The sequence below is a fragment of the Natronorubrum thiooxidans genome, from assembly GCF_900156475.1.
In the GTDB taxonomy this organism is placed as follows: domain Archaea; phylum Halobacteriota; class Halobacteria; order Halobacteriales; family Natrialbaceae; genus Natronorubrum; species Natronorubrum thiooxidans.
Genome location: NZ_FTNR01000012.1, coordinates 55,206 through 142,872, shown reverse-complemented (window position 1 = coordinate 142,872; position 87,667 = coordinate 55,206). Strand labels below are relative to the sequence as shown.

The following is an 87,667-nucleotide window of genomic DNA, read 5'->3' as shown; positions in this document are numbered from 1 at the left end:
TAGGAGTACCGGGGGTTTGGCGCTCCCAGTTGACCCCACCCGCAAGACCGCGGGCACCATTCAGATTCTAACTGGATTGGTGTCTGGTAGGGTTGCAAACCTGAAATTCCCAACGCAGCGGTGCAGTACCGCGGGATTCCTGCGACTTTAGGCGCAGGAGGACGTCAATGTGAACGTTTTACTCATGCACGGCACTGGCGTTCCACTTGTGACCCCGTTCGACGATGCTGGAGCGATCGATCACGACCGACTCGCGACGGTTGTCGACTGGCTCGAGACGAACGGAGTCGATTTCCTGGTCCCCTGTGGCTCGACTGGTGAAGCACCGCTGCTGACGGCTGATGAACGCATACACGTCATCGAGACCGTCGCCGAGACGACCGAGCTCCCGGTTCTCGCGGGGACGGGTCAGGAGGGGTACGAGCCGACCCTCGACACGACTGAACGCGCTGCCGAGGCGGGTGCGGATGCGGCACTCGTCGTCACACCATCGTACTACGGATCGGACGACGCGGCCCTCGAGTCGTACTATCGCGATCTCGCCGACGAGTCGCCGATCCCGATCGTGTTATACAGCGTGCCGAAGTTCACCGATCACACTCTCTCACCACAGACCGCTGGCTCGCTGGCCACACACGACAACATCGCAGGGATCAAAGACTCGAGCGGGAGCCTCGAGTCGGTCCAGCGACTCGTCACACTGACCGACGACGCGGCGTTTTCGGTGCTCGTCGGCAGCGGAAGTACGTATGCGGCGGGGCTTGCAGTCGGCGCTGACGGTGGCGTGCTCGCGCTGGCAAACGTCACTCCCGAACGAGCGAGTGCGATCTACCGCGCCCACGAGGAGGGGCGACTCGACGCGGCTCGAGCGCAGAATACGGCCCTCGTCGAACTCAACCGTGCGGTGACGGGTACCTACGGCGTTGCTGGCGTCAAAGCCGCCCTCGAACTGCGCGGCCAGGAAATCGGCGAGCCGCGCCGCCCGCTCCGGGCGCTTCCAGCCGAGGAGCGAGCGACGCTCGAGTCGATTCTCGACGCCGCCCTCGAGTCGACAGCCGATCGGTGAGGGCGCTGTCAACGGGTCAGCGGGAAAACAGCTAAGATGTAGTGACAGAAATAGCCGGCAGATATCATAATGATTGATAGATTAATTTTGGTGAACGGCTGGCGAGCCACTAGGGGGGAGACTGAATGCACGGTATAATCCTGAAAACACTGCAAGCGTTCGTCGTCGACACCTACGGCGAGGACGCCTGGCTGACGATTCAGCGAGAGGCCGACCTCGAGGAGAAGGTCTACGTTCCGGTAACGGTCTATCCGGACCGCGACGTCTACGAACTCGTACACACGGCTGGGGAACTCACCGATCAGAGCCCGCGGACGATTCTGGCACAGTACGGGAAGTGGGTCGTCCCGGCGCTGCTCGAGACCTACGCCCTCCATATCGACGACGAGTGGGATGGTCTGGAACTCATCGCGAACATCCAGCAGTTTCACACGTCGTTGCGGACACGAGATCTGACGACGCTGACGACACCTCGAATTCGGTCGGAACGGATCGACGAAAACCGGGTGAAGATCACGTACGACTCGGACCGAAAGCTGTGTGATATCGCTCGCGGCGCGATCGAGGGCGTCGCAGACCGCTTCGACGAGAACCTGGTTTACCAAGAACAGACGTGTATGCACGACGGCGACGACGCCTGTCGGTTCGAGATTCGACGGACGACCGACACGACGGCCGAACTCGAGTTCGAATCGACGGCCGACACACCAGCTGGAGGCAACGATGACTGACACCGCATCGGCGACCAGTTCGTCAGCGCTTCCGAACGCGCTGCAGTCGAACCGGCCGTTTGGCTTTGCCATCACAATCATGCTCGTCGGCGTCGCCGCCGTGGCCCTCGTCGGAGTCGCCCTCGGCGATCTGACGCCGGAGCGACTCGGCGTCGGCGTCGGCGGTGTCGTTGCCACCGGTGTGACGGCGATGCTCATCGCTGCAGTCTCGGATGCCCGAACCGCACCCCGTCAGCGTGACGAACTGCGTGCGGCGATCGACGACGTTGCCGATCGAACAGCCAAACTCGAGGACGGGACGTACGACGTTTCCTTCGAAACCGACGGGGACGACGCCGTCGCACCGCTCGAGGGCTCACTTGCATCGATTCGCGATCAGTTGGCAGCCAGTGAACGAACCGACCAGTCGCTGACCGACCTCGAGCGGATGGTCGAAACGCACGCGGAGACGACACGGTCGGTCGCTGACGGGAATCTCACCCAGCGATTCGATCACCCCGGCAGCCACGACGCGGTCGACGAGCTGGCGGGCAACTCGAACGAGATGCTCGCCGAAATCGAGGAGACGTTCACGACACTGAAGTCGTTCTCCGGCGAGGTCGTCACCTACAGCCACGAACTGAACACGAGTATGGAGACGGTTCGGGCCGAGGGTGACCGCACGAGCGACGCGCTGACCGCGGTCGTCGAGGACAACGAGGAACAACACGAACAGCTTCGGACGGTCGCCGCGGAGATGGAGTCGTTCTCGACGACGATCGAGGAGATCGCCGCGACGGCCTCGGAAGTCGCCGATACAGCGGATCGGACCGCACGGGCCGGACAGGAAGGAAGTCGCGCCGCCAGTGACGCGATCGACGGCATGGACGTGATCGACGCGGAGACCGAACGGACGCTCCAAGAGATCGAACAACTGGAAACGGAGGCCGAACAGATCGACGACCTCGTCGATTCGATCAGTGATATTGCTGAGCAAACGAACATGCTGGCACTCAACGCCAACATCGAGGCCTCGCGGTCGATCGACAGCAGCGAGCAGGGCTTCGGTGCCGTCGCCGACGAGATCCAGAACCTCTCCGAAGAGGTCTACGATTCGGTCAAATCGGTCGAAGAACGCCTCGAGACGCTCAGAGAACGGGCGATTTCGGCGGCCGACGAGGTCCGGACCAGCCGCGAGCGGATCGAGGACAGCGCCGAAGACGTCGAAAACGCCGCGAACGCGCTCGAGCAGATCGCCGACCTCGCCGAGCAGACGAACAACGGTGTCCAGGAGATCTCCGCAGCGACCCAGCAACAGGCGTCCGCGACCGAGGAGGTCGTCGTCCTGGTCGAAAACGCCGCCGAGACGAGCGATGCGACCGCGACGACGTCGGCGAGAGCCGCCCGACGGGCGTCCGCTCAGGCCGATGCGCTCTCACACGTCGCCCACAGCGCGACCGTCCTCACCGAACACGCCGGCGAGTTGAACGCCCATCTCGAGCGCTACGACACCGAGAGTGGCTACGAACTGCCGGAGGCAAGAGCCGCCGACGATATCGACCCCGAGGCGGTCTCGACGGCCAACCCGGTTCCGGAGACGATCGACGACGCCGAGCCCACACCGAGATAGCAGCCGTCCGTACCGTCTCGCCGGCGCTGTTTGAGCTTTTTTGGGCCGACTCGAGACAACCGAATCCACTAGTGGCGGTTGGAGAGCGTAACTTCGAGTGATTACAGACAAGCGTAAAGTGCCTGTCGGTCTTATCGCCGATAGATGGCGTACTCGATCCGTTCACGGCTCGGTTCCGACCTCGAGTTCTCGACGAGTGAACTGACGGGTGCGCTAGGAGATTCGGTTACAGTCCTCCCATTGCTGGTCGCGCTCGCGGCGACGACGAGCGTCTCGCTTCCCCACGTGCTGGTCGGCTTCGGCGTCTTCCAGATCGTCTGGGGGATGTACTACGGGATGCCACTCTCCGTTGAACCGATGAAAGCACTGATCGGCCTGGCGATTGTCGGCTCGCTCTCCTATCCCGAACTCGCCGCTGCCGGGTTGCTTGCGGGCGGTATCCTCCTGTCCGTGGGGAAACTCGGACTCGTCGGTCGTCTCCAGACGATCGTCGGCGAGCCCGTGATCCGCGGTGTCCAGTTCGCCGTCGCCCTGTTGTTGCTCGAGGCAGCCGTCGGGCTCTCGGCCGGGAACCTCTCGATCGCCGCGGCCGGACTCGCCGTCGTCGGCCTGCTCGCCGTCGTCGGCTATCGGGGAGCGAGCGTCCTGCTCGTCCTCGGCCTCGGTGGCGTCGTCGCCGTCGCGACGGCGGGGGTTCCGACACCCCGTCTCCCCGAACCCGCACTCTTTCCCGCAGGAGCGCCGACGCTGTCCGGGGCCGCACTCGAGGGAACCGTCGCCCAGCTCGGCATGACCGTCGGGAACGCCGCGATCGCGACTGCCGTGCTCTGTGGCGACCTCTACGACCGCGACGTCTCCGCCGACACCCTCTCAACGAGCATGGGCGTGACCTGTCTCGCAGCGATTCCGATCGGCGGCGTCCCGATGTGCCACGGCAGCGGCGGGCTCGCGGGGAAGTACGCCTTCGGTGCCCGAACCGGCGGTGCGAACGTTTTCCTCGGCGTAGGCTACCTCGCACTCGCGTTGGTCGCTACCGGCGCACTCCTCGCCGCGTTCCCGCTCTCCCTACTCGGCGTCTTGCTCGTCGTCGTCGCACTCGAACTCGCTCGCGCAGCCGTTTCCCCCATCGACGGCCATCGAGCGCTCGCAGTCGTCGTCGGCGTTGGCGTCGTCGGGCTGGCGATCAACGTCGGCGTCGCCTTCGTCCTCGGGACCGGCGCGTTCTGGCTCGCGTCTCGACTCGAGTAACGAGACCGACGACGGGCGAAAGCGGGCGTCCGGACCAGCGCAGGGACAGGAGACAGACCGCTTTTGCCCCCAGCCATCCAACAGCCGGCAATGACAGTATCCTGGGACTCCCTCTTCGACCGCGCCGCGGCGTACGACGTTTCCCTCGAGGCGATTCGGACGACGACCGACGAGCACTCGGATTCGGAGGACGGTGACGATGTCTGACCAGCCCGACCCCGCACGCGTCGTTGCAGACGCGGACGTGCTCGCCGCCGACCTCCTCGTCGATGGTGACGCCCGCGCAGCACTCGATCACGTCCGCAGCCACTCGTGGGTCGACCTCGTCGCGAGCGATCCACTCCTCGAGCAGACGGAACGACTCGTCGCAACCCTCGCCGATTCGGACCTCGCGGCCGACCACCGGGCGCGACTCGAGGCCGACCGCGTTGCCGTCGACCAGCCCGAAGGCGACCATCCGGCGCTCGCCTCGGCCTATCGCGGCGGTGCGGCCCACCTGCTGTCGTACGACGAGGGGCTTGGCTCGGCACGGGCCGGGCTCACGTTACAGCCTCGCGTCTCGGTCAGCGTTCGCCCGCCGGATGCGTTCGCGCGGCTGTTCGATCCCGAAAGCCTCTACGACGTCGTCGAAGGCGGGTCGTATCCGGGGCCGGACTGTGACCCGCGAGAATAGAGGTCGAACGCGGACTCGAGTCGCGTCATGCCTCGCGGTCGGCGTACCACTCGACGAACGCGGCGAGCGCGCGGCCACGGTGGGAGATCGCGTTCTTCTCCTCGGTGCTCATCTCGGCCATCGTCTGCCCGTTGTACTCGAAGATCGGATCGTAGCCGAACCCGCCCTCGCCGCGCGGGGCGACGAGCGTGCCGGCGACCGTCCCCTCGAACGTCTCGATGCCGGTTTCGTCTGCATAGGCGAGGACGGTCTTGAAGCGTGCACGGCGATTATCCTCCTCGCTCGCGAGCTGCCAGAGTCGCTCGACACCGACAGTGTCCTCGACGTACGCCGAGTACGGTCCCGGGAACCCGCCCAGTGCGTCGACGAACAGACCCGCGTCGTCGACCAGCACTGGCTCGTCGCTTCCCAACTCCTCGAACGCCTCGCGAGCGCCGTGGGCAGCGATCTCTCCGAGCGAGTCGCTCTGGATCTCGGTGTAGTCGTACTCGATCTGTTCGACGGGCTCGAGCCCCTCGAGATACTCGCGTGCCTCCCGAACTTTGCCTTCGTTGCCGGTGACGAATCGAATGGCCATGTACGAGGCGGGGGTCCCGGACGGAAAATAGGCGTCGGTTGCTCGATACAGACGCCGACACCCTCGAGCGATAGCTCTCAGCGGCTCACGGCTTCATACGGCAGGAACACACTCGAGTGCGGGTCACACTGTGACCCGTAACAGACGTTAGTTGCTGTCGTCGTCGACGATGACTTCGACGGGTTCGTCGTCAACGTCCTGTTGTTCCGACGAACCCTGTTCTTGCTGCCACAGGAGCGCCCCGGCAACGAGCACGACGACCCACGAGCGCCAGTTGGCGAGGTTCAGGGAGTACCCGACACCAAAGGGTTTCTCGACGAGCATCCCTTCGCCGGGCTGCCAGTACGACGAGAGCATGTTGCTAAAGCTCGGTCGTTCGAAGTTATACGGTACCCCGAGAATCTCTCCGGAAGTCGGCTTGTCTGCCATGGGTGACCGTACGGTCTCCCGTGATATGAGTATTGGGTGCTCGGCTCGACTGGCGCAGTCAGTCGGTTACGTACCGACCACGACCCTCGACGTCCTCGAGACGCTCGAGGACCCGCCCCTCGCCGACCTCTCGATACCCCTCCCGGACCGCCTCGCGGAGGGGGGCCGGCTCAGCCGCCGTCCCGACGAGACTCTGATCGAAGACGTGGAGATCCATCGCGTAATCCTCGACGTGATCGGTGTGGTAGCCGAGCCCGAAATCGATGAGAAACGTGCGGTCGTGCGTTCCGTCGCCGCCGTCGGCTCGAGATGCGCGTTTCGGCCGCCCGACCCTGACGTTTCGCGTCGTCGGATCGCCGTGGACGAACCCGGCCCCATGGAGGCGCGCGAGATGGCGGCCGACGTCGCGAACTCGCTCGACGGAGAGCCCCCCGCGGAGATCGGTCTCGCCGACGTACTCACACTCGAGTCGTGCCTCGATCGGGTCGACATCGACGAGTACGGGCGTCGGGACCCCTTCGCGGCGAGCGAGACTGGTCAGTCGCGCCTCGAGAGTCGTCCGCTCCCGGCGGAGGCGGTCATCGAGTTGGGGATGGCGGTAGGTCTTCGATTCTCGGTGTTTCGTGACGCGGCCAGCCTCGGGCTCGAGAGTAACGAGCGCTTCGGCACCACGGACCTGCGACTCGTCGGCGCGACCGGCCGCGAGGTCCGGTTCGTCGACGCGCTCGCGGTTCCTTACGTCACCGTTCGCAGTTTCGAGGTCCTCGCTTCGCTCGGACCTCCCACGCCAGCTGACGGGCACCTGATCGGGCCGGTAGTTCGGGTTCACGCGCGAGTCCGCGAGGTCGAGGGTGTCGCCAGCGTCGTACATCTTCGCGCCGAGCACGGCGATCATGCCCGCGTTATCGCCCAGAAACCGTGGGTCCGGCGCGTGGAAGCTGGCCCCGCGCTGGTCGCACATCTCCGAAAGCATCTCGCGCAGGCGGGCGTTCTGTCCGACACCCCCACCGAGGACGAGTTCGTCGCTCCCAGTCAGCGAGAGGGCGCGTTCTGCAACCTCGGTCAGCATCCCGAAGATGTTCTCCTGAAGCGAAAAGCAGATGTCTTCGACTGGAACCCCGTCATCATAAGCCTGCTTTGCAGCGCTCATGATGCCCGAAAACGAGAAGTCCATCCCCTTGACGACGTAGGGGAGATCGACGTACTCACCGTCTTCCGCTGCCGCTTCGACCTTCGGGCCACCGGGATGGGACCAGCCGACGTGGCGCGTGAACTTGTCGATCGCATTGCCGACGCCGGTGTCCATCGTCTCTCCGAGGACGCGATAGCGGCCGTTGCGATACGCGAGGAGGTGGGCGTTGGCTCCGCTCGCGTTCAGACAGACCGGCGAATCGAAACCCGACGTGTGGCGGCCGATCTCGAGGTGGGCAACCATGTGATTGACGCCGACGAGGGGGACCTCGAGCGCCTGACTCAGTGCTCGTGCGGCCGTTCCGACGATCCGCAGACAGGGGCCGAGCCCGGGACCCTGCGAGAAGGCAACGGCGTCGACGGGAGGCTCCGTCGCCGGCCCATCGTAGCTGTTGCGGGCGTGCTCGAGGGCGCGTTCGACGACCCGCGGAATCGCCTCGTGCATGTGCTCGGCGGCCTCGCGGGGATGGATGCCGCCGCTTTCGGGCTCGTAGGCGTCGCTCTCGATGACGACGTCGTCGGTTGTGCAGTCGTACACCGCCGCGCTGGCTGCCCAGGCGGTGCCCTCGATGCCGAGGATTCTGGTGTCAGAACTCACGTGTGGATGCTGCGTCTACAGGAATGTGCAAGACGTAGTGAAACCGCTCGGTGCCGTTATTCCCACTCGGTGTAGCCGCACTTGCCACAGTGGGTGCGGTCGCCGTGGTCGGCGAGGAAGACGTCGCCACAGCGGGGACACTTTTCGCGGTCGGTGGTGCCGTCGTCGTTGTAGAGTTCGTGTCGGGACATCTCAGGCCTCCTCCGCTTCGGCGTCAGCGTCGGCTTCCTCAGCGCCAATCTTGTTTCGCTCGAGCATGTGATCCTGTTCGACCTCTCGGGCGTCGTCGGCCGTGTCGTAGACTTTGGCCTCGCCGACGGTCTTTCGCATCCCGAACTTGGTGTCGAGTTTGCGGATGACGACCTCGTCAGAGTCCTTGTTCAGTTTGGCCGCGAGACTGTCACGAACCTGCAGACGAGAGGGCGTGGCGTCCTCGTGGGTCAGTTCGAAAGTAACGTCCGTTCGATGCAACATGGGGTTCTCCGTTTCGGAGATGATGTCGACGTCCATGATATCACTCAGTTACTCTACTATGCCCGTGTAGCGCCTAAAAGGATTTCGAAGCCGACACCGTCGCCTCGAGTCTGTTTCGGAGGGCCAGCGGTTTACTCCGCTAGCACGACCAGTCCACGCGGTGCCTGCGTCTCGAGTGCCTCGCCCCAGTCGATCTCGAGGCGCTCCCAGCGGTCGCCGAAATCCGCGGTGACGAACAGGCCACGATTGTGCAGCGCGTAGACGTCCCCGTCCTCGCCCGTGGTGTCGAAGACGGCACGGACGACGCCCTCGCCCATCGGTAGGCCGTGATCGTCGAGTCGCTCCCACGACTGGTCGCCACGCCGGCGATAGACGTACGACGCGGCTCGCTCGACCGTGTGGGCGCTCGAGGCACCGCGCGCACTGGAAATGATGACTGCCTCCGGGTCGGCTGGATCGACGGCCAGCCCCCAGCAGTAGGTGTGCTCGAGGCCCCCCTGTGGACGGGACCACGTTTCGCCGCCGTCGTCGCTTTCGGCGTAGCCGTCGCCGGCGGCGGTGTAGACTCGGCCCTCCCGGTGGGGATGGGTCGCCAGCGTGTGGTTGTCCCGTCGGGAGCCGGCCGGGCGTTCCCGCCAGGTCTCGCCGCCGTCAGGGCTCAACACGAACGCGCCGGCCTCGATTCCGACGTAGAGGCGGTCGGGATCGAACGGATCGCCCTCGAGCCAGCGAACGTGGTGGGTGTGCGGCCGCGGCGGGAAATACCACTCCTCGGCGGAGGGAAGCTCGGTCAGCCCCGTGAGTTGGGTCCAGGTGTCTCCCCCGTCCGTCGAGCGATAGACGCGACTCGGCTCCGTCCCGGCGTAGATCACGTCCGGATCGTGGGGGCTAACGGCGAGGGACATGACTGCCTCGCTGACAAAATCCGTCTCGAGGCGGTCGAACGACTCGCCACCGGTTCGGGATCGAAACACCCCGTCTTCGAAGGTCCCGACGAACACCCGTTCCGGTCGATCGGACGAGGCGGCGACACACTCGAGTTTCGAGCCCTCAAATCGCGTCGTGGTGGTCCACGCGTCGGGGCTCGAACCGGCGCTCGAGCAGACGAGCAGGCGGTCTCGCAGCGCAGCGTAGGCGGTCGGCATAGGGACAGAAACGCGTGCCAGCACCTAACCAATTCGGGGTCAGTGACCGACAGCAGTACGTATGAGAGCCGACGGCCGAGCAGAACGTACAACCGGTTCTGTTCACAACGCGGCCGTGATCGCACAGTCATCACTATCCGTGAACGTCCTCGAGTCCAGATATTATTTCCAAGAATAGAAGGAGAAAATTAGACCGGAAGTGATATGTGCTGGCTCTGCACAGAGCAGGTATGATTCAGTACTCGGATGACCGCTGTTCCGACTGTGGTGGCAGACAGAAGGTCCGAGCAGACAACTCCGTGTGGTGCCCGAACTGTGCGCTGTTTATTTCACCCAAAGCGGAATCGTGAGCGGCGACTGATACGGTCTGCTGTAACGAGTTACCGCCGATCACCAGAGACGGGGTCAGTGATCGGCGGTAAGTGACTACAGCAGTCCGTATGAGCGGGTCACTCGTGGATCGAGCGTGCTCGTTGTTGTGAGCGACTCGAGAGTTGCACACGGTGTGTCCGATTTCGTGTGACTAGTTGAAAACCGGATTCTGTCGATGTGCAACTCCGAGCGGTCAACCCAAAACCGCCGGTCCACCGAGTCACGAGTTAGAAACCAGACCAACTGTAGTAGTCGGTGACAACATCTATCGCCCCGTACGCTACCGCCAAGACCACCGCTGCACAAATCGCGAGGAAAATCAATCCGATAGACATGAAATACACTAGTGTTTCAGAGTCCATAATACTGGATCAGAGACGAGTTAATAAAAACATGGTGACAACCTATTACTGAAGCACCTTTCGTCCCCACCTTCGACGACGATTCGCGCCGCTCGTGAGTTTGCTCGCGGCGCAAGAATAGTGGACTCGTCGGGATAGTGAAATCCCGTTTTGTCGTGTAGTTTTGTGAATCATCGGTTTTGGATTTTAGTTCGGAATATCCTGGCGGCGAACCACCATCTTCTCACGTTCCGTTCGTGCGTCGTAGTGCTCGTACAGTACCTCGAGCGAGACGTCCATCCGCTCGCTGACCGTCTCGGGTGCCGTTTCCTCGTTGAGGTGGTTCGTGATCGCACCGCGGCGGATCGCGTGTGGCGATCGCGCCGACGGGCATTTCGACGGGCTCGAGTTGCTGTCTCTGGCCTCGCAGTCGCTCGGTGTCCGATCATGAAGACACCCCGCGTACGTGCACGGGTGTAGCGCGCGTATCACCCAGATCGAGTATCCTCGAACGCGTCGATCACGTGCGAGCGGCGGTCGCGATGATTCAATGCGAAGGAGGGGACGACCGTCTCGGTGGCGATCGAGCCGCCAGAGAAGACGTTCGCGACGAGCGTGTTCAGTGCGAGAAACGTCCCGTCTTGCATGGTCGCATCCAACCAGCCGTAGTCGCGGGCGATCTCGACCTGGGAGTCGAGGACGGCCGCCCACGGATCACTGTCTGCCCCGCCGTCGTCGGTGCGCGCGAGGTCACGCTCGTCGACTACGGGGGTATCCCAGTCCATCCTGGGTTTCAGATGTGAGACTTCAAATAGGTGTTGACTCATTGAACAGTCGAAAAATCGCAAGACGGCGTGGCTTCAAGGGGGTGCTGTAGGGTCTCTACCTCTCCCTAATTATCATATCTGAAAGTGACGCGAAACGTCGTTTTCACCAATGTATTGCAATACGGGATAATTATATATATACAGACTTCACTGGATGGAAGTAGCCCCGAAACACCGAGAAGGCAACGCCGAGGTGCGATTTCCAATCCCCCTCGAGCGTCACCGAGTGCTACCGTGGCACTCGAGAGAAGCCGTCTCACCGTTGCGGGTGCGTGAAAACGCAGAATCCAACTATGGATCTAACGAAATACAGAAACAAGCTGATCGGCAGCGACGACGAACGGGCAGTATCGCCAGTTATCGGCGTAATACTGATGGTTGCAATTACGGTCATCCTCGCGGCAGTGATCGCAGCGTTCGTGCTGGACATCGGCGATCTCGACGATGGCGCACCAAACGCGCAATTTGAATGGGAAATTGATAGAGATCAGGTCATTGCCACACACACCAGTGGTGATGACATTGATGAAAGCAATCTTAAATTCCAAACTGATCAGACCGATGGTGCTACTATCACCGGCGGTAGCCCGATTTCGGCAGGCGATAAAATAACATTTGACGGTCCAGGTAGCGGTGATACAGGAACCGCTCAGGTTATTTGGGAAGCAAATGGCTCCTCAACTGTAATTGCAGAGTACGATTACGATATCTAAAGATGGATCTGAAACGATACCGTGACAAGTTAGTCGGAAATAAAGACGAACGGGCTGTATCGCCAGTTATTGGTGTGATACTGATGGTAGCAATCACTGTTATTCTCGCGGCTGTGATCGCCGCGTTCGTCCTGGATATCGGTGACCTCGACGATAGCGCACCGAACGCACAGTTCGAATGGGAGAGCAACGAAGCCAATGATGAAGTAACAGTCGCTCATCAGAGTGGTGATGACATCAACGTTGACGATCTATCGATGACTGTAGAAATTACAGATTTGACATCAAGTGAAGACTCAGATACTGTAGACTTGGAAGGTGACAGTTGGACTGCCGGAAACTCGATAGATCTTGCTATTGATGGTTCAAATGATGATGAAATCGAAATTACTAACGTAGGAGGTTCATCATCTAATTTCAGTTTCGCCAACAATGTGGGTGAAATTGAAAAAGTGACTATTACGTGGACTACTGATAGTAGTTCAACTATCATCGCAGAACATGAGCCATAGTCCTAGGGATTCAGTTTAGTTCAATTCTCATTCTTCTGTTCTCGTGTACAACTAATAACTCGAGCACAGGTCTGAATTTAACTATCTAAATCTATTTCTTCGATAAGTTCTAGCGACCATTCTCCCTCTCCTTCATGCCGAATATGCACGTGATGTTCCCCTTCGAACCGCCCATGCTCGTCTAACAGGCCCTCGAGGCGGACGTCGTCTTTGGGGAGCGTGATGCCGACCGAATCCTGATCCAGCTGGCGGAGTGTGTGCAGTGCCATAGCTGGTGGGCAACCCTTCTTCTCATAACCGTTGGTGACTGACGGGAAACTCGAGGTGTTCTCGAGGGTCTCCTGATGGGTTCGTCAGCGCAGGGAACCCGGCTGGTCGTCTGGCAGTCCGCCTCCCGCAGACGGACGTCCCTGACTCGATTCGTCAGGAAGACGGTATCGACGTGGCAGACAGTATTCTCGCCCCGCTGTTCGTGCTGGCGTCGTTCTCGATCGGCGCGGTCGGCACGCTCCAGTTCAGCGCGCCGCTCGACGTTGCGCTCACGGATTCGCTCTATTCGGCCCACGGGACGGACATCACCGACGCGTTCATCCTCTCGATCTCGATTCTCGTGGTCGGCTGGTTGACCACCGAACGAACCCCCGAGGACTGGACCGACGTCGAGACCGTCGTCGTGCTCCTGGCGGTGCTGTTGAACGTGCTCGAGGCACTCGTCCCAGCGATGCAGGTCACCCTCGAGAGCATGTGGTACGTCGGCTGGTTCAGCGTCGTTCTGAACGGCGTGGCGTTCTACGTCATCGCCTACAAGTACCCCGGAGGGCACACCATGCATTTCGATATTTTCCGCGGTACGGCGACGTGGTACAGCCTACCGAGTATCAGCGGCACTCCGGGGTGTCCCTGATGCGGATGCTCCGACGACTGCCGCTGTCGGCTGTCGGGCACGAAATCCTCGAGGCGGTCGGCCTGCTCACGCTGGCGATGATCGCGCTCGTGCTGTTCCTGTTCGTGACTGGGGTGGGTTGTGATATCGGCCGACGACTCCAGCCCACGGCCCATGATCTCGAGCTGCCGAGCGACGCGATCGCGCGACGGTCGTTCATGCAGCGGGTGGGTGTCGGTGCCGCCGCGATCGCGACGGGGGCGGCCTCGAGCGGGACTGTTCTCGCGAACGCCGACGAAGAGACTGAGCCACTATCTCACCAAGAGATTCGAGCGGCCAACGATGGCGGTTCCGGCGTCTTCTCGTTCCTGTCCGGGTTCTGGCCGTCGACGATCGGGGATGACGGCAGTGAACGCGATCGTCGTCGTCACCGAACACGCGGCTGAATCGATCGGAGACATGAGCGCCACAGTGACGACAACTCGAGCCATCGACTGACGACCAAATCGAGATCGTCACGCCGACCACCCCCGATTTCCTTCGTGAAAATCACCAGCCAGCGCGGAGACGAATCCCGAACGGGCAATCACTCTATTTTGAAGGGGTGTTTGTACGCCGAAATCGCGACTGCATAATGCCGAGCCAGTCGCTAAGACATCGACTATCGGTGTCACTCGAAACGTTACAAAATTCTGATGGACTCGTCGGGATTTGAACCCGAGGCCTCTTCCTTGCGAAGGAAGCGATCTACCACTGATCTACGAGCCCTCGAGCAACCATACCCACGGATTCTATTTGTAGCTTGTGTTTCGGGGATGGCGCGAGAGCGGTCACCACGGCAGCGCAGTCGGTCACCGGCCAGTACGACGCGAGCCGACGGACAGCAGGCGGGCACGGCCGGCGAGCAAGCCGAGCAGAAAACCCGTGAAGTGGGCGAGCAACGCGACACCCGGCGCTGCAGTCGCCAGCGTGACGGCGGTCGCAAGGCCGACGACGATGACGACAACGAGCCACCGTGGAACGTCGACGACGGAACGCAGGCCACTCGAGAGCCGGTTCGAGGCGACGAGATAGCCGAGCAGCGCGAAGACGGCACCGCTGGCACCCAGAACGCCGCTGGTCCCGGCGACGCCGACCAGCGGAACCGACGCGGCGGCGTTCGTGAGGAGGATCTGTGAGATCCCGGCGATCGCCCCTGTCACGAGGAAGAAGGCGTGAAATCGCAGCCGCGTCGTCGCCCGCGCGACCGGCCAGCCGAAGACGATCAGTGCGAGGCTGTTCGAGAGCAGATGGCCGACCCCGCCGTGGGCGTAGACGCTCGTGACAATCGTCCACGGGTTCGTCGTCAGCGGCGGCGCGAGGACGAACAGGCCGGCCATCACGCCGAGTCCGAGCAGTGCCGTGAACTGCTGGAGCACGAAAACGACGGCGAACACGACCAGCAACTCATAGATGGGACTGGTCGGGCCGTCGGTAGCGGTCCCGGATCGGCCCCTGCGTTTCGACCGCGACCGCGAGCGATCCACCATAGCGACTAGTGGGCAGCGAGGATCAAAAGTCCCTCCGGCAGGCTACAGAGACAGAAAACTCACTCGAGCGCGACAGCACTCCGGACAGCGTCAAGAAAACGGTGAAAAACGGATTCCGATCGCGATCGGCCGTTAGTCTTCGAGGACGATCTCGATCGAGACGTCGTTTGGCACCTGAATGCGCATGAGCTGTCGGAGTGCGCGTTCGTCGGCGTCCAGATCGATCAGGCGCTTGTGGACGCGCATTTCCCAGTGCTCCCACGTGGCGGTGCCCTCGCCGTCAGGCGACTTCCGGGTCGGCACCTCGAGGGTCTTCGTCGGCAGCGGGATCGGACCGCTCAGGTTGACGCCGGTGTTGTTCGCAATCTCGCGGACGTCGTCACAGATGTTGTCGAGGTCGTCTGGACTCGTGCCTGCGAGTCGAACGCGTGCCTGCTGCATTTATTTCTCGTGGACCTCGAGAACCTTCCCGGCCGCGATGGTCTGACCCATGTCGCGGATGGCGAAGCTCCCGAGTTCGGGGATCTCGCTGGACGGCTCGATGCTGAGGGGCTTTTGTGGTCGGATGGTGACCACAGCAGCGTCACCCGACTGGATAAAGTCTGGGTTCTCCTCGGCGACCTCGCCGCTTGCGGGGTCCATCTTCTTGTCGATCGACTCGATCGTACAGGCGACCTGAGCCGTGTGGGCGTGGAAGACCGGCGTGTAGCCGGCCGTGATCACGGATGGGTGCTGCATGACGACGACCTGGGCCTGGAACGTCTCGGCGACGCTTGGTGGGTCGTCGGCTGGGCCACAGACGTCACCACGGCGGATGTCGTCCTTACCGATGCCGCGGACGTTGAATCCAACGTTGTCACCGGGCTCGGCCTTTGGCACCTCTTCGTGGTGCATCTCGATCGTCTTCACTTCGCCACCGACGTCCGATGGCTGGAAGGAGACGTTGTCGCCGATGTTCATGATACCGGTCTCGATACGTCCGACTGGGACGGTACCGATGCCGGAGATGGTGTAGACGTCCTGGATCGGGAGTCGGAGCGGTGCGTCCGTTGGTGGCTCCGGTGCTGGCAGGTCGTTCAGTGCCTCGAGCAGGGTACGGCCGTCGTACCACGGCGTGTTGTCGGACTTCTCGGCGATGTTGTCGCCTTCGAACGCCGAGATCGGGATGAACGAGGCGCCGTCGGTCTGGAACTGAACCTGCTTGAGCAGCTGTTTGACTTCGTCGACGACGTCGTTGAAAGTCTCCTCTTTGTAGTCGACGATGTCCATCTTGTTGACGCCGATGATGAGTTCGTCGATACCGAGGGTACGAGCCAGGAAGACGTGCTCCTGGGTCTGGGGTGCGACACCGTCGTCAGCGGCGACGACGAGGACAGCGTTGTCCGCCTGGGACGCGCCCGTGATCATGTTCTTCACGAAGTCGCGGTGGCCGGGACAGTCGACGATGGTGAACTCGTAGGCGTCCGTGGAGAACTCCTGGTGGGCGATGTCGATGGTGACACCACGCTCTCGCTCTTCGGCGAGGTTGTCCATGACGTAGGCGAATTCGAATCCACCTTTGCCCTTCTCTTCTGCTTCTTCGCGGTGCTGTTCGATGACGTGCTCTGGTACGCTCCCTGTCTCGTAGAGGAGGCGTCCCACGAGCGTGCTTTTCCCGTGGTCAACGTGGCCGATGATGGCCAGGTTCTGGTGTTGTTCGCTCATTGTTGTAGCTCACGCGCAGTGGCGCTTATATCGGTCTATTTTGCTCGTTGCGGTTAAAACCATTTCGAAAGCGTCTTCTGCCGACCCCGACGCCTTCTTGCGGTTTGGCTAGCATTCACACGGCACGGGATGTTCGATCGAGGGCAACGACCAGTCAAACCGAGCGCCCTCGAGGCGAAAGCCGCGGCCGCCAGCGCGACCGAAGAATCACGATATCGTACCAATTGAATCGGTAGAGACATACCCAGCAGGCTCATCGTGTGGGTGGCTGTGAAGCGACGGGGAATGGCTACGAGAACGAGGAGAGACTGCAGAGAACGGTCAGTGAGAGCGCGAATCTACGGGGACGGTCAACGGTCCGCTACAGCGGTGGGAGTCGACCGACGTCCGAAAGCACCGCTGTCGCCGTCTCCGGGCCACCAGCGCCACGGCCACTCGAGTGCAGCGAGCCGGCGTTTCGCGTCTCGATCTGGACGATGTTTCGCGTACCGGTGACGGCCAGCGGGCCGTTTTCGGGGACGAGTCGCGGGCCGACGCGGACGCCGTCGCGGGTCGCTTCGCCGATAAGCCGGATCGTGCGGCCGTCCTCGGCCGCAAGGTCGAGTGCGCTGCCGGGAATGTTCTGAATGCCCTCAACCGTGGCGTCCTCGAGCGAGAAGCCGCCGTCGGACAGGACGTTCGCGAGGATCACGAACTTGAGCGCGGCGTCAGTGCCGTCGACGTCAAATGTTGGGTCGGCCTCAGCCACACCGAGGTCCTGAGCCTCCGCGAGGACGTGTTCGTAGTCGAGGCCCTCGGCGGCCATGCGGGTCAGAATGAAGTTCGCGGTCCCATTGAGGACGCCGCGGGCCGCGGTGACGGCCTGTGGCGTCGAGTCCTCGATGGTCGACAACACCGGAATCGCGCCGCCGACGGTGGCCTCGAAGCGGATCGAGCCCGCGCTGTCGGCCTCGAGCGCGCGGAGTTCTTCGTAGCGTTCCGCGACGGGGCCTTTGTTGGCCAACACGACGTGGCGGTCGGCCTCGAGCGCGTGTTTGACGTGTGAGAAGCCGGGTTCAGCGTCGCCCAGCGTGGTCGGGGTCGCTTCGACGAGGACGTCGTAGTCGGCGTCGAAGACGTCTTCGGGGTCGCTCGAGCCCAGTGGTTCGTCGCCGGCCTTTCGCTCGAGTGCGCCGGCAATGTCGATTCCATCGTCGTCGACTGCGGCAGTTGTCGAGTCAGCGAGCGCAACGACGTCGTGTCCGTACTCGCCGGCGAGGTCGGCGACCGAGCGGCCGACGTCTCCGGCTCCGAGAATTGCGAGTTGCATCAGGCATCACCTCCGAGCAGTGGTTCGACGACAGTGAGTTCCTTCTCCGAGCCGATCGTGCGGATCGCTTCGAGCGCGGCGTCGGAGCGACCGGAGTCGATCGCAAGCCGGATTCGGGCACTCGAGACCGCTTCCGTGCCCTCGGGCGCGGCAAGCGAGAGATCGCGGACGACCGCGTCAGCCTCGTCTTCGATCCGCGAGAGCGTATTCGAGAGGTCGTTTTCGACGAGATTGCCGACCAGCACGACGCTGATCTCCTCGCCGTAGTGTTCGGCACCGGCCTGAATGACGTTGACGCCCGCGTCGCGAAGGGCGTCGACAATGCCGTCGAATCGGTCCGGCGGGCACTCGAGGTCGACCTCGACAGGAATGTGCCCGCGAGGGGTGATGTTCCCGCGTTCGTGGTGGATACTCAGCAGATTCCCGCCGTTGTCGGCGATCGGCGAGAGCGCGCGAAGGAGCTCACCGGGTTCATCGACGAGCTCGAGACGGACAGTGTAGGCGCGAACGCCGCCATCTGTCTCCGTCTCGTCTTCGTCGACGGGGTCGTCACTCACTGCCGCCACCTCCTGCGTTCAGGCGTCCACGCGTCATCATGGTATATGACTCTGTAGTGGGAGCGTAAAAGGATATAGGACTTCCCAAAACGCACCAGCCCCGTTACCGCGACACACGCAGCAGGTTGGTGAGAACATCGACACAGCGGGACGAACAGTGACCGTCAGAGGTGGTCTTTGCCCGGGTTCGAAGAACCCCAGTCGCCGCGGCCGCCTTCGGTTCGGTCGATACCCATGATCGACTCGGCCTGGTCGGGACCGCCGAGACTCTCGCGGGCGTCGGGGACGCGGACGGTAATCTCGTCGATCTCGGGCCACGTGAGCAGTTCGGCCTCGATATTGCTCGTCGTGATATTACTCACCGAACACCCCTTACAGCCACCGCCGAGTTCGATGATCACTTCACCGGTCTCCGGGTCAGCCGCCCGGACGGCACTCGTCCCACCGTGCATCTGGATGATCGGCATCTCGCGGCTGAGCCAGCGCTCGACACGCTCTTTGAGTGGTGCCTCGGTGTCGGCGTTAGAGACAGCGTTGGAATCCGTCATTATTGGAACTAGGAACTCGAGCGATCAATAAGGTTTTGACGTCTGCTACCGTCTATCACGGTTGTTACTGAACGTTTCAGACGGCAGCCCGTCAGCGCTCGTCGGCACCGCGGCGTCGGCGCAGCCACTCGAGGGCCATGGCTCCGCCTGCGAGGCCGACGGCTCCAGCGGGGCCGGTGAAGCCGGGAACCGAATCGAAGAGACTTCCGTCCGTGTCCGCGCCGGACAGATCGTTCCTGAAGGTGTACAGCGCGCCCACAGTGTCTGCGTTGGGGATCAACGGTGTGCTGCTCGCGACGAACGTGTTGCCGGGGTCGGCGACGCGGGCGGTCCAGAACCCCGCGTCGTCAGCATTGCGCCAGTGGGCGCGTTCCTCGGGGTCGGCGGGATCGCTGACGTCGTGGACTTTGACACCGCCCTGATACCACGACGAGTAGAGGCGGCCGTCGTGGAAGTCGAAGTTATGCGCAATCGTCCACATCCCGCCGTAGTAAGACGCGTCGTCGGCCGCAGGGGCATCGATCGTCGACAGCCGCTCCGGTCCGGCGGGATCGCTGACGTCATAGAGGTCGATTCCGCCCGGTCCGTCCGGCGCGTCACCATCCACCGACCAGGCCTCGCGACCGACTGCAAGGAGGTCGCCACCGTCGTCGAGCATCGCATAATGATCGTTGCCCGGCAGCCCCATGTAGGCCTCCCGATCCCCGAGATCCCGTTGGGCCTCGAAATCCGTTTCGCGCACCCGCGAGAGCAACTCGGGCGTGGTCGGCTCGCTGATGTCGAGCAAGTACGTGCCGGCGTCCCAGTGAGGGAGAACGGCGATGTCGTCGTGGATCGTCACGTCGTGGAGATAGCGCGTGAGCCAGAAGGCGTCCGCCCACTCGGGGTCGTGTTCGAGCAGCGACCAGCGGCCGATTTCTTCAGGGTCGTCACTGACATCGAAGATGACCAGCGAGTGACCGTCGGTGTCGTTTTCGACGACGTAGAGCAGGTCATCCTCGAGAACGCAGTTGTGGATGTGATACCCGGTCTCGTAGTGGCCAACGGCGACGGGATCGGTGGGATCGCTTACATCATACAGTACGAAGCCGTGGAAGACGTCCGCGGACGTTTCGTTTGCGGGTCCGACGACGGCCAGCCGATCGCCGTCGACCGTCACGTCGAGGATTTCGGTCATGCGCGTGCCGTTGGCCTCGAGGTCGAGTCGCTCGGCGAGCACGGCGGGATCAGCGGGATCGCTGATATCGACAGTCGCGAAGCCGGTGGTGGCGGCGAGATACGCCGTCTCACCGGCGTCGCCGACGACGGCTTCGGCAGCGCCGTCGACCTCGACACGGCCAAGCGGTTCGCCGTCTGAGCCGAACTCGGTTGCGGCTGCCGTGCCGGACGCCGTCGACGCCACGGCCGACGACGGGAGGGCCAGCGTCGCTCCAGCGACACCGCCCGTTCGAAGGAACGCTCTCCGCTGCATACGGAACCCAGCGTCCGACCAGTCAAATAACGTGTGGTCGGTAGCACGCAGTGACACGACGGCGTGGCGACGACGGCGTCGGAATTACAGTCGCTTGCGATCGCCCGTACCGCCGGTCAGGGCGCTGGCGATGGCTCCCTCGAGGACGACGTCGTCGCCGAGGTCGGTGACGCGGATCTCGGGGACGTTGGTCATCACCATCTCCGAGACGCGCTCGCGGATGGCGTCGACGACCAGTTCCTCGTTGTGCAGGGCAACGGCCCCGCCAAAAGAGACCACGATCGGCGCAAAGGAGTGGATCACGTTCGTCACGCCGATCGCGTTCCAGTGGGCAAGCTGGTCGATGACGTAGTCGGCCAGTTCGTCCTCGCCGGCGAACTCGAAGACGTCTTTGGCCGTGAAATCGGGGCTCTCGAGGGGAATGTCGGTCGTGATCGTTGGATCGTCCTCGGCGAGTAGTCGGGTGTAGTCCGGGATCGCGTTACCCGAACAGTAGGCCTCCCAGTGGCCGTCGTGACCACAGCCACAGGTTAGTCGCCCGCGCGGGTCGACAACGTAGTGGCCGACCTCGCCAGCGTTGCCGTCCCAGCCGTCCATCACCGCACCGTCACAACAGACGCCAGCGCCGATCCCCGAGGAAATCGTAATGTAGACCATGTCGTCGGGGTTGCGGTCGGCGTGAAACCGTTCGCCGATAACGCCGGCCGTGGTGTCGTTGTGCAAATAGATCTTGTCGCTGTCGATCAGTTTCTCGATCGGCCCCGTCAGCGGGATGCGGTCGATCGAGTCCGGCAGGTTCGCGGGATCGATCACCGTTCCTTCCGCGAGGTCGAACGGGCCGATCGAGCCGATTCCAGCCGCGACCACTTGCTCGGGAGCGATACCAGCATCGCCACAGGCCTTCCGAACCGTCCGAAGCACGCCCTCGGTGACGTCGATTCCTGTCGGGCCCCGCGGTGTGGATCGACGGTCAGTGCCGATTGTCGTCCCGTCGTCCGTCGCGACGGCGGCCCGGACGTTCGTCGCACCGAGATCGACGCCCGCATAGTAGTCCATTGTCCTACAGACGACCGTCACCGTACTTAACTACACAGATCGTACTCGACAACGAGTACTCATTCCAATAGATCACCGATCCTGATGCGCCGCTCCCATCCCGATCGAAGTAGTCCAAAACCGCCGCCGTTCAGCGGCTTACTCCATGACGTCGAGGTCACGGAAGTACGTGACCGGACACGGAGCCTGCAGGATGATCTCCTGAGAGACGGAGCCGAGGACGGCCTTTTCTGCGGGCGAGCGCCGTCGGCCGCCGACGACCATCCGGTCGGCATCGACATCGATCGCCATATCGACGACCTTGCTGCTGACCTCGCCGAGTGCCCCCCGTACCTCGTAGTCGACGCCGGCATCGGCGAAGATTTCCTCGAGGTCGCCGACCGGTGCGCGTTTGGCGGCGACCTCGTCAGGGTCGACGTCGTCGACACGGGCATCGAAGCCGAGGTCGTCGTGGATGTCTTCGTACTCGTCTTCCGTGAAGGCATGGCCGATCACGACCTTCGCATCGAGGGGGTCCGCAATCTCGAGGACGGTGTCGGCGAGTTCCTCGGCGCGTACAGTGTCCATTGGTCCGACTGCAAGCAGTATCGTATCGATCGCCATATCAGCACAGTGGTAGTGCCACCTGCTTAAGTATTCTCGTCGACACAGTATTGCGGCGATAGCCCCGTCGGCTATATGGAATCGTCCCGAATACGGGCCGACACGCGGGTCCGTGTGGGAGCTACTCGTCGTTTCGGACGAACGTCACCGGACACGGCGACGAAAGCAGGACTTCCTGTGCCGTCGAGCCGAAAACCGCCTTGCCGGTCGGCGACCGCCGACGGCCACCGACGACGACCCGGTCGGCATCGGTGCTCCTCGCGAGGTCGACGATCGTCGGCCCGTGTTCGCCGATCGCCCCACTGATTTCGTAGTCAACGTCGTGCTCCTCGAGTATCGCGGCGAGATCGCGGATCGTCGAATGTCGCGTTGCGACCTCGTCTGGATCGATCTCGTCGTCGCCGGCGTCGAAATCGAGACGGGCGACCACCTCGTCGTACTCGCTACTCGTAAAGACGTGTGCAAGCGAGACGGTCGCATCGGCCGGGTTCGCGACCTCGACGACAGCCTCGGCCAGTTCGTCGAGTCGATCAGCATCACCGGGGCCGACAGCGAGAAGCACAGTATCGAGCGTCATGGACCGACTATATTTCGCTTCCTATTTAAACTCTCGACGTACTGTCAACGCAGTGTCTGGTCGATAATCGATCGACTCGAGCGCGACGCCCGAGTGATTTTTCCACCTAGTCGCCGACCATCGTGTATGGACGGACCCGACCTCGAGGGACAGACGGTGCTCATGACGGGCAGTGCGAAAGGCGTCGGCCGCGAACTCCTGCTTTCGACAGCCGACTGCGGCGCGAAGACGGCCGTACACTACCACTCGAGTGCGGACGCAGCCAGCGAGGTAGCCACAGAAGCAACAGCACGTGGCGCGAGCGACTCGATGACGGTTCAGGGCGATGTCACCGACCCCGAAAGCGTCGATGCCCTCTTTTCGGCCGTCGAGTCGGAACTCGGGAGCGTCGACGTACTTGTCAACAACGTCGGCGATTTCGCGCCCAGCCACTGGGCCGACCTCGAGTTCGACACCTGGAACCGGGTGATCGAGACCAACCTCAACGGCACCTATCTCTGTTCGAAACGCGCGCTGCCGGCGATGCGAGAGGAGTCGTACGGCCGGATCGTCAACATCGGCTACGCCTCGAGCGAGCAGGGCCTTGTCAGCCCGACGAACTTCCCCTATTTCGTCGCGAAGGCAGGCGTGTTGATGTTTACGCGGATGCTCGCAGCCGACACACAGGACGACGGGGTCACGGTCAACGCCATCTCGCCGTACGTCGTCGAAAACTCCGACGAGTTTCCCGCAGATCTTCCTCGAGGTCGACCTGCGAGCTTCGAGGATCTGATCGCCCCGCTGTATTTTTTCCTCGATCCGGATAGTGGGTATATCAGCGGCGAAAACGTCGAAGTCGACGGCGGCTGGTTACCTGAGACGGTGTAAGCGATTGGACCGCGGCGCCTGCGCCGCGGGATGTTTTTGGTCCAGATTGTTGCGAGGAGTGGGGCTCGAGCGCAGCGAGAGTCCCCGACGAAGTAAAAAGGTGGGCGTAGAACCTCGAAGTCGACGGCGGCTGGGTGCCCGAGACGGTGTAAGCGATCGAATCGGCGGCTGGGTGCCCGAACCAGTGTACGGCGAAAACCGCCGTTTGGCAGCGGGTTAAAACCGCATCGCGCCCACCATCGTGTATGGTGCTTCCGATCGCGATGGGGTGGCGACACCTATTGTTTGCCAACTGGCCGGTCGATCCAGATATCGTCGCGACACGACTTCCCGACGGTCTCAGCGTCGATACATACGACGATCGGGCCTGGCTCTCGGTCGTGCCGTACCTGAACGTCGACGTCCGCCCGCGCGGGGTCCCCGGCGGCGTCGGGTTCGAGTTACCCGAATTCAACCTTCGAACGTACGTCACATGCGACGGCGAGCCCGGCATCTACTTCTTTAGTCTCGACGCCGAGGGGGTTCTCGGCGTCCTCGGTGCGCGTCTCTTCCACCACCTGCCGTACTACGCCGCCGCCATCGACCTGACCGCAGCCGACGGCGCGATCGCGTTCGAAAGCGAGCGTCGCCATCCAGGTGCATTCCCCGCGACGTTTTCGGGGACGTACACACCAGTCGGCGAGGCGTTCGTTCCGGACTCTGGCTCGCTCGCGGCGTTTCTCACCGAGCGCTATCGCTACTACACGACGGGGCGCGACGGTGCGATCCGCTACGCCAATATCGACCACGAACCGTGGTCGCTCCGGGAGGTGTCGGTCGAGATCGAGACGAACACCCTCTTCGAGGCCAACGGCTTCGAGCCACCCACGGACTCCCCGATCTGTTACTACAGCCGTGGCGTCGATATCACGTCCTCGAGGAATCGTCGCTGGTCCTAGGCGGCGAACGATCGATATACCCCGCGTGGGCTCATCTGCTCGAGCAATGACGTCGACTGGAACCATCCATGCGATCCACGTCGCCGCCGAACAGGGCGCGCCGATGGAACCTCGTGAGTCAGTGCGCGCGGTCGCCGGCCGCGGCCTCGAGGGCGACCGCTACTTCGACACCGAGGGAACGTTCGCCGACCGGGCGGGCAGCGACCTCACGCTGATCGAACGCGAGGCGCTCGTGGCGGTCGAGCGCGACTACGACATCGGCCTCGAGTCGGGCGTCCACCGCCGAAACCTTACGACCGAGGGGATCGCACTGAACCACCTCGTCGGCGAGCGGTTCCGGGTCGGCGAACTCGTCTGTGAAGGGACCGAACTCTGTGAGCCGTGTTCGTATCTCGAGGCCCACCTCGAGCGACAGGGTGTTCGTGAGGCGCTCGTCCATCGCGGTGGACTCCGAGCGCGGATCCTCGAGGGTGGCGTCGTCCGACCCGGGGCCGCTGTTGAACGAGTGTAAACTGCCGGCGCGCATCCGGATATGTTCGGTGGACCAATTAGGGAGACGAACCTAAACATACATTCCTGCGAGCGCGAAGAGTCACAACATGAACGAGCCGGGAGTCCAATCGCTGATGGATCAAGAGACGCTCGACCAGCGGGTCCGCGACGGCGACACTCCGGAGTGGGTCACCGATCACTGGGCGTCGTTTCAAGAAGGGCTGCTCGGCGAACGAAACGAGAGCCCGTTTCCGTGTTACTTCGGCGTCGAGTCGGTCCAGCAGGGTGAGCCGCTGTACACCGCCGTGCCCTCGATGAGCGACGCCGACGCGCTGTTGACGCTGCGGGATCGGATCCTCGAGTATCTCGATGTCTACCAGAATCACTCCGAGCGAGCCTCACTCGTCACGTTCTTCAAGCCGCCAGAAGCACCGCTCTCGGAGCGGGCGTACCACGAGACGCTGTGGCACATTCTCCAGACGCTGCACCTGCACGACCCCAAGCCGTGGCCCGAGGACATTCCGACCGATCCCGACGACCCCCACTGGGAGTTCAGCCTCGGCGGTGAGCCCATGTTCCCGACCTGCCGAGCGCCGTTTTACGACCGGCGAAAGAGCCGCTACTGTCCCATCGGTCTCGAGATCACGTTCCAGCCCAGAGCGCTGTTCGAGAACCTCGGCGTGACGGCCGACACCGACGCCGGTCAGACCGCTCGCAACGTCATTCAGGACCGAATCGAGGAGTACGATGGCGTCTGTCCACACGCCGATATCGGTGACTGGGGCGTCGAGGGCGACCGGGAGTGGCACCAGTATATGCTCTCGTCGGACGACGCACAGGCCCTCAGTGAGTGTCCGATGACAGTCACGCGAGAGCACCCGAAACCCGCCGCGCGACTCCCATGACCGACGCCGTAGCCGGTTCTAACACGTCTGGCGATGCCCCGCTCGAGGACGCCGTCCTCGTCCTGATCGACTTCCAGACGGGGTTCGACGCCGATGGCTGGGGGACGCGGAACAACCCCGACGCCGAAGCGAACGCCGCGTGCCTGCTCGAGCGCTGGCGCGAGACGAGTCGGCCGATCGTCCACGTCCGTCATGACTCGACCGAACCGGACTCGCCGTTGCGCAGCGACGAACCCGGGTTCGCGTTCAAACCCGAGACGGCCCCGCTCGAGGACGAAGCGACGGTCGTCAAATCGGTCAACGGCGCGTTCATCGACACGGGACTCGAGGACTGGCTCTGCGAGCGCGGCCTCGGGCACCTGGTGCTTGCCGGGCTGACGACGGACCACTGCGTCTCGACGACGGCGCGTATGGCCGAAAACCGCGGTTTCGACGTGACGGTCGTCGCCGACGCGACCGCGACGTTCGACCGCAGCTTCGACGGCGAGCGCTTCGACGCGGAGACGGTCCACCGGACCGCACTGGCCCACCTCGAGGGCGAGTTCGCGACGATCGCGACGACGGCCGAGTTACTCGAGTGACGGCCGAGCGGGAACACCGTTATGGACGGTCCCGTCCTCGAGTGAGTCATGCGAGTGGTAGTCGCCGGCACGTTTGGCCCCATCCACGACGGGCATCGAACCCTGTTCGAACACGCGCTGCGTTTCGGCGAGGGCGGTGTCGTCGTCGCCCTGACGAGCGACGAGCTCGCCGTCGAAACGCGCCAGAAACCGCGGCCGATCCCCGCCTTCGACGACCGCGTGCAGGCGGTGACCGAGGAGGTCGCTGCCATCGACGAGTGGAACCGCGACGTCGAGATCCGGGAACTCACCAGCGAACACGGCATCGCCGCCGAGGACCCCGCGATCGACGCGCTGGTCGTCTCCCCCGAGACGGCACCCGAACTCGAGGCGATCAATAACCGCCGGCGCGAGCATGGGTTCGAGCCGCTGACGGGGATCGTCGCCCCGTACGTCCTCGCCGACGACGGCGAACGAATCTCCTCGACACGGATCGTCGAGGGGGAGGTCGACGAGCATGGGACCGTCCTCGAGTGACGGCCCCTCGAGGCCTCGAGACGGAGTGATGACACAATAGTAATGGATACCGAGACAGTCAGTAAACTCAATGAGTGCAGATCGACGCCCGTTGTTGCTCGTTCTTTTCGGCAGTGCGCTGCTCGTGACGCTGGTGATTCATCTTTCGTTTCTCCCGCGATACTTCCCCGAGGACGTGTTCATGACCGGGCTGGCGCTCGTCGCTGGCTGGGCGACGTACACGCTCGTCTTTTATATAGTCGGGCGGCTCCGATCGGAGCCACAGGAACTGCCCAGTATGCGGATCGCGGACATCGGTATCGCGCTCTTTCTCGTCTCACTGCTGCTCGGAGCGGCGCTTGACGCGTTCGGCTTTACGCCCGAAGCGATCCTCGAGGCATACGTGGTGCCCGCGATCGGGATCTACGTCGGCCTCGCGCTGCTGGGCTGGTCGATCGGTCGGCGAACGGAAGCGATCAACCGGATCGTGCGGCAGTAGCTTACGCCGACTCGTCGTCGGCGTTGGCGACGAATACGGGGATGTCGCCGAAGCGAACGATGTGGTCGGTGACACTCCCCAGCGCCATCCGCTGGACGCCGCCCCGGCCGCGAGTCGCCATCACGACGAGGTCGACCCCGACGTCGTCGGCGTACTCGAGCAGTTCGTGTTCGGGCGGCCCCTCGAGGACCGTGCCAGTCACGTCGAGACCGGCCGCCTCGGCGCGCCCGACGACCGCGTCGACGTGTTCCTGAGCCCGGCCGCGCATCGCGTCTTCGGCGCTCGCAGCATCGCCCGGGAGCCGGAGGTCACCCAGCGGGCCGGTGTCGGCGACACAGACGACGTGTACCGTCGCGTCGTGGACGGTTGCGAGCTCGATGGCGGTCTCGGCGGCATCTTCGGCGTGTTCGCTCCCGTCAGTTGGAATCAGAATCGTCTCGAACATCGTACGGTGTCATACAGCGAGCGGTGTCAAATTCCTGCCGAATGGCAGGTTATCGATCGACGACGCCACGTGGGAGGCTCTCAGCGGAACCAGTCGAGGCTGAACCGCTCTTTGGCAAACTGCGCCAGCATCGGGATATCGCTTGGCTCGAGCAGGCTCAAGATCGCGGGAATGCTCCCACGGTTCGCACTCGCCAGCGTGTCGTCATCGAGCCGACGGAGGTCGGCCATGAGTTTGTCGTAGCGCTCGTTCGGCGCGAGATAGAGCATTTGGGTCATCAGCAGCCGTTTTCGCTGGTTCGGCGCGACGTCGCGATGCCAGAGGGTGTCGTACACCTCGAGGTTCTCGGCGGTCGGCTCGAGGTTGCCGTGTTTGAGACAACTGTCGGCCGTGGCGGCCGCCGCGCGACCCGACTGCATGCACTTGTTGATGCCTTCGCCCCACAGCGGATCGACCGTCGGGACGGTGTCGCCGATGGCCATGAACCGGTCGGTGTGCATCTTCTCCGGCAGCTGAATGTGGGCCGAGCCGCGGTGTTGTTTCCCCTCGAGTGGCGTCGCGTTCCGAAAGCGCGGATCGGTCTCGAGCCAGTGGGTGAGATAGTCGTCGATCGCAAAGTCATCGCGTGCGTACTGCTTGTGACCGCCGTTTTGGATATAACAGAGGCCGACCTTGGCGGTGTCCTCGCCGGTGTGGAAGATCCACGAGTAACCGCCGGGAGCGAGCTCGTGGTCCAGTCGAAGCATCATCGCGTCGTTGAGGTCCGCGAAGCCGGGGCGGTCGATATCAATCCCTTCGAACTCGTACTCGATGCCGATCGCGTGGTTCTCGCGTTTAAGATCGACGACGCCGAGTTTCTTCGCGAGCGGCGCGGCCGGCCCCGTCGCGTCGATGACGATGTCGCCGTAGACCTCTTCGTCGCCGTTGTATCTGACGCCGACGATCTCACCGTTTTCCATGATCGGCGCGGTGACGCGCGCGTCGAATCGATACTCCGCGCCGTCCGCGCGGCTGTCCTCGACGAGGAACCGTTTGAAGTCGGCGAACTCGAGGACAGCACCGGGCTGCTCGCGGACGTAGTGATCAGTCGGCGACTCGAGGACGACGCTGTCGGTGTACTGCATCACGACGTCGTCCGGAACCCCGAACGAGGCCATCATGGAGGGGAACGTGCCTGCAGTCGATTTGTTGCTCTGGCGCGGGAACTCGTCTTCGGACTCGGTCTCGAGGACCACGACGTCGTAGCCTCGGGCAGCGAGGTCGCGTGCACACTGGCCGCCGGCGGGTCCGGCACCAGCGATGACCACATCGTAGCGGTTGTTCATAACGTCGAGACTATTTCGGAGCCACATTAGTTTATTCAGTCACGACGGAGTGACGGGGGCCAGACACATACAGTATTTTTTACATCCCTGCGGCCATCGGCTCGGTTCAGTATCTGGGAAAAACGGTCAGCTGACACGTAGCCACTGCCCTTGGAAGGGCAAGGCCCACCAAACGATCGTAACGGCTATCGGGGACTAACGGGCAATCCGTTCTGCGACGCTTCCAAGCAGGACCCGCGGGATATCAGATCAGGAAAAGATCACCTTCGATTCATCCTCGAGGGACCCGATCGCACGACGGTCGAGTGGGAGCAGGAACTGATAGAGTGCTTGCAAGGCCAACGGATGGTATAAGGCACGTGGGCAAGGTACGGTTGTGAACCTCTATCACAATGAGTACGAAAACACCACGAAAGGCCGATATCCTGCGGCCGATACAGAACACGTCGACGAAGTATTTCGCGCTGGTTGCCGTCGCCGGATTGGTGTTTGCTCTGTTCTTGGTCGGCTGGATCTACCAGCTCTCACAGGGGCTGGTCGTCACCGGGTTATCAGACTGGGGAACCGGTGGCGGTGTGACGTGGGGGCTGTACATCGGCGCGTTCATCTGGTGGGTCGGGATCGCTCACGGAGGGATCATTCTTTCAGCTGCAGTTCGCCTGCTCGGCATGGAACGGTACATGCCGGTCGCCCGGCTGGCCGAACTGCTGACGATCGCGGGCCTCTCGGCGGCGGGCTTTTATATCATCATCCATCTGGGCCGGCCGGATCGGATGGTGACGAGCGTACTCACCCACTACCACATCACGATCCACAACTCGCCGCTGGTGTGGGACGTGACCGTCATCACGGCGTATTTCGTGTTGACGGCGACGTACCTCTCGCTGACGCTTCGATACGATATCACTCGATTACGCGGGGAGCTGCCGGATCGCCTCGGTCCCATCTACCGATTCATGACCATCGGCTACACCGAAAAAGAAGACGAGATCGTCCAGCGGATGGTCTGGTGGCTCGCACTCGCGATCATCATCATGGCACCGCTCTTGCTCCACGGCGGCGTTATCCCGTGGCTGTTCGCCCTGATCCCGACGATGCCCGGCTGGTTCGGTGCCATTCAGGGCCCGCAGTTTCTCACGATCGCGCTGACTTCTGCGATCAGCGGCGTCATCTTGCTCTCGTACGGCTTCCGGTGGGCCTACGACTGGGACCACATCATCACCGACGATATCTTCCGTGGACTCACGCTCTGGCTTGGCTTCTTCTCGATGCTGTTCCTGTGGCTGCAACTCCAGCAGATGGTTACCGGTTCGTTTGCCGCACCGGTGGACCTGACACACGTCTGGGAGGCGAACTTCGCAAACCTGCTCTATCTCTTCGCGATCGGGCTCGTCGCCGTGACACTCGCCTACATCTTCGCACAGGCGATCCGTCCCGCACTGTTCAGTAAGAAACGAGCCGTCGTCTCCGGGCTTGCAGTCCTCACCGCAACCCTCACCGAAAAGATCCTCTTCGTCGTCGACGGCCTCTTGCACCCGACGCTCGATATCTACGCCGCAACGCCCGGGGAGTACTTCCCGAGCCTGATCGAGATCATGTCCGTCATCGGAACCATCTGTATGGTAATCTTGTTTTTCCTCACCGTCGCTAAGATCTTCCCCGTGGTCGAACTACACGCCGTCGAACACCTGCGGGAGAACCAGGAACACGGACAAGAACACGAATCGATTACGGACGACTGACCAGCGCCGCCTCGAGCCTACTCGCTTGCGTCCAGAACGGCGCGTGCGACCGACTGCAACCACGCCGCTCGATCCGTCGCCTCGAGGGCTGCCGACGCGGCCCCCGCCGCATCGACGCCACACGAAAACGCTCGCTCGACGTCCTCGGCCGTTCGGATCCCGCCGCCGACGAAGACGCTCGTTCGGGGATTCTGGGTTGCGACCATGTTGACGAACGCCGCGATGCGTTCCGGATGGGTCCGGACCAGCCCCGACTCGCTGGCGATGTCGTCGGGCCGCTCGAAGAGCAGGCAGTCGGGGTCGAACGTCAGCGCGGCCCGACCCTGCTCGTGGCTGGTGACACAGACGATCGACTCAAGGCCGAGATCGTCACACCGATCGACCGCGCGGGCCACGTCGGCAAAGGTGGCCTCGTTCTGTGGATGGTTGATGAAAACGGCGTCAGCGCCAGCCGCCGCAACTGCCTCGTACGTCGTGGCCCCCATCACGGCGTCGTCGGCGAGCGTCGCGGACTGGGCGACGATCGGCAGCGACGTTCGGTCGGCGACGAGCCGGAGATCGGTGAGCTGCGGTGCGACGACGAAGCGACACCCCGTGTCGTCTCGCACGCGCTCGATCGTCCGCGCGAACGCGAGGCCGTCCTCGCCGACCGTCGCCGTGCTGGTCTTAAAATTGATCAGGAAGTGCGGATACTCGAGTGCCATTCTCCGCCGTCACTCGGAGTAGCCTTCCTGGAGAAACGCGCCTTCGGTCTCGTAGATCGACACGAGTTCTTCGAGGAACTCCGCGTAGGTTTCGTCCGCTTCGCGGTGGTTGTCGAGTCGTTCTTTCAGGTCATCGCTAATCTCGATCGTGTGAGTCATAGCTGTCACGAAGCAGTTGCTTCGGTCGTATCATCACCAACCAACGTCAAATAGGTCGGGGGCAGCGACGATGTGCTCGTCTCGGCGGTGGGGAAGCCGACGTTGCACCGATACTGCCGTCTCGTGCCGGCCAAACAGGTATCTGCGCGGTCGTGAACGGATGGGGTATGAACGGTACGCTGACCGGCGACGACGTCGGCAAAACGGTCGTCGACGCGGCGGGCAAAGAACTCGGTATCGTCGCGAAAGTCGATGGCAACCGCGCCGCCGTCGATCCGAACCCGTCGGTCGCAGAGCACGTGTTCGCGTCGCTAGGGATCGAGGGCGAAGACGAGGAAGACTACGTCGTCACGGAGTCGATGCTCGAGTCAGTCGACGACGAGATCGTTCTTCAAGGAACGCTCTAAGCCGGCGAAACCGACGCCAGAACACCAACCGCAACTCGCTAATGAGAGCGGGTCCCATGACTGTGCATGAACGTCACGCCAGGACCGACGGCGGTGCCGCCAGCGGTCAGGGAAGCGATGGCCGAACCGCAGCCGAATCCGGACCTCGAAGCCGCGTTCGCGGAGCGCTACGACGACGTCTGTACGAAACTCGAGACGATCTACGACACGTCCCATGACGTCGTCGTCCCCGGTGGCGAGGGTATCCTTGGCCTCGAGGCGGCCATCGCATCGCTGGTCGCGCCCGGCGACCGCGTGCTCTGTCTTTCCAACGGACTCTACGGCGACGGCTTCGCGGACTTCGTCGAGTCGTACGACGGCGAGGCCGACCTCGTCTCCGTGGCCTACGACGAGTCGTACGACCTCGAAACAATCGCAGCGGCACTCGAGGCAGCCGACGCCGACGGCGAGCCGTACACGCTCGCGACGATGGTTCACTGCGAGACGCCGACGGGGACGCTCAACGACCTCGAGCCCGTCCTGGACCTGCTCGAGGACCACGACGTGGTGAGCGTCGTCGACGCGGTTTCCTCGCTCGGCGGCACGCCAGTGCCGACCGACCGAATCGATGTCTGTCTCGGGGCGTCCCAGAAGTGTTTCAGCGCGCCGCCGGGGTTGACGACGGCGGCGATCAGCGACCGCGCGTGGGAGGCGATGGAGGCCCGCGAGCCGCCATCGCTCTATACGAACTTCCTCCCGTGGCAGGACGTCTCCGACGGGTTTCCGTACACGCATCTGAGCGCGAACGTCGCCGCCCTCGACGTGGCGCTCGACCTGCTACTCGAGGAGGGCCTCGAGGACGTCTATGCGCGCCACGAGACGGCCGCCGAACGCTGTCGCGAGCGCGGCGCTGAGATGGGCCTCGAGTGCTATCCCGACCCCGAACGGCGTTCGCCGACCGTGACGGCGTTTCGGCTGCCGGGCGAGGCGAAACGGGTTCAACAGCGAGTCGCAGACGAGGAAAACGTCGTGCTCGCGACGGGCCTCGGCGACATGGCCGACGACATCCTTCGAGTCGGACACATGGGGTACAACGCCGACCTCGAGACGGTCGAGCGAGCGATGGACGCCCTCGAGGCCGTCCTCGAGTAACCCGCCACCGGGAAGCGGACGACCCGGACCGACGGTGACTTTTTACCGTTTTGTGAGACACGTACACACATGGCAAAAGAAGGGCAGATCGCGGTCGTCCACTACACCGCCCGGCTGGTCGACGGCCCCGAATCGGGGGCGATCGTCGACACAACGGACGTCGACGTCGCACAGCGAGAGGGGATCTATCACGACCACCGCGACTACAAACCGCTCGAGTTCCGGGTCGGCGACGGCGGCGTCGCCCCGGTGCTCGAAGACGTCGTGCAGGACCTCGAACCGGGTGAGACGCGGACGGAGATCGCCGACCCCGAACGGGCATTTGGCGAGTACGACGAGGACGACGTCCACGAACTCGAGCCCGACGCCGTCGAAGAGCTGGTCGGCGAGGTTCCCGAGGAAGGGAGTCTTGTGACGACCGACGACAACCGGACCGGCTGGGTAACGGCTGTCGACGACGACCGCGTGGTCCTCGATTTCAACCACGAACTGGCAGGCGAACGCCTCGAGGTGGAGATCAGGCTCCTCGACGTCTACGGGAAACCGGGCGACGACAGCGCGAAAACCTGGGAGAAAAAGTACGGCAAGCGCCAGTAGGTGCTACATCTCCACGGTCACGTCGACACCGTGTGGTTCGTAGGCGTTGAGACAGTATCCACCCATCTCGTAGGGGAAGCTGTCGTCTTCGATCGTGAGCTGTCCGTCCTCGATGTCCGAGATATCGCGCGGCTGGGTTCGGCCGTTTTCGTCGGTGGCTCGAGAGACGAGCGTGTAGTCGCCGCCTTCTTCGGGGTCCCACAGGTACCGGAACTGCCGCCAGGCGTAGGGACCGTTGTCCTCGCCGAAGAACTCCGCGCTCTCCCAGGTTTCGCCGCCGTCGGCGGAGATTTCGACCTCGGTGACCTCGTCATCGCCGGCCCAGGCGACACCGATAACCTCGATCATGCCGTCTTCGTCTCGCGGCGAGACGGTGTCGTCGATGCCGGGGTAGCCGATCAGCGACTTCACGAGTTGGTCGTAGATGTACGGCGGCACCTCCCGCTCGCCGCTTGCTTCCATGTCCATCTGGGTCTGGGTATCGAACTCGTCGATGGACTCGACGCGGATCGATTCCTGGCCCTCCGCGAGGATGCGGTAGGAGTTGTGCTGCCAGTGGAGATAGTTCTCGTAGTCGTCGGTCTCGTAGTCCTCCAAGAACAGGTCCTCATCGTCACCTATCATCATCCGCTCCATGACCTCGATCTCTGAGAGCCACTTGACGTTGTTATTGCCGTACCAGCCGGGAACGACGACGCGGACGGGGTGGCCGTGTTCGGCGGTCATCTCCTCGCCGTTCATCTCGTAGGCCAGGATGCAGTCTTCCATGACCTTCTGCATCGGGATCGAGCGGGCGAAGACGCGTTCGCCGTCGGGTGCGTCGTCCCCGGCGAACATGACCCACATGTCGTCACTGGTGTCGGCCCCGTACTCCTCCATGATCTCACTGAGCGGCGCGCCGGTCCACTCGGCGTTCCCGACCGCACCGTATATCCACGGGTTGCCGGCGATCTCCGGATCGAAGTACGACCGGCCATTGCCGGAACACTGCATGACGTGGGTGACCGTCTCCGTCGAAAACTCCTCGCGGAGCGCGTCGACCGAGATGTCGGCTTCCTCGTCGACCAGCCCACCGAGCGAGATCGTCCACTCTGTTTCGTCGATCCGCGGGGCCAGATAGTGATTCCGGATGTAGTGTTCTTCCGAGGGGGTGATGTACTCCGTGTACGTCTCCCGTTCGGCTGCCTCCCCGTTTTCCGGATCTGCCGAGTGGATCAACAGGCCCGGGAACTTCTCCTCTAAGTACTCCCGATCGCCGGGTTCGGGCTCGCCGCCGCCGTCGTCATCGTCTGTTTCATCCTCGTCGTCGGCTTCCTCCTCGCCAGCACAGCCGGCGAGCGCGACGGTCGCCGCAGCGCCGCTGGCCAGCATAAACCGTCGGCGGTCAAGAAACCGACGTCGACGGTCGTCTACGGTGGAGTCGTCGTCCTGTGCGTCTCGGGTTCGTTCGGTTGTATGTTCTGTTGACATTGTCACTCTTCGACGTGTATCTGACCAACCATTTGCGGGATGTGTGGCGTACAAACGTACACGTACTCCCCAGCGACCTCGAACGTGTGTTCGAACTCGGCCTCCTCTTCCATGACCGAATTGTGGTTTTCTCCCTCGTAGGAGGTAAACGGCTCAGCCCCCTCCGGGTTCTCACACTCGGTTGCTGCATCCGGATGCGACGTGACGTTGTGGCCGGCGCTATCGAAGTACCACCTCACGGTGTCGCCCACGGCGATCGTGAGTTCCTCGGGATCGAACTCCCAGTTTCCGTCCGGACCAGCGATGACCTCGTGTTCGTCCGACTGTTCGCCGTCGGGTTCACCGTCTCCATTGGAATCGTCATCCGAAGCGCCGTCATCCGAAGCATCAGTGTCGTTATCGAGACACCCCGAAAGTGCAATCCCACTGATGGCACCGGCGTATTTCAGATATCCCCGACGACTATGTGTCTCGTCAGCCATCTACATGATAGATGATGCCATTTGTCAAAACGACCGAGATAGGAGAAACATAATCCTGTAGATAACGTGAACCAGTATTGAAAATCGAATAAATAACCAATATTGGCTAGTATACGCGCTATTTTCTCCTGTATCTATTACAAAACGACTCCAGAGAGACAGTCGAGTTGCTGTGTCGGACTCGAGTCTCAGACGATCTGTTGGCTGTCAGTTTTCGGCGCGACCGCGAACTCGCACGCAGTCGCGCTGGGATACAGGGATTGCAAACCGTCTCATACGGTCTGCTGTACCGAGTTACCGGTGTGACCACAGGGCGGTCGCGGGTGCACCGGAAATGACTTACAGGAATCCGTCTCAGTCCAGTGACTGCTCGCGCCAGGTCGTCCAGTCGTACAGCCGCTCGAGTTCGCCGCCCTGCTGGCGGATCGCGACGGCGGTGTCGAACAGGAACGCGGCAACGAGCGTCGTCCCGACGATCCAGACGGCGTCGGCGAGTGCATCGTAGCCGGCGAGCGCGCCGGTCAGCAAGTCGACGAAGACGACGCCGGCGACACAGAGGATCGCCGGCAGCAGGTGGCGGGTGAGCGCGGCGAGCGTCGTTCCTTCGTGGACGCGAACGGTCTGGACGGCATAGAGGAGTGCCCACGCGGAAGTCAGTACCCAGCCGGCCGCGACGACCAGGTGCGTCCAGTCGGTCCCGACGAGGAACGTGCCCCACCACGCAGCGACGAAGACGGCGATGACGGCGTAATCGGCCCACGCAGGAAGGAGTCTCGAGCGGCCGGTGCCCGTCCGTTCGGCGTGGTACATCGCACGGATTCCCAGGGCAAAAAAGAGGATGAAGAACAACACGGCACCGTCGACGAACACGGCGAGCCAGTCGGCCTCGAGCAACAGCGTCCCGATGCCGGCGACGGCGTAGACGATCGCAGCGCCGATGCCGGCAAACAGGAACCACTGCGCCTCGGTCACGTCAGCCGTAAGGACGTCGTTGACGTAGACGAACGTGTAGTACAACAAGACGACCGCAGCGATGCCGATCGCGAGGTACGCGAACAACTGGCCGAGTACGACTGTCGTCTCGGGATCGCTCGCATCGAACGTGATCGACGGCGCGAAGGCGAACATGGTAGCCGGAACTGAAACTGGCACGAATAAAAGCGCACCCCCGAATTGCCGTGTTTCGGGAACGGAACAACACCACAGACGACGACAATATATTAGCCGCCGACACAGAATGCATCGCATGATGACGCCGACGGAACTCCGCGAGACGATCCCCGCACTCGAGGCCGGCACGTACCTGAACTGGGGCGCTGGCGGCCCGAGTCCACGATGTGTCGTCGAGGCAGCCGAATCGTGCCTCGAGGCCCACGAGTACGAGTCGCCAACGACCGGGGGGATGTACCCCGCCGCGTTCGACGTCTACGACGACGCACGGACCGCCGTCGCCGGCCTGCTCGGGGCCGAACCGACCGACATCGCCCTCACGGAGAGCACGACCGACGGGATCAACCGCGTCGCGACGGCGTTCGACTGGGACGAGACCGACGTCGTCGTCCGGACGGACCTCGAGCACTCCTCGGGTATCCTCCCGTGGCAACGCCTCGAGCGCGAGTACGGCGTCGAGGTCCGCGTCCTCGAGACCGAAGACGGTCGGCTCGATCTCGAGGACGTGAAGGCGGTGGCGAGCGAGGCGACGTTGTTCTGTCTCAGTTCGCTCACCTGGACCCACGGCACCCGGCTGCCGATCGCGGACGTCGTCGACGTCGCCCACGACGCCGGCGCGCTGGTTCTCGTCGATGCCGTCCAGGCCCCCGGGCAGGTGCCGGTCGACGTCGCCGAATGGGGGGCCGACTTCGTCGTCGGCTCGGGCCACAAGTGGCTCGTCGGCCCGTTCGGCTCCGGCTTCCTGTACGTTCGGCCGGGACTCGAGGCCGAGCGGGACCTCGTCCCCGCCGCGATCGGCTACCGGAGCGTCGTCGACGCGAATGCCCCCGAGTACCGCTACGAAGCCGGCGCTCGCCGGTTCGAGGTCGGGACGGCGAGTCCCGTCGCTCACGCCGGGCTGATCGAGGCGATTTCGCTGCTCGAGGAGGTTGGGCTCGAACGCGTCACGAGTCGAATCGAGACGCTCACCGGGCAGCTGAAAGCCGGCGTTCCCGACGAGCAGTTGCTGAGCCCGCGAGCGTACGAATCGGGGCTCGTGACGATCGCCGTCGACGAGCCGGCGGCGACCGTCGACCGACTCGCCGAGCAGGGGATCGTCGTCCGCACGCTGCCCGGTCCCGACGCGATCCGGGCGTCGGTCCACGCGTACAACACCCGCGAGGACGTCGAGACGCTGCTCGCGGCGCTCGAGATGGCCTGAGACAGCCTGCTGTACCGAGTTATCGCCGATCACCAGAGACGGGGTCCGGTGATCGGCGGGACGTGACGACAGCAGTCCGTATGAAACAGCTCCCGGTTGGTGGGAACAGTGGGGAAGCGGTAAGTTACTCTGCAGTGACGATACCGTATGTTCGAACGCATTCTCGTTCCAACCGACGGGAGCGGGCCGGCGAACGCGGCACTCGAGTACGCCGGAGAGATCGCCGCAGTAGAGAATCTAACCGTCCACATCGTACATGTGGTCGATCCGGACACGGATCCGACCGACGCCAGCGAGCAGCTTGCGGACAGTCGTGAGTGGGCAGGGGACGCCGACGCACCGGTCATTGACGAGGTACACACCGGCGAGCCGCGGGAGGCGATCCTCGAGTACGCCGCGACCCACGACGTCGATGCGATCGTTATGGGCACGCGGGGCCGACGCGGCGTCGGTCGACTCCTGCTTGGCAGCGTGACCGAGGCAGTCGTCCGCGATGCGCCCGTCCCCGTCCTCGTCGTTCGGGGTGCACCCGAAGTCAAACGGGAGTATCCCCTCGAGACGATCGTCGTCCCGATCGACGGCAGCAGCCACGCCGACGCCGCCTTCGAGGAGGCACTCGCGCTTGCGAGTGACAACGGGGCGACCGTCCACCTCCTTTCGGTCGTCGACGTCGCACCCGTCGGCATCGACGAAGGCAACGATTTCAGACTCGAGCAACTCGAACAGTACGCTCAGCAGGTCGTCGACGAGGGGGTACAGCAGGCCGAAGAGGTGGGTGTCGACGCAGTGGGGTCGGTCCAACACGGCTCGGCGCAGCAACGAATCCGAGAGTATACCGACGACGAGAACGCGGATCTGGTCGTCATGGGGACACACGGTCGCAGCGGGCTCGATCGGCTCCTCCTTGGTAGTGTCACGGAGCGTGTGTTGCGGACGGCGACAACGCCGGTGTTGACGGTCCGGGAACCCGACGAGGAGTGAGACGGGGTGCTGTCCCTGCGTCCCGGCGAGTTGCTCGAGACGCGGCGAGACAGAGCACTCGAGACGTCATCGATCGCAGGCGAACTCGTCAGTAGTGGTCGTCGTCGGTCGACTGCGAGGCTGTGGCTGCTTCGATCATCGTCTGTCGGTCCTCGAAGTACGCTGGCGCGTCGGTATCGGCTTCGAGACGGACCACCCGGTCTAACGCTTCGTCGGCGTCGTCGACCGACGACTGCAATTCCGCGGCGAGGTCGGTGTAGGCCGCGGCCAACTCCTGAAAGATCTGCATCCGCGTCTGTTTGGCCTCGACGAGCAGCTGTTTCTCCTTGACATCGCGCTCGAGGGCCTCGAGTGCGTCGATATCGGGGTCGCCGCTGTCCGGACCTGCCGGTGTCGACGGGCCGTCGGTTCCTTCGATTGTCGTGTGTGCCTCGAGTTGGCTTCGAAGGTCGGCCATCTCGGCGTCGATCTCGGAGAGCAAGTCGTCGGCTTCGGCCCGCATCGTCTCGACGCGCCCGGAGAGCAGTCCGGCCTGGGTCCGACAGTAGTCGACGAACTCGTCGACCGACAGCCCGGGGTCAGTGTCGTCGCTCATAGCACCCCATTGGAGCTTCCGGCCGAAGTCAGTTTGGTCCGGCTGGCAAGCAAAGCGGTCCGCAAACGGCCATACAGTGCTAGCATACACCGTGCTATTCGCCTTTCAGACTCGTTAAGTTCGTTGGGCCACTGATGCATCCACAATGAACCGAACAGTGAGTCCTCAACCGATGTCGCGACCTGCCACCACCGACTCATGAGCAAAGACTACATCGAGGTACGGGGTGCGGAGGAACACAACCTCAAGGATCTCGACGTCACGATCCCCCGCGAGGAGTTTACCGTCGTCACCGGCCTCTCGGGCTCCGGAAAGTCCTCGCTGGCGTTCGAGACGATCTACGCCGAGGGCCAGCGCAGATACATCGAGAGTCTCTCCGCCTACGCCCGCAACTTCCTCGGACAGATGGACAAACCGCAGGTCGAGACCGTCGAAGGGCTCTCGCCGGCGATTTCGATCGACCAGAAAAACGCCGCGAACAACCCCCGATCGACGGTGGGGACGGTAACGGAACTCCACGACTACCTCCGACTCCTCTACGCCCGCGTCGGCACTCCCCACTGTCCCGACTGTGGCCGCGAAGTCGGCGAGCAGTCGGCCCAGAACATGGTCGAACGCATCCTCGAACTCCCCGAGGGAACCAAAGCCAAACTCGCCGCCCCCGTCGTCCGCGACCAGAAAGGGGCCTTCGAGGACCTCTTCGATGAACTGGTCTCAGAGGGGTACGCCCGCGTCGAAGTCGACGGCGAGGAACACGACCTCACGCTCGAGGACCCCGACTTAGACGAGAACTTCGACCACACGATCGACGTCATCGTCGACCGCGTGAAGGTGAGCGTCGAGGATCGCCCGCGGATCATCGACAGCGTCGAGACGGCCCTCGAGGAAGCTGACGGCGTCATGAAGGTCATCCTCCCCGAGGCCTCCGAGGAGGTCGCCGCGGATCTGGGCGAGGAAGCCCGCCGAACGGGCGCGCTGGGCGACGAACGCGAGGACGACGACCGCTTCGTCGTCGAGTTCTCGAAGGATCTCGCCTGTACCCACTGCGGGATCGACGTCCCCGAAATCGAGACGCGCTCGTTTTCGTTTAATTCTCCTCACGGTGCCTGTCCGGAGTGTGAGGGCTTAGGCGAGACCAAGGAGGTCGACGAGGACCTCGTCATCCAGGACGCATCCAAGCCGCTGAAACACGTTTTCGAGCCCTGGAGCTACAACCGCTCGTACTACCAGACCCGGCTGGACGCCGTCGCGACGCATTTCGACATCCCGCTGTCGACACCCTTCGAGGAGATCGACGCGGACATCCAGCAGGCGTTTCTCTACGGCACGACCGACGAAGTCGTCTTCAAGCGACAGACGAAAAACGGCACCCGGCGCAAGCAAAAGCGCTTCGAGGGCGTCATTCCGAACTTAGAGCGGCGCTACCTCGAGACCGACTCGGACTCGACCCGCGAGCACATCGAGGACTATATGTCGGCCACGGAATGTCCGGCCTGTGATGGTACCCGTCTCAAGGCCGCGAGCCGGGCCGTACTCGTCGACGACACCTCGATCACGGCGATCAACGCGATGAGCATCGGCGACGCCTTAGCGCACTTCGAGTCGATGGAAGCGGACCTCACCGAGCGCGAGAAAGTGATCGCCGAGGAGATCTTAAAGGAGATTCGCTCGCGACTCAGCTTCATGTGTGAGGTTGGCCTCGAGTATCTCACGCTCGATCGAGAGGCCTCGACGCTCTCGGGCGGGGAGAGCCAGCGCATTCGGCTGGCGACACAAATCGGGTCCGGCCTCGTCGGCGTCCTCTATGTGCTCGACGAGCCCTCGATCGGGCTCCACCAGCGGGACAACGACCGACTGCTCGATACGCTCGAGGAACTGCGCGATATCGGCAACACCCTGATCGTCGTCGAACACGACGAGGAGACGATGCGTCGGGCGGACCAGGTCATCGATATGGGGCCCGGCCCCGGCAAGCGCGGCGGCGAGGTCGTCGCGAACGGCCCCGTCGAGGCGGTCAAGGGGACCGAGGGCTCAATCACCGGCGAGTATCTCTCCGGCCAGCGACAGATTCCGGTTCCAGACGAGCGACGCGACCCCGAGGGGGCGCTGACGATCCGCGGGGCCCGCCAGCACAATCTGGACGACGTCGACGTCGACATCCCGCTCGGAAACTTCACCGCGATCACCGGCGTCTCCGGCTCGGGCAAGTCCACGCTGATGCACGAAGTGCTCTACAAGGGGCTGGCCCGCGAGATGAACAACAATACGAGCGTGATTCCGGGCGACCACGACGCCCTCGAGGGACTCGAGGAGATCGAAACGGTGCGCCTGATCGACCAGTCGCCGATCGGTCGAACGCCCCGATCCAATCCGGCGACGTACACGAACGTCTTCGACTACATCCGGGACCTGTTCGCCTCGACGAAGCTCTCGAAACAACGCGGCTACGAGAAGGGACGGTTCTCGTTCAACGTCAAGGGCGGTCGCTGCGAGGAGTGTGGCGGGCAAGGGACCGTCAAGATCGAGATGAACTTCCTCTCGGACGTGTACGTCCCCTGTGAGGAGTGTGACGGCGCACGCTACAACGACGCCACGCTCGACGTTACCTACAAGGGCAAGACCATCGCGGACGTCCTCGAGATGGAAGTCGAGGAAGCATACGACTTTTTCGAGTCCTCGAGTCAGATTCGTCGTCGTCTGCAACTCCTCAAAGACGTCGGATTGGGCTACATGACGCTTGGCCAGCCCTCGACGACGCTGTCCGGTGGGGAGGCCCAGCGGGTCAAGCTGGCGGAGGAACTCGGGAAGAAGGATTCGGGCGAGACGCTCTACCTGCTCGACGAGCCGACGACTGGGCTCCACAGCGAGGACGAGCGCAAGCTGATCGACGTTCTCCACCGACTGACCGACAACGGCAACACCATCGTCGTCATCGAACACGAACTCGACCTGGTGAAAAACGCCGACCACGTCATCGACCTCGGCCCCGAAGGCGGCGAAAACGGCGGCGAAATCGTTGCGACCGGTACGCCGGAAGCGATCGCTCGCCTCGAGGACTCCCACACCGGCCGGTATCTGCGCGATCTGTTGCCAAAGGTGGATCTCGAGGGGCCACGCGGCGAGCGCGTCGAGCCTGTGACGGCACCGATGGACGACGACTGAGACGGACCGGCGTCGGTCAGTTCCGGTGCGATCGCGCCCCGTCCTGCGGCTGCGCCGGGAAATCGGTACAGCAGACCGATCAGCTCACTGCCGGTGGTCGGTAGCCAGCCAGTTCGTTCTCGACTCGTTGATCAGCATCGGCACGAGCACCCCGACGCCGATGAGGATCGCCAATCGAACGATCGGATTCCCCGTAAGATCCAGTGAAACGTACCAGAGGAAGAGGCCGAGCCCTGCAAACGCCGTCATAGTTCGTGTGCCTTTCTCACTCATAGCTGTTCTTTTACCCACGGCCGTTAATAACGTCGCGGGCTGCACTAGATAATCGTCGCTCGAGACGGCGGGCGTGTCGTCGGTTGCGAGTCGGGTCGCGTCTCGACAGCGCTGTCGACCGTGCGGGCGGCGATCCGAACCGTTAACGGCGGCCGACAGCCAACCCCAGCCCAATGACCAGTGGAAAGCGAATCGTCCGGCGCGGACTCGCCGGCGGCGGCCTCGTGACCCTTCTACTTGCGGCCAGTTTTCTCGTCCTCGGTGAGCCGACACAGCCGACGACGGTGGCGCTGATGGCGTGGCTCGTCGTCGTCGGCGCAGCGATGCTCGCCGCTGGCAACCGAGAGCGCGTCTCGATCGGCTCCGTGACCGTCAGCTGGCCCCGTGTCGCCGCAGTCGCGATCGCGCTGCTCGCGGTCGGCTGGACGACTATCAGCGCTGTGAGCCTGCTCGAGGGCGATGGCATCACCGGGCTGGGATCGCTCGAGGCCGTTCTCACCGCCATGGTGGTGGGCTACTTCGCTTGGTTCGCCCGCGAGTGCTGGGTCGGCGGCGCGCTGCTCGCAGCCGATACGTTCGCTGTTGACTGAGGCATCATATCTTATATTTTATATATAAGTACCCACACGAGACTGTCATCGGTCCGTGTTCGGCCATACAGCCAAGGCACCTGCGGGCCAATCGATACCTATGCAAGAGGACACCAACCATGAAGAGCGCGCGGAGTCGGAGCCGGAACCGGCACCAATCGCTGAGGATCCGACGGACTCGTTCGACCTCGAGCACCCGGAACACGTCGAGGTGGGTGTCACCCGCGGTGAGACTGACCTCGAGTTCGGGCCGCCGCGGGACTACCCCGACCGGGCAGATATCTCGGTTCGGCCCGAATCGGACGAGGGCAACCGGCTTGTCCTGAGCATCGACGCGATGGCTGGCGATCACGGAACAGGGCATGCCGACGTCGAACTGACGCCATCGGAGGCTCGGTCACTCCGCGATCGACTCGAGGAGACCGTCCGCTGGATGACCGAAGACGACGCCGTCGAGTCGAAAAACAAGCGAACAGACGACCGTTGAGCTACGCCGGACTCGGCGTCTCCGCTCGAGAGAGATACGACGCCAGATCCGACGTCGTCAGCATTCCGATGACACCCTCGTCCTCGTCGACGACAGGAGTGTGGTGGAAGCCGTGGTCGACCATCACGTCCGCGGCATCACGGATACCGTCCTGGGCCGTGACCGTAATCACGTCCGTGGTCATGTACGCCGAGACCGGCGTCTGATCTTTGGGCTTGCGTTCGGCCACGATCTGCACGAAATCAGTCGTCGTCAGAATGCCCTCGAGCTGGTTGTCCTCGTCGACGACCATCACCGAGCCGATATCCTTCTCGAGCATCAGTTTCCCGGCGTCTTCGACGAGCGTGTCCGGTGTGACCGTATGTACATCTGAGGACATGACTCGCGCAACGAAAATATCGTCCATGAATGATTGTTTGCATTAGACGTGATAAGAGTTATCAATGCGGCAGGGCCTCGAGCCGAGGGCCGCCGCAGGTTTAAATACGAACTCGGCCATACTGAGGGACAGATCAACTGATGGCGTCCCCTCCATCCCCGCTCGAGGGTACCTGCAAACTCCTTTCCGAGCCCGTGCCCAGCGACGCCCTTTTCGAGCGGATCGCGTCCGAATACGCCGCCCTCGCCAGCGAGTACGGCCCCCGGAACGTCCTCGTCCTGAAACGACACCCGGCGGGCCTCGAGTCGCTGACCGAGGCCCTCGCGAGTGTCGACGCGACGAACGGCTCGCCGCGATCGCCACGCGTCGAGTCGTTGCCCGAACACGCCTCGAAAGTGCTCGAGGAGTACGATCCGACGCTGGATCGCCTCGAGTACGAAGAACGGATCGAACTCATCTCGCTCGTGATCGACGGGGCCAGCCGCGACGTCCCCGACTACCTCGAGCGCGCGGCGAGCCACGAGAGCTTCGCCCGCGACGTCGGGCAACTGCTGCTCGAGGCGACCCGCCAGCGACTTCGCCTCGACGACCTCGAGGCCACCCCCCACGACTGTCTGGCCTTTCTCTATGCGATGAACGACCGGTTCCACGCCGAACTCGAGAATCGTGGCTACGTCGAGCGGGCGGATGTGATCCCCCGAACCGTCGACTTGCTCGAGGCGGACACCGACGGGCTACAGACCAGAGTGACCGACTCGATCGATGCCGTCCTCGCCGTCGAGTTCGAAGAGTACCGGCGGCTCGACCGGCGCTATCTCGGGGCGCTCACCCACGATGCGGAACTCGTCTGTCTGGGTGAGCGCCACGCCAGCGTCGAACGCACGCGCGTCGAACCCGGCCGCATCGAGGACCACGTCGACGGCAGTCTCGCGGTGGAGGTGCTCGAGACGGGACTCGAGAGTGCCGACGAGCGCATCGAGCCGCCACACCGGGCGATAACGCGGTTTCTGGCGACTGGAGCGTCACCGTCGGCAGCAAGCGCAGACGAAGCCACCGAGCAGGCACCGAGTCGGGCACGCCGAATCCGCGCTCGAACCGCCCGCGAGCAGGGCAAACGCGTCGCCACCGAGATCCAGGCGCTTCGGGACCGCCACGGCTGGACGTACGACGACGTTGCCGTCGCAGTGCCACGAATCGAACGGGTCCCCGAAACCAGAGCTCAGCTTCGCGAGGCTGGCGTCCCCACGGCGACGATCGGCACCCCCTCGCTCGCGGAGGATCCAGCCGTCAACGAACTGTACGCGTTCGTGACCCTACAGTGTGAACTCGAGCGTGGCTCCGGACGACGCGACCTGCTCGACGCGCCCCCGTCCGATCGAGACGCGGGCGATCCGCTCGACGTCTCGCTCGACCGACTGCAGGCTCGCGTCGAAGAGTTCCCGCCCGACCTGCTCGAGTCGTGTGCCGGCTCGAGCGTCTCCCGATCGCTCGAGCGGTGGCTCCACCGGACGGATCTGAAAGGCCGCATCGCCCGCGAGGAGGCGTGGGTCGACGCACGCGAACAGTACGAAGGCATCCGTCGAGTGCTCGAGATCGCCCGGTTCGTCGAGGAGACAGATCTCGTCGGTCCGGACTGGCAGGGGCTGCGACGGATGCTCCGGCGGACGATCCAGTACGACGCGCCCTACGTCCACGCGGTCGAGACGCAGCCGCCGACCGGCGGCGTCACGGTCTGTGCCGTCGACGATCTCAAGTACGACTCGCGGGAAGCCGTCTTCCTGCTCGACCTGATCGACGATAACTACCCCGGCGAGCAGTTTCTCACCCAGCTGTTTCCGACGGCGTGGCTGCGCGAGATGGCGACGTATCCGGCCGTCACCGATCCCCCTCGCGCTGAACTGACAGCGACGTTTTCCACCGTCGCGCCCGACAGCGTCGGCGACCCCTTCGAAACCTACCACGCCCAGCGCTCCCGGCGACGGCTCGCGCTCGCATCTCGAGCCGCCCAGACGCAGCTCTACTGCTGTTCGTACGAACGCGGCGCCGGCGGTCTGCGCCGAACGTACGACGAGTCTCGCTACCTGCATCTGGTCGACTCGACCCCCGGCCTCGAGCTCGCGGCCGTCGACAGCGACACGACGGCGGCGATCCACGGCGAGACGAACGCTCTCGAGGCGCTGCTCGCCCAACCCCACGGCGAACTCGAGCGAATCCTCCGGGAAGCGAGTACGGGTGGCGAGGCCGATCTCGGAACGACCGAGGAGCTGTTCGAGGAGATCGCGGTCGTCCTCGAGGATGGCGACATCGACGACGACCTCGCCGAGGCGGTGCGCTCGCAGTTCGAGTTCGCCGCCGGGGAGGTGGTTCGCAATGAGTGAGCACGCCCGCGACGACGAGGTCGACGCGACGGAACTCACGGTCGAGGGCCTCAAGACGTATCTCCACTGTCCGCGCCGGTACGAGTTCGCCCACGACCACGGCCTCGCCGGGAGTGACGACGACACTACGATCGACGACCGCGTTTCCCTCTTGCGGACGGCGATCTGTGACGGGCTTCGACGCGGCGACTTCGACCGTGAGGCCCTCGAAGACGCCATCAAAGCGCGACTCAAGGCGCTGTGGGACGGCCACGACGAGCCGTTTCACTCGCTAGCCCAGCGACGCCACGAACGGCGAGTGCTCGAGGCGACCGCGACAGCGTACGTCGACCGCGTCGGCGTCGACCACGCGGCCGGGATCGAACGACTGGCGTCGGAGGCGACCGAGGGAGCCGTGATCGGGCCGGGGCTTTCGCTCTCGAGTACAGTATCGGTTCCCGGAACGGACGAAACCGACGACACGACGGTGTCGATCGATTCGAGCGTCGACTACGTCTACGCCGATGGCTCCGCGGTCGTCGGTGTCCAATTCGTCCCGACGCTCAGATCGCTCGGCCTGCTGCGCTACCGATCGGAATGGGAAGGGGCCGTCGCCGAGCAGTTTACCGACCACTTCGACCCCGACGCGGACGTCTTCGAGCCGGCGTTCGTCGGCGCACTGTTCGAAACCGCCGTCGTCATCGACGGGCTTCGCAACCACTGTCGGCGGCTGGGCCTCGAGAACCGAACCTGCCGGTACGTCCGAATTCCACTCGCTGATCGCTCGCAGACGGCGGTCAACTGGGCTCGCAAAACAGTCGAGACGAGCCTCGACGTGGCGGATCTGACCGACGTCTACATCGACCACCATACATACGGCATGACACACGAACACCGTAACCGAACCGTCGACGATCGGCTGGCGACTGTCGCCGGCCGCCTGGCCACAGGCGCGTTCGATCCGACCGACCGCTGGGATTCGATTTCGAACCACGCCTGTCCGGACTGTTCGTACACGGTCTGCTGTCAGGAGTACATCGCCCAGGAGGTGCAGTTCGATGGGTAACAGTCCAATCGAGCGCGCGGTCGACGAACCGAAAGGGAACCAGCAGGCCGTCATCGACAGCCGGGCAGCCTGTACCTCCGTCGACGCCGGCGCGGGAACCGGGAAGACGACGACGATGCTCATGCGGATCGAGCACGCGATCGAACGCGGCGACGTCGATCCCGACGACATTCTGGTGTTGACGTTCGCAAACGAAGCCGCCGGCAGCATCCGTGACGCGGTCGCCGAACGCCTCGACCCCGAGGCCACCGCGGCGATCGACGTCTACACCTACCACTCGTTTTGTTACCGGCTGGTTCGGGAGTACGCCTACTATCTGGGCTACTCCCCCGAGTTCGACGTGATCACCGAACGCAAACGCCGGCGGATCGTCGGCCGGCTACTCGCCGAGAACGAGTACGACTTCGCGGCCGCGTCAGTGCGTGGCGACGGCTCACCCGAGGAGTTCGCCGCCGACGTCGACCGGTTCATCCAGTCGATGAGCCAGGAAGACATCACCCCCGACGAGCTACAGACACAGCTGCCAGCTGTCCGCACCCTCGAGCTCTGCAACGAGTTCGTCCTCCGACTCGAGCGACGAGCAAGCGCCGACCTCTCTTTTGACAACGAGTCGCTTCGATATTTCAACGAAGATCACCACCTCGAGGCGACCACCGAGTCACTGGTCGGCTACGGCAAACTCCTCGAGTTCTGTCGCGAACAGATCGCCGAAGCGCCGGCGACGTTCCGCGAAGACGCGGTCGTCCGCGACGTCGAGCGCTATCTCCGGGTGCTCCAGGGCTGTGTGACGAACACGATCGACGTGCTCGACCTCGAGGATCCGACGACCAAACAGCTGCCACGGGCGCTGTTCGGCAACGAAATTTGGCGGACGGCGACAACTCGGATCGAACAGAGCCCGTTCGGGCGGCTGAAACACTACATCGAGTTCCTGCGTCTCGCGCGCCACTACACTGACGTGTACGCCGACTATCACGACCACCTCGAGCGCGAGCGGACGCTCGATTTCGACGAACTGGTGCGAACGGCGACGGAACTGCTCGACGATCCCGCGATCGCCGACGAAATCACGAGCCAGTGGACCGACGTCTACTGCGACGAGTTCCAGGATACCGACGAGACGCAGTCCGCGCTCATCACCGAACTGACGGACGGCCCCGACCGACCCGACCTGCTCGCGATCGGTGACAAGGACCAGGCGATCTACGGCTGGCGTGGGACCGATCGGGAAGGTCTCGACAGGCTCGCCGACGCCTACGACGACCACGAGACGATCGAACTCGAACTCAACTTTCGCTCGCGACAGGAAATTCTCGATCTGACGAATCACTGTGAGTACGGCCCGCAGTCGACGAAGACACTGCGCGAAGACGGGCGCACACCCGGTGAGTACGGGACTGACGGCGAGGACAGCGCTGGAACGGAACGCCAGCCGCCGGATCGCGTGATTAAAATCGAAAGCGACGAGATCGACCGCTCGACGGCCGAACAGGTCGCGACGACCGTCTCGCGGCTGCTCAACGACGACGCAGAAAACGTCCCCCAGCGCACGCTCGAGGACATCGCGGTCATCGTGCGAACGAACCGCCACGCGCAGGCGGTCGCCGACGAACTGCGAGACCGCCAGATTCCCTACGAGATTTCGGGGTCGCCACGCGGCGAGATCCAGCCCGGAATCCAGACGCTGCTGTCGTACCTGCGTGTGCTCGTCGATTCCGATGCCGACGCCCACCTCCGGCGTGTACTGCTCTATCGGTATCGCCTCTCCGAGAACGACCTCGCAACCCTCCAGCGACGGGAGGGGACGCTGTACGATGTCGTGATGGCAATCGATCCAGCAACGCTCGAGTCTCCCGACCGCCTCGTGCGAGCGCGCTCGCACCTCCAGACGCTAGCAACGCTTCGGGACGTCTACCCACTCACTGGCTTTTTCAGCCGCTTTCGCGAACTGACGCGACTCGAGTGGTTCCTGACGAGCGAAGAGCGAGACGAACTCGAGCGCATCGAGCGCTTCGTGGAGGCGTACACCGCCGACTCGGTGATCCAGACGCTGACGCCGCGCTTTGTCGACGCCGTCAAGGGGATGCTCGAGGGCACCGGCACCGACCGGACACGGGGCACGCAGTCGACCGATTCGGTCGACGTGATGACGGTCCACCAGGCCAAAGGCCTCGAGTTCGACACCGTCCTCGTTCCGTACCTCTCCGACGAGGAGTGGTGTGTCGAGCGCGATTACGCCGAGCGCGCACAGTACCGGCTGCTCGCGGCGGCACTCGACGACGGGATCGACTCGCCGCTGTGTGCCGATCTCGCGACCGAGACGGTCGGCGAGGAGTGGCGCGTGTTACACGTCGCGCTCACCCGCGCCGAGAACCACCTGTTCGTCTTCGGCTCCGAGTACGACTACGATGGTGAGGAGGAGGAACTCGCGGCGTCGACCGCCGAGGCATGTCTGGCAAGCGAGATCGAGTGGTCAGTGACAGGCCAGCGGATGAACCTCTGGGCGTCGCTGCAAGCGAGTTTCGAGCGCGTACAGGACACCTATCCAGAAACTGTCGTCGACCGAACCGACGAAATCGCGCTGTCGGCCAGCCGCAGTCCGGGGACGATCACCTACTACGCCGGCTACGACGACCGCCAGCACGAACCCCTCGAGACGCGCGAGGCGATTCGGACGGTCCACAAACTCGGCCGGTTGCTGCGTGAGGGAACGTTGCTCCCAGCAGCCGACACGGCGAGTTTCGGGGGACTCGAGCGCGAACTCGAGGGGGTGACGCGATCGGTACCGAGCGGTCGCCGGGCGTCCGCGTTGACGACCGAGGCGGTTCGGTTCCCTGTCGAAACGCTCTCGAACGCGACCGAGCTGCCGGTCGCGATGCGCCACAGCTACACGGCGATGGAAACCCACGACACCTGTCCGCGAAAGCACTACCTCGATCACGTCGTGCGGGCGACCGACGATCCGCTGGCGTCGATGCCCGACGACGATCCGGTTGCCGGGACCGGGTCGCGGCTCGTCGGCACGCTCTTTCACGACGTCGCAGAGGAAGCCTTCTACCGGGAGTACCGAACCATAGCGGAATGGCAGACAGCTGCCATCCGACAGCTGACCGCGCGTGATCTGCTCGAGCACCGCGAGGCCGTGTTGGCCTGCATCAGGCGCTACTTCGAGGCGAGTGCACCCGCGTTCGACGCGCCGGTCGCCGACTGGGAGCAAGTCGCTGCAGAGCTCCCCTTCACGCTCGAGGGGATCGACGGCGTCACCGGCAGCCTCGTGGGCTACATCGACTCGATCCGGCGGACGCCCGACGGCGACCTCGCCGTCCTCGATTACAAGGCGACGGCCGAGCGGATCGAGCCCGCCGACGCCACCCAGCTGGCGCTGTACGCCCGCGCCTGCGAGCAACGCTTCGACGAACCGATCTCGGTCGTCGGCTACGTCTACGTCGGCGACGTCGATGGGCCGCGCGTCGACCTCATCGACCCCGACGACCTCCCGCCGTGGTCGGTCGTCCGCGAGACGCTCACGGCAGTCGACGACCCCTCGCTCGAGGAGACGACACCGGGCGAGCACTGCCGACACTGCCCGCATCGGTCGCTTGGCTGTGCGCCAGAGGAGTACACCGACCTGCGGGTCTCGAGCGACGACTGACCGCACTCGAGAGCGAACACCCTTATCCCACCGCGAGCGAACGCTGGGATATGCGCGAGACGACGCTGTGTTTTCCGATGCGGGAGGGACGCGACGGTGAGACGGAGGTGCTCTTGATCGAGAAGCGACGCGGCCTCGGCGAGGGGTGGTACAATGGCCCCGGCGGGAAACTCGAGGCCGGCGAAACCCCACGCGAGTGTGCCGTCCGCGAGACGCACGAGGAGGTCGGCCTCGAGGTCGAACCCAGTGCACTCGAGAAAGCGGGCGAACTCACCTTCTTGCTCGACGGCGAGGGACACACGTTCTGTCACGTCTACCGCACGCGGTCGGTTGCAGGCGAGCCGACCGCCTCGGAGGAAGCGTATCCCGAGTGGGTCGCGATCGACGAGGTTCCCTACGAGCAGATGTGGGACGACGACCACCTCTGGCTGCCGGGCGTCCTCGAGGGCGAGACGGTCGTCGGCAAGTTCCGCTTCGAGGGCGGGCAACCGCTGGACGAGGCCGAATTCGTCGGGCACGACCTCGAGTGGGGTGTCTCGTTTGCAGCCGATCGAAAATAGAAGAGATAGTTATAAATAATATTATTCTCTACAGTAGTGTCAACTAATGATAGACATGTTCGAAATGATGAGTGGGATACTCAATGCCCTCACATATATTGGAGCCGTTGGTGGCCTCACGTATATTGCTGACCGAATGGGAATATCGCTCCGCATTTCGGACGAAAAGTAGTGTATCAGAACAGACCGCTGTCGAAGCGTTAGGGTTTGAGCACGACTTTCCCGGAGCTCTTGCGATCCTCGATATACTGGTGGGCCTCGGCTGCGTCCTCGAGCGCGAACGACTCGCCGACGATGACCTCGAGATCGCCGTTCGTCAGCCCCTCGGTGAGTTCGGGGACGGCTTTCATGATCCGACTCGGGTCGTGGGTGGCGGCCTGACCGAGGTGGAAGCCTGAAACGGACTTGTTCTCGAACAGCAGGCGGCGGTTCTCGGCTGCGGCTGGAACGCCGCTGGCGACGCCGTAGGTGACCATCCGGCCGAAGTGGGCCATCGCGTCAAGGCTGCGCTCGAAGACGTCGTCGCCGACGCTCTCTAAGACGAGGTCGACGCCCTCGCCGTCTGTTTCGTCGTCGACGACCTCGCGGAAGTCGGTCTCGGTGTAGTTGATCGGATGGTCACAGCCCAACTCGGCGGCGAGGTCGAGCTTTTCTTGGGTGCTCGCGGTGCCGAAGACCTCCGCGCCGTGGTTCGAGGCGAGCTGGACCGCGGCCGTGCCAACGCCGCCTGCGGCGGCCTGAATCAGGACCGATTCGCCTTCCTCGAGGCCGCCCCACTCGAACAGACAGCTGTGGGCGGTGAGAAACTGGACGGGGAAGCCGGCGGCTTCCTCGAAGCGCATCCCCTCCGGAATCGGGAAGAGCATCTGTGCGTTCGCGGTCGCGTACTCGGCGTAGCCGCCGCCGTTGAGCATCGCGACGACGCGGTCGCCCTCGTCCAGGTCGACACCCTCGCCGGTCGCGTCGATCGTGCCCGCAGCCTCCATGCCGGGATGATACGGTGCGTCGGGACCGCCAGGATAGACGCCGCGGCGTTGCATGATGTCCGCGAAGTTGATCCCGGCTGCTTCGACCTCGATGCGGACCTCGCCGGCTCCCGGCTCCGGCAGGTCGGCGTCGATGACTTCGAGTTGATCGCTATCGCCGTAGTCGGCTACCTGGATTGCTTTCATACACGCTTCTGTGTACCCAGCCCCATAAACCTCCGAGAACCGGAATGAACAGACGGGCCGTTGCTCGCCTCGTTTTCAGGGTGGATCTGCCTTCGCATGGTTTAAGCCCGCGCTGACTGCATATCGACTCAATGAGCGACGAGAGTCAAGAACTCGGGATTACCGAGTCGAAATCGCACAAGCCCGGCGAGTGGTACGCCGAAGTCGTCCAGAAGGCAGGTCTCGCGGATTACGCCCCGATGGGTGGCTTCATCGTCACGAAACCGCGCGGCTACGCGCTGTGGGAAGGCATTCAGGACGCCCTCGACAGCCAGTTCAAACAGACCGGCGTCGACAACGTCTACTTCCCGATGTTCATCCCCGAGAGCTTTCTCGAGCGCGAGAAAGACATCGTCGAAGGCTTCGACCCCGAGGTCGCGTGGGTGACCCACGGCGGCCACGACGAACTCGAGGAGCGCCTCGCCGTCCGACCGACCAGCGAGTCGATCATCGCGCCCTTTATGGCCGACTGGACCCGCAGCCACCGCGACCTGCCGCTGCGGCTCAACCAGTGGTGTTCGGTCGTTCGATGGGAGGCGACGGAGACGAAGCCGTTCTTCCGGACGAAGGAGTTCATGTGGCAGGAGGGTCACACCGCCCACGCAAGCAATGAAGGCGCGTGGGAGGAGGTCTGGACCCGCCTCGGCCAGTACGAGAACCTCTACGAAGACGTGCTGGCGATCCCGGTCCTGCGCGGTAAGAAGCCCGAACACGACAAGTTCCCCGGAGCCGACACCACGACGACCGTCGAGGCACTGATGCCCGACGGCAAGTCCGTCCAGGGGGCGACGAGCCACAATCTCGGCCAGAGCTTCGCCGAGGCGTTCGACATCACGTTCGCCGACGAGGACGAGGACGAGCGGACGGCCTACACCACCTCGTGGGGGCTGTCCTGGCGCGCGATCGGCGCGCTTATCATGACCCACTCCGACGATCAGGGGCTCGTGCTCCCGCCGACGATCGCGCCCACGCAGGTCGTCATCGTCCCCATCTGGCAGGAGGACACGAAAGACGACGTCCTCGAGTACTCGCAGGACATCGCCGACGAACTCGAGGCGGCCGGATTCCGCGTCGAACTCGACGACCGCGACGAGCGCAACCCCGGCTTCAAGTTCAACGAACACGAGCTAAACGGCGTGCCACTGCGCCTCGAGATCGGCCCCTACGAGGTCGAAGACGAGGAAGTCACGTTGGTCCACCGGCCGGACAACGAGGAGTCCGTCGCGGATCGGGACGGAATCGTCGAGAGCGTCGACGAGCATCTGGACGAGGTCTTCGACAAACTGTACGACGCGGCCGAAGCAAACCTCGAGGAGAACGTCCGCGAAGCGTACAGTCCGGAAGAGATCCTCGGCACGATCGGCAAACACGGCGGCTACGTGAAGACGTCGTGGTGTGGCGACGAGGCCTGCGAGGAGGCGATCAAAGAGAAGATCGCCGCCGAAATCGTCATGCAGCCACTCGAGGACGAAGGCGGGACCACGGCCGGCGAGGTTCCCGAACCCGATCACGACGAGTGTGGCGTCTGTGGCGACCCCGCAGACGAGATTGCGTACTTCGCGAAGTCCTACTGAGACTGTCAACTGGACATCGAAGGCAGGATTCGCTGTTCGGTGTCCCGGACCACATATATCTCCTCTCTAATAGAAATCCACGTATCCAACGGGACCTCGAGCGACCGATCCCTCGTGATCGAAGCCGGAAAACCGAACGACTGCGGTCGCACTCACAGCAGTTTCAACCCGGCAGAGTTCATGATAGTTAGTTACAGACAGACCTAACTCTTTAACCACATCTTGCTTATAGATGGCAAGATAACGAACAGCCGTGGTGTTCACTCTGGTGGGTGAGCACTACGTGCCTCTGACACTTCTGCCCACACCGGGCAGTCATTTCCGTTTGACGAAGCAGTGGGGCCGTCTCGCAGGTTGTGAGCCGAGTTCTATCGAAAGCAGATCGCTCGAGCAACCATCCGGGGTGTGGTATATTATTATCTTTCATGTAAAACAATACACCTTATATACGATTATATGTGTCTATAATACACTTAGTCATTATGGGTCAGCCTCTTATACCAGTTGTCGCTATCTGTGGGTATGTCACAGCCACACACGTCTGCAGAGCATTCGCGGGGGCTCGCAGACCCTGCCGACGAGCGGTCGAACTGCGGTGTCGGCGTCGTCATGGATCTTGATGGGAACAGGGGCCACGACGTCGTCGCCGATGGACTCGAACTGCTCGTCAATCTCGAGCATCGCGGGACGACCGGCGCGGAGAAAAACACCGGTGACGGCGCGGGGATTATGCTCCAGATGCCCGATTCGTTCTTCGACGGCGTTCTCGAGGCCGATCTTCCGGACACCTACGCCGTCGGTTCGATCTTTTTCCCACAGGACGAGACGGCACGTGAGGCACTGATCTCGATCATCGAGGATTCGCTCGAGACCTACAACCTCGAGGCCCTCGAGTGGCGCGACGTGCCGACGAACAACGCGGACCTCGGCCAGACAGCCGTCGACGCCGAACCCGACGTCTGGCAGGTCGTCGTGACGCCGACCGACGACATCGCCGGCGACGCGTTCGACCGACGACTCTACGTCGCCCGACGCGCGTTCGAGAACGCCGTTGAAGCCACCGATGTCGAGAACGCTGAGCGCTTCTACGTCTGCTCGCTCGATTCGGAGACGCTCGTCTATAAGGGCCTACTCAAAGGCGAGCAGGTCGCGTCTTACTACCCCGATCTCACTGACTCCCGGATGGAATCGACGTTCGCGATGGTCCACGAGCGGTTCTCGACGAACACGCTCGGCGCGTGGCATCTCGCCCACCCCTACCGGAACATCATCCACAACGGCGAGTTCAACACCATTCAGGGCAACATCAACTGGATGCGCGCCCGCGAGACCGACCTCGAGAGCGAGGTCTTAGCGGATCTCGAGGCGGTCAAGCCGATCATCGACGATCCCGATCAATCGGACACGGCAAGCGTCGACAACGCGGTCGAACTGCTGATGCAGGACGGCCGGGACCTCGCACACGCTCTCCGGATGCTCGTCCCAGAAGCCTGGCGGGGCGACGAGTCGATGGACCAGGACCGCAAAGACTGGTACGACTTCCACGCCTCGCTGGTCGAGCCGTGGGACGGCCCCGCACTCGTCGCGGCGACCGACGGCGAACGCGTCGGCGCAGTGTTGGACCGCAACGGGCTGCGTCCGTGTCGGTACGACGTCACGACCGACAACCGCCTAATCATGGCCAGCGAGGCTGGCGCACTCGAGACCGAGCCGTCGAAGATCAAGGAGCGAGGGCGGCTCAAGCCCGGCCAGCTGTTCCTCGCCGATCCGAACGAGGGACGCGTCATTCCGGACGACGAGGTCTTCGAGGACCTCACCGACGACCGCTACGGCGAGTGGGTCGACCAGGAACAGGTTCGACTCGGCGATATCCGGACGACCGACGACAGCACGCCTCGCCAGTCGGTCTCGAACCTCCGAGATCACCAGGCCGCCTTCGGCTACACCCACGACGAACTCGACAACATGATCGAGCCGATGATGCAACACGGGAAAGACCCCGTCGGCTCGATGGGCGACGACACGCCGCTGTCGGTGCTCACCGAGTTCAACCGGCCGCTGTTTTCGTACTTCAAACAGCTGTTCGCACAGGTCACCAACCCGCCGCTTGACTACATTCGTGAGGAGCTGGTGACGTCGATGGAGAGCAGACTTGGTTTCCAGCGGAACCTGCTTTCCGAATCGCCCGCACACGCCCGCCAGCTCGTACTCGACTCGCCGATTCTGACCGACGGCGATCTCGAGTCGATCCGTGACTGTTCGACAAACGGTATCACGGCCGCGACGGTCGACATCACCTACGAACCGACGAGCGAGGAGCCGGGAGAAGATCTTGAGGCGGCGATCGAACGCGTTCGCGAGGACGCCGTCGACGCGATCGACGCGGGCCACGACGTGCTCGTCCTCTCCGACCGGAACGTCGACGAGGATCGGATGGCGATTCCGAGTCTGCTCGCGACCGGTGGCGTCCACCACCATCTCGTGCGAAACGGCCTGCGCAACCACGTCGGCCTCGTCGTCGAGTCCGCCGATCCGCGCACCGTCCATCACTTCGCGACGCTGGTCGGCTACGGTGCCGGCGCGGTCAACCCGTACCTGGCCTACCAGACCATCGACGACATCACGGCCGGTGCTGACGGCGCGGACACCGACACTGCCATCGACGCCTACGTCGGCGCGGTCGAAGACGGCCTGCTGAAGATCATGGCCAAGATGGGGATCTCGACGGTCGAGAGCTACCAGGGCGCCCAGATCTTCGAGGCCGTCGGTCTCGATTCGACCCTCGTCGACGAGTACTTCGACGGCACCGAGAACCGCACCGAAGGGATCGGCCTCGCCGAGATCGAAGAAGACCTCCGCGAGCGCCACGCCACCGCCTTCGACGGCGAGGAACCGGACCTCGATCGTCACGGCGAGTTCGAACACCGCTCGAGCGGGATCCACCACCAGTGGAACCCGGACACGGTCGGCACGCTCCAGCAGGCCGTCCGCTCGAACGACTACGAGCGCTACGGTGAGTTCGCCGCACAGATCAACGACCAGCAACAGAACCTCCAGACCCTGCGCGGCTTACTCGAGTTCGACTCGCATCGCGACCCGGTCCCGCTCGAGGACGTCGAGCCGATCAAGGACATCGTCCAGCGGTTTTCGACGGCAGCGATGTCGCTTGGGAGCCTGTCGCCGGAGGCCCACGAGAACAACTCGATCGCGATGAACCGCATCGGCGGCAAGTCGAATTCGGGCGAAGGCGGCGAGCCGCCGGAACGCTTCGGCACCGAAAAGGAGTGTAACGTCAAGCAGGTTGCTTCGGGCCGGTTCGGCGTCACCTCGACGTATCTCTCTTCCGCCGACGAGTTGCAGATCAAGATGGCACAGGGCTCGAAGCCGGGCGAGGGCGGTCACCTCCCCGGCGAGAAGGTCAACGAGATGATCGCCCACGTGCGCAAGTCGACGCCGGGTGTCGGTCTCATCTCGCCACCGCCGCTACACGACATCTACTCGATCGAGGACCTGAAACAGCTTATCTTCGATCTCAAGGCGGCAAACGAGGCGGCAGACATCAACGTCAAACTCGTCTCCGAGGCTGGCATCGGCACGGTCGCAGCGGGTGTCGCGAAGGCAAACGCCGACGTGGTCCACATCTCGGGTCACTCCGGCGGCACCGGTGCCTCGCCCCGAACCTCGATCAAAAGCGCCGGCCTCCCCTGGGAGCTCGGTCTCGCCGAAGCGAACCAGATGCTCTGTGCGACCGGGCTACGCGACCGCATTCGCGTCTCCGCCGACGGCGGGATGAAAACCGGCCGTGACGTCGCCGTCGCCGCCTTGCTCGGTGCCGAGGAGTACGTCTTCGGCACTGCTAGCCTCGTCACCTCGGGCTGTGTGATGGCCCGGCAGTGTCACAACAACACCTGTCCGGTCGGCGTCGCGACCCAGCGCGAGGACCTGCGCAAGCGCTTCCCCGGCGAACCGGAACACGTCATCAACTACATGACGTTCATCGCCCAGGAACTGCGCGAACTTATGGCCGAACTCGGATTCGAGACGATCGACGAGATGATCGGCCATGTCGACGTCCTCGCCCAGCGCGACGACGTCGAGCACCCGAAAGCCCGCCGCGTCGACCTCTCGGGGGTGCTTGCCGAACCAGACGGCGACGTTCGGCGCAAGATCCGCGAGCAAGACCACGAACTCGAGGCCCAACTCGACCGCGACCTCATCGAGGCCGCCGCCGATGCGATCGAAACCGAGGAGCCAGTCATGCTCTCGAGCAGCGTCACGAACGTCGACCGCACCGTCGGCGCGATGCTCTCGAATCGCATCACCAGCCGCTACGGCGAGCCCGGCCTCCCCGAAGATACGATCTCGATCGATCTCGAGGGGACGGCTGGCCAGAGCTTCGGGGCGTTCCTCGCGAGCGGCGTCTCGATGCACTTAGACGGCAGCGCCAACGACTACGTCGGCAAGGGACTCTCGGGCGGGAAGCTCACCATCCGGACGCCCGAAACGGCCGCCTACGATCCAACCGAGAATATCGCGATCGGCAACGTCGCGCTCTACGGCGCGACCGACGGCCAACTGTACGTCAACGGCGTCGCTGGGGAACGCTTCGCCGTCCGCAACTCCGGCGCGAAAGCCGTCGTCGAGGGCGTCGGCGACCACGGCTGTGAGTACATGACCGGTGGCGTCGTCGCCGTGCTCGGCGAGACGGGCACGAACTTCGCCGCGGGGATGTCCGGCGGCGTCGCCTACGTCTACGACCCCGACGACGAGTTCGCCGACCGCGCCAACACCGGGATGGTCTCGCTGCACGAAGACCTCGAGGATCGAGACGAGGAGATGCTGCGACGACTCATCGAGAACCACGTCGCTTACACCGGCTCCGAGCGGGGCGAACACCTGCTCGAAAACTGGGAGCGTGCACTCGAGGCCTTCGTCAAAATCATGCCCGACGCCTACCACGAGGCGATCACCGAGCAGGGTAGCGACGACGTCCGCACCGAACTGCCCGGCGTGCCCGAGACCGAACTCGAGGCCGAGTCGGCCAGTGTCGCCACGAGCGACGACTGACCGGGTCGACGCGTAACGTCGGTCACCTCTTGCAATAAATCACGTGAGAACAGCTCTTTTCGTGCAGTCGAGTAGGTCGGATCAGTCCGCGAGTTCTTCGTCCGGAATGGATCGGGGTTCTTCGGCGGTCACCTGATTCGACTGGACCTTCCCGACCAGGACGGCCCCGATGTAGATCGCGACGGCGACGAGGACGATCGTCCCGCCGGCCGTCGCCTCATACTGGTACGACAGTGTGATCCCGACGAGCACCGCGATCTGTGCCAGGACGACGGAGGCCAATAGCGCCTCTCTGAAGCTCCGTGCGAACTGCGCAGCGCCGGCGACCGGGACGACCAGCATCGCGGCGACGAGAATTACGCCCATGATCTGCATCGCCCCGACGACGACCATGGCGGTGAGCATCGCCATCACCCGGTTGTACCAGGGGACGCGAAGCCCGGCGACTCGAGCGGCCGTCTCGTCGAACGTCACGTACAGGAGCTGTTTGTAGGTGAGCGAGACGACCAGCGTGACGACCACGAACAGGACGACCAAGAGAATCGCGTTCTCCCGGGAGACAGTCGCGAGGTTTCCGAACAGGTACTGGTTGATCCCGACCGCGAGCCCGCCTGTATTGAGGCTGATCAGCACGGCCCCGAGGGCGAACCCAGTCGAGAGGACGATCGCCATCGAGACGTCGTTATAGGCGTCCGTCACCTCCGAGATCAGTTCGATCGCGAGCGATGCGATCATCGCCACGACGACAGCCGTAACGTACGGCGAGATGCCGGTCCCGAACGTCGCGTTGACGAACAGGCCGACCGCGACGCCGGCGAAGGCGGTGTGGGCGAGGGCGTCGCCGATGAGCGCGAGCTGTCGGTGTACCAGGAAGGTCCCGATCAGCGGTGCCATGACGGCGATAAGACTGCCGACGAGGAACGCGTGGTGCATGAACACGTAGTCGAGCATCCCGATACCGAACGTCTCGCCGATCCAGCCGAGCGCGTCGCTCCAGCGATCGATCAGCCAGTCGAGTGCGCCATAGAGGACGCCCAACACAACGGTAACGAGCAACGCGCCAGTCACGACAGCACCACCCCGTCATCGCGGCGCACGTTCGTCCCGTAGGCACGGTCGAGCGCGTCGCTATCGGCGAACGCCACCGGGTCGCCGTCGAAGTAGAGCGCTCGATTGAGACAGATCACCCGCGAGGTGTGCTCGAGGACGGCCCCGATGTCGTGTTCGACCAGCAAGATGGTCATCCCGTCGTCGTTGAGGTCCGTGAGCAGGTCGAAGAAGGCGTCGACGGACTCCGCGTCGACGCCGACCGTCGGCTCGTCGAGCACGAGCAGTTCGGCCTCGCCGGCGAGGGCGCGAGCGATGTACGCACGCTGGCGCTGGCCGCCGGACAGTTGCGTGATCTTCCGGTCGGCGAGGTGGTCGATGCCAACGGTTCGAAGCGCCTGCCGGGCCCGGTCGCGGTCGTCGCTCGTGATGCGGCCGAAGCCCGCGTGGGGGAATCGGCCCATCAGGACGACTTCCGCGACTGTGATCGGCATTCGCTTCGTGTTTTCGGTGACGTCCTGGGCGACGTAGCCCACCTTCTCGCGCTCGGCGAACGCACGCGCGGGGTGGCCGAGCAGTTCGACCTGGCCCTCGTCGGGCTCGTGCAGTCCGAGTATCAGTCGCAATAGCGTACTCTTTCCGGAGCCGTTGGGGCCGATCATGCCGACGTACTCGCCGCGCTCGACGGTGAGCGAAATGTCCTCGACGACCGGACTCGCCGTGTAGCCGAACGAGACGTCCTCGACGTCGACGATGGGGTCCGCTCCAGTGCTACGATTGTGGGTTGGTTCTGGGGTCATAGTGGTCTCACGGCTCGAAGTTCTGACCGTAGTCCTCGAAGGTTACTTCGTCAGGCGAGGCAGCGCCTGCGAGCAGACGGAACGTCGGCATGTTGACGTTGCGTGCGATGTCGAAGTAGCCCCAGCCGCGCTCGGCCCACGATTCGGCCGTCCCGGCGTACGGCGTCACCGGATAGTACGCCTCGACGTCCGTCTGCTCGAGCAGCTGTTGTGCAGGCCGAATCGGTTCGAAGACCGCGGCACCGATATGCTGGATGTCGTTGTCCGCGATCGTCTCCTGTGCGCGTTGCATATCCGCCGGGCGCACGTCGTCGTTGGCCGCGAGGTTGACGACAAGCGGTTCGATCGTCACGTCGTATCGATTGGCCACGTACTCGAAGGCGTTGTGTGCGGCCAAAAAGAGGACGTCACGCTCGGCCGCATCGAAAATCGCCTGCCACTCCTCGTCGAGTGTCTCGAGTTCCGACTTGACTTCGTCGGCGTGTTCGGTGAACGTGTCCTCGTGGTCCGGCGCGACTTCGGCCAGTCCGTCAGCGATGTTGTCGACCGACGTCATGGCCAGTTCGGGGTCGAGCCAGAAGTGAGGGTCCTTCGCGTCCCCGACTGCCTCATCGTCGTCGAGGCTGTCGGCGAGATCGATCAGGTCGACTCCCTCGCGGACGTTGATCAGCTGTGTTTCCTGAGTTTCGTTTTGGAGGGTGTCGATCGCTCGATCGGCCCACGGCTGGAAGTCGGGGCCGACGTGGAGGAACGCATCCGCGTCAGTGATATCCCGCTGGATCGATGGATCCGGCTCCCAGCCGTGGCCGTGCATTCCCGTGGGAACGAGGTTCTCGACCGAAACTGGCGTCTCCGCGGCGATCTGTCTCGCAAAATCATAGAACGTAAAGAACGACGCGACGGAAACGGTCCCGCCGTCGCCGTCGTCCGAGTCACCGAGACAGCCGGCCAGTCCAGCGACTGCGGTACCACCAACTGCCGATACGACGCGTCGACGCGACCAGCGATCGTTGCAGGAAGGGGAATCCTTCGTCAGATCGTTGCAGGAAGGGGAATCCTTCGTCATGGAAGGAACTGATGTGGCAACACATATAGTTGTTTCCATCTATATAATAGATTAGTCGTATCTAAATCAGCGCTTGGCAGTAGAGATAACGGGACGTGGTCGAACGGTTGCCTCTTGGCACTATCCAACGACTGTATTGAACGCAACGCAAAACAGATAGCTTCCGTCCGAAAACAGCGGAGAGATACGCGGATACAGGAGCTCAATTGCCGGCCGACAGTTACGATGACTGACCACGCAAACACGGCGAAGAACCGTAACCACAGACCGGCTTCCGCTGTTTACCGGGACTTTCCTGGCACGATCTGACCCGGTAACAGTAACCGTCAACGTCGTTGGTTCGGTTTCGTTGTCTGATCACCTCACCTACGTCTTTTCTCTATACTAACTTAATATTTAGCCTCATCTAATCTTGTCGTCTGTGTCGGATTGCTGTCTCGATCAGAAAACCTCAATCATCGAGTAATTCCCTCGAGAAACGGTCCCAACAAATCGGCGTTCGTGCGCTCGTCCCAACCGATGTGTGGCAGTCGGTTACTCCCTGCCGAGCGTGTGGAACTCGTCGTTCGGCCGCATCTCCGCGAACATCGCGAGTCGGTTGCTCAGGTTGTAGAAGGCCGTGACGGCCGCGATATCCCAGATCGCCTCCTCGCTGAACCCGGCCTCGCGCAGCGCCTCGAGGTCGGCCGGTTCGACCTCGGTCGGGTGCTCGGTCAGTGTCACGGCGACGTCGAGCATCGTCCGGTGGGCATCGTTGATATCGGCCGTTCGGTAGTTGGCGACCAGTTGGTCGGCCAGCCGGGGGTCGTCGGCGTAGATCCGGACCAGCGCTCCGTGGGCCACGTTGCAGTAGTAACAGTGGTTGACGCCGGAGACGGCGACGACGATCATCTCGATCTCCTCGCGCTCTAGGGCAGCGTCCTCGACGAGGGCGTCGTGATACTGGAAAAAGGCGCGGAAGTGGGAGGGTTTGTACGCCATCGCCGAGAACACGTTCGGCGTGAAGCCGGCGCGGTCGGTCTCCTCCTCGATTCGATCCTGCAGATCATCGGGCAGGTCGTCGAACGCCGGAACGGGGAATCGGTCCATCGCGTCGGTGCTGAGTTCTGGGTCGGTATCGGATGCCGAATCACTCATGGCTACCGATTCACACGCATCCGTAATAACTCAGGGGTTCGTTTTCACTCCGCCTCATCGACGACACCGCCGGCGTCGACGGCCGCCTCGCAGACGGCGTCTTCGCCCGGTGACTCGAGCAGGTGTGCCTCACAGCCACAGTCCGACGCCCCGAAGTCGGGGACGTGGTCGCCGGGAAGTGAGGCTGCCAGTTCACATTCTCGATCCGCGTCGGGAAACCTGATCACTGACTCGAGGGTCGTCTCCGAGTGGCCGAGCAGATAATCGATATGCCAGTGGCAAGTCTCGCGCTCACCGGCGGCGAGTTCGCGGTGGCGATCGACGCGAGCGAACCCGCCCGGGCCGAAGGCGCTGCCGACGTACGCGTAGGTTCCGGCAGTGAACTCGCGGGGACCTAGTGCGCCGACGTCGATAGTCGTCGCTCGAGGCACGTCGATGACGAGAACGTAGGTACCGCCCATACTGGCTGTCGGATACGAACCGAAAAAACTGGCCTGGTTCGGAGCCACAGCCACGACACCCACCCGACGACACACGACACACTGCAGACCGCCGAACCTTTCCCCGACAGCGACGACGAACGGACATGGACAGCGCACTCGTCATCGGCGGCACGCGGTTTATCGGCCGGCATCTCGTCGAAGAGTTACTCGAGCACGAGTACGACGTAACGATCTTCACTCGAGGGAACCACGACAACCCGTTCGAGAGTGACGACCGCGTCAGCCACATCGAAGGCGACCGGACGAACGACTCGGCGCTCGAGGCTGCCGCAACCACAGTCGACCCCGACGCCGTCTTCGACTGTGTCGCCTACCACCCGAAAGACGTGCAAGCGGCGACGCGAATTTTCGACGACCGCGAGGCGTACGTCTACGTCTCGAGCGGTGCAGCCTACGGCCGCGAGGAGGTCCCGAAACGCGAAGATGAGACACCACTCGAGGCCTGTACGACCGAACAGGCGATCGACGATTCGAGTGACACGTACGGCAACCGCAAGGCAGCGGGCGACCGTGCAGTCTTTGCGGCCGCAGAGAAAGGACGCAACGCGATGAGCGTCCGGCCGTGTATCGTCTACGGCCCACACGACTACACCGAGCGCCTCGACTGGTGGATCGACCGGGTAAACCGGTTCGATCGCGTGCTCGTTCCCGGCGACGGAACGAACATCTGGCATCGAGCGTACGTCGTAGACGTCGCCAGCGCGCTTCGGATCGTTGCCGAACGCGGCGAGGCTGGCGAGGCGTACAACGTCGGGGATCGACGACTCACGACGCTCGAGGAACTGGTCGAGGTGATCGCAGCACAGCTCGAGACAGACGTCGAGATCGTCCACGCCGGCCCGCACGAACTCGCGGCCGGCGGGATCGACCTCGAGGACTACCTCCTCTATCGATCGTACCCGCACGTGCTCTCGACGGCGAAACTCGCCGATCTGGGCTGGGAATCGACGCCGCTCGAGGAAGCCATGGAACGGGCCGTCGACGCCCATCTCGAGAGCGACCGCGACGGCAGCGAGCACGGCCCGGATCGAGAGGCAGAAGAGCGAGTGTTGGGGATTCTCGAGACGCTCTGACTCGGGTTGGGCGGACTCGAGCAACCGATCGGCCGGTTGGCGGCGGTGGGCCGATCGTTCGGACAACAGGAAAAACACATGGCCCGCGGGTGAGTGAGGGCACGTATGTTCGAAAAGTCGACGTGGATTCGCCTGCCGCGAAACGTCGTCGTCGGTCACGGAGTCATCGATCAAGTCGTCGACGTCATCGACGATCTGCACCTGCAGGGCCGGCCCCTGTTCGTGACTAGCCCGACGCCACGGGAGGTCGCCGCGGAGCCGATCGTCGCAGCGTTCGAAGCCACCGGCGTCGAGCCCGCCGTCGTCACGATCGAGAAAGCGACGTTCGATGCCGTCGAGCGAGTCATCGAGACCGCCGACGCCGAGGATGTCTCCTATCTCGTCGGCATCGGCGGCGGAAAGGCCATCGACATCGCCAAGATGGCGAGCTACCACCTCGAGATGGGCTTTTGTTCGGTACCGACAGCAGCCAGCCACGACGGGATCGTCAGTAATCGTGGCTCCGTCCCGGACGGGGACACCCGCCACAGCGTCGCGGCCGAGCCACCGCTTGCAGTCATCGCAGACACCGAGATTCTGGCCGACGCGCCGTGGGAACTCACGACAGCAGGCTGTGCAGACATCATTTCGAACTACACCGCCGTAATGGACTGGCGGCTCGCCCACCGGCTGAAAAACGTCGAGTACTCCGAGTACGCGGCCGCGCTCTCGGAGATGACCGCTGAGATTCTCGTGGACAACGCCGATCTCATTCGACCGGGACTCGAGGAGTCGTCCTGGGTCGTCACGAAGGCGCTCATGTCCTCGGGCGTCGCGATGAGTATCGCCGGCTCGTCCCGACCGGCGAGCGGTTCGGAGCATCTCTTCTCACACCAGCTCGATCGACTTGCCCCCGGCGCAGCCTTACACGGTCATCAGGTCGGCGTTGGCTCGATCATGACCGCATATCTACACGGCGGCGAACGCGGCATCTGGCAGGACATTCGGAACGCGCTGGCCAGCATCGATGCCCCGACGACTGCCGACGGGCTTGGCATCGACGACGAGACCGTTATCGAAGCGCTAACCACCTGTCACGAAATCCGTGATCGGTACACGATCCTTGGTGACGGCATGGACGAGCGAGCGGCACGCGAAGTGGCGACAAAGACCGGCGTCATCGACTGACCGGACGGATCGAGTCCAGCCGAAGCGTCTTGGGCTTTTTCGATCCGTCTCGAGTATCCTGTAGCGACCACTGAGCTGTAACCGACCCGAACAGTTATTTTCGTGATCGTTGCCAGTGAGTACTGGTACCAATGTCCAAAGACATCGCCGATATCCTCGAGGACGCACCGAGCAACTGGGGGAGATGGGGAGCCGACGACGAATTGGGGGCGGTAAACTACCTCACCGAGGAGGAGGTGTTACGCGGCGTACAGGCCGTCGAAGACGGGAAGACGTTCACGCTGGGGATTCCGATCGGGCATCCCGACGGCGACCCGGTCTGGCCGGGACGGTCGGGTGCCGACCACTACATGGAAGTCGACAAGGGCCACTTCGACGCCGGCAAGTTCGATCTGGACGGCGCTGGGGGCCTCGAGTACGCTGACGACGTTATCTACATGTTCCTGCAGGGAACCACCCAGTTCGACGCGCTCGGCCACGTCTGGTACGACGAGCAGCTGTACAACGGCTTCGACGCCACGACGACGACCGGCGGGCTAGAACACTGTAGCATCGAGCCGATGGCCGACCACGGCGTCGTCGGTCGCGGTGTCTTGCTCGATATCGCCCGCCATCGGGGGAAAGACTGGCTCGTCCAGGGCGAACGGATCGAACTCGAGGAGCTCCTCGAGTGTGCCGACGAGCAGGGCGTCGAGCTCCAGCCACGCGACATCCCGATCATCCGTACGGGCTGGATCGAGTTGTTCTACGAGGAGGGCCCCGAGGCGTTTTACGGCGAGGAGTTCGACGAACCGGGAATCACGTACTCCGAGAACCTCGTCGAGTGGTTCCACGAGATGGAGATCCCCGCGTTCGGAACCGACACGATCGCCAACGAGCAAACGGTCTCCGACGAGACCGAGACGCTGTTGCCGCTGCACGGCGCGCTGTTGCGCGATCAGGGAGTCACGTTCAACGAGATCAACCGACTAGACGAACTCGCAGCCGACTGCGCCGACGACGGGAAGTACGACTTCCTTTACGTCGGTGCACCGCTGAAGATCGTCCACGCCACTGGGTCGCCGGTCAACCCGATCGTGATCAAGTAATTTCGATGACTGAGACACCACACCTCGAGGCGTACCACTTCGACGAGGCGGAGTGGGACGACTACGACCACCTGCGCGAGGCGTTCGAGTGGGAGGTTCCGGAGCGGTTCAACATGGCGGCGTACGTCTGCGACCGCTGGGGTGACCACGGTCGGCGAGCGGACGACGTCGCCCTCTACGCTGAGCGCGAGGACGGCGAGCGCGAGGAGTACAGCTTCCGGGAATTTCAGGCGATAACGGACCAGTTCGCAAACGCGCTTGCCGACGCCGGCATCGAACGCGGCGATCGGATCGGCGTCAACGCACCGCAGCGCCCGGAGACGGTATTCGCACACGTTGCCGCCTGGAAACTCGGTGCCGTCTCCGTTCCCCTGTCGACGCTGTTCGGCCCCGACGCGCTCGCCTACCGACTCGACGACAGCGACGCGCGGGCCTGTCTCGTCGACGCATCGAACGTCGAAGCACTCCGCGAGGCGGCTACCGAGGTTCCGTCGCTCGAGCAGTTGCTGACCGTCGGCGACGTCGACGCCGACGATACGGGACCGTCAGCGGTCGACGAGGTCGACTTCTGGGATGCCATCGAAGGGCGCTCGAGTGAGTTCGCGACCGTCGACACGGACGCCGAGGACGACGCGATCATCATCTACACCAGCGGCACGACCGGCGAGCCGAAAGGCGTCCGCCACGCCCATCGAATGCTGCTCGGCCACCTGCCGCTGTTTCTGACGACGTTCTGTAACCTCGAGCGCGGGGCCGACGACGTCTACTGGACGCCCGCGGAGTGGGCGTGGATCGCGTCGCTGTTCGACGTCGTCATCCCGGGGCTCTACTATGGCAAGCCGGTCGTCGCCTACGACGGCGGCCCGTTCGACCCGGAGACGGCGTTCGAGATCATCGAGCGCTACGAGGTGACGAACTTCTTCGCGCCGCCGACGGCGCTTCGGATGCTGATGCAGGTCGACGACCCTCGAGCCCGGTACGACATCGATTCCGTTCGCGTCATCCCGAGCGGCGGGGAGTCGCTGGGCCAGAGCATTGTCGACTGGGCCGAGGAAACGTTCGACGGCGCGGCAGTCCACGAGGGGTACGGCCAGACGGAGGCGAACCTCCTCGTCGGCGACTGTACGGCCCTCGCCGAGTTCCGGGAGGGGAAGATGGGGCTCGCTGCACCGGGCCACGACGTCCGGATCGTCGACCCCGAGACGGCGGAAGCAACCGTCGAACCGGGCGAGGTCGGCGAGATCGCCGTCCGGTACGAGGGCAACCCTGTCTGTTTCAAGGCGTATCTGAACAAACCCGAGCGCACCGCACGCAAGGTCCGCAACGGCTGGCTGCTCACCGAGGACCTCGGGACGGTCGACGAGGACGGCTACTTCAGGTTCAAAAGTCGCAAGGACGACGTGATCATCAGCGCCGGCTACCGGATCGGCCCCGAGGAGATCGAAGAGAGTCTTGCCGGCCACGACACGGTCGCCGACGCCGCCGTGATCGGCGTGCCCGACGACGAACGCGGCGAAGTGCCGAAAGCATACGTCGTCACCGCCGAAGGAACCGATCTCGAGCGCGATACCGACGCCGAGGACGACCTCGAGACCACCCTGCAAACCCACGTCCGGGAGCGACTCGCCCAGTACGAGTACCCGCGGGCGATCGAGTTCGTGGACGACCTGCCGAAGACGGCGACCGGGAAGATCCGACGAGCGGATCTGCGCGACCGTGAGGGCCTCGAGTAAGTGAACGCGGACGACGCGAATCCATCGCGAGTCCGCCAGGCCGGCTTCGATTATCGTTCGTGTGCCGCCGTCATCCGAAGTTCTCAGTTCGAAACCGGCGTCGCCTCGTCGACGACGGCCGCCAAGTCCAGCCGGCGAAGGAGGGCTCGAGTCGGCCGCCCCTGTCGGTCCCACTCGCGAGACGCGTAGTACCGCTCGAGTAGTGCGTCGAACGTCGCCCGATCGATTGCGGGTCCCTCACTCGAGTCGTCGCCGAGCGGTTCCGTCAGCGTCGCCGGCAACTCGTCGTCCGCTCGAGTGAAGCCTTCACGGAGATTGAACAGGCGGACGAGCGTCCAGATCCGTTCGCCGACCTGCTCGAGAGCGGCCGACTCGAGGTCGTAGCCGACGGCGGCGAGCCACTCTGCCCCGTGGTCCGTTTCGAATACATCCGCGAGAAAGTCGTCCACGATCAGACTCCACAGCACCGCCCGGCGGTTCTGTTCGGCGATCACGGCGTCGGCTCGAGAGTTCCGATCCGGCACGTCGCCGACCGCCTCGAGTTCGACCGGCCGAGCGCGGCGATGACAGCCGCCGCGGTCGCTCGTGGCATACGCCAGCGCCATCGTCTCCGCCCCGCGCGGATCGTACGAGGAGAGCTCCATCCCTTTCACGGTCGGAATCAGGTCCTCGCCGCCAAAGCGCTCGACTGCAGCCTCGACACCGTTTGTAAGCGTCTCGCCGAGCGGCGTCGACTGGGTGACAATCTCGTCGATGAGCGTCCGCGCGACGGCCTCGTCGCCGAACGAGAGGTCGCGGTCGATCACACCCTCCTGACTCGCCCGCACCGCCCACGCGATCGCGTTGCCCGCCGTGATCACGTCCATCGCGAGCCGGTCACAGACCGCGCCCAGCGTCGCGACGGCATCGAAATCGTCGATACCGAGCCCCGCGCCGAGCACGATCGGTGTCGCGCCGCGGGGAACGCTTTCGCCCTCGTCGCTGTCGACTCGAAACCCGCCCGGGACGAGGTCATCAGGACGCTCCCGTCCGTGGGCTCGCTCGCGGACGCGCTCGATACCGATGTCCTCGGTGCCTTCGAACTGCCCTTCCTGCCAGCCGCGGGTCGGGAGCACGCCGACCTCGTTGGCGAAATCGACCGTCTCGAGGGTGTCACTGGCTGCCAGCCACCGGCCGGCGTCGCTCTCGGCGAACGCCTCGCCGTACCGATCTCGCAGGTCGGCAAGCTCGTTCGGTGCCGCTCCATGGGCGACGACGGCCTTCAGATTCTTCGCCCCCATCACGGTCCCCGCACCACCCCGTCCGGCATGGTGGTCACCGCCGTCGGATGCGATCGTCGCGTACCGGACGCCGTTCTCTCCGGCGGGTCCGATACAGGCGACCGCGCTGTCCGGAAACCGCCCGCAGGTCGCCACCGCGTCGCACCCCCACAGATCCGCGGCCGGCTCAAGCGTCGCCTCGCCGTCTGTGACCGACAGCACGACCGGCTCGTCGGCACGCCCTGTGATGAGGATTCCGAGGTGGTCACCAAGCGAGCCGGCCAGTCGCCCAGGAAACGTTCCGCCGCCGTAGGAGTCCAGAAACGCCCCAGTCAACGGCGATTTCGTGATCGCCGCGTACCGCTGCTCGCCGGGCGTGTATCCCGTCAGCGGCCCCACCATGAACAGCAGGATATTGGCCGGTGCCTCCGGGTCCGTCCCCGGCTCGAGTTCGTCGTAGAGATAGCGCGCGCCCACGCCCTTGCCCCCGACGTAATCCTCGAGCCACCGCTCGGGAATCTCGCTGCTCGTCGTCCGTTCTGCAGAGAGGTCGACCCGCAGTATCCTGTCTACGAGGGGCATGACACGGTGTTCGTGGTTGACACTGATTAGTGTCATGCTGTCGCAAGGGTTGTGTTCTCGCTCGCACTATAACAGCCACTGAACATCACTGCATACCTGATCGCACGACAGCTGTGCGATCAGTGTCCAAATCGTTTCAATCGTTACTATAACCGAGGTGCTCGTCGAGGAAGTCCGCAATCGCGGAGTAGGCTTCGATTCGGTTCTCGAGTTTCGAGAAGCCGTGTCCTTCGTCGTCGAAAATCAGTTTGCGGACGGGGACGCCCTGTTCGGCCGCCTTCTCGGCGATCTGTTCGGCCTCGCCGACCGGGACGCGCGGGTCGTTCTCGCCGTGGAGGACGAACAGCGGGGCCTCGATGTGCTCGATGTTGTTCGTCGGCGAAATCTCTTCCAAGAACTCGCTGTCGTCTTCGAGGCTGCCGTACTCGGCTTCGCGCAGTTCGCGCCGCCAGTCACCGGTGTTCTCGAGGAACGTGACGAAGTTGGCGATGCCGACGACGTCGATGCCGGCCGCCCAGAGCCCGGGATACTCGGTCAGCGCGGCGAGCACCATGAAACCGCCGTAGGAGCCACCTTTGGCGGCGATTCGGTCGGGATTGACGGCCGGGTGGTCGTGAAGCCACTCGACGCAGGCCTCGATGTCGGCCACCGAATCCATCCGCTTTTCGACGTCGTCGAGGGCGGCGTAGTCGGCCCCATACCCCGCCGAGCCGCGGACGTTCGGCTCGAAGTAGGCGTAGCCGCGATCGAGGAAGTACTGTTTGACACTCGAGAACGACGGTCTGCGCTGACTCTCGGGGCCGCCGTGGATGTCGACGATGACCGGCGTGGCCCCGTCCTCGGCGTCGTCTGGCAGTGTGAGGAAAGCCGGCACCTCGAGGCCAGCGTGGGACTCCTCTGGAGTCCCACGGGCTGACGGGCGCTGTCCGTCAACGCCGAAGCTCTCGACGTGGACGAGTTCAGATTCCGAAAAGGACTCGCGGGGAATGCCCGCCGTCGGGGCGTCGGTCCAGCGCTCTGCCTCGCCGCTTTCGATGTCGACCACGAAGACGTTCGTGTTGACCGTATCGCCGGTCGTCGACAGCGCGAAGCGTTCGGCGTCGGGGTCGAAGCTCACGCCGCCGGAGATGCCACCCGGCAGGTCGGGCTCGGGAAACGTCTCGAACTCGGTCGGGTCGTCAGCGTCGAACTCGCCGACGGTCAACTCGGTGTAGCCCTCGACGTTTCGCGAGTAAACGAACCGGCCCGTTTCGTCGTCCAGCGCGATGCCGTCGACGTTCCATCCGTCTCCTTCAACCACAGTGTCAAACTCACCACTCTCGAGGTCGAGATACGCCAGATACAGCGTGTCCGCGTCGCCCTCGTCGGTGACGAGATATATTCCATCGCCGTCGGGAGCCCAACTGGCGCTTCCGTAGCGGACGTCGCCCTCGTGTGGCGTGAGATGCTCGAGGGGAGGCTCGTCGGCCTCGAGGTCGAGCAGGTACAGGTCCTGATCGAAGTTCGAGTAGGCCTGCGAGACCAGCAGGCGAGAGTCGTCGGGGCTCCACCCCGACAGCGAGAGCCAGCCGTCGCCCTCGTAGACGAGCGTCGCTTCGTCGCCGGTCTCGTCGCGTCCCTGTACGTAGATGTCGAAGACGGATTCGTCGCGACGGTTGGAGGCGAACGCGAAGCGCTCGCCGTCGTGGCTCCAGCCGCCCCAGCGGTGTTTGGCGTCGGGCATCGCCGTCAGATTCTCGATCACGCCCGTCTCGGCGTCCAGCCGGAACAGTTGGGCGCGCTCGTTGCCACCCTCGTCCATCCCGAAAATCAACTCGGGACGCTCGGGCGACCACGAAGCGAACGTCACGCGCTCGTCGTAGAACGTTCGCTGCTCGGGCCACGCGCGGGGTTCCTCGAGCGTCCAGACCTGGGCGGTGCCGGTCGTGTCCATCAGAAACGAGAGCTGGTCGCCGTCGGGACCGAACGACGCGCCGTAGGCGCTGCGGATGTTGAGATAGCGGTCGATCTCGTAGCTCATACACGCAGATAGCTACTCGAGGGGGTAGTCGTTTGGGTTGCGGAGAACAGGCAACGGCCCCGTTGTGAATGTGGCTCGAGGCGACAGTCAACGTGTGGAGGAGAGACTGCCACTGACACTGAAAATACTGCGCGCACACGCCGCACGATGTCCGGCGCCGGTGTGAAACCAGGTTCAGATTGGACGATAGGCAGCCCCTACATCGCAATCGACCGTATCCCGTCGGTCGGGTACCGGACTCGGTTTGGAAGAAAAACGCTCGGGATCAAACCGACGACGCGACCGAACACCACGGAGCCGAATGCCCTGCGTAACAAAAGCCATCGACACGAATCCGTCGAGCAATGCAAGAGACCGGCGGGAGCGACGACGAGGGTGCATCGACCACAGCAGTCCTCGTGACGATCCTCGTCGTCCTCGTTGCGTTTGGAATGACGATCGCAGCCGTCGGCACCGGCTTCTCGAGTGGAGAGGGTGAGGTCGACGACGGCGACGCGACCGAGATCGGTAGCGAGGACGACAGTTCCGGCGACGAGCGGCCGACCGAGACGGAGGATACCGATGACTCGAGTGACGACTCGGTAGACGAGCGTTCGGAGCCGGACGACGGGTCGGCAGCTGATGAAGAACGTGACGAAGACGAGGAGCGTGACGATGAAGACGACGAGGACGATGAAACCGAAGAGCGTGACGACGATGAAGACGACGAGGACGATGAAACCGAAGACACGAGCGACGAGGACGACATGGATGACGGGAGCGACACCGAAGACGAGGCTGACGAACGCGACGGCGGTGACGAAGACGGCACGGATGGGAACGACACGACCGAAAGCGACGACGCCGACGACACTGACGGCGGAGATGACGATGATGACGGGGACGACGATGATGACGACGGGGACGAGAGCAACGCAGATGAAGCGGATGACGACGACGGTGACGACGATGACGACGGCTTCATCGACCAGCTCACCGAACTCGTCACTGATGTGACCTCCATCGATGACGACGAATAGCGTCCGGTGACGACACGGGCGACAGTCAGAACGGCCGACTCGAGAAAAGAAGTGATTTTTTATCCTGTCACTGTGTCTCGCGTCATATGCGTGTCGCGTTCGTCTCGTTGGAAACGGTTTCTCACCGCGATACCGAGACGAACCAGCGGTTTCAGACCGTTCTCGAGATTCTCGCAGCCCGGGGTCACGACGTCCACTGCTACTGTGCCACGTTCTGGGACGACGAGCGGGCGACCCTCGAGCGAGATGGAATCACGTACCACGGCATCGCGACCGGCCTCGAGGCCCGCCGGTCGTTTCTCATCCGGCTGCCGTTCGTCCTCGCCGCGTCGAGCCCCGATATCGTCCATGTGCACGCACAGCCCCCGGCAGCGGTCCTCGCAGCCAGTTGGGGAGCAACACTTGCGCGTGCGCCACTGGTCACCGAGTGGTACGGCGACGGGGGAATCGACGACAACCGGTGGACACGGCTGGCAGCGAACCGAGGTGCACGAATTCTCACACCGTCGGAACTCGTCGCCACGTGGATCAGAGAGCGCGGTGCCGACGGCGACCGCGTCGAGACGATTCCAAATCCGGTCGATCTCGAGCGCGTTCGAGACGTGCCACCGGGCGAGCGGGTCGACGTGATCTACGCCCGCCGACTCGACGAGGGGGCGAACCTCGAGAGCCTGTTGCTCGCGCTGGCAGAGCTTCGGGACCGTGACTGGCAGACGACCATCATCGGCGACGGCCCCGAACGGGCGATGTACGAACGCCTCGCGAGTGATCTCCGGATCGACGACCGAATTTCGTTCGCCGGCGACTGCTCGCTCGAGGAGCGCATCGCCGCCTACCGGGGCGCACACGTCTTCGCGCAGACGGCCGAACACTGTGTGTTCCCGACGGAGATGCTGTGGGCGCTGGCATCAGGCTGTGTCGGCATCGTCGAGTATCACGTCGACTCGAGCGCCCACGAACTCGTCGAAGGCTGGGATCGGGGCTTTCGAACGACGAGCGAGGCGGAACTCGCGGATGCGATCCTCGCTGCGGGTGACCTCGAGCACCGCACGTTCGATGACCGCTTTGCCGACTACGATCGCTCGGCGATCGCCGAGGCGTATCTCGAGCAGTATCGAACGCTCGAAGAAGCGTACGGCTTGTTGTAGGCATCCGGGAACGCCGACACGAGAACGAAGACGGCGCTAACGGGGATGGCTATATATCGGTCCACGAGACAGTTCAAGTATGAGTTACGACTGTGAGTTCTGTCGGATCGTCGCCGGTGACCAGCCGGTTCACGTCCTCTATGAAGACGAGCAGACGTGTGCGTTTCTCGACCGCAACCCGGCGGTAACGGGACACACGCTCGTCGTCCCGCGTAGCCACGAAGAAGACGTTCTGACGATCGACGACCCGACCGCGAGCGCGGTCTTCGAGACGGTTCGAACCGTTGCACAGGCACTGGAGACGGCGCTCGAGCCCGACGGGTTCAGCGTATTTCACACCAGCGGACCACTGGTCGGGGCCGTCGACCACGCCCATGTCCACCTCGTCCCCCGAAGCGAGGCCGACGACGTGGCGCTGTCGCTGTCTCGCGAGCAGCTGACTGACGACGAGGCGACACAGCTAGCGAACCGTATTCGCTCGACGTTATAAAAAACGAAATTCGACTCGAGTGGCGGTCGACGCCGATCAGAGATCGAATTTCGTCGCCGCGGTTTCCATATCCTTGTCGCCGCGTCCGGAGAGGTTCACGAGGATCGTCTCGTGGTCGCCGGCTTCGGCGAGTTGGATCGCCCGCGCGATGCCGTGGCTGGACTCGAGGGCTGGGATGATCCCCTCGGTTTCGCTGAGTTCGCGGAAGGCAGCGAGCGCTTCCTCGTCGGTGACGCCAGTGTACTCACAGCGGCCGACTGCACGGTACATGGCGTGTTCGGGACCGACCCCGGGGTAATCCAGCCCCGCCGAGACGGAGTGGACCTCGACGTCATCGTCGATCACGCGCGTTTTCATCCCGTGAATGACCTCGTCTTTCCCCGAATCGAGTGGGGCCGCGTGTCGGCTCGAGTCAGCGCCTTTCCCGCCGCCTTCGGCACCGTAGAAGTCCACGTCATCGTCGCGGAACGCATGAAAGAGGCCAATCGCGTTCGAGCCGCCGCCGACGCAGGCGACAGCCGCGTCGGGGAGCTCGCCCGTTCGCTCCTGGAACTGCTCGCGGGCCTCGCGGCCGATAACGCTCTGGAAGTCCCGAACCATCCGCGGGAACGGATCGGGGCCGACGACGCTGCCCACGAGGTAGTGGGTGTCGTCGACGTTCTTGGCGAAGTCCTCGAGCGCCGCGTCGACGGCGTCGGCGAGGCCTTCGTCACCGCGGGTCACTTCATTGACCTCGGCCCCCATCAGTCGCATCCGGAAGACGTTCATCTCCTGGCGGGCGACGTCTTTTGCGCCCATGTAGATTTCCGTCTCGAGGTCGAGCAACGCACCGACCATCGCGGTCGCGGTGCCGTGTTGGCCCGCCCCGGTTTCGGCGATGATGCGATCGCGGCCGCTCTGTTTGGCAAGCAGGGCCTGCCCGAGTGCGTTGTTGATCTTGTGGGCCCCGCCGTGGAGCAGGTCCTCTCGCTTGAGGTAGATGTCGGCTCCGTACCGGTCGCTCAAGCTGCTTGCGTAGTACAGCGGCGTCGGTCGGCCGGCGAACGTCTCGAGCAGTTCGCGCAGTTCCGAACGGAACGCGTCGGTGTCGGCGACCTCGTCGTAGGCAGTCGCGAGTTGCTCGAGTGGTTCCTGCAAGGGGTCGGGAACGTGGCGTCCACCGTACCCCTCGAACGCGCCATTAGACATATGTCGGCCAGTCGCACCCGGATGATAAATATATTCTGTCACCGGGCCGGCTGTCGCACCCGACGACGACCGGCGTGTCGTGCTATCGCCCGGCTTCGACCGTGGTCGCGGTAGCTGTTGGCTCCGACTCGTCATCATCGTCGTCCCCGACCACGGTGTGTCCCGAGACGAACTCCGCGGTGCGTTCATGCTGTGGGTTTTCGAAGAACGACCGCGTGTCGTTCGTCTCGATGCAGTCGCCGAGATAGAGGAAGACGACCTCGTCGGCGAGCCGTTTTGCCTGATCCATGCTGTGGGTGACCATGATGATCGTATACTCGTCTTTGAGCGACTCGAGGGTCTCTTCGACCGTTTCGGCGGAGACGGGATCGAGCGCCGACGTCACCTCGTCACAGAGCAAGACCTCTGGCTCGACGGCCAGCGAGCGAGCGAGACAGAGCCGCTGGATCTGGCCGGTCGATAGCTCCGCGCCGGGTGCATCGAGCCGGTCTTCGACCTCGCTCCAGAGGTTGACCTTCCGCAGGTAGTGTTCGACCTGCTCGTCGAGTTCCGCTCTCGAGTCGTAGTCGCCGTGGATTTTCAGCCCGTAGGCGACGTTCTCGTAGATCGATACGGGCAGCGCAGTCGGCGTCTGCGGGACGTAGCCGATCCGTCTGCGAAGCTCCGGCACCGGCTCGTCAGTGTCGTAGACCGACTGCTCGCCCAACAGGACGTCGCCCGAAATCTCGACGTTGGACTGGATTTCGTGGAGTCGATTGAGCGATTTGAGCAGCGTCGATTTCCCACAGCCCGAAGGGCCGATAATGGCCGTCAGCTGATTCGCCGGGAACTCGATCGAGACGCCTTTCAGCGCCTCGACGTTGCGGTTTCCGGTGTACGTTACGGCGAGGTTGTCGGTGGTAAGTGCAGCGTCTGTCATGAGTGGCGACCTCCTGGTGCGTAGCGTGCGTAGCGTCCGGCGAGCAGTTTCGAGACGATGATCAAAGCGAGGACGGCAACGATGAGGACGAACGACGCCGCGTAGGCGTGTGAGCGGACCTCGGCGTTGAACGACATCGCCTGATCGAAGATGAGAACCGGGAGCGTCGTCGCCCCTTCGAAGAGGCCACCCGGCATGTTCGTACTTCGACCAGTGGTGAACAACACCGTCGCGGCGTCGCCGATGCCGCGAGCAAAGCCCATGATGATCCCGGCGATGATCCCCGGCAGCGCCGCGCGGAACGTCATCAGTGCGGCCTCGAATCGCGTCCCGCCGAGGCCGTACGTCGCCTCCTTGACCGTCTCAGGAGCCGACCGCAACGCCTCATCGGTGTAGCGAGTCATGATCGGGTACTGGAAGATCGCGATCGCGATGATCCCGAAGAACAGACTCGTTCGGGCACCGATTGCGATGATGATCGTCAGGACGAACACCCCGTAGACGATCGGCGGCGTCCCCCAGAGCACGTTCAGGAACATGTTCACGAGATCCGAGAACCGCTCGCTCGAGTAATCGCTCTGGAGATAGATCGCCGTCGAGACGGCAAGCACCGCCGAGACGACCGTCGCCGGAACGACAATGAACAAACTCCCGAGGACGGCATGGAGGAAGCCGCCATCGCCCTCGAGCATGTATCGAGAGCCCGGCGGCGTGAACGCGATTACGGGGTCGGTCAGGAAGACCCGGCCACCACGGTAGATCGTCACGGCGACGACTAGCACCATCACGGCGACGACGAGTGCAGCGGCGCCACGAGCGAGCAGACCGAACAGCCGCCCTTTGGCGTATCGGTCCATCAGTACTGCCACCTCCGCTGGAGTCGCCGGCGGACGAACATCGCCGTGAAGTTGAACAGCCAGACGACGACCACGAGCATGAGGCCGACGAAGATCAGCGCCGACTGGGTCAACGGCAGGCTCATCAGCTCACCGAAATCGTTGACGATCAGCGTCGGCAGCGTCTGGCCCGTCGCAAACGGCGAACTCGGCAGGTGAGTCTGGCCGCCGATGAGCATTGCGGGCACGATCGTTGCCCCGAAGACACGACCGAAACCGAGCAACACGGCCGAGAAGATACCTGGGCCAGCAGCCCGCAACAACACCGACCGGATCGTCTCCCACTTCGTCGCGCCGACGCCGAGCGAGGACTCCCGAAGCTCGTCCGGCAGCGCCTCGAGCGACTCGACCGACAGCGAGATCATAAACGGGGTAACGACGATCGCCATCACGAGACTGACGGTGAAGATCCCGAGCCCGGTCGCACTCGAGCCGACGGCCGGCGCGAGGTAGTCGCCGACGACGGGGACGACGACGATCAGCGCGACCAGCCCGAAGATCACACTCGGGATCGCCGCAAGTACGTCGATAAACGACGAGACGAGCGTCTTCGCCCGTCCCTCGGCGTACTCGGCGATGTAGATCGCCGCGAGGATCGCGATCGGTGTCCCCATCGCCATCGTGAGCGCGGTGACGTATATCGTGCCGACGATCGCTGGCAAGAAGCCGAACTGATTCTGTGCGGGGTCCCAGTTCGAGGACGTCAGCGCCTGCACCAGCGAGTACTCCGACAACAGCGGCAGCGACTGGTAGAGCAACGCCAGGACGATCAGGGCAAACAGCGCGATGGCGAAGTAACCAGCCCCCTGCAACCAGCGGCTGCTCAGTCGTTCGATCAGCAGCCGCCGGTCGAGACGGTGACTACTGGACTCCGTCGACCCTGCCATCGGTTAGTTAGGCCCCTCGGCCAGGTCGTCCTGTGCCTCTTCGAGTCGATCCGCCTCGAGCGGGACGTAGCCGTTGTCTCGAACGTACTCTTGCCCCTCAGTCAGCACCCACTCGACGAAGTCGTGTGCCTCCTCGTTGAATGCGCCGTCGGAAGCGAGGAACATCTCGCGTGCCGGCGGGGCCGGATACCGACCCTCCTCGACGGCGGCGAGAAAGTCCTCGCGGGTGTCGTAGAAGTCCTCCTCCTCGGAGATCGTTCCGTCGCCGTCGTGATCGAGTGGTACCGGGCGAATGTCGCCCTCGAGTTCGCCGCTTTCTAACTCGTAGACGTAGTTGATGTTGTTTAGCGAGATGGCGGTCTCGTTCGAGCCGACGGCGGCGGCGACCGGCTGGTCACCGTTGTGGTTCCCGTCCGAGAGATCCTCGAGGTCGCTCTGCGTGTAGGCGTCGTCCTCGCCACCGAGGAAATCGCCCCACTGTTTGTACGCTGCCGAGGCGTCCGAGCGCCCGTAGACAGTGATCTCTGCGTCGACGTCGGCGTCGACGACCTCGTTCCAGTTCGTGACCTCCTTCGTGAAGATGGCCTCGAGATCTTCGCGGCTCAGGCCATGTTCCTGGAGCGCCTCGAGAACGGGGTTGTCGGCGTTGACCGTCGCAACGACGGTGTCGATAAGCATGGGGACGGCGAACAGCCCCTGATCGATCTCTTCCGGTTCGGGTTTGCGACCCATCATCGCGATATCGACCTGGCCGTTTAAGACGTCGGAGACACCGACACCAGTGCCGCCGCCGGAGATGTCGAACGACGTGTCAGTGTCGTCGCTGTAGAGATCAGCCCAGACTTCGACCATCGGCAGTGGGCCGACCCCACCCGAGATACGAACCGAAGAGCCGCCGCCGAGAACAGACGAACAGCCCGCAAGCGAGACAACCGAGCCAACTCCGGCAAGCTGTAGCGCAGAACGACGCGAATAGGTGCGTTCCATGAGTATCACCCCGTATTCACTCGGGACTTGTACCAGCTTGCTCCCCTGCAATTCTTTGGCGTTCAATCCGAAAGCAGCAAGCCTCTCATGTTCGTGCAAGTAAGTTCCACACATGGACACTGCTCAGGGGGCCGACACAGCAACACTGGGCTGACAGCCGCCACGGTCGGACGAAAGTCGGATATCGAATCGTGTGAGAACGGACAAAATGACGGGACTCGAGCCGAAATTCCCAGTGGTCAGCCTGAAGAAGGGGTAACTGCCTGCTTGATTCCGCAGTAACGAGGGGTCACACCCGGAATTGTAAGTGTTGCCGTCGCCTCCGACGGGAAATTAGAACAACAGTACGAGCAGCGCAAGCGAGAACGCGCTGACGACGAGCAACGACACCAGAACCGCGAGCGCGGGTGTGATACCGGTGGTACGGAGTTCGTCGAGTCTGATTTCGGTACCCAGCCCCACGAACGCAAGGAGGAACAGCCAGTTGTAAGCGTTCTCGATCGCGGTCTGTTGGGCCGGGGAGAACACGCCCGCACTCGCCAGCACGACGAGTGCGAGAAAGCCGAGGACGAATTTCGGGAACTCCGCCCAGAGCAGTCGGATGGAGGGACGACCCCCATCTCCTGTCTGCGCATAATAGCTCGCGTAGGCGAGGACGACGAGTCCGATCAGGGCGTTCCGCGAGAGTTTCGTCATCGTCGCCCACTGACCCGCGGCCTCCGAGTGGGCGAATCCGACCGCGACGACTGGCCCCGTCGAGAACATGCTGACGCCGGCCCAGACCCCGAAGACGACATCTGAGAGGCCGAGCAGTTCGCCGACGATCGGATAGACGACGATGGTGATCGCATCGAACAACAGGACCGTCGCCGCCGCGTAGGCGATCTGGTCTTCGCGAGCGCGTATCGCTCCCGCAACGGCGACGACCGCCGACACCCCACAGATCCCGGCCCCGGCAGCAAGCAGCGAGCCGAGACGTTCGGCGAGCCCGAAGACGGTTCGCGAGAGCGTTTCAACGACGACGATCGTGACACCGATGACGAGGACGACAACAAACAGGACGGTGGCACCGACCTCGAGGATCGCCTCGAGGGTCAACGACGCGCCCATGAGGACGATTCCGGCACCCAGCCAGAGCTTGTGGGTCGCGATTCCCGGCCTGAGACGGTCGGGCACACCGGGGCCGTTGGCCAGCACGAAGCCAAGCGCGATCGCGACGAGCAGGTGGTTGAGGCCGACGGTCAGGCCGATGGCTCGCGCGGCGAGCGCACCGAGACAGAGGAATACAAGCCCCGGAAGAAACCGGTCGGCGGACATATGGCTACCAGGGGATCTGTATCTCGACGGCGGCAGTCAGTGCGACGATCGCTGCCCCGACGGCAACGCTTTGCCAATCTCGCTCGAGGGCGGTCCACTGGGAGCGGATCGACGCGAGATACTGTCGGACGGCAATCATGGACACGTATCGACCGGCTGAGCAATCGGAACACTGTCCATCAGTACAGCCGACAAGCGACCACGACTCCGTCCATCGGACGACATTCGTTCGATCCCTCCGGATCGGGCCACTTAATCGTTGTCGATTGCGTCGGCGATACCAGAAAATATTGCAGCAGGCTGTGACAATCCTGTGCTACCGGCTGGGCAAACGACGTTACTGGGCGGCCCATCAGCCCTCGCTTGGGCGAGTGCTGGCAAGGCGTCCGCACAACCGAACCCCTATGAACTCGGCGGGCAATACGTCGGAGTATGACAAAGCGGTACGTCTCGCTCCCCGACGAGGCGGAGGCGGGAATGCGTGAGTTCATCGACGAGGTCGATCAACGGCTGGCGAGCGAGGAAGACACCTGTTCGGTCGTCGAGGACGTCCTGATCGATCTCTCCGGCGACCGCGAGGCCTACGAACACTGGCAGGACGGCGGCGACGTCTCGCCGGCCGAACGCGTCCGCTTGCAGAGTTACGACCCCTGTAACACGACCCTCGAGAGCGAGTACTACGCCGAAAAAGACGAGGAGCGGTTCCGTCGTTCGAAGCACCTCCAGTGGCTCTGGCGACAGTTCGACAGTCTGCCGATCGCGGACAACGTCGAGTTCGCCCTGCGGTTCCGACGGATGCTCGCCGACCACCTCTTCGAGGCGTGTGGCGACGACTGCCGGTTTTTCAAGGGCATCACGTTCACCTACGGCCACAACATCACCATCGGTGACAACGCCGTCGTCCACGACAACGTGCATCTAGACGACCGGGGGAAACTCACGATCGGCGACCGCGTCTCGGTGTCCGATGGCGTGCACATCTACAGCCACGACCACGACGTCGTCGACCAGACCGAGGTCCGCAACTATCACACGATCGTCGAAGACGACGTGCGACTCACCTACGACGCGATGATTCGTGCCGGCTGTCTGGTCGGCGAAAACGCCATCGTCGGCGCACGCGGGATCGTTCAACACGACGTTCCGGCACATCACATCGCCATCGGCGCACCGGCTAAAAGCGTCAAAATCAAACCCGGCTGGGAAGACGTCGCCATCCCCATCGAGGATGCCGGCGTCAACCGGCAGGAACAGCGCCGTCTCGAGTACGACCTCCCCGACGACCTCGAGGTCTTCGACGAGTTCGGTCGAAACCTCTAGACGGGTCGGATACTCTTTGTCGGCTCATTGTCTCGGAATCCCGACGCAGGGAATATCCAAGTGCCCTGAGAACCTATGGCACACTAATGGAGCTCTGGGGCTGGCTCATCGGATACGTCGTGCTGTTTGCCCTCCTGCACCTGTTACTGTATTACGTCTACGTCCGGGGAGAAGACGGTGATAATGCGAGGTCACCGTCGTTTGCTGATCCCGATCGTGTACGTCCACACACGCCAACCGGTCCCGACCACTATCCACGTTCGTCCGACGACGTCGATGACCCCGAGGACCTCGAGGACGACCGCGACCTCGAGTTCGACGAGGAGACGATCCGCTGTCCACACTGTGGCGTCCGAAACGAGGCCGATCAGACGTTTACGTACTGCTGGAACTGTATTTCCTCGCTCCGGCAGTAAGCCAACAAGTCACGCCGATGCAGACAGCTTCCGGGACGAAACGCAGGACTCTCTCGGCACGAACGGGGGCCCGATGTTAGGCGGAAAGTCCGTCCGCAACCGTCTCGAGGTGATCGACACCGATGACGGCGACGACGGTACCGTCGGTCGTCGCTCGAAGCGCCTCGAGGCGGTCGATCATACAGCGTTCGCGGGTTTCGTCGCGGTAGGTGAGCGCGCTGTCAGCCGTCTGGACGCTGCCGAGCAGCGCCTGAACGCTGGCGACGTGTGACCGCTCATGGGCAGCCTGCTCGGCGGGCGAATCGCCGTCCGCGCAGTCGTACTCGATCGGGTTGTCACAGGCGACAGTCATCGACGTCGCGTGGGTCAGCGTCGCCGCGATCCGGCAGGTCAGCGCCTCCCGCGTCGCCCCACCGAGACTCGAGATGACGCGTCGGGCCGTCGTCGTAGAGACCCGATCGGCGATCAACCGCGTCACGAGTCGTCGCAGGAACGACCAGTTCGGCGCATCGATCCCGACAGTCGTGGCCTCGGGCGCGGCAGTGATCGCAGCGCTCATCTCGCCACCGAACCGTGGCGGGCTCTGGGCCGTGCCCTCGCGAGCGTAGGCGCGGTACAGCGGGAGGGCAGCCGTCGGAAGTTCGAGAGCGAGCGTATCGGGCTCGACTGACTCGAGAACACGGTCGACGCGGGCGACGCTTGCGGGGTGGTCGTGGACGACGCCGAGAAGGAGATACTCGCCTGCCGACCCGGTCACCCGCCGGCAGAACTGCGGGGTGATCCGCGGGTCGTCGAACGACGCGGCAAACGGCGGGGATTCGGCCATTGATCGACTGGTAATACGTGACTACCAGTATAACCCTTCTGTTGTGCTCGAGCACGGCCAAAATCGAACGACGAGTCCGTGGCGTAAGCGGATCCTACTTGCCGGTAATCGACGACACGGCGTGTAACAGTGCCGTGGTAAGGGAAACGATTTCTGCGCTTTATTACGCGCGCAGCCATGGTGCCAGTGATTCGATTACCGGCGACGGCCGGGTTCGATCGGCATGGAGACGGCGAGTTACTCACTAATGCCCGAGGATACGCTTACGAAAGCCGATGAAGGGAAACGAGTCCTGAACACGGACGGCACCGAGGTCGGCCGCCTCGTCGACGTCCGTGACGGCTACGGGTACGTCGAGCCGAATCCGAGTCTGTTGGGGACGATCAAAGCAAAACTCGGTTGGGCCACGCGAAGCGACGAGGCACATCCGCTTGACGAAGGGAGTATCGAGAAAATCACCGACAATGCGGTCTATCTCCGGGGCACGCTCTGAGAGGGGCCACGCCCAAGAGGCGATCAGTCGGCAGCCCTAGACGCCGGTACTGTACCGCAGGATGCCGGCGAAACCGCCAAAGGCGTTGTAGAGCTGTTCGCCCTTCTCGAAGTCCGTCGAGATGAACTTGGTCTCAGTACCGCGCTGTTCGGCAATCTCGATGAGGTGGTCGATCGCGTCCTCGCGGTCGTCGTCCGTGACGTCGACCTCGGCGCCACAGTCGCTACAGGTGTGCGACGGCGTCGACTTGCGCCGATCGAGCACCTCGTAATCCGTATTCCCACACTCCGCACAGTCGTAGACGACGACGTCTTTCCGGAGGTCCTCGCTGATCAGGAGCCGGTCGACCGCGCCCATCACGAGGTTCCGTCGGGTCTGCTCGAACCCGTAGGTCGCGAGGTCGCCCGCGTTGAGTTCCTTGAAGAACTCCTCCATCTCATTTTTGTCCTTCATCACCTCGGCGTCGGCAAGCGCCTCCTCGGCGTTGTCGACTAAGTCTTTCAGGCCGGACTCGTCGGTGTAGGCGACGTCGAACTTCCCGATGACGTTGTCCTGAATTTCGTGGTGGAGGTAGTCACCGTCGAGGAACTCGTCTTTGGTGGGCGAGGGACCGCCGACGAGGATGCCGTCGAGTTCGTGGCGTTTGGCGACGAACAGGTCGTTTGCCATCCCCGCGACCTCCTGATAGAAGTTGTCGATGGCCTCGAGACGCAGGCGGGCGAAACGCTGGGCGGACTGGCCACCTTTACGCTGTTTGCCAGGGACGAGCGACGAGGCGGATTTGACCGGCTCGATGCGTTTGCCTTTCAGCCAGCCGACGTTGGCTTCACGACGGTCAAGGACGATCAGCCCGTAGAGGCCCTGGTCCGCCAGCATGTGCTCGAGCGGCTCGGTAAGGAAATCCGAGTCGCAGTGATAGCGGAACGATTCGACGGGTTGGGGTGGGCTCTCCAAAACTTTCGTGACCATGTCGGTCCGGCCACCACCGGAGTCGACGGCCCCCGAAAACAGCACCATCCCGTTTTCCGGTGGATAGACGTCGTAGTACCGAAGTCGGTCTTTGATACTCGTCAGCGCGTCTTGGACGGCCGTTCGCGTCTGTTTTGACTTGATGTTAGCCGCTTCGCTGTGTTCCTGGGTGACGTGTTGGACGACGTCACTGATCTGTCTGTCCTCGGGAATATAGATCGTCACGAGCTGTGTCCCGGAGCCATCGAAATCTTTGAGATCTTCGATGACCTTCCGGAACTCGTATTTTTTCCGATCGGATTGCTCCTGATCGCCCTCCTGGCTCATTGTCCATACAAAACGGTGCTGTGGGTAAGAATCCTTTGACACACCTGTCGACCTGTCAACGGCTGCCGGAACACAGCCGGCGCGACTCCGTCTCGGAGACAGCACCGACATGTCGGCCACACACCATGGGTTGGGAGGTGAGGTGACGATTTAAGGTGCTCCCGTTCTTCTGTCCGGACAGTACACCAGTATGTCTCATGAGACGGTCTATGCGATCGCGAGCGGAAAAGGAGGCGTCGGGAAGACGACGACGACGGTCAATCTCGGCACGGCGCTCGCACAGGCCGGCGAGCGCGTCGCCATCGTCGACACCGACCTCGGAATGGCGAATCTCGCCGGGTTCGTCAGCCTGACCCCCGACTCGACGACGCTTCACGACGTGTTGTCCGGAGACGCATCGATCGACGACGCCATCTACAGTGTGACCGAAAACATCGTCGCCGTTCCGAGCGGTACGAGCCTCGACGAGTACGCCGACACCTCCCCCGAAGGACTCCGGGAGGTCGTTTCCGAGCTTCGAGATCGATTCGACTACGTCTTTCTCGACGTTGGCGCGGGCGTCAATCACGAAACCGTCCTCCCGCTGGGACTAGCCGACGCCGTCATCCTCGTGTCGACGCCCGAGCCGGCGGCCGTCCACGACTCGAAGAAAACACTCGAGTTGACCGAGCGTGCCGGGGGCA

At 63.4% G+C, this 87,667-nt stretch carries 85 protein-coding genes, 1 tRNA gene and 3 pseudogenes (1 of these 89 running past the window's edge); 41 read left to right on the top strand and 48 right to left on the bottom strand.

The features are described from left to right. The first annotated feature begins 184 nt into the window (after window positions 1-184). The 5 genes from BW940_RS15715 (at window position 185) to BW940_RS15695 (ending at window position 5,327) form a co-directional block, all read left to right on the top strand. The gene (locus BW940_RS15715; protein WP_076610165.1) at window positions 185-1,066 is read left to right on the top strand and encodes a dihydrodipicolinate synthase family protein; all 882 of its coding nucleotides are present in this window, start codon (window positions 185-187) and stop codon (window positions 1,064-1,066) included. A gap of 125 nt (window positions 1,067-1,191) precedes the next feature. Next, entirely contained in the window at window positions 1,192-1,797 is a 606-nt protein-coding gene (locus BW940_RS15710) for a heme NO-binding domain-containing protein (protein WP_076610164.1), read from the top strand. Next, the gene (locus BW940_RS15705) at window positions 1,790-3,406 is read left to right on the top strand and encodes a methyl-accepting chemotaxis protein (protein ID WP_076610163.1); all 1,617 of its coding nucleotides are present in this window, start codon (window positions 1,790-1,792) and stop codon (window positions 3,404-3,406) included. Before BW940_RS15710 ends, BW940_RS15705 begins: the two co-directional genes overlap by 8 nt. A gap of 144 nt (window positions 3,407-3,550) precedes the next feature. Next, window positions 3,551-4,654: a putative sulfate/molybdate transporter gene (locus BW940_RS15700; RefSeq protein ID WP_076610162.1), complete on the top strand. Its 1,104-nt coding sequence runs from the start codon at window positions 3,551-3,553 to the stop codon at window positions 4,652-4,654. Between the two features lie 199 nt (window positions 4,655-4,853). Further along, window positions 4,854-5,327: a DUF7384 family protein gene (locus BW940_RS15695; RefSeq protein ID WP_076610161.1), complete on the top strand. Its 474-nt coding sequence runs from the start codon at window positions 4,854-4,856 to the stop codon at window positions 5,325-5,327. Window positions 5,328-5,352: 25 nt separating this feature from the next. On the opposite strand, the gene BW940_RS15690 is transcribed toward BW940_RS15695, so the two are convergent. The 8 genes and pseudogenes from BW940_RS15690 to BW940_RS15655 form a co-directional block, all read right to left on the bottom strand. Next, window positions 5,353-5,904 (bottom strand): XTP/dITP diphosphatase, encoded by a 552-nt coding sequence (locus BW940_RS15690; RefSeq protein WP_076610160.1) that lies wholly within the window; start codon window positions 5,902-5,904, stop codon window positions 5,353-5,355. Window positions 5,905-6,051: 147 nt separating this feature from the next. After that, window positions 6,052-6,333, bottom strand: a complete 282-nt coding sequence (locus tag BW940_RS15685) for a DUF5808 domain-containing protein (protein WP_076610159.1) — start codon at window positions 6,331-6,333, stop codon at window positions 6,052-6,054. A 58-nt stretch (window positions 6,334-6,391) separates the two neighbouring features. Beyond that, entirely contained in the window at window positions 6,392-8,122 is a 1,731-nt protein-coding gene (locus BW940_RS15680; protein WP_076610158.1) for a bifunctional N(6)-L-threonylcarbamoyladenine synthase/serine/threonine protein kinase, read from the bottom strand. 56 nt (window positions 8,123-8,178) lie between these two features. Then, entirely contained in the window at window positions 8,179-8,313 is a 135-nt protein-coding gene (locus tag BW940_RS15675; RefSeq protein ID WP_076610157.1) for a 30S ribosomal protein S27ae, read from the bottom strand. 1 nt (window position 8,314) lies between these two features. Beyond that, entirely contained in the window at window positions 8,315-8,632 is a 318-nt protein-coding gene (locus BW940_RS15670) for a 30S ribosomal protein S24e (protein ID WP_076610156.1), read from the bottom strand. A 95-nt stretch (window positions 8,633-8,727) separates the two neighbouring features. After that, on the bottom strand, window positions 8,728-9,741 hold the full coding sequence (locus BW940_RS15665; RefSeq protein WP_076610155.1) for a beta propeller repeat protein: 1,014 nt from the start codon (window positions 9,739-9,741) through the stop codon (window positions 8,728-8,730). A gap of 920 nt (window positions 9,742-10,661) precedes the next feature. Further along, window positions 10,662-10,949: pseudogene (locus BW940_RS15660) on the bottom strand (tyrosine-type recombinase/integrase); the annotation flags it as partial. An 11-nt stretch (window positions 10,950-10,960) separates the two neighbouring features. Beyond that, window positions 10,961-11,239 (bottom strand): annotated as a pseudogene (locus tag BW940_RS15655) (hypothetical protein); the annotation flags it as partial. Between the two features lie 335 nt (window positions 11,240-11,574). Between BW940_RS15655 and BW940_RS15650 the strand changes: the two are divergent. Beyond that, window positions 11,575-11,994, top strand: coding sequence for a type IV pilin domain-containing protein (locus BW940_RS15650; RefSeq protein WP_076610154.1), 420 nt, complete (start codon window positions 11,575-11,577; stop codon window positions 11,992-11,994). Between the two features lie 2 nt (window positions 11,995-11,996). Continuing rightward, complete coding sequence (locus BW940_RS15645) at window positions 11,997-12,506, top strand: type IV pilin domain-containing protein (RefSeq protein WP_076610153.1); 510 nt, start codon at window positions 11,997-11,999, stop codon at window positions 12,504-12,506. Window positions 12,507-12,583: 77 nt separating this feature from the next. Here BW940_RS15645 and BW940_RS15640 read toward each other — a convergent pair whose 3' ends face one another. Further along, complete coding sequence (locus tag BW940_RS15640; RefSeq protein ID WP_076610152.1) at window positions 12,584-12,775, bottom strand: hypothetical protein; 192 nt, start codon at window positions 12,773-12,775, stop codon at window positions 12,584-12,586. Window positions 12,776-12,885: 110 nt separating this feature from the next. Here BW940_RS15640 and BW940_RS15635 point away from each other — a divergent pair. Continuing rightward, a pseudogene (locus BW940_RS15635) lies at window positions 12,886-13,314 on the top strand (hypothetical protein); the annotation flags it as partial. 291 nt (window positions 13,315-13,605) lie between these two features. On the opposite strand, the gene BW940_RS22670 reads toward BW940_RS15635, so the two are convergent. From BW940_RS22670 to BW940_RS15575, 12 genes are all read right to left on the bottom strand, one after another. After that, window positions 13,606-13,908, bottom strand: a complete 303-nt coding sequence (locus BW940_RS22670) for a DUF7563 family protein (protein ID WP_449406679.1) — start codon at window positions 13,906-13,908, stop codon at window positions 13,606-13,608. A 177-nt stretch (window positions 13,909-14,085) separates the two neighbouring features. Continuing rightward, window positions 14,086-14,157: transfer RNA gene (locus tag BW940_RS15625), tRNA-Ala, on the bottom strand. 83 nt (window positions 14,158-14,240) lie between these two features. Next, window positions 14,241-14,918 (bottom strand): rhomboid family intramembrane serine protease, encoded by a 678-nt coding sequence (locus tag BW940_RS15620; protein WP_076610150.1) that lies wholly within the window; start codon window positions 14,916-14,918, stop codon window positions 14,241-14,243. Between the two features lie 132 nt (window positions 14,919-15,050). Next, the gene (rpsJ, locus tag BW940_RS15615; protein WP_008160457.1) at window positions 15,051-15,359 is read right to left on the bottom strand and encodes a 30S ribosomal protein S10; all 309 of its coding nucleotides are present in this window, start codon (window positions 15,357-15,359) and stop codon (window positions 15,051-15,053) included. Further along, a complete protein-coding gene (tuf, locus tag BW940_RS15610) occupies window positions 15,360-16,622 on the bottom strand; it encodes a translation elongation factor EF-1 subunit alpha (protein WP_076610149.1) in 1,263 nt (420 codons plus the stop codon). Between the two features lie 361 nt (window positions 16,623-16,983). Further along, complete coding sequence (locus BW940_RS15605; RefSeq protein ID WP_076610148.1) at window positions 16,984-17,931, bottom strand: homoserine dehydrogenase; 948 nt, start codon at window positions 17,929-17,931, stop codon at window positions 16,984-16,986. Then, complete coding sequence (locus BW940_RS15600) at window positions 17,931-18,497, bottom strand: amino acid-binding protein (protein WP_076610147.1); 567 nt, start codon at window positions 18,495-18,497, stop codon at window positions 17,931-17,933. Before BW940_RS15600 ends, BW940_RS15605 begins: the two co-directional genes overlap by 1 nt. 155 nt (window positions 18,498-18,652) lie before the next feature. Then, window positions 18,653-19,036, bottom strand: coding sequence for a NifU family protein (locus tag BW940_RS15595; RefSeq protein ID WP_076610146.1), 384 nt, complete (start codon window positions 19,034-19,036; stop codon window positions 18,653-18,655). Window positions 19,037-19,127: 91 nt separating this feature from the next. After that, the gene (locus tag BW940_RS15590) at window positions 19,128-20,507 is read right to left on the bottom strand and encodes an LVIVD repeat-containing protein (protein WP_076610145.1); all 1,380 of its coding nucleotides are present in this window, start codon (window positions 20,505-20,507) and stop codon (window positions 19,128-19,130) included. A gap of 84 nt (window positions 20,508-20,591) precedes the next feature. After that, a complete protein-coding gene (locus tag BW940_RS15585) occupies window positions 20,592-21,563 on the bottom strand; it encodes an ROK family protein (protein ID WP_076610144.1) in 972 nt (323 codons plus the stop codon). Window positions 21,564-21,701: 138 nt separating this feature from the next. After that, on the bottom strand, window positions 21,702-22,166 hold the full coding sequence (locus BW940_RS15580; RefSeq protein WP_076610143.1) for a universal stress protein: 465 nt from the start codon (window positions 22,164-22,166) through the stop codon (window positions 21,702-21,704). A gap of 121 nt (window positions 22,167-22,287) precedes the next feature. Beyond that, window positions 22,288-22,743 carry a universal stress protein gene (locus BW940_RS15575; RefSeq protein ID WP_076610142.1) on the bottom strand — a complete coding sequence of 152 codons (456 nt, stop codon included), beginning with the start codon at window positions 22,741-22,743 and terminating at the stop codon, window positions 22,288-22,290. Window positions 22,744-22,869: 126 nt separating this feature from the next. Between BW940_RS15575 and BW940_RS15570 the strand changes: the two genes are divergently transcribed. The 7 genes from BW940_RS15570 (at window position 22,870) to BW940_RS15540 (ending at window position 27,520) form a co-directional block, all read left to right on the top strand. Then, window positions 22,870-23,610 (top strand): SDR family NAD(P)-dependent oxidoreductase, encoded by a 741-nt coding sequence (locus BW940_RS15570; protein ID WP_076610141.1) that lies wholly within the window; start codon window positions 22,870-22,872, stop codon window positions 23,608-23,610. Window positions 23,611-23,855: 245 nt separating this feature from the next. Then, on the top strand, window positions 23,856-24,548 hold the full coding sequence (locus BW940_RS15565) for a YqjF family protein (protein WP_076610140.1): 693 nt from the start codon (window positions 23,856-23,858) through the stop codon (window positions 24,546-24,548). 46 nt (window positions 24,549-24,594) lie between these two features. Next, window positions 24,595-25,059 carry an MOSC domain-containing protein gene (locus BW940_RS15560; protein ID WP_076610139.1) on the top strand — a complete coding sequence of 155 codons (465 nt, stop codon included), beginning with the start codon at window positions 24,595-24,597 and terminating at the stop codon, window positions 25,057-25,059. 88 nt (window positions 25,060-25,147) lie between these two features. Beyond that, a complete protein-coding gene (locus tag BW940_RS15555; protein WP_076610138.1) occupies window positions 25,148-25,945 on the top strand; it encodes a YqcI/YcgG family protein in 798 nt (265 codons plus the stop codon). Next, window positions 25,942-26,526 (top strand): cysteine hydrolase family protein, encoded by a 585-nt coding sequence (locus tag BW940_RS15550; protein WP_076610137.1) that lies wholly within the window; start codon window positions 25,942-25,944, stop codon window positions 26,524-26,526. Before BW940_RS15555 ends, BW940_RS15550 begins: the two co-directional genes overlap by 4 nt. Before the next feature lie 48 nt (window positions 26,527-26,574). Next, window positions 26,575-27,042 carry a phosphopantetheine adenylyltransferase gene (locus tag BW940_RS15545; RefSeq protein WP_076610136.1) on the top strand — a complete coding sequence of 156 codons (468 nt, stop codon included), beginning with the start codon at window positions 26,575-26,577 and terminating at the stop codon, window positions 27,040-27,042. Between the two features lie 70 nt (window positions 27,043-27,112). After that, on the top strand, window positions 27,113-27,520 hold the full coding sequence (locus tag BW940_RS15540; RefSeq protein WP_076610135.1) for a hypothetical protein: 408 nt from the start codon (window positions 27,113-27,115) through the stop codon (window positions 27,518-27,520). A 1-nt stretch (window position 27,521) separates the two neighbouring features. On the opposite strand, the gene BW940_RS15535 is transcribed toward BW940_RS15540, so the two are convergent. After that, window positions 27,522-27,965, bottom strand: coding sequence for a universal stress protein (locus tag BW940_RS15535; RefSeq protein WP_076610134.1), 444 nt, complete (start codon window positions 27,963-27,965; stop codon window positions 27,522-27,524). An 80-nt stretch (window positions 27,966-28,045) separates the two neighbouring features. Next, window positions 28,046-29,290: a digeranylgeranylglycerophospholipid reductase gene (locus tag BW940_RS15530; RefSeq protein ID WP_076610133.1), complete on the bottom strand. Its 1,245-nt coding sequence runs from the start codon at window positions 29,288-29,290 to the stop codon at window positions 28,046-28,048. Between the two features lie 392 nt (window positions 29,291-29,682). Here BW940_RS15530 and nrfD point away from each other — a divergent pair, with 392 nt between their 5' ends. After that, complete coding sequence (nrfD, locus tag BW940_RS15525) at window positions 29,683-31,032, top strand: NrfD/PsrC family molybdoenzyme membrane anchor subunit (RefSeq protein WP_076610132.1); 1,350 nt, start codon at window positions 29,683-29,685, stop codon at window positions 31,030-31,032. 17 nt (window positions 31,033-31,049) lie between these two features. Here nrfD and BW940_RS15520 read toward each other — a convergent pair whose 3' ends face one another. After that, window positions 31,050-31,736, bottom strand: a complete 687-nt coding sequence (locus BW940_RS15520; protein ID WP_076610131.1) for a triose-phosphate isomerase — start codon at window positions 31,734-31,736, stop codon at window positions 31,050-31,052. Between the two features lie 9 nt (window positions 31,737-31,745). Next, window positions 31,746-31,895, bottom strand: coding sequence for a DUF7557 family protein (locus BW940_RS21860; RefSeq protein WP_173834900.1), 150 nt, complete (start codon window positions 31,893-31,895; stop codon window positions 31,746-31,748). A 167-nt stretch (window positions 31,896-32,062) separates the two neighbouring features. Between BW940_RS21860 and BW940_RS15515 the strand changes: the two genes are divergently transcribed. The 3 genes from BW940_RS15515 (at window position 32,063) to BW940_RS15505 (ending at window position 34,030) form a co-directional block, all read left to right on the top strand. Next, on the top strand, window positions 32,063-32,302 hold the full coding sequence (locus BW940_RS15515) for a hypothetical protein (RefSeq protein WP_076610130.1): 240 nt from the start codon (window positions 32,063-32,065) through the stop codon (window positions 32,300-32,302). A 66-nt stretch (window positions 32,303-32,368) separates the two neighbouring features. Further along, window positions 32,369-33,433, top strand: coding sequence for a pyridoxal-phosphate-dependent aminotransferase family protein (locus BW940_RS15510; RefSeq protein ID WP_076610129.1), 1,065 nt, complete (start codon window positions 32,369-32,371; stop codon window positions 33,431-33,433). Between the two features lie 69 nt (window positions 33,434-33,502). Next, window positions 33,503-34,030 (top strand): FKBP-type peptidyl-prolyl cis-trans isomerase, encoded by a 528-nt coding sequence (locus BW940_RS15505; RefSeq protein WP_076610128.1) that lies wholly within the window; start codon window positions 33,503-33,505, stop codon window positions 34,028-34,030. 3 nt (window positions 34,031-34,033) lie between these two features. On the opposite strand, the gene BW940_RS15500 is transcribed toward BW940_RS15505, so the two are convergent. The 3 genes from BW940_RS15500 to BW940_RS15490 form a co-directional block, all read right to left on the bottom strand. Next, complete coding sequence (locus BW940_RS15500) at window positions 34,034-35,500, bottom strand: sulfite oxidase (protein WP_076610127.1); 1,467 nt, start codon at window positions 35,498-35,500, stop codon at window positions 34,034-34,036. A gap of 2 nt (window positions 35,501-35,502) precedes the next feature. Next, window positions 35,503-35,982, bottom strand: coding sequence for a cupredoxin domain-containing protein (locus BW940_RS15495; protein WP_076610126.1), 480 nt, complete (start codon window positions 35,980-35,982; stop codon window positions 35,503-35,505). Between the two features lie 354 nt (window positions 35,983-36,336). Continuing rightward, the gene (locus tag BW940_RS15490; RefSeq protein ID WP_076610125.1) at window positions 36,337-37,110 is read right to left on the bottom strand and encodes a hypothetical protein; all 774 of its coding nucleotides are present in this window, start codon (window positions 37,108-37,110) and stop codon (window positions 36,337-36,339) included. Between the two features lie 121 nt (window positions 37,111-37,231). Here BW940_RS15490 and BW940_RS15485 point away from each other — a divergent pair, with 121 nt between their 5' ends. After that, window positions 37,232-38,353, top strand: coding sequence for an aminotransferase class V-fold PLP-dependent enzyme (locus tag BW940_RS15485; protein WP_076610171.1), 1,122 nt, complete (start codon window positions 37,232-37,234; stop codon window positions 38,351-38,353). 147 nt (window positions 38,354-38,500) lie between these two features. After that, window positions 38,501-39,334, top strand: coding sequence for a universal stress protein (locus tag BW940_RS15480; protein WP_076610124.1), 834 nt, complete (start codon window positions 38,501-38,503; stop codon window positions 39,332-39,334). Window positions 39,335-39,422: 88 nt separating this feature from the next. Here BW940_RS15480 and BW940_RS15475 read toward each other — a convergent pair whose 3' ends face one another. Next, on the bottom strand, window positions 39,423-39,929 hold the full coding sequence (locus BW940_RS15475) for a hypothetical protein (protein ID WP_076610123.1): 507 nt from the start codon (window positions 39,927-39,929) through the stop codon (window positions 39,423-39,425). 198 nt (window positions 39,930-40,127) lie between these two features. On the opposite strand from BW940_RS15475, the gene uvrA reads away from it, so the two are divergent. Next, window positions 40,128-43,091, top strand: a complete 2,964-nt coding sequence (gene uvrA, locus BW940_RS15470) for an excinuclease ABC subunit UvrA (protein ID WP_076610122.1) — start codon at window positions 40,128-40,130, stop codon at window positions 43,089-43,091. Between the two features lie 84 nt (window positions 43,092-43,175). Here the strand turns inward: uvrA and BW940_RS21120 are convergent, their stop codons facing one another. Beyond that, complete coding sequence (locus BW940_RS21120) at window positions 43,176-43,364, bottom strand: hypothetical protein (RefSeq protein ID WP_076610121.1); 189 nt, start codon at window positions 43,362-43,364, stop codon at window positions 43,176-43,178. Between the two features lie 173 nt (window positions 43,365-43,537). On the opposite strand from BW940_RS21120, the gene BW940_RS15460 reads away from it, so the two are divergent. Both BW940_RS15460 and BW940_RS15455 read left to right on the top strand, forming a co-directional pair. Further along, window positions 43,538-43,954 carry a hypothetical protein gene (locus tag BW940_RS15460; RefSeq protein ID WP_076610120.1) on the top strand — a complete coding sequence of 139 codons (417 nt, stop codon included), beginning with the start codon at window positions 43,538-43,540 and terminating at the stop codon, window positions 43,952-43,954. Between the two features lie 100 nt (window positions 43,955-44,054). Next, the gene (locus BW940_RS15455; RefSeq protein ID WP_076610119.1) at window positions 44,055-44,441 is read left to right on the top strand and encodes a hypothetical protein; all 387 of its coding nucleotides are present in this window, start codon (window positions 44,055-44,057) and stop codon (window positions 44,439-44,441) included. A 1-nt stretch (window position 44,442) separates the two neighbouring features. Here the strand turns inward: BW940_RS15455 and BW940_RS15450 are convergent, their stop codons facing one another. Further along, window positions 44,443-44,847: a CBS domain-containing protein gene (locus tag BW940_RS15450; RefSeq protein WP_076610118.1), complete on the bottom strand. Its 405-nt coding sequence runs from the start codon at window positions 44,845-44,847 to the stop codon at window positions 44,443-44,445. A gap of 113 nt (window positions 44,848-44,960) precedes the next feature. On the opposite strand from BW940_RS15450, the gene BW940_RS15445 reads away from it, so the two are divergent. From BW940_RS15445 to BW940_RS15430, 4 genes are read left to right on the top strand one after another with little or no spacing between them, the layout of a single operon-like run. Further along, window positions 44,961-47,198 carry a hypothetical protein gene (locus BW940_RS15445; protein ID WP_076610117.1) on the top strand — a complete coding sequence of 746 codons (2,238 nt, stop codon included), beginning with the start codon at window positions 44,961-44,963 and terminating at the stop codon, window positions 47,196-47,198. Beyond that, window positions 47,191-48,243 (top strand): PD-(D/E)XK nuclease family protein, encoded by a 1,053-nt coding sequence (locus tag BW940_RS15440; protein ID WP_076610116.1) that lies wholly within the window; start codon window positions 47,191-47,193, stop codon window positions 48,241-48,243. Before BW940_RS15445 ends, BW940_RS15440 begins: the two co-directional genes overlap by 8 nt. After that, window positions 48,236-51,895, top strand: coding sequence for a UvrD-helicase domain-containing protein (locus BW940_RS15435; RefSeq protein ID WP_076610115.1), 3,660 nt, complete (start codon window positions 48,236-48,238; stop codon window positions 51,893-51,895). Before BW940_RS15440 ends, BW940_RS15435 begins: the two co-directional genes overlap by 8 nt. Window positions 51,896-51,945: 50 nt before the next feature. Beyond that, the gene (locus tag BW940_RS15430) at window positions 51,946-52,455 is read left to right on the top strand and encodes an 8-oxo-dGTP diphosphatase (protein ID WP_076610114.1); all 510 of its coding nucleotides are present in this window, start codon (window positions 51,946-51,948) and stop codon (window positions 52,453-52,455) included. A 200-nt stretch (window positions 52,456-52,655) separates the two neighbouring features. Here BW940_RS15430 and BW940_RS15425 read toward each other — a convergent pair whose 3' ends face one another. After that, a complete protein-coding gene (locus tag BW940_RS15425) occupies window positions 52,656-53,627 on the bottom strand; it encodes a quinone oxidoreductase family protein (protein ID WP_076610113.1) in 972 nt (323 codons plus the stop codon). A 131-nt stretch (window positions 53,628-53,758) separates the two neighbouring features. Between BW940_RS15425 and proS the strand changes: the two genes are divergently transcribed. After that, window positions 53,759-55,240, top strand: a complete 1,482-nt coding sequence (gene proS, locus BW940_RS15420; RefSeq protein WP_076610112.1) for a proline--tRNA ligase — start codon at window positions 53,759-53,761, stop codon at window positions 55,238-55,240. A 522-nt stretch (window positions 55,241-55,762) separates the two neighbouring features. Beyond that, entirely contained in the window at window positions 55,763-60,307 is a 4,545-nt protein-coding gene (gene gltB / locus BW940_RS15415) for a glutamate synthase large subunit (protein ID WP_076610111.1), read from the top strand. Between the two features lie 81 nt (window positions 60,308-60,388). Here gltB and BW940_RS15410 read toward each other — a convergent pair whose 3' ends face one another. The 5 genes from BW940_RS15410 to BW940_RS15390 form a co-directional block, all read right to left on the bottom strand. Beyond that, window positions 60,389-61,363 carry a metal ABC transporter permease gene (locus BW940_RS15410; protein WP_394329404.1) on the bottom strand — a complete coding sequence of 325 codons (975 nt, stop codon included), beginning with the start codon at window positions 61,361-61,363 and terminating at the stop codon, window positions 60,389-60,391. Between the two features lie 8 nt (window positions 61,364-61,371). Continuing rightward, the gene (locus BW940_RS15405; RefSeq protein WP_076610109.1) at window positions 61,372-62,154 is read right to left on the bottom strand and encodes a metal ABC transporter ATP-binding protein; all 783 of its coding nucleotides are present in this window, start codon (window positions 62,152-62,154) and stop codon (window positions 61,372-61,374) included. A gap of 7 nt (window positions 62,155-62,161) precedes the next feature. Further along, window positions 62,162-63,190, bottom strand: coding sequence for a metal ABC transporter substrate-binding protein (locus BW940_RS15400; RefSeq protein ID WP_076610170.1), 1,029 nt, complete (start codon window positions 63,188-63,190; stop codon window positions 62,162-62,164). Between the two features lie 564 nt (window positions 63,191-63,754). Next, on the bottom strand, window positions 63,755-64,357 hold the full coding sequence (locus tag BW940_RS15395) for a peroxidase-related enzyme (protein ID WP_076610108.1): 603 nt from the start codon (window positions 64,355-64,357) through the stop codon (window positions 63,755-63,757). 44 nt (window positions 64,358-64,401) lie between these two features. After that, window positions 64,402-64,818: a GIY-YIG nuclease family protein gene (locus tag BW940_RS15390; RefSeq protein WP_076610107.1), complete on the bottom strand. Its 417-nt coding sequence runs from the start codon at window positions 64,816-64,818 to the stop codon at window positions 64,402-64,404. A 125-nt stretch (window positions 64,819-64,943) separates the two neighbouring features. Here BW940_RS15390 and BW940_RS15385 point away from each other — a divergent pair, with 125 nt between their 5' ends. The 4 genes from BW940_RS15385 to BW940_RS15370 all read left to right on the top strand — a co-directional run bounded on the left by BW940_RS15385 (window position 64,944) and on the right by BW940_RS15370 (window position 69,921). After that, on the top strand, window positions 64,944-65,933 hold the full coding sequence (locus BW940_RS15385; protein WP_076610106.1) for an NAD-dependent epimerase/dehydratase family protein: 990 nt from the start codon (window positions 64,944-64,946) through the stop codon (window positions 65,931-65,933). A 105-nt stretch (window positions 65,934-66,038) separates the two neighbouring features. Next, window positions 66,039-67,100: an NAD(P)-dependent glycerol-1-phosphate dehydrogenase gene (locus tag BW940_RS15380; protein WP_076610105.1), complete on the top strand. Its 1,062-nt coding sequence runs from the start codon at window positions 66,039-66,041 to the stop codon at window positions 67,098-67,100. A gap of 131 nt (window positions 67,101-67,231) precedes the next feature. Then, the gene (locus BW940_RS15375) at window positions 67,232-68,188 is read left to right on the top strand and encodes a cyclase family protein (RefSeq protein ID WP_076610104.1); all 957 of its coding nucleotides are present in this window, start codon (window positions 67,232-67,234) and stop codon (window positions 68,186-68,188) included. A 5-nt stretch (window positions 68,189-68,193) separates the two neighbouring features. Continuing rightward, complete coding sequence (locus BW940_RS15370; protein ID WP_076610103.1) at window positions 68,194-69,921, top strand: acyl-CoA synthetase; 1,728 nt, start codon at window positions 68,194-68,196, stop codon at window positions 69,919-69,921. An 83-nt stretch (window positions 69,922-70,004) separates the two neighbouring features. On the opposite strand, the gene BW940_RS15365 is transcribed toward BW940_RS15370, so the two are convergent. Next, window positions 70,005-71,762, bottom strand: a complete 1,758-nt coding sequence (locus BW940_RS15365) for an aldehyde ferredoxin oxidoreductase family protein (protein ID WP_076610169.1) — start codon at window positions 71,760-71,762, stop codon at window positions 70,005-70,007. A 136-nt stretch (window positions 71,763-71,898) separates the two neighbouring features. Next, window positions 71,899-73,782: a S9 family peptidase gene (locus BW940_RS15360; protein ID WP_076610102.1), complete on the bottom strand. Its 1,884-nt coding sequence runs from the start codon at window positions 73,780-73,782 to the stop codon at window positions 71,899-71,901. Window positions 73,783-74,126: 344 nt separating this feature from the next. Between BW940_RS15360 and BW940_RS15355 the strand changes: the two genes are divergently transcribed. The 3 genes from BW940_RS15355 to BW940_RS15345 all read left to right on the top strand — a co-directional run bounded on the left by BW940_RS15355 (window position 74,127) and on the right by BW940_RS15345 (window position 76,439). Beyond that, window positions 74,127-74,801: a hypothetical protein gene (locus BW940_RS15355; protein ID WP_076610101.1), complete on the top strand. Its 675-nt coding sequence runs from the start codon at window positions 74,127-74,129 to the stop codon at window positions 74,799-74,801. Window positions 74,802-74,887: 86 nt separating this feature from the next. Further along, window positions 74,888-75,949, top strand: coding sequence for a glycosyltransferase family 4 protein (locus BW940_RS15350; RefSeq protein ID WP_076610100.1), 1,062 nt, complete (start codon window positions 74,888-74,890; stop codon window positions 75,947-75,949). A 79-nt stretch (window positions 75,950-76,028) separates the two neighbouring features. Further along, on the top strand, window positions 76,029-76,439 hold the full coding sequence (locus BW940_RS15345) for an HIT family protein (RefSeq protein ID WP_076610099.1): 411 nt from the start codon (window positions 76,029-76,031) through the stop codon (window positions 76,437-76,439). Between the two features lie 36 nt (window positions 76,440-76,475). Here BW940_RS15345 and trpB read toward each other — a convergent pair whose 3' ends face one another. From trpB to BW940_RS22385, 7 genes are all read right to left on the bottom strand, one after another. Then, a complete protein-coding gene (gene trpB / locus BW940_RS15340) occupies window positions 76,476-77,627 on the bottom strand; it encodes a tryptophan synthase subunit beta (RefSeq protein ID WP_076610098.1) in 1,152 nt (383 codons plus the stop codon). A gap of 82 nt (window positions 77,628-77,709) precedes the next feature. Continuing rightward, on the bottom strand, window positions 77,710-78,546 hold the full coding sequence (locus tag BW940_RS15335) for a phosphate ABC transporter ATP-binding protein (protein ID WP_076610097.1): 837 nt from the start codon (window positions 78,544-78,546) through the stop codon (window positions 77,710-77,712). Then, on the bottom strand, window positions 78,543-79,403 hold the full coding sequence (locus BW940_RS15330) for a PstA family ABC transporter permease (RefSeq protein ID WP_076610096.1): 861 nt from the start codon (window positions 79,401-79,403) through the stop codon (window positions 78,543-78,545). Before BW940_RS15330 ends, BW940_RS15335 begins: the two co-directional genes overlap by 4 nt. Further along, window positions 79,403-80,329, bottom strand: a complete 927-nt coding sequence (pstC, locus tag BW940_RS15325; protein ID WP_076610095.1) for a phosphate ABC transporter permease subunit PstC — start codon at window positions 80,327-80,329, stop codon at window positions 79,403-79,405. The genes BW940_RS15330 and pstC overlap by 1 nt, the downstream gene beginning before the upstream one ends. Before the next feature lie 3 nt (window positions 80,330-80,332). Next, the gene (locus BW940_RS15320) at window positions 80,333-81,316 is read right to left on the bottom strand and encodes a PstS family phosphate ABC transporter substrate-binding protein (RefSeq protein WP_076610094.1); all 984 of its coding nucleotides are present in this window, start codon (window positions 81,314-81,316) and stop codon (window positions 80,333-80,335) included. 333 nt (window positions 81,317-81,649) lie between these two features. Beyond that, complete coding sequence (locus BW940_RS15315; protein WP_076610093.1) at window positions 81,650-82,633, bottom strand: YeiH family protein; 984 nt, start codon at window positions 82,631-82,633, stop codon at window positions 81,650-81,652. A gap of 4 nt (window positions 82,634-82,637) precedes the next feature. After that, the gene (locus BW940_RS22385) at window positions 82,638-82,772 is read right to left on the bottom strand and encodes a hypothetical protein (RefSeq protein WP_268875550.1); all 135 of its coding nucleotides are present in this window, start codon (window positions 82,770-82,772) and stop codon (window positions 82,638-82,640) included. A 293-nt stretch (window positions 82,773-83,065) separates the two neighbouring features. Here BW940_RS22385 and BW940_RS15310 point away from each other — a divergent pair, with 293 nt between their 5' ends. After that, complete coding sequence (locus tag BW940_RS15310; RefSeq protein WP_076610092.1) at window positions 83,066-83,953, top strand: acyltransferase; 888 nt, start codon at window positions 83,066-83,068, stop codon at window positions 83,951-83,953. 86 nt (window positions 83,954-84,039) lie between these two features. Then, the gene (locus BW940_RS15305) at window positions 84,040-84,369 is read left to right on the top strand and encodes a DUF7577 domain-containing protein (protein WP_076610091.1); all 330 of its coding nucleotides are present in this window, start codon (window positions 84,040-84,042) and stop codon (window positions 84,367-84,369) included. Between the two features lie 76 nt (window positions 84,370-84,445). Here the strand turns inward: BW940_RS15305 and BW940_RS15300 are convergent, their stop codons facing one another. Next, window positions 84,446-85,195 (bottom strand): hypothetical protein, encoded by a 750-nt coding sequence (locus BW940_RS15300; RefSeq protein WP_076610090.1) that lies wholly within the window; start codon window positions 85,193-85,195, stop codon window positions 84,446-84,448. Between the two features lie 247 nt (window positions 85,196-85,442). Here BW940_RS15300 and BW940_RS15295 point away from each other — a divergent pair, with 247 nt between their 5' ends. Continuing rightward, window positions 85,443-85,688: a hypothetical protein gene (locus BW940_RS15295; protein WP_076610168.1), complete on the top strand. Its 246-nt coding sequence runs from the start codon at window positions 85,443-85,445 to the stop codon at window positions 85,686-85,688. A 36-nt stretch (window positions 85,689-85,724) separates the two neighbouring features. Here the strand turns inward: BW940_RS15295 and prf1 are convergent, their stop codons facing one another. After that, window positions 85,725-86,984, bottom strand: coding sequence for a peptide chain release factor aRF-1 (prf1, locus tag BW940_RS15290; protein WP_076610089.1), 1,260 nt, complete (start codon window positions 86,982-86,984; stop codon window positions 85,725-85,727). Window positions 86,985-87,174: 190 nt separating this feature from the next. Here prf1 and minD point away from each other — a divergent pair, with 190 nt between their 5' ends. Next, window positions 87,175-87,667 carry the 5' portion of a cell division ATPase MinD gene (minD, locus tag BW940_RS15285; protein WP_076610088.1) on the top strand. It continues 404 nt past the right edge of the window, so only the first 493 of its 897 coding nucleotides appear in the window; it begins with the start codon at window positions 87,175-87,177; the stop codon falls past the right edge of the window.

Coding starts and splice junctions, on each gene's coding strand:
- BW940_RS15715 (WP_076610165.1), top strand. CDS start 185: ATGCACGGCACTGGCGTTCCACTTGTGACCCCGTTCGACGATGCTGGA.
- BW940_RS15710 (WP_076610164.1), top strand. CDS start 1,192: ATGCACGGTATAATCCTGAAAACACTGCAAGCGTTCGTCGTCGACACC.
- BW940_RS15705 (WP_076610163.1), top strand. CDS start 1,790: ATGACTGACACCGCATCGGCGACCAGTTCGTCAGCGCTTCCGAACGCG.
- BW940_RS15700 (WP_076610162.1), top strand. CDS start 3,551: ATGGCGTACTCGATCCGTTCACGGCTCGGTTCCGACCTCGAGTTCTCG.
- BW940_RS15695 (WP_076610161.1), top strand. CDS start 4,854: ATGTCTGACCAGCCCGACCCCGCACGCGTCGTTGCAGACGCGGACGTG.
- BW940_RS15690 (WP_076610160.1), bottom strand. CDS start 5,904: ATGGCCATTCGATTCGTCACCGGCAACGAAGGCAAAGTTCGGGAGGCA.
- BW940_RS15685 (WP_076610159.1), bottom strand. CDS start 6,333: ATGGCAGACAAGCCGACTTCCGGAGAGATTCTCGGGGTACCGTATAAC.
- BW940_RS15675 (WP_076610157.1), bottom strand. CDS start 8,313: ATGTCCCGACACGAACTCTACAACGACGACGGCACCACCGACCGCGAA.
- BW940_RS15670 (WP_076610156.1), bottom strand. CDS start 8,632: ATGGACGTCGACATCATCTCCGAAACGGAGAACCCCATGTTGCATCGA.
- BW940_RS15665 (WP_076610155.1), bottom strand. CDS start 9,741: ATGCCGACCGCCTACGCTGCGCTGCGAGACCGCCTGCTCGTCTGCTCG.
- BW940_RS15650 (WP_076610154.1), top strand. CDS start 11,575: ATGGATCTAACGAAATACAGAAACAAGCTGATCGGCAGCGACGACGAA.
- BW940_RS15645 (WP_076610153.1), top strand. CDS start 11,997: ATGGATCTGAAACGATACCGTGACAAGTTAGTCGGAAATAAAGACGAA.
- BW940_RS15640 (WP_076610152.1), bottom strand. CDS start 12,775: ATGGCACTGCACACACTCCGCCAGCTGGATCAGGATTCGGTCGGCATC.
- BW940_RS15620 (WP_076610150.1), bottom strand. CDS start 14,918: ATGGTGGATCGCTCGCGGTCGCGGTCGAAACGCAGGGGCCGATCCGGG.
- rpsJ (WP_008160457.1), bottom strand. CDS start 15,359: ATGCAGCAGGCACGCGTTCGACTCGCAGGCACGAGTCCAGACGACCTC.
- tuf (WP_076610149.1), bottom strand. CDS start 16,622: ATGAGCGAACAACACCAGAACCTGGCCATCATCGGCCACGTTGACCAC.
- BW940_RS15605 (WP_076610148.1), bottom strand. CDS start 17,931: ATGCAACTCGCAATTCTCGGAGCCGGAGACGTCGGCCGCTCGGTCGCC.
- BW940_RS15595 (WP_076610146.1), bottom strand. CDS start 19,036: ATGACGGATTCCAACGCTGTCTCTAACGCCGACACCGAGGCACCACTC.
- BW940_RS15590 (WP_076610145.1), bottom strand. CDS start 20,507: ATGCAGCGGAGAGCGTTCCTTCGAACGGGCGGTGTCGCTGGAGCGACG.
- BW940_RS15585 (WP_076610144.1), bottom strand. CDS start 21,563: ATGGACTACTATGCGGGCGTCGATCTCGGTGCGACGAACGTCCGGGCC.
- BW940_RS15580 (WP_076610143.1), bottom strand. CDS start 22,166: ATGGCGATCGATACGATACTGCTTGCAGTCGGACCAATGGACACTGTA.
- BW940_RS15575 (WP_076610142.1), bottom strand. CDS start 22,743: ATGACGCTCGATACTGTGCTTCTCGCTGTCGGCCCCGGTGATGCTGAT.
- BW940_RS15570 (WP_076610141.1), top strand. CDS start 22,870: ATGGACGGACCCGACCTCGAGGGACAGACGGTGCTCATGACGGGCAGT.
- BW940_RS15565 (WP_076610140.1), top strand. CDS start 23,856: ATGGTGCTTCCGATCGCGATGGGGTGGCGACACCTATTGTTTGCCAAC.
- BW940_RS15560 (WP_076610139.1), top strand. CDS start 24,595: ATGACGTCGACTGGAACCATCCATGCGATCCACGTCGCCGCCGAACAG.
- BW940_RS15555 (WP_076610138.1), top strand. CDS start 25,148: ATGAACGAGCCGGGAGTCCAATCGCTGATGGATCAAGAGACGCTCGAC.
- BW940_RS15550 (WP_076610137.1), top strand. CDS start 25,942: ATGACCGACGCCGTAGCCGGTTCTAACACGTCTGGCGATGCCCCGCTC.
- BW940_RS15545 (WP_076610136.1), top strand. CDS start 26,575: ATGCGAGTGGTAGTCGCCGGCACGTTTGGCCCCATCCACGACGGGCAT.
- BW940_RS15540 (WP_076610135.1), top strand. CDS start 27,113: ATGAGTGCAGATCGACGCCCGTTGTTGCTCGTTCTTTTCGGCAGTGCG.
- BW940_RS15535 (WP_076610134.1), bottom strand. CDS start 27,965: ATGTTCGAGACGATTCTGATTCCAACTGACGGGAGCGAACACGCCGAA.
- BW940_RS15530 (WP_076610133.1), bottom strand. CDS start 29,290: ATGAACAACCGCTACGATGTGGTCATCGCTGGTGCCGGACCCGCCGGC.
- nrfD (WP_076610132.1), top strand. CDS start 29,683: ATGAGTACGAAAACACCACGAAAGGCCGATATCCTGCGGCCGATACAG.
- BW940_RS15520 (WP_076610131.1), bottom strand. CDS start 31,736: ATGGCACTCGAGTATCCGCACTTCCTGATCAATTTTAAGACCAGCACG.
- BW940_RS21860 (WP_173834900.1), bottom strand. CDS start 31,895: ATGACTCACACGATCGAGATTAGCGATGACCTGAAAGAACGACTCGAC.
- BW940_RS15515 (WP_076610130.1), top strand. CDS start 32,063: ATGAACGGTACGCTGACCGGCGACGACGTCGGCAAAACGGTCGTCGAC.
- BW940_RS15510 (WP_076610129.1), top strand. CDS start 32,369: ATGAACGTCACGCCAGGACCGACGGCGGTGCCGCCAGCGGTCAGGGAA.
- BW940_RS15505 (WP_076610128.1), top strand. CDS start 33,503: ATGGCAAAAGAAGGGCAGATCGCGGTCGTCCACTACACCGCCCGGCTG.
- BW940_RS15500 (WP_076610127.1), bottom strand. CDS start 35,500: ATGTCAACAGAACATACAACCGAACGAACCCGAGACGCACAGGACGAC.
- BW940_RS15495 (WP_076610126.1), bottom strand. CDS start 35,982: ATGGCTGACGAGACACATAGTCGTCGGGGATATCTGAAATACGCCGGT.
- BW940_RS15490 (WP_076610125.1), bottom strand. CDS start 37,110: ATGTTCGCCTTCGCGCCGTCGATCACGTTCGATGCGAGCGATCCCGAG.
- BW940_RS15485 (WP_076610171.1), top strand. CDS start 37,232: ATGACGCCGACGGAACTCCGCGAGACGATCCCCGCACTCGAGGCCGGC.
- BW940_RS15480 (WP_076610124.1), top strand. CDS start 38,501: ATGTTCGAACGCATTCTCGTTCCAACCGACGGGAGCGGGCCGGCGAAC.
- BW940_RS15475 (WP_076610123.1), bottom strand. CDS start 39,929: ATGAGCGACGACACTGACCCCGGGCTGTCGGTCGACGAGTTCGTCGAC.
- uvrA (WP_076610122.1), top strand. CDS start 40,128: ATGAGCAAAGACTACATCGAGGTACGGGGTGCGGAGGAACACAACCTC.
- BW940_RS21120 (WP_076610121.1), bottom strand. CDS start 43,364: ATGAGTGAGAAAGGCACACGAACTATGACGGCGTTTGCAGGGCTCGGC.
- BW940_RS15460 (WP_076610120.1), top strand. CDS start 43,538: ATGACCAGTGGAAAGCGAATCGTCCGGCGCGGACTCGCCGGCGGCGGC.
- BW940_RS15455 (WP_076610119.1), top strand. CDS start 44,055: ATGCAAGAGGACACCAACCATGAAGAGCGCGCGGAGTCGGAGCCGGAA.
- BW940_RS15450 (WP_076610118.1), bottom strand. CDS start 44,847: ATGGACGATATTTTCGTTGCGCGAGTCATGTCCTCAGATGTACATACG.
- BW940_RS15445 (WP_076610117.1), top strand. CDS start 44,961: ATGGCGTCCCCTCCATCCCCGCTCGAGGGTACCTGCAAACTCCTTTCC.
- BW940_RS15440 (WP_076610116.1), top strand. CDS start 47,191: ATGAGTGAGCACGCCCGCGACGACGAGGTCGACGCGACGGAACTCACG.
- BW940_RS15435 (WP_076610115.1), top strand. CDS start 48,236: ATGGGTAACAGTCCAATCGAGCGCGCGGTCGACGAACCGAAAGGGAAC.
- BW940_RS15430 (WP_076610114.1), top strand. CDS start 51,946: ATGCGCGAGACGACGCTGTGTTTTCCGATGCGGGAGGGACGCGACGGT.
- BW940_RS15425 (WP_076610113.1), bottom strand. CDS start 53,627: ATGAAAGCAATCCAGGTAGCCGACTACGGCGATAGCGATCAACTCGAA.
- proS (WP_076610112.1), top strand. CDS start 53,759: ATGAGCGACGAGAGTCAAGAACTCGGGATTACCGAGTCGAAATCGCAC.
- gltB (WP_076610111.1), top strand. CDS start 55,763: ATGTCACAGCCACACACGTCTGCAGAGCATTCGCGGGGGCTCGCAGAC.
- BW940_RS15405 (WP_076610109.1), bottom strand. CDS start 62,154: ATGACCCCAGAACCAACCCACAATCGTAGCACTGGAGCGGACCCCATC.
- BW940_RS15395 (WP_076610108.1), bottom strand. CDS start 64,357: ATGAGTGATTCGGCATCCGATACCGACCCAGAACTCAGCACCGACGCG.
- BW940_RS15390 (WP_076610107.1), bottom strand. CDS start 64,818: ATGGGCGGTACCTACGTTCTCGTCATCGACGTGCCTCGAGCGACGACT.
- BW940_RS15385 (WP_076610106.1), top strand. CDS start 64,944: ATGGACAGCGCACTCGTCATCGGCGGCACGCGGTTTATCGGCCGGCAT.
- BW940_RS15380 (WP_076610105.1), top strand. CDS start 66,039: ATGTTCGAAAAGTCGACGTGGATTCGCCTGCCGCGAAACGTCGTCGTC.
- BW940_RS15375 (WP_076610104.1), top strand. CDS start 67,232: ATGTCCAAAGACATCGCCGATATCCTCGAGGACGCACCGAGCAACTGG.
- BW940_RS15370 (WP_076610103.1), top strand. CDS start 68,194: ATGACTGAGACACCACACCTCGAGGCGTACCACTTCGACGAGGCGGAG.
- BW940_RS15365 (WP_076610169.1), bottom strand. CDS start 71,762: ATGCCCCTCGTAGACAGGATACTGCGGGTCGACCTCTCTGCAGAACGG.
- BW940_RS15360 (WP_076610102.1), bottom strand. CDS start 73,782: ATGAGCTACGAGATCGACCGCTATCTCAACATCCGCAGCGCCTACGGC.
- BW940_RS15355 (WP_076610101.1), top strand. CDS start 74,127: ATGCAAGAGACCGGCGGGAGCGACGACGAGGGTGCATCGACCACAGCA.
- BW940_RS15350 (WP_076610100.1), top strand. CDS start 74,888: ATGCGTGTCGCGTTCGTCTCGTTGGAAACGGTTTCTCACCGCGATACC.
- BW940_RS15345 (WP_076610099.1), top strand. CDS start 76,029: ATGAGTTACGACTGTGAGTTCTGTCGGATCGTCGCCGGTGACCAGCCG.
- trpB (WP_076610098.1), bottom strand. CDS start 77,627: ATGTCTAATGGCGCGTTCGAGGGGTACGGTGGACGCCACGTTCCCGAC.
- BW940_RS15335 (WP_076610097.1), bottom strand. CDS start 78,546: ATGACAGACGCTGCACTTACCACCGACAACCTCGCCGTAACGTACACC.
- BW940_RS15330 (WP_076610096.1), bottom strand. CDS start 79,403: ATGGACCGATACGCCAAAGGGCGGCTGTTCGGTCTGCTCGCTCGTGGC.
- pstC (WP_076610095.1), bottom strand. CDS start 80,329: ATGGCAGGGTCGACGGAGTCCAGTAGTCACCGTCTCGACCGGCGGCTG.
- BW940_RS15320 (WP_076610094.1), bottom strand. CDS start 81,316: ATGGAACGCACCTATTCGCGTCGTTCTGCGCTACAGCTTGCCGGAGTT.
- BW940_RS15315 (WP_076610093.1), bottom strand. CDS start 82,633: ATGTCCGCCGACCGGTTTCTTCCGGGGCTTGTATTCCTCTGTCTCGGT.
- BW940_RS22385 (WP_268875550.1), bottom strand. CDS start 82,772: ATGATTGCCGTCCGACAGTATCTCGCGTCGATCCGCTCCCAGTGGACC.
- BW940_RS15310 (WP_076610092.1), top strand. CDS start 83,066: ATGACAAAGCGGTACGTCTCGCTCCCCGACGAGGCGGAGGCGGGAATG.
- BW940_RS15305 (WP_076610091.1), top strand. CDS start 84,040: ATGGAGCTCTGGGGCTGGCTCATCGGATACGTCGTGCTGTTTGCCCTC.
- BW940_RS15300 (WP_076610090.1), bottom strand. CDS start 85,195: ATGGCCGAATCCCCGCCGTTTGCCGCGTCGTTCGACGACCCGCGGATC.
- BW940_RS15295 (WP_076610168.1), top strand. CDS start 85,443: ATGCCCGAGGATACGCTTACGAAAGCCGATGAAGGGAAACGAGTCCTG.
- prf1 (WP_076610089.1), bottom strand. CDS start 86,984: ATGAGCCAGGAGGGCGATCAGGAGCAATCCGATCGGAAAAAATACGAG.